This window comes from Saccharopolyspora cebuensis (genome assembly GCF_039542665.1).
Taxonomy (GTDB): Bacteria; Actinomycetota; Actinomycetes; order Mycobacteriales; family Pseudonocardiaceae; genus Saccharopolyspora; species Saccharopolyspora cebuensis.
Genome location: NZ_BAABII010000018.1, coordinates 1 through 113,939 on the forward strand (window position 1 = coordinate 1; position 113,939 = coordinate 113,939).

The following is a 113,939-nucleotide window of genomic DNA, read 5'->3' on the forward strand; positions in this document are numbered from 1 at the left end:
GACACCCCCCAAGCATCGCCCACACATCCCGGAACAACTTTTAGCAACACGCCCTAGATGTGCTGTTCGGGCACGTTGGTGACAGGTCGGCACGCGGTGGATGATCTTGATATGGGTGAGGGCCTCCGGGTTCGGTGTGGATCACCACGAACACACGCCGACCCGAGGAGGCCCTCTGGTGGTCCACCGTAACGCTCCGCTGACTCCGACCGGGCGGCTGCGGCTGGCCCGATGTGTCGTCGATGATGGCTGGCCTGTTCGTCGTGCGGCCGAGCGGTTCCAGGTCGCCCACACGACCGCGGCCCGCTGGGCGGGCCGTTACCGCCACGACGGCGAGCAGGCTATGGACGATCGCTCCAGCCGTCCGCACCGCAGTCCGCAACGCACGAGTCGGGCGGTCGAGGACGAGGTCCTGCGGCTGCGTGACGAGCACAAGATCGGGCCGGGGCGCATCGCCGGCCGGGTCCCGGTCGCCGCGTCGACCGTGCACCAGGTCCTGCGCCGCCACCACCGTCCGATCCTGGCCGCGTGTGACCGGGCCACCGGCGAACCGGTGCGCCGCTACGAACACCCCCGCCCCGGCGAACTGGTCCACGTTGACGTGAAAAAACTCGGTCGGATTCCCGAGGGCGGCGGCCACCGCGTCCTGGGGCGTGCCGCCGGCCGGGGCAATCAAGCCCGCGCCTGCGGTGGCGGATATCTGTTCCTGCACACCGCACTCGATGACCACTCCCGACTGGCCTACACCGAAACCCTGGCCGACGAGAAGGCCGCGACCTGCGCCGCATTCCTACGCCGGGCACAGGCCTGGTTCACCGGCCACGGCGTGACCATCGAGCGAGTACTCACCGACAACGCCTGGTCCTACCGCAAAAACACCTGGCAACAAGTCTGCACCGACCTGGGCATCGCCCGACGATTCACCCGCCCCTGGCGCCCACAAACGAACGGAAAAGTGGAGCGCTACCACCGCACCCTGCTCGACGAATGGGCCTACCAACAGCCCTACCACTCCGAACGCGAACGCCAGCGAACCTTCGCCGACTGGCTCGACTGGTACAACTTCCACCGACCCCACACCGCCATCCACGGAGCCCCACCAGCAGACCGCGTCCCCAACCTCTCCGGATCACACACCTAGAACGAGTCGGACGATCGTGGTTCGAGCACTCCGGCCTGACACCTCTGCTCGCGCAGGTCGACGCCGACGCCGAAGCCGTGACCTTCTGGAAGGCCGTCGAGGTCGACGACCCTATGGAGGCGATCCGCGTGACGGCGCAGGGCATCGCGCGGGCGATCGAGCACGCCGAGCTGGGCGACGGGACCGTGCGGCCGGGATTCAGCGTCGAGGTGATCGCCGAACAGGACAGCGATGACCAGCGTTGACGATCTCCTCGCGGCGCTCCAGGTGACACGCGAATCCCTGCCCCACGACGCGGTTGATGAGTACCGTTCCAGGCTGGACGGCGTCGAGCAGCAGGTGCTGACGGCGCTACGCACGAGCCGCGATGAAGGCGCCGTCCTCGCAGTGATCGCCAAGGCCCGCGAGGATGGCTCCACCCAGATCCAGAACTGCTTGACCAGCCTCGATGAGCTGATCGCCTCAGCCGGGAATCACTGGTAGGACCCGATGCAAGCGCCGGCCCAATGTCAAGCAGGCCGATCTCAGTGCATCGCGTCCCCAGTGAACGGAAAGCGTTCGAGGACACGCCATCGGTACTGGTGGTCGGCGCGGTACAGCTCGACCAGCCGCAGCTCGTTGATGACGATCTCGGCCGACGGAAGCGTCTGGGCCTCGCGAGCAGCCACGACGAAGGGACGTGGGTCCTGCGCACGGCTGCTGTAGGCGATCCCCACATGCGGGCGGTACAGGGTCAACGGGTCGACTTCGTCGTGGCCGGAGGCCACCGACACCGCTCGGTGCAGCGCAAGCAGCGGGGACCACGGGGCGACGCTGAACCGGACGGCGCCTGGTGAGCCCGCCAGAGGCAGCAGGTGAAGGCGGAAGGGACTGGTCCCCTGACAGTGCTCGCCGACGCCTTCGACCGCGGCGTCGAGCTTGTCGACGGGGACTTCATCGACGTAGCCGAAGCGCCGCACGGTCAGGTGCAGGCTCTCCGGTGGGATGAGGTCCAGGCCGTCTTCGGGGAGGACCGTTCGGCAGCGCTGGCTCAACTCGACGGCGCGAGGCTGCTGGTCCAGTGTGATCATCCAGTGCAACGAACGCCGATGCGGCCGGTCCCAGTGGCACAGCATCTGCTCGACCTGCTCGAACGCAGCTTGGTCGTGCTGAGCGACGCAGGTGGGGTCGTCGGGGTCAGCGGGCGGCGTGACGGGGAAGGTCGAGCTGTACGAGGTTCCCATGCGGTACACACCTACCGGCCTTCGATGAACGGCCGTCAACGGGTTCCGCCTGAGATCGCCTGGACCTGGGGGCGACCGCGCCAGGTGCGGAGTTGGTCGGCGAACTCGATGACCCGAGGCTCGTTGGCCCAGCGCTGGGTGAGTTCGTGCAGCGTGGTGGCGCGCTGCCAGACCGATCGGATCGGATGGTCGGCGCACACGCGCAGCGCTTCCCGCCCCAGCGCAAGGGCCTGCTCCAGGTCGGCATCGTCCTGTCGGAGCACGGCCATAGCGATGTCGAGCCTGACCAGAGCCCGACTCCAGTCGGAATCCGCTTGTTCGACGGCGGGATCAACGTCGCCGGTGTAGTGCAGCACGCGTGCGGTATCGCCCAGCGGGACGTAGGCGGTGGCCGCGTTCGCGGCCACCCGAGCGTAGCCGTACGGCTCAAAGGAGATACATGGCGTGAGCCCGGGGTCGATGTCGTACCGATCGATCAACGCCAAGGCTTGTCCGACGGCCGCATCGGCACCGGCGCGATCACCGAGCTGACCGAGCGCCCGAGCCTCGCCGTTGGCTAGGAGGCGAATGGCCTGGGGGCTGTTGGGTGCCAATGCCCGGCCCCGCGCTGCGTGGGCGTGAGCGTGGGCGTAGTCGGCCTGGTAGTACGCGCCCAGCGACCGGGTGCCCCATACCCAGACCTGGAGGTCGATGTCTTCGATCTCGGTGGCGAGGTGCAGGGCTTCCGCGCAGTACGCGCTCGCGAGCCGAAAACGGCCGGTGTTGATGGCCATGTAGCCCAGCAGGCCGGAAAGCTGCGCCGCGGCCCGGTGCAGCCGGTAGCGGGTTCGCAGGAGCTGACGGCCGCCCAGCAGTTGGTGGACCTGTCGGCGCAAGCGGGCGGTGGGTGGTCCGAGTTCAGCGGGGCCGCGCTGCTCGTACTCGGCGACGATGCGATGCACCTGGTCTTCCAGAAGCCGCAGTTGGCCGTCACCGATGTTCGACTCCTGCAGTTCGTGCAGGTGCAGCAACACCTCGTCCGGGTCGTCCCACGATGAAGTGGGCGAGGCGGCGCGGTGCTCCGGCAACTGGCCGGCAGCTGAACGACGCTCAGCGGCGGTCTCGCGTAGAAGCTCATCGACCTGGGCGGGTGTCATACCGAGCACGATCCGGATACGTCGGCACTGCTCAGGCAGGGGAGCGACGGCGCCGGTCTCCCAGCGCCAGATGGTGCTGCGCTCGACCCCGACCGCTTCCGCGAAACGCTCTTGGGTGTAGCCCAGGCCGGCACGGCGTGCAGCCAACCCACGTCGCTGACGCGCCATGCCACCCCCGAATACGTTCGCCATTCGCTGAGTACATCTCGGCGAAGCCACAGCCAGCCGGGCTAGGACCCCATTCGATCAGGTGATTGTAGTGGTCACGGCCACAGCATCGGCACAGGTCAGCTCCTCGTGTGCAGCCGCTGTGCAGCATTCGTGCAGCAAGTGTGCTCTGGTCGCCCACCTGCGGGGCGGGTTGACTGCCACTCGGTTGCGGCGAGGCGGCCCCCGACCCGCTCCCCGCCCTCCCCCGATGCCTCGCCGCAACCAGTTCCACTTGCAGCCAACCGTGAACCGGTACCGCCACGTCATGAACTCCAATCACCAGCCCGCAGACGCCGCGTTCCCCCCGGAAATCGACGAGCTGTTGACCTCCGTCGCACGGGATGGCTTCACGCTGCGCTACTGCAACGGGCCGCGACAGCCCACGCTGATCGTCGGTACCTATGACTGGGGACCGTTCGTCGACCTCGTCGTCATCCGCGACCTCGACGATGTGATCAGTGCCCGAGTGCCGACCGCAGACGTCACGGACATCTTCACGCCCGAGGTCATCGTGTGGCTCTACGCGGCCGACGCTCAACGGGCGCTGCAAGCCCTGCTCGACCTTCCTCACCCGGAGCATCCGCAGGCGCCAACGACATCGGCGCCCGCGCCCTCCGCGCTGCACGTCCCGGCCGCACGGCAGTGCCCGGTGACCGTTCGCCCGCCATCAGAGTTGGCTGCCCGCACGCGGCAGGTGCGCCTCGGCGCGGCCCTACTCGCCGAAACTGCCGAAGTCCCAAGTGAAACGGGGTGAACCGTGAGCTACCGGATCGGCAAGTGCTTCACTTTCGATGCAGCGCACTGCCTGCCGAGTTTGCCAGCTGACCACAAGTGTTCCCGTCTTCACGGGCACACCTACACCGTCGAAGTGGTGCTCGCGGCAGAGAGTCTGACTCCGCCGGGGTTCGTCACCGACTTCGGTGAGTTACGGCCACTTCGCCACTACCTCGACGCCACGATGGATCACCAATACTTGAACAAGGTTCTCGACATCGAGCCGACCAGCGAGAACCTTGCTTGCCACATCGCCGAATGGTTCCGAAAAAACGTCGAGCCGACGATTCCCGCCCGCCTGGAGACGGTACGCGTCCATGAGAGTCCGACCAGCTGGGCCGAGTACGAGGTTCCGCAACCATGACAGCGCTAACCGATCCCATCGCACGCCCCTTGCTCGTGTCGGAGCGCTTCGGCCCCACGGTGCAAGGGGAAGGTTCCTCAACGGGAAGGCAAGCGCTCTTCATCCGGCTCTCGCGATGCAACTTGTCGTGCCCAGGTTGCGACACTCCATACACATGGGACTGGTCTCGATTCGACCCGAGTCGAGAGAGCCAGAAGATGACCGCCGACGATCTATATAGCTGGGTTACTGCCCAATCCGTCGATCTCGTCGTGATCAGCGGTGGAGAGCCGCTGCTTCAGCAGGAATCGCTGAGCCCTCTCGTTCGATCCCTCGCCGCAGCCGGCCGCCGCATCGAGATCGAGACCAACGGAACTATCGTTCCGATCCCGGCCATCCTCCACTCCGTAAGCCAGTTCAATGTCTCACCCAAGACCGCAGCGTTCGCCGGAAGGACGGTGAGCAGGAGCACCAGGATCAACCCAGAAGCAATTCGCACACTTGCTTCATCAGGGAAATCCATTTTTAAATTCGTGGCGGCTCACGAGAGTGACCTCGAAGAAATTTCTCACTACGCACAGGAATTCGATCTTTCGCCGATATGGGTCATGCCGGAAGGAACGACACGCGAGCGAGTTCTCAGCCGGATGTCCTGGCTCGCCGACGAAGCGATCCAAAGGAACTGGAACCTCTCCACGCGGCTGCACATCCTGCTGTGGGGAGATGAGCGCGGGCGCTGATGCGTAAGCATCATCGAAAGAGCGGGGAGTTGACGTGTGCCCTCCGGGTACGCCCCAGTCGACCGATTATGCCAGGACACGGCTGGGGCACGATGGCCGACAAGGCCGTGTCGGGCGCACGCATGAGCGGCACAATGCAACCCTGCCTGTCGCACCAGGCCCTGGCTGCGACTGCCAGGCAGGCAGTACGTATGTTGCGCCGACACGCATCCATCAGGCGCTGTGCCTCGTTGACCGGTCAATTGGGGCGCCGCCCAGGATGCCGACCGCGACTTCAGCTGGCTGTCGTCAGGAAGGGATGGTCCTATGCCTGCTGCTATCGGGGTCATGTCTGACGGGCTCATTGGGCACGACCAGTATGTTCTCCTGTGTCGATATCAAGGTGGCCAGCATTGGACGCTCCCTGGAGGAGCGGTCACGCCCGGTGACCCCGTGGAAAGATCGTTGCTTCGGACTCTGCGGGAAGATTTTGGGCTCTCAATTCACGACTATCGATTTTCTGCGGCAATCGAGAACATCGACGAAAAGGGCGCCAAAACCAGTCACGAGATTCATTTCGTTTTCGAGGTAGATCTCGCCCAGCCGGCGAGTGAGGGTATCCGCAACGGCCGCGAGTTGAAATGGTGCTGGTGGGGCAGCATCGATAGTCTCGACATCCGCCCGCGTTCTGTCGCCGAGCATCTGCGCGATCCTGAGCAGCAACAGCGCGTATGGGCGCCCTGGGCCGCGAACGCTGATCCGGGGACACAGTGAGCTTCACGGAGCAAGCACCAGTGCCGTGACTGTCCCCAGCACTAGGAACGGACCGTGCCGAAGCGCCAACGTGGCCAACCGCCTCCTGACGGCTCGCGCGACGAGGTAGGCCGCAGCCTGAAGCAGCCAGATCAGCAGCAGCGCTCCCGCCAGCCAGGCGAGGAGTTGAACCCCCGCCGTCAGGAGGTGCGGATGCGACGCCGTCGGCCACCCTTGCCACCCGAGTACAGCTCCGGACACCGCCGAGAGCTTCAGGTCGCCGCCGCCCATGTGACCAGGCAGAAAGACGTACCACGCGCCGTAGAGCGCGGCGAACACAATCGAGCCGACCAGAGCGGCGAGCAAGCCGCTCGCTCGCAGGTGCACCAGCGTGGCCACGAGCAGGCCCGCGAGCGTCAACACGTGCGCGAGCAGCGTCAGCCAGTTGGGCAGTTTGCCGGTGCGCAGGTCGACTGCGGCCAGCGGTACGGCAGCTGCGGCGTAGCCTGCGGCGGCCGAGACTTGCAGGGCGCTGCCGTGGCGCCAAGCAAGCACAGCGAAGAGCCCGCTCGTGAGGATGACCTGCGCCAGCAGCTGTTGCCGCGGGGTCTGCTGCTCTCGCCGCCGGACAGCGAGCGCGATCAGTGAGCCGGCCGTCAGACCGCAGCCGGCCCACAGAGCGATGGCAAGAGCAGATGGCACGTGAGTGACGCTCCGAGGTGACGTGACACGTTCTGTGATCGCATGACGTGTTCGCTGCGTGTTGGATCAGTAGCCCAGTGGAGCAACTGCAAGAGCCTTATGCCCCCAATTACTACTCCAATCGAGTGAATTTCCCTGCGTCGGGGGCTGTGGAAGGCGATTCGCCTCCTTGGTCTGGTTGATGTGACCGAGGTAACCGGATGTACATGTGGTCGGGTACCTCGATCACGTACAGCGGATGACGACCACCGTACTGGGGAGTTGTATGCGTAGTCCGGTTATCCCGTCGGTCGCCCTGTCGGGTTCGGTAATCCTTTGCTTGGCGGCGGTCGCTTGCAGCTCGCAAGATCCGCAAGCGCCGGCCTCCCCGCCGGACCCATCGACGAGCGTTGAAGCCCCGCCGTCACCGTCAGCCCCGTCCCCAGCCGATACGGCCCGAGAGCAGGCCAAGGCAGCTTATGTCGGAATGTGGCAGGCGATGGCCCGAGCAGGGCAAACCTCTGACTGGCGCTCGCCCGAGCTGGCCCGCTACGCCACGGGCAACGCCCTGACCACGATCACCAGGTCGCTGTATGCGGACCACTTCAACCATGTCGTCAGCCGCGGAACCCCGAAGAACTTCCCGCAGGTCACGTCGGCTGAGCCGCCGAATGCCCCGGAGACGGTCATGATCTCCGACTGCGGCGACTCAACCGGAACCTCGAAGGTCATGGAGGCAAACGGTCAGCCAGCTCCTGGCGACACTCCTGGTGGCCGTCGATCGATCGTGGCCGAGGTCAAGAAGCAGCCAGACGGCACTTGGAAGGTGAATCAGTTCGCCGTCCAGGGGGTGGGCACATGCGGCTGAGAAGTTCTGTAGTCGTGACCCTGTCGGTGTCCACGCTGCTTGTTGCTGGCTCGGGAACCGCGCTAGCGGATGTGTGGGGCGGTGTCGACTGCGGCCAAGCGAACTACGCAGGGTGCCGGCTCGGGGCGGGACAGGGCGGTCAGCCCGACAAGCCCCCGTCACCGCCTCAGCAGCCGGGCCAGAGCGACGGCTCGGAGTCCGATGGTGGTAGTCCCCCGCGCCAGCAGGGGGACCAGATCCTGGGAGACCCGAACCTGGCGAACTGCCGGTACGTGCCCAGCGACTACCAACCGCCGAGCCAGGGGACCACCACGGTGGCGTACCACCCGCCGAAAAGCGGCGGTGCGATCACGGTGACCCCGGCGGTGTACCGGCCGTCCACATCGCCGGCCCAGGCTCGGTTCGCCCAGCAACAGCCGCCGGGCCAGTCAGGAGCTTGGTACGTGTACCAGTGCTCCGGCCAAGGTTTCGCCGATGCGCTGTACCGGCCGCCGATCTGGATTCCCAACGGGCCGCAGCCGACTCCCTCACCGGAGCAGTTGGCCCAGCAGGCGTACAACCAGTTGCGGTTGCCGTCACCGCAGATTCACGCGTCACCTGCCGAGACGCAGCTGGTGAACCTGCCGACGTGGCTGTGGATGGACCGCAGCCAATGGCGACCGCAGACGGCGACCGCCTCCGTGCCTGGGGTTTCGGTGACGGCGACCGCGACACCGCAGTCGGTGACGTGGTCGATGGGCGACGGCTCCACGATCACCTGCCAGGGCGCGGGTAGCCCGTTCCCAGCAGGCGGTGATCCGAAGGCGGCCAGCCCCGATTGCGGCCATACCTACCGGCAGACCTCGCAAGGGCAGCCGAACAACACCTACCCGGTCGCCGCGACCGTGCACTGGACAGTGGCGTGGTCTGGAGCCGGACAAGACGGCACCTTCCCGGACCTGACAACGACGTCGAACGCAACGTTCGCAGTGGCCGAATCGCAGGCGCTCAACAACGCGCCGCGGTAGCAATAGGTCCACTGTAGACATACAAGGAAATCCGACGACACAACACCCCATTTCCTGAAGGGAAAGGGGTGCGGGGTACCGCATTGTCTGGAGGCGCTGGATGTCCACACCTACATCGACTCATGAACCCGCCCAGGGGCCGCCTGCCGCCTCGCGGTCGTGGGCAGGCCGTAAGCCTGGCGCGCCGTCGCGGATTTCCAGTGGCGGCAGCCGGCGCCGACGGGTGCCGTACCTCGTTTTGGGGGTACTGCTGGTCGTGGTCTGCGCGGCCGGGTCCGTGATCACCGTGCTTCAGGTTGGCGATCGCGAGCCGATGCTGACCTTGGCGCGGCCGGTCAACGTCGGGCACGTGTTGGCTCCACAGGATTTGCGGCAGGTGCCGATGTCGGCTGGTTCCGGCACGGATGTGGTTCCCGCGAGCCAGGCGTCGTCGGTACTCGGCCAGCCCGTCGCTTACTCCCTGCCGGCCGGGACGCTGCTGTCCCGGTCGGCCTTGGGGCATCCGCAGGTTCCGCCAGCCGGCCAAGGCGTCGTTGCCGTGGCGGTCAAAGCCGGCCAGGCTCCACCGGACATCGCCCCAGGCGCGACCGTCTCGGTGATCGTCGCGCCGAACAGCGGAACGAGTTCGACCACCGGCTCGACTTCATCGACCGCCTCTGGCGGCCCATGGCAAGCGGCAGTGGTCAGCGTGGCGCCGCAGACCAATGACCAGTCGACGGTGGTCTCGCTGCAGATGCCCACCGCCACCGCCCGCCAGGTCGCCGCGATTCCGCCCGGCCAGTTGGCTCTGGTCGCCGTTCCGGCAGGAGGACAGTGATGCTCGTCGGAATCTGCTCGGTGAAGGGTTCGCCCGGGGTCACCACGGCAACGCTCGCCCTGGCAGCGCGTTGGCCGGTTGGCGACCCGTTGGTGATCGAGGCCGACCCGGCAGGCGGGGACCTCGCCGCACGGCACCGGCTGACGGCCAGTCCGGGACTGGTATCGCTGGCCGCGGCTGCGCGCCGGCAATCCAGCGCGGAGTTACTGGCAGAGCACAGCCAGCAGCTCCCCGGCGGCCTACGGGTCGTGCCCGGCCCCGTGGCCGCCGAGCAGGCCCGCGCCGCATTGGGCGTGCTGACCACGCGGGGTGTGCGGGCGATGCGGGCGGCGGCCAGTCCGCAGGATGCGGCGGTGTTGGTCGACGTCGGCCGGTTGGATTCCTCGTCTCCCGCGCTCCCCCTGATCCGCGGGGCGGAGGCGCTGGTGGTGATGGCTCGGCCTCGTGCCGATGAACTCTCCCATGTGGCCACATTGCTCAACGAGATTCCGACGTGGACGCGAACTCCTGGGCTGGTGCTCATCGGGGACGGCTACAACCGCATTGAGGTCGAGCAGGAACTACGCGTGCCGGTGATGGGCACCTTGCCCGACGACGCCTCCGGTGCCGCACTCCTCTGTGGACACCAGCGGGGGCGCCCGCCAGAGAAGTCCGCGCTCGGCCGCGCCGCCGCGCGGATTGCTCGCAGCTTAGTGGCGCACGTCCAGCCCTCTGCGCCCTCCGATGGCTCGCAGGCTGGCGACGCACTGGCTGCACAGGTACCGGCAGGCGGAAATGGAGTGGTGCCGCGATGACAACGAACTCGTACGAGCCCCGGACATCGGCGATGCCGCCACACCCTCAGCCTCAGCAGACACGCACACCACCCGGCCCGGCGAGTCTGGACGGGGAGCACCCTGCCGTTGGGCCGTTGCGCACACGTCTGCGCCAGGCGGTTTCGGAAGGGCTGGCCGAACGTATCCGCGAGGACGAGCAGTACGGGCGCCCTCCATTGGACTACCACGCGCGCCGAAGCCTTGCGGAGAAGCTGGCCGGCGACGCCGCTGATGCCTACGCCAACGAAGAACTGGCCCATCCGTCGGGCGCTGGTCTACCGCCCGATGACGTCGAGCGCCAGGTGATCACCTCGGTGCTCGACGAGATCTTCGGCATGGGTGGTCTGCAGCCCCTGCTCGCCAACGAGGACATCGAAAACATCAACGTCAACGGCTACGACCGGGTGTTCGTGCGCTACAGCGACGGTCGGCGCGCGCAAATGCCACCGGTGGCGACGTCGGATGATGAGCTGATCGACCTCGTGCGTTCGTTGGCGGCGCGCGCTGGGGTCGAAGAACGGCGCTTCGATCGCGGATCGCCTGGCGTCAACGTCGAACTGCCCGATGGTAGTCGGCTCTTCGCGGTGATGGCGGTGACCGGGCGTCCGTCGGTGTCGATCCGGCGGCACCGCTTCTCGCAGGTCACGCTGGCGCGATTGCGCCAGCTCGGCACGATCGACTCGGGTTTGGAAGCCTTGCTCGGTGCGCTGGTACGTGCCCGGTTCAACATGCTCATCGTCGGCGGAACCGCGATCGGCAAGACAACGATGCTGCGCGGGTTAGCTTCGGCCATACCGCCGCATGAGCGGCTGATCACCATCGAGGACAACTTCGAGCTGGGCCTGGATCGCGATCCGCAGCATCCCGACACCGTGGCCTTGCAAGCCAGGGAACCGAACGTCGAGGGCGAAGGAGCGATCTCGCAGGCCGACCTGGTGCGGTGGGCGCTGCGGATGAGCCCGGACCGCGTGATCGTCGGCGAGGTCCGCGGGTCCGAGCTGATCCCGATGGCCAACGCGATGACCCAGGGCAACGACGGCAGCATGGCCACCGTCCACGCGAGCGATTCGCGGGGAGCGTTCACCAAGCTGGCGACCTACGCGGCCCAAAGCCCCGAGCGGTTGGGGCTGGAGGCCACGAACCTGCTCATCGCATCTGCGGTGCATTTCGTCATCCACCTTGCCGAGGCCCGGGATGACAAAACCCGTGTCGTGTCCTCGATTCGCGAGGTCGTCGGTGCCGATGACAAGCAGATCGTGTCCAACGAGGTGTACCGGCCCGATCCCACCGGCCGCGCCGTTCCCGGGGTTCCGCTGCGGACCGAGACCGTCGAGCGCCTGACCGAGGTGGGATTCGACCCGGATGTACTGGAACGGCCGGAAGGGTGGTGGAACCCGTGACCGGCTCGATCGCGGTGGCGGGAGCCCTCGGGGTTGGGTTCGCGCTCGGGGTGCTCCTGCTCATTCTCGGTGTGCGGAGCCGCGACCCCGCCGCGTCGGCCATGCCCAGCCGCTGGGCACAGTGGGTAGAGCGGCTGCGGCACCGCACGTCCGCGCGGTGGATCGCGGTGAGCGTAGCGGCCGGCGTGCTGGTGGGCGCGGTCACCGGGTGGGTCGTCGGCGGCGCCTTGACCCTGCTCGGTGTTTGGGCGCTGCCCCGGGTGCTGGGGCGCAACCAGGATCAGGCCAGGCGGGTTGCGCGGATCGAGGCCATCGCCGCGTGGACCGAGATGCTGCGCGACACCTTGTCCGCCGCTGCTGGCCTGGAACAAGCCATTCAGGCCACGGTGGACACCGCTCCGGCGGCGATCCGCGACGACGTCCGTGAACTCTCGGTGCGCATCGAACGCGGGGACAAGCTCGCCGACGCGTTGGGTGGTCTGGCTGATGACCTGAACGACCCGACGGCTGACCTGGTCATCAGCGCTTTGGTGCTGGCCTCCCAGCACCAAGCCCGCCAGCTCGCCGATCTGCTCGGGGAACTGGCGACCGAGGCCCGGGAGCAGGTCTCCATGCGCCTGCGGGTGGAGTCCGGACGGGCACGCACGCGCACGAGCGTGCGGGTGATCGTCGCGACGACGCTGATCTTCGCCGCGGGCCTGGTGGTGCTCAACCGTGGCTATCTCGACCCCTACGACAGCGCGTTCGGCCAGATCATGCTGCTGGTCGTCGGCGGATTGTTCGCCCTGGCGTTCGCGTGGCTGGCCAAGATCGCGCGCATCGGCGAGCCGGAACGGTTCCTCACCCACCTCACCGGCGCCGAGCCGCGAGCGACACAGGAGGTACAGCCATGATCACCACTGCTGTGCTCCTCGGAGCCGGTGTTGGGCTCGGCCTGTGGGCGCTGCTGGTCTGGTTACTTCCGCCACGTCCCTCACTGGCCAGTGCCCTGGCTGCCGTACGCACGACCAGCCAAGACCGGCCCACGATCACCGCTGTCGACTCGGGCGGCTGGGCCACGCGCTGGGGCCGTCCCGCGGTGCGACCGCTGCGGGCGCTGGGCCTTCCCTCCGAGCGGCAGCGCCGGGATCTGCTCGTGCTGGGCCGGTCGCCGGACACGTTGCTGGCGGAGAAGGCGGTACTGGCCGTCGCCGGTCTGCTGCTGCCCGGCCTGCTGCAGGCGATGCTGTGGGCAGCCGGGGTGGTCTTCCCCTGGCAGGTGCCCTTCGTCGTCGGCGTCGGCTGCGCGATGGGCGGATTCCTCCTGCCGGATCTGGATGTGCGCCAGCAAGCCGAACGCAAGCGCACCTCCTTCCGGCACGCCTTGAGCGCCTACCTCAACCTAGTGCGGGTTTCGCTGGCAGGCGGCGCCGGGGTGGACGGCGCGCTGAACGACGCGGCGGCCATCGGTCAGGGATGGGCTTTCGCCCGCATCCGCCGGGCATTGACCACGGCACGCCTGACGCGCACCACCCCCTGGGACACCCTGCGCCAGCTCGGCGAGGAACTGGACATCCGCGAACTGGTCGAGCTGTCCTCGTCGGTCTCGCTAGCCGGAACCGAAGGTGCCAAGGTTCGCGCCTCCCTGGCGGCGAAAGCCGCGGCGATGCGCACCCACGAGCTGACCGAAGCCGAAGGCCAAGCCCAAGCAGCGACCGAGCGCATGAGCCTGCCCGTCATCTGCTTGTTCGCCGGCTTCCTGGTCTTCATCGCGTACCCGGCCATGGCGACCGTCCTCGGCTCGTTGTAGCCCGCACAGAAAGGGATCAGACATGTTGGCGTACTTGACCGTCATCGTCGCCACCGTCCGCGCCCGCATCGACCAGATCCGCGCGGACGAGCGCGGCTATTCCACCGAAACCGTCCTGGTGACCGCGCTGCTGGTCGCCGCAGCCATCGCGGTGATCGCGATCATCGTCGCAGCCGTCACCCGCAAGGCCAACGAGATCGGAGGCAAGATGTGACGGCGCGGCCCGCCGCGATCCAGCGAGTGCGCCAGGTGTGGCGTCGCTTCGGCGGCGATGAACGCGGCTCGGTCACCGCCGAACTGGTGCTGGCCGTACCCGCGCTCCTGCTGTTGCTGCTGGTCATCGCGCAGTTCGCAGTGTGGGCGCATGCCACCCACATCGCTCAGGCCGCCGCTTCCCAAGCCCTCTCGGGCGCGCGGGTGCAGGGCGGAAGCAGCGCCGACGGTCAAGCCCAAGCTGGGTCGGTCCTGGCCCAACTCGGGGGTGGTCCGCTGCATGACCCGCGTGCGGCGGTCACGCGCGGCCCGGAGCAGTCCACTGTGGAGATCACCGGACATGCCGCGCGGGTGGTGCCGTTCCTGGATCTGCCGGTGCGTGCCCGAGCGGTCGGGCCGAGTGAACGGTTCGTGCCACCGGAGGCCAACGGATGAGAACTTCTTTGACGCGGCTGCGCCGCGATGAGCGCGGTTCGGTGGCCACCGAGCTGACCCTGCTCACACCGGTACTGATCGTACTGCTGCTGTTCGTGGTCTTCTGCGGACGGCTCGCCGACGCGCGCCTGCGTGTCGACGATGCCGCCCATCAGGCCGTCCGGGCGGCAACCCTGGCGCGCAGCAGCGTCCAGGCCACCAGCAGCGCACGAGCCACGGCCGAAGCCGCTCTGGGACAGGCAGGGATCACCTGCCGCAGTCTCGGTGTCAAGGCGCAGGTGGGAAGCCTGCGACCTGGCAGCACCGTGATCGTCACGGTGAATTGCGAGATCGGCCTTTCGGACTTGTCCCTACTGGGTGTGCCAGGTGCGACGACGACCGAAGCGTCGGCGTCATCCGTCGTTGACCAGTGGCGCGGCAGTGTGACGGCGGGAGGTGCAGGAGGATGAGTCACCGTGGACGTTCGCTGGCCGGGGATGAGCGTGGACGCGTCACCGCCTTCGTCGTGATCATCACGACCGGCTGTTTGCTCTTCGCGGGTCTGGTCCTCGACGGCGGATTTGCCCTGGCCGCGAAGTCGCGCGCCATCGGTCAGGCGCAAGAAGCCGCCCGAGCTGGTGCGCAGGAACTCGACCTGGCCGCATATCGCTCCGGTGGTGCTGCCCGACTGAACCCCGCCGCCGCGCGGGCCGCCGCGCAGCACTATCTGAACTCCGTCGGCGCGACCGGCACCGTCACGGCCGACAGCAACCTGGTCCGTGTGCAGGTCGAGGGACATCAAGCCACACAACTCCTCGGGCTCGTCGGGATCTCCGATCTGACCGTTTCCGGCGATGGGCAAGCCCATCCCGACCAAGGTTCGCTGGGAGGCAGCGGATGACACGTCTCAGGCGGCTCGCGTCCGGACTTCGTCGCCTGCTCGTGGCGCTGGCCGCTCTGCTCGTGCTGGCAGCACTGCTGGTGGGTGTCCCATGGGGACTCGTCGTCTACATTGGATGGCCGCTTCCCGATCACATCCCGACCGGCGACGAAATCGAAGCGACGCTGCTCAATCCCTTGTCGGTCACATTGCTGCTGGACATCCTGGCCTGCATCGCCTGGCCTACCTGGGCGGTATTCGCTGTGGACGTGGCCCGATGCGTTCCCCATGCGCTGCACGGCGTACGTCCGCCGACGATCGGGCCGGTGCATGCGGTGGCCGGTGTGCTGGTCGTTTCCGCGGTGCTCGTCCTGTGGCACCCGCGCGCCCCCGCAGCGATAGCAGGCCCGCTGCCATCGGCAAACCCGGCTTCGGCGGTGATGGCCACCGACGTCACGATACCGAGAGCGGTCACTTATTCGGTGCCGCGGACAGCCGACACAGCTGACGCCCGGCCCGAGCACGGTGTCGTAGTCGTGCAGCCCCCGCAGGCCGGCATCCACGACAGCCTCTGGCGCGTTGCCGAGCGCGAACTCGGCGACGGTAATCGCTGGACCGAGCTGTACCAGCTCAATCAGGGACGTCCCCAACCTGACGGACGCGTCTTGAGCGACCCGCACCTGATTCGGCCCGGCTGGATACTCCAGTTGCCGGATGATGCTGTGGCGAGTCCGGCGCCACCGCCGCCTGAACCGGCGCCCGCGCCCGCTCCACCGCAGCCGATCCCGCCCCAGCCGCCCACCGTTCATCCCGCTCCGGATGCTGCGCCGGACCGGCATCATGCTCCTGCCCCCGACGCTGTCAGCGGCACCTCGGGAACCGCGATCACCCTGTGGAGTGGTGGGCTTGTCGCCGCGGCCCTGGCTAGCGCCGTTGCCCTCGCGATGGTGATCCGCCGTCGTAAGCGCCTGCGCGTTTACAAGCCCGGAAGTGGCGACCGCACACCGCCTCCCGCGCCGGCCCCAGCCGTGCACGCCCTGCGTCTGGCCTACGACGAGGTGCAGCTGGAGGAGGGCCACGACGACGATGAGCAGCCAATCGGGCTCGACGACGAGCAGCCGCCGCATGAGCCTACGACGATCGCGGCAGGGCACGGCGACATCGACAGTGCTTCCGTTGAAATCGGTGTCCGCGACGAACGCGCCCGCGCTCTCGACCTCGCCGCGGTGCGCGGGCTCGGGCTAACCGGAGCAGGCGCCGAGGCCACAGCGCGCTCGCTGCTGGTGCACCTGCTGGGCACCACGCACGCCACCGTTGTGATCCCCGCAGACAATGCGCGCGCGTTGCTGGGCGCGGAACTGCCCGCGTCGGCACGGCTGCACGTCACCGACGATCTCTCCGGTGCCGTCGCGGCGCTGGAGAAACGCTGCTCTCCCAACGATTCCGGACACAAGCTCGGTGCACTGCATACCGTGCTGGTCGCTGAGACCGACCGCCCGCACGCCCGACTGCAATCGCTCCTCGATACCGGTTCCGACCGCGGCGTCGCTGGCATTCTGCTCGGCCACTGGCCAGCCGGGGCCACCGTGCGAGTACGCGCTGACGGCGTCGTGTCGGCAGCCAGTCCCTCCCTGGATGATCTCCGGGGCAGTTGCCTGTTCCATCTCGACGCCACCGATACCCGTGACCTGGTGGCGCTGCTGGCCGATGTGCCGTCATCGAGTCCGCCGGAGCCAGCCGACAGCACTCCCGAGCCTGCCCTCGACGACGATGTCCGCACCACCGACGAGCGCGAGGAAACAGACGACGGGAGCGCCAGCGAGCGTATGACCGGCTCCGCTCCTGAGCCCGAGGTCGACGTGGGACCTGCAGAGGACGACGCTGATTCTCAACGTGACGGACCGGGGAGCCCGGGGCAGGACAGCAGCGCGATCGAGGACGCTGATATCGAGACCACGTCCCTGCTTCACCCCGAGGTCGAGCAGGCATCCGTGGGGACGACCTTCGCGGAGGCCGCCAACGTGCCTACGTTGGTGGGAGTGACCGAACGGGCACGCCAGTACCCGGAACGGCCGTGGGAGCTGTCGGTCTTCGGCCCGGTCACGGTGACCTGGCACAGTCCGGACGGGCACGCCCACAACATCACGTCCGTGCTGGCGCCGAAGCACCGGGCGCTGCTGGTCTTCCTGGCCCTGCATCCGTCAGGCACGACCCGCGAAGCCGTCCGTGAAGCGCTCTGGCCGGACGCCCGGGGCCGGCGGCCATTCAACGCCTTCTACGCGTCCCTGTCGCAGCTGCGCAAAGCGTTATCACACGCCACCGGCGACCGGGCGGTGGACCTCATCTTCCAGCACGATGAGCAGGTCGCGCTCGACCCCAGCCAGGTCGAGGTCGATTACTGGCACCTCCACGAGGCCGAGCACGACAGGCACACCGCGGTCACTGACGAGGACCGCATGGCCGCCTGGTCACGCATCGCGGCCGTCTACCGGGGCGAGATCGCTGACGGCATGTCCGCGCTGTGGCTCGAAGGCCCGCGCGAAGCCGCGCACCGCACGGTGGTCGACGCGCTGGCTGGGATGGCTGCCCACTACCGTGGGCACGATCCGCACCGTCAGCTACAGCTGCTCGAACACGCGAGGCTGCTCAACCCGGAGAACGAGGACATCTACCGCGACATCATGCGGGTGCAAGCTCAGCTCGGGTTCGCCGATGCCATAAGCCGCACCGTCCAACTGTTGACCACCACGCTTGCCGAGATCGGCGAGCGCCCCGACCCCAACACATTGACACTCGCTCGCGCCCTGCAAGCGCGCCAGCACCGGGTCGCCAGCTGACGTACGGCCGCCGAACTCCATGTTGACCAGATCAGGTCTCGTCGTCGCGGCCACGATCACGTTCCCGCGTGACCCGGCGCTGGCGAATCCGTTCGATCAGATCCTGATGGCTGGCTATCCACTCTGCTGGTGGTCGCGCTCGTTCCTCCAGGAACTCACGAAGAATTGGAGACACCTCATACCAGACCGCCCGCGGAACCGAGGAGTTGTCCTCATGCCGGAGCACCAGTTCCTCCCTCTCCATACGGGTCAGAGTCAGCGACAAGCTCTGCCGGGTGAGCGGTTTCGTCTTGTTTGACCACCGGTGCTGGGTACTACTGTCCTGGATTTCCTTCAACAGGTCCAGGAAGCGCTTTTGGCCGTCCCAGAGTGCTACTACAATCTCCGGAACCCATTCCCCCTGCTGCCAATTCACGGCATCGAACCAGTTCAGCACCTCGTCGGCGCTAATCCCCATGCCTGGCTTCCTTTCCCCGTGTGCTCCTCGATACCCTCATGAGGTGAGGGGCGACTCCCTTGTCTGCCACCCACGCGGTCGGCGTCGGTAGCACCCCCGGACCGTCCATGGTCACTCCGACGCAGGTGGGCACGCCGCTCAAGCGCGCCGTCCAAACCTATTGAGTGGTCAACTCCACCCGATCAGAGCAGTAGATGATCTACGCACTGTGACCTCATGTGATCAACCTGCTCATCTGCCCGCTCATCTTCCCACTCATCTGCCTGCTCATCTTCCCATTAAATAAGAAGCCCCCGACCGCGCGTTGTCGCAGGTCAACGGGCTGCTGGCCCTTCCTGAGCACACCAAGCCTCGGTACCCCGCGGGAACCGGTTGACGACTGGAGGGAGAGAGAGGCATGAACCGGAGGGACCGTGGGTGGTGGACGACGCATGGCGTGTGGCACCGACTTACCATTAATCCCGTTTCCTCTATTTCTATTCGCGCCCACCAAAGACGCTTTCCGAATTCCATATAAAAGAGTCAAACACGGCTTCAGTTCAGCGTTCGCTACTTCTCTTTGATACACACATCAACACTGGTCAGGCTCGGGCAAAGGCAGCTTGACCCGCCAAGGAAAATCGTCAGAAAAACCCATCGAGCGATGTTGTGCCGCGCGCGGCGCCGGCGTTAGGCTAGAACCATCGGAACAACAGGGAAGAGATCCCGGAAAGTTCCGAACAGAAACAAACATTGCGGGTAGGGATTCGCACCCCGATATTCCCGCAGCCGTAATCAGTGAAAGGCATTCTCATGACCAGTGTGTCTGTTGAAGCGTGGTCGCACGGTGACGGGTATCTGACCGTGGACACGCAGGAATGGATCAACGATCGCGGCGAGTACGCGGACGATCTGACCGACGACTTGCGCGAGTGGATGGACGCGAACGGCCACAAGTGGCCGCACGATGAGGTGATCGCGAAGTGGATCTTCGATCGCACGAGCGAACCTCCGGCCGGTCTGCACGGTGACGGGGAACTGTGGCATCACAACCTGGTCAACTTCTCCGATCACCTGATCGATGATCTCGGGTTCGTGGTGCTGTCCTCGGCCGAACTCGGCGATTTGATGATCACCGTGAGCGATCACCTCGGCCTGTACGTCGCCCCAACCGTCTACCGCTCCACTGTGGACGAATTGGAAGAGTGGGCCGACTACTCCAACGCCACGGGTGAATGCGTGAACGGGCATCGCTGGGAGACCGCCGACACGGTGCACCTGTACTCCTGGTCGGGCAGTCCGCACGCCTACCGCGTGCCTGAGCTGGTGCGCGTGCCGTTCGGCGACCGTGACCGCGCCTACGTGGCCTGCCCGACTTGCGGCAAGGCCGTGCGGTTTACCTGCCGATTCTGACCCTTCCGTGCGGCTGGCCGCGCCGCTGTTCCCGTACGCGGCGGCCGGCCGCACCTCCCGTCCTTCCCTTCCGTCTTGATCTCCCTTCTGCGAGGTGCGCTGTGTTTGTGCTGTCCGCCAACGGCGAGATGATCTCCACCGACTACGACGACGACTCCTCGGTGATCACGTTCGAGAACGCCGAGGACGCCGAATACCGGTGCGAGGCGTGCGGCGAGTCTTTGTCCGAGGAACCGGACGGCTACGCCGACGAATCCGGCTCGTTGGTCTGCGATGCCTACGACCCGTACGAGGACCCCGAGATTGACGATGTGGAGTCCGCGCCGGACTTCCGCGAGGGGCCGCACCGTCCACAGCGGGTACCGCTGTCGTGGGCCAACGGCGCCACGATCCACACCGATCCCGGCGAGGATTCGATCACGGTCACGATCAGCGTCGGCGACCCGCGCGGCGCGTTCGCGTTCACCCTGCGCCGCATTCCCGATGACGCACCGAACAACGGCGGCCGGCTGATCATGCACACCCCGTACCCGGGGGAACCGATGCCGCACGTCGAGCTGACCACCGCCCACACCGGAACCTACTGGGTCGGCTGACCCCGCAGGGGCGCCCGCGACGTATCCGGGCGCCCCTTCTTTCCGAGCTTTCTTATACCGCAACACCTTTCCTTGGGAGGCACGCGCGATGACCACCGCGACCGACACCACCACCGTCGCGTCGACGGCGCCCGTACTGTTCCGGACCGACCGCGCCACGCTGGCGCACGCCTTGACCACGGTCGGCGTGGGGCTGGCGCGTCGGCCCGCTGTGCCGATGCTGGGCGGCGTCCTGCTGGACGGGCGCGACGGAGACCTGACCCTGACCACTACCGACCTGGAAACTGTGGCAACCGTGCGCGTGCCGGATGCCGCGCCCATCCCGGGGCGGGTGCTCATCGATTACACCGAAGCAACCAAGCTGCTCGGCGCGCTGGTCAAGGGCTGGCGCAAGCGCGATGCCGACGCCGCGCCGGTCACGGTGCGCACGACCGAGGACGGGACGGCCGTGCTCGAACTGGGCGGCTACACCATGCCCGTGACCACCTACGCGGCCGAGGACTTCCCCACACTGCCAGAGACTCCACCCACCGTCGCCGAGGTCGACCGCGAGCGGTTCACCACGGACGCGCGGCGCGTGCTGGTCGCGGCGGGCACCGACGACACCATGCCGATGTTCATGGGCGTACAGGTGCGGATCACGCCCGGCATGTTCACCCTCGCCGGCACCGACCGGTTCCGGCTGGCCGTCGCCACGCTGGCTGCGACCACCACCACCGAGGAACGCGCGGTGCTGTTCCCGGCTCCGGTCTTGTCCGCCGCACTCAAACACGCCGCCGCTGAGCGCGTGCGCTTCGGTATCGGGAACGACTGGGCCGGCGAGTGGTTGTCGCTGACCTGTGGCGACCTGACCGTCATCACGCGGCCGATCGAGGCGCAGTTCCCTGCCTATGAGGAATTGTTCCCCGAGGTGACCGTCACCGCGTGCGCCGACCGCGACGCGCTGGCCCACGCGACGGCACGCGCCGCCGCCGCGCTGGAGGCCAAGAAGCACGCCACCCGGGACAAACACGGGCGCCGCACGGCGGCACAGGTGGCGCTGACGGTCGATCCCGCCGGCACGGTGTCGATCGCGCCCGTGCTCGGTGAGCACGCCGACGCGGTGGCTGCCCCCGCGCACCCGGCCGAGGTCGACGGCTCCGGCGAGCCAATGCGCGTGCTGTTCTCCGCGCCGTACCTGCGCGACGCGCTTAACGCGCTCGACGGGGACACCGTGCTGTTCCAGCTCGCCACCCCGACGCGGCCCGTGCTGCTCACTGGAGCCGACGGGCAGGAATACCGGCATCTGTTGATGCCCGTCCGCCCGCCGAAATCCTGAGCCTGCGGCGGTGGTCCCGAGCCGTGACGCCGTCCACGCCCGGGGCCACCGCAAGGCGGATACACCGAGGACCTGGATTCACACACCGTTCGTATACAAAGGACCACAAACCATGAGTGAAACCCGCGAGTACCGCTGCGTCATCGAGTGGGATATCGACGCCGAGGACCCGATTGATGCTGCGCAGCTCATGTGGTCAATGGTGAAGAACTCACCAGGGCCGATCGTCAACGTCTGGACGGATTCCGATCACAGCGTCGAAGTCGATCTGACTTACCCCAGCGATACCCGAGACGTCGACGGCCGCACCGCCGAGAACTACCGCCGCCAGGCTCGCACCGCATCGGCGGTCATGACCCAGCACGGCCGCTGGACCATCCCGGCCTCGGACGCGGACACCCACCGGAGCGAGATCGACAACCGCCCGCATCACTGACGGCCCCAACTGTCCTTATTGGAGGGATGCAGCATGTCCTGCTTTGTTCTGCTGATCACGGATCTAACCACGATGCGCCGCGAGATCGAGCAGTACGCACGCGGGGTGCGTCTGGTGGCACGCCCGCCGCACCAGCTCGCTAGGGAAGACTGGAACCGTGCCGCTTTGGTGCTGATCGACGCGCAGGCCGCGCCGATCCTGCGCGCCCGCCCGCACGAACTCCCTCCCCGCGACGCGGTGATGCTGCTCGCCGATCCCGAGGATCAGGACGAGCCCGACCTGTACCGACACGCTCTCGCGCTCGGCGCAGCCCACCTGGTCACGGTCCCGGACGGCTCCGGTGTGTTGCGAAAGCAAATATCGATGCTCGTGGAGCGCCCGGCCTTGATGGTGGCGGTGCTTGATCCCGACCCCTCGGGCGAGGTCGGCACGGCGAGCACGGCCAGCCTCGCGCTAGCTGGGACGGCAGCCGGAGAACACCTCGGCCTGATCGACGCGCGCCCCACCCGGCTCGACCTGCACCGAGCCATCCAGCGCGCGCGGCACGATCCGCCCGCCGCCGACTCGGGCAGCCTGCGCACGCTGTTCGTCATCGATTCACAGCCGCCCCCGGAGGACGCGGTGCGGGAAGCCATGACCGATCTCGCCCGCCGGCACGCGGTGACGCTACTGCATCTGGATCCGCACCAGGCCGACACCCTGGCCACGCTCGGCGGCGTCGACCTGATCATCGTTCCCGTTCGCGCCCGCTCGGTCACGGCGCCGGCAACGCGGAGCGTGGTCGCCGCCGCGTGCCGCGCCACCCCGCACGTCCACGTGCACGTCATCGGGGATGCCGCCGACACCGATGTGGTCGCGGCGGTCGCCGCCGGCATCGGAGCCGGTTACCCGAGCATGACCGGCGGCGGCCCGGCCGACATGCCGCACGAGTCACCGGACGTGGACGCCCAGCTCGGTGACACCAACCACCACCGACGGCTCTGGGAGGTGGTCGCCCGGTATCGGCCGCGTACCTCGCACCCCGCCTGACCAGCACCGGAACCACAACTACACAGGGCGAGCGGTACGGGGCTCTGCGGTGGCTCAGTGAGCTACCCTGGCCGTGCCTCCCTTCGGGGACGGCAGCCCTTTCACAGGGTTACGGCAGGCCGGCGGACCGTGCGAACACCCTCCGGGTGGGTCCGTCGGCCCTCTTACTGTCCGGCCTCCCATGCCGCTCGCGTCGCCGCTGCGACCGAACTCCGCCATCGGCGCATCCGATTCCCCTGGTCGTATCCCTTCCTGTGCTGCCTTGTCCTTGTTCTCTCCGTTGGGAGGCCGCTGATGAAAACCCGCTGTGAGCGCCCGTACCGAAGCATGATCGCCACCGCCGGAGCGGTGCGCCACCTGCCCGAGGACGCCACGGAATGGCATGTGCGCCGACTGGCGACCGACCTGGCCCACGCGGTGATCGACCTGGACGCGCGCATGCGCGCCGGCCTGGTTGCTCCCCGCGCCTGGCAGGTGGCCGCGCCCGCGCCCGACGCGTACGAGGCGCACAACCCGCCCGGCGCCTGCGCCCCGGAGGGCAACCGCTCTGGGGACGGCGAAACCGAGGACCGCTCGAAGCCCGATGTTCCGGTCTTCTACTGCCTGCCCGCTGCGGATCTCGAAGAAGGGATGAGCACCGACGACGGGCAGGACATCGTCTCGGTCACCGTCTCGGACGATCGGGTCTTCGCTGACGTGTACACCCCTCGCTCCGATGATCCCGAGCAGGACGCCCACAACCGCGACGAGACCGAATGCCGCATGTACCGGGCTGACGAACTCGTCGGCATGGCGACCTTCACCGACACCGCCATCGACGGTTCTGAAGCCGACAACGCCCAACCCCATCCTCACGCGGCTCCCCACACCGACTGATCCCGGGGAGACCGCGACACCGACCACGACTACGCGCGCATGCACGCGCAGAAAGGCCGATATCCATGGACACCGACGCCACCCGCGCACACACCCTGTTCGCCCTCGGCCGCGGTGCACACGCCCAACCGCTCGGCGGGTTCAGCCGTTTCGTGGCCCCCGACGACGTGGCGCGATTCCCCATCGGACGGCAACTGTTCGCCTCCACCGCACCGAACGAGGTTCGCGACCGCTTCGCACGGTTCGCGCTGGCCTGGGACGTGGCTGGATTCGACACGTTCGCCCGGACTTCCGGGAAAGCTGCCGTCCCCGAGGCCACCGTCCACCGCGCCGACTGGGTACCGCACGAAAGCCGCTGCGACATCTACGCCTTCGACGATGCCCAGTGGTTCCATTGGATCGCCACGGACTACCCCCAGTGGCTCCGCCTGACCCTCGCTGACGACGGCACCGTGACCGAGCAGCCTGTCGCTCGCGTCTACGGCACCGACTATGCCCGTACTCAAGGGCTGGATCTGGCCCAGCTTGCGGCCTGGATCACGGGCGCGGCCACGACGCGGCTGGACCGCCCGGATGTGGCCTTCTCCGCCTGTGTCGACGCGGGCGTGGCGACCGGGGAGCCAGTCATCCATCTCGCAGTCCATCACGCACAGCCCGATGAACTCGGCGTCATCTCGGCCGAGCTGGAGTCGATCGCGCAGTCCTGCAACTGGTCGAATCCCTGCAACCCGGAAGACTGGCGCTTCGACTGGTGTGCCCCCTGCGTCGACGTTGCCGACGGAATGCAAGCAGGCGACATGGCAATCGTATCCGACCAGCTGGACGACGAATGAGGCAATTCCTCTAACGCAACAAGATTCACCGATTTCTCCATTTCCGAATTCTGATTTCTCCGCTCAGACGCATTCCTCGTCGGCCACACCTGTGCCCGATGCAGGAACGCTCCGGGCACGACCGCCGCACACCAGGAGGGCGGACACGTGAGCCAATCCACCACGCAACGGCGCGCCCACCGCGACCCCGGTGAGCACGCCGTTGCCATCGCTGAAGCCGTCGACACGGCGTGGAACCAGTCCAACCACTCCGGCCGCCGCGACGTGGCCCTGTCGGTCGTGGCCGCGTTGTCCCTGATCAGTCAGCGCGACCCGCACGGTCCCGACCTCGCCGAGCAGCTGCGCGCGCAGACCGCCGAGGACTTCGCCGGCACACTGCGCGAGATCTACACCTCCGTGGTCAATTCCCGTCCCGACCTGACCCATCTCCTCTATCCGCTCATGCACTGGGTTTTCGATGAACCGCGCCCCGCGTTGCAGCGCGCCGCGAAGCACACCGCGGACGCTGCCCTGCACGCGGGACAGCTCGAACTGACCGGCACCGACAACCGGTACGACACCGACCTGCTCGGGATCGTGCTCACCCTGCTCAAGTCCGACTCGGCCGGTAAAGCCAACGCCCAGATCTACACCCCCAGCGCACTCGCGGAAACGATGGGCGAGGTACTGATGGCTGAACTCAACACGCCTCGCGAGAATGAGTCCATTATGGACCCTGCCGTCGGGACCGGTGGGTTGTTCCGCGCCGCTGCCCAGGTCATGCGTGCAAAGGGACAGGACCCTTCGACGGTGAGCTGGTATGGCGCCGACATCGACGACCTGGCGATCGCCGCATGCGCGGTCAATAGCCTGCTGTGGCGACTTGGTCCGCACATGCTTCTGTGCGTAGCCGACACTCTCACTGAGGGCGATTGGGCGCGCCGCGCCGAAGCGCAGCGCACCGAGATCTTGCAGCTCACCGAGAAGATCCGCCGGGACAAGCTGATGATCAACGCCGTCCGTGCCGCCCAAAGGCTCACCGAGCTAGTCTTCGATGACGATGACCCCGACACCGATGACCGACCCGGTGATCAGGAGTAGCCTCGGTGATGGCTCCGTGCTCCCGGTGACCCCCAGGCCGGTCGAGCCCGGAGCCACCACCGTTGCCGAAACCGACCTACCGGGGCGGCGCAGCATGGTAGATACGGCGCGTGTGGTTACCAGCTCAAGCCCAGACCGCCCTGATCAGCGCCGTGACGGCGGCGGTGATCACCATGCTTGTCGAATACCTGGCCAAACCGGGCCTCGAAGCACGCAAGGACCGGATACTCGAAGTACACCGAGCCCGCCGCGAAACCGCTACGCAGTTGCTCAACCTGATTGCTAGCCTGCATAACCTCTACGGGCTGACCAGAAGCAACCCGCTTGCATGGGCGATGGGGAAGTCAGCTCTCCAGGGCATGACAGACGCATGCGATCGATTGAGCGATGATCTACCGCGTTACGAATTCAGCCTCCCCAAACGCCAACGAGACGTGGTGGGAAGGGCGGTGAGGGCGATTGGCACGTACACCGTTCCTCTCCAGACCAACGTCCTGCTGTACGAGAAGACAGGAATCCTCGATCAGGAACGTGAACGAGGAGCAGAGGAGCTTCCGATGGGAAGCTTTATCGAGGGGCTGATACATAATGCGCTGCACGAAACCGCGCGTGCGTACACCGCTTTGATGCTTTCACGGCGACGCCCGCTGAAGTACTATTTCAAGCTTCGGCAGCTTGCCGACGGGGCACCACCTTTGCCGGACTCTGCGACTGACGACGAATCGGAGGCGAGTAAAACGGAGGAACAGGAAGGACCTTGCCCACTCGGCTAGTCCATCCGTAGCTAGATGTACTTTCGACTCGAACAGACTTGACCGCACGACCTTATGTTTCCGCGCGAATGATCGATCGGGCAAGCGGCAGGTTGATCAGCGCTGGCTCAGAATGTCTCCAGAATACTCGATTCTAGCACCCCCTCGCTTCCGTCTCAGGAAAACGAAAGTCCCAAATCTCTGGATCATTCTGCAGAATACGAAACCTGCCAAATTCAAGCTCGCGTCGCTCCAACATGTACGCAGTCAGCTTCGCCAAAGAAGAATTTTCCGAGTATCTGGTTAGGCTCCCGATGTCTGCTGCCACCACTTGCCTGGCAAGTGCGCACGAGAACATCAGTGCCTCTGACGTTGTAGCGACCTTCTCGTCATATTCTTCGGGATCTATATCTAATGCCCTGTCCGCGTGGATCTGGATACGACGCAAGGACGGGTCATAGTTGACCAGGTGAGCGGTCGGATGCTTGTCGAACAAAGCATTCCCCTCCATACGCCAGTCCGCCGTCGACCGTTCAGCCTCCGTGATCTCACGAAGGAACTGATGTCGGGCAGCCTCGACATCCGAAGATCCCCGTCGGATGTCTATGATCCTCCTCAAACATGCCTCGTGCTCGTGGGCCGCCCGCGCGACAAATTCACGCTGATGACTCCAAACCACGTATACCGGAAGCACCGCGTCATTCGCATTATGGCCTTCCGCTGCCAGTACAAGGGCGAACCTCGCTGAACGATCTCCGAATGATTCGATCAACGAATCTCGTAACCGAGCAACGACGGATACCCGGGCTGCCTCTCCGTCACCGACACAGGGAAAACGCCCGACTTCAAGAGGGTACCATTGCTCCCGATCTGTCTTGCTAAGTTTGGGATCGTCAAGCCCCTGCAACGACCGGTCGACCCACAGCTCGTGGTCGGACTTCATCTGACGAAGTACAGCCGAAGTATAGGATGCCGACTGGTCGTCAACCTTTTTGTGGTCAACCCGACAAAGAAGTATCAGATTATCGTAACTGTCCACCAAGTTGGCCGGGGATTCGCCATAACGCGGACCTCCCGGCGACCGAGCAGCAATATGAGCTTCATCGCCGACGACGGCCTCGGGATCGGTCGCCGTACGCTCAGCTACAAGCGGCTGCCGGCACAGCGCGCATCGATTGCCTGACCGCGCCCACAACACCTTGCGGTCCTTATCGCTGATGGTCACAACGTCATGATGCCGCATGCCCATCTCAACCAACTGACCCACGAGCCGTCAGCGGGCGCACCCACCATCGATGTGAGAGGACGTCACCGGAAGGCTGTTGTCATCCCGAACTCAACGGCAGTCCGCAACATCTGATCATTCGATCATCACGGCCTTCCGAAGTACGGGAGCAGCCGAAGTCGAAGCGGTGTTGCTCAGCGGCATGAGCGACACGGTCACCTGCGGGTACAGGTGCGCAGATCAGTCAAGGGGCTTGGCCCCAAACCAACGTCTAACGAGTTCGCGGCCCTTGTCTGTCAAGGACACGTACTTTGCGCGCCGCTCGGTGGCCTGCTGCTCGTGAAAGCTGATTGGACGCGGACCGTCGGGACGACCGGACGGAAGCAGCCAGCCGTCTTCGCGCAGCTCGATCATGCCGTCAAACAGCAGATCCCCGACCGCCCAATACATGCCGTCTGGCAGCATCGGGCGACCGCGTCCGGGCGCGTAGTCGACCAACCATCGCAGGAGTCGGAGTTCAAGGTCAGTGTAGCGGCTGGTTAGCACACCGAGATTGATCTTGTATTGCTTCATCGATTTGGTGTCGATCTCACCGCGGGTCTTGCGGGCGTGGCAAGTCGGGCACAGGGCGATCAGGTTGTCAAACTCGTGCCGTCGCACTTTCGCCCAGTCGATGATGTGATCAACATCAACGGGGTACTGCCGACAGGTGGGAATGGCGCACCGGTGCCCTGCTTCGACCAGCACAGCGCGGCGCAGCTCAGCGGGGATTGGCGGACGATCGCTTGACACTACGCAAGGGTAGAACTCTGTCCCGACACCCAGACGACGACATAGCGGGTCGACGTACGGCACAGCGGTCCGGCTGACGCACTCCACCGCAGCATTTAGACAAATGATCAGCGAGTGCTCAGCGCATCTACAGGCGCTTTATGGGCGGGGTCGACTGGCTCCCGCGTAGTCGTCTCCCTTCCACCGGTAGTCGTCCACTTTGACTGGCTGGCCGAAGTCCGGAGCATTGATCATCTTTCCGGCGCCGATGTAGATCCCCACGTGGTGGATGTTGCCGGGCGTGCCGTAGAAGACGAGGTCGCCGGGTGCCAATGGGGCGTCCTTCGAAACCTGTGGGCCAGCGTTGTACTGCTCTTGCGCGGTTCTCGGGAGGTTGATCCCAGCCGTTTGGTAGGCGGCCATGGTCAGTCCCGAGCAGTCGAAGCCTTCGTGACCATGATCGGGTCCGTTTCCTCCCCAGACGTAAGGCAATCCGAGTTGCCCTTGCGCGTAGTTCACGGCCTGCTGTGCTGGTGGGGTTGCCGGCGCGTCGCTTCCGGAGCTGGCTGCCGCCTGTTTGTATTGGGCTGCTTGGTTGAGGACTTGACTGACGTACCAATCGGCATGGTTATAGGTGAGGATGGCACCGTAGATGTCGCGACCATCGCGGGCGCCCGACTCGCACAGGTAGCCGGCGGCGGCGTAGATGGCGTCGTGCGGGTTGTACCGCGAGGGCGGGTTGCCGCCTCCGGGCGGGATGGGATGGCGCGCTACCACAGAGTCGAATGTGGACTGTAGAAACTGCATCGGCCCGCCGGCGCCTGCGTAGTTCGCTCCATTGTGGACACCTGGGAGATTTGAGCGCCCGTGGTTCGTCTCGATCTTGCCGACGCCGGCCAGGATGCTCCAGTCCAGCCCGGGGCAGGTAGTGGCGGCCTGCCGGTAGAGGGCCAGGTAGTCGCCCGGGATGTCGGCCAGGGCGGCCTGGCTGGGTTGGCTCGCGGTCACGGAGCCGCCTCCACCGAAGATGGCGGAGGCAACTCCGGACACGGCGGCTGCGACCAGCACGATCAAGGCGACGGCGGCACCCAGGACCGTGGTGGCGAGCTTGAGCATGCACGCATCACCCCGTGGGTTTCCAGGTCAGGTCGTGGTGTGCGAAAGGCGGCATCGGAGCCGGCGGACTGAGCCGAGGCACTGGGCTGGTTTCGCGTGCGCTGGGGGTGGCCTGCGTGCTGCTGGTGGGCTCGCCCACGTGGGGCCAGGCGGCGTGCAGGTCGGCCAGCCGCCAGCGGCCTGCGTCGCGATGGGCCAGGGGCAGCCAGATGCTGGCTGAGGCAGTACCGGTGCGGTTGAGTTCCTCGGTTGTGGTGGTCGCGATCGGCACGTCCTGCGGGCGGGGTTGGCTGCGCAGGTGCTGGGTCAGCAGCCGGCGGGCGTGGGCTTCCCGGCCGGCAGTGGAGAACACCGCCAACAGCGGTGTGACGATTCGGCTGCTAGCGGCGAGTTCGAGGTAGTCGGGGACCTTGGCAACGAAGCGGCCCAGCGGGGCGCGGCCGGTGTCCCATTCGAGGAACCACTCGATCTCGCGGTCATCTTCGCGCCAGCGGCCGTAGCCGTCCGGCCGCACGATGTCGCCGAAGTGCCGAGCGCAGCGGGCTTCGGACCACCAGGCGGTGACCTCCCGGTCACCTTGGGCGAGCGCGTCGGCGATGAGTCCGGTGAACAGGCTGTTGAGCCCGTGCAGGTGCGCCAGACGCAGGCTGTAGGCGATCCCGATCGAACGCTCGGCGCGGAAGCCCAGCAAGCGGGGGTCGATCCCGTCTTCGTGCGCGAGCAGGTGCGCGCCGGTTGTGTCGAGCACGTAGAACATCGGGGACCGCCCCTTACCGACATAGGGCTGGAAGCGGTCCAGGACGCGCCACTGGTAGAGGCGCTGGAGCCGGTAGTTGGCCGCGCGTCGGGTGGGGAAGGCAACTTGGACGATCTGGGTGGAGGTCAGCGTGCGGTGCTCGGCGCACATGCGGGCGATCCACCGGTCGCGTTCGGTGAGGTGGGCGGCGACGGTGGCCTGGTGCTCGGTGGAGGCGGCCACACGGGAGCTGGCGCGGGCCGGAATCGGTGTGCGCAGGTCGCGTTGGGGCGTGCTGGGGTCGAGCATCAATGTCTCCTTGCGGACAAACCGAATGGGCAGGACGGCAAAGCGCAGAGAAAGGGGCAGGCCACGCCCTGGTGGTTGGGTGTGGCCTGCCCCTTTTCCGCGAAGCGTTGAGCGTTATGCGGCGCGACGAGGATCGGTTCCGGTGGACTCCGGTGCGGCTTGGTCGCGTCCCTCTTCAGCCGCGGTCGATAGCGGCTGGGTGTGGCGGGCGGCGGCTTGGCGCACCATGCGCGCTCGGCCGCGGATCGCCGGGGGCAACGGCTGCGTGGCCAGGGTGAACGGCTGGGTTTCCTCGCCGTTGACCACGAGCCGCGTAGCGGCGTGGAAGGCGCCGAGGTGGGCAAGATCGTGCTCGCTGACCCGAGGTGCGGTGTGGCGGGCCAGTTCGCGGGCATCCTCGGGGCTGGCGTTGAAGAAGATCTTCGACCGGGCGTTGGTCGAGATGCCCTCCTTCAAGTCCTTGCCGAGCTGGCCGAGATGCTGGTGGGCCAGCGTCATGGACAGCCGGTAGCCACGTGCTTCGGCGAGCATGTCCTCCATGGCATACGGCAAGTTCAAGAAGTTGTGTGCCTCATCCACGTACAGCGACGCGTCGAGTCGTTCGCGCTCCGGCACTGCGGCGCGAGCAGTGGCCGCCTGCCAGACCCGAGCCACGATCAGCGACCCGAGCAACCGGGTGGTGTCCTCGCCCAAGCTCCCCTTGGGGATGCGCACGAAGCACAGCCCACCGTCCAGCGCCGCCGAAAGGTCCACTGTGGACTCTCCAGCCGAGACGGCCTTGACCACGAACGACCGCAAGAGGAACGCGCGCAACTTGTTCAGCAGCGGTGCGGTCGCCTGTGCCCGCGCGGCGTCGCTCAGCTGCTCGTACCAGTCCCAGAAGCCACGCAGGGTCGCATCGTTCTCGACCGTCTGACGGTGACGTTCGCGGGTGGCCGCATCGGTGAGCAGCTGCGGCAACGCGGAGAGCTTCGGGGTGTCCGATGCGGCCCGCAGGGTCAGGCATGCGGCGCGCAGGATGTCCTCAGTGCGCGGCCCCCATGCGGAGGAGAACACCCGTGAGAACACGCTGACTAGGTTGTCGACGGCCGCCTCTTTCGGCCCTTCCAGCGGGTTCAGGCACGGGGTCGTGCCGGGTGTGTCGGCGTCGAAGAGCACCACGCGCTCGGCGGCCTGTTCGGGCAGGCGCTTGAGCACATCGGTGATCAAGTCGCCCTTGGGGTCGATGACGACCGCGCCGCGCCGGTGCTCGGCGTCGGCGAGGATCATCCGCGCCAAGATCGTCGACTTGCCCGACCCGGTGGCGCCCAGTACGTGCAGGTGGTGGCGGGCATCGCTGACCTGCAGCCCAACGGGGCGGGCGTGCCCGGTGTCGGAGACGCCGACTGGGCGGACCAGCTCGCCCTCCGTGGGGGTGTTCGGCGGGGGCGGCACGGCCTTGGCGCCCGCCCGGCTCAGCCCCGGCAGGGCCTCGTCAATGGGCAGGTGGCAGATGCCGGCCAGTTCTGGCACGGACAGCAAGTCCCCATGGCGCAGCCGCCGCCGGGCCAATGTCTCTTCGGGGTCGCGCAGCCGCTGGCGGCGATAGTGGTTGTGCTCGGTGAACCCGGAAAACGCGCTGGCGATCGCGTGGGCGCGGCCCCGGATCTGCTCCCGCACGCGTGCGACCTGGTCCGGCGGCGTCTGTGCCGGCACGCTGGTGGCCACCGCGTAGCGGATCACGGTCTCCCATTGGCTACCGCGCTGTTTGGCCACGATGGCGCGGTTCTGTCCCTGGTACTCCAGCGAGGTTTGCGGGTCCAGCTTCGGCTGACCGCCTGTCCCCGCGGAAGGTTTCGGTGTCGCACCGGGGGTGATCAGGTCCAGCAGCCGGCCGACCAGGCGCGTCGAGCGACCGGCGTGCAGGTGACGGGCGGCGCGCCGGGCCTGCTTGACGCGCCGCCCGGTCACCGGACGCGCCAACACCTGGACGCACGCCTGCTCGTGAATACCGAGTCCGGTGGGCGCGCCCAGCAGCGCACGGATGGGGTCGGCATCGAAATCGCTGCGGATGGGCAGCGCCTCGGAGCGCGCCAGCCGCAACACACCCCCGGTGGCCACCTGCCGACGGCCCTCGTCAGCCTCCACCGCTAGCGGCGGGCCGGCCTGCTCGGTGCGGGTGTGCGCGCCCGGCCACGCTGCCTCGACCGCGCGCTCGACCATCCCCGGTGGCACGGTTCCCGGCACCCAAAGCCGGATCTGCACGCCGTCGTGGCCGAACACGTACTCCCACGCCAGATGCGGCTGACCACCCACCAGGCGAGCCCACATCGGGCGCAGCAATCCGACGAGGTTCGACCATGCTGCTTCAGCACCGTCGGGGTCCACGGTCGGTGGCGTCAGAATCGTGACCACGCGAGCTTGGTCGTGCAACCGGTCCTGGCACCGGTCGTTCCACCAGCGCCGCAGGCTGATCAGGCCGCTGATCGCGGTGAGCGCGACCGGGCCGACGATGGGTCCCCACACCTGTATCCACGACCAGACAGCGTTCAGGACTGCCCGGATCGCGCCCCAGGGATCAGTGAGCAGCCCGCCCAGCGGGCTGTCCACAATGGATGATTGCAGCAGAATCACAGGAATAAACCTCCTGAACTGGTCACAAGTGCCTGACGGGACTACGCGGCCTGTCGGCGATCGGTGCGGTCTCGGCGGCGAGCGGAGGGTGCGCTGGTGATCGCGCGAACGGCAGCGGCACCCCGGCGGGTATGGCGCTCCGCGTCGACTTCGGCCTGCCACTCGGAGAAGCGGCGGCCGTCCAGCCGCCGCAGGAAATGCGGGATGCGGTTCGCGGGCACGCCCACCAAGCGCGGCCCCAGCACGGCCAGCAGATCCGAGGCTTCCTGCGAGGACCAGCCGGCCGCGGCGATGGCCTCCTCGTCCGGGAACACGTCGGCGACCCGGTCAGTCTGCGGGTCGATCACGTGATCCTGGGTGCCGCCGTAGCTATAGACCCACAACAGGTTTTCGGGCGGGTCCGGTTCCACGAGTCGGCGGAACCGGTCGATTTCCTTGGTGTAGCAGTAGAAGTTCACCTCTGGCCGGTCTCGCATGATGCGCAACCAGCGGGTTGTGTAGTCGTCGCTGAAGAAGTCGCCGCTGTCGTGAACCCTGATCCAGCGACCAACGAACTTGGGTGCGGCGAGTTCGGCGAGCATGGCCTGCTGCCAGCCGTCCGGGTCGTCAAGCACGAATTGCAGGTTGGAGTGGTGCTTGGCGCGCACGGCCGGCCACAGGTAGGTGCCGTGCCGCGCGTAGCAAACCTGACGACAGATGCCGGCCGAGGGGCAGGTGTTGTAGGTGCGCCCGTCGGGCAATCTTCCGGCCCACGCGGGCAAGGTCCAGTTGTAGACGCCGATCTGCTTCATCTCGCGGTTCTGGGTGAGCAGGCGTCGCGGGCGCGCGGGTAGCGTCCCGGATTCGGGTGTGGACGAAGACATAGGTGTACCCCCGTGAAATGGGATGCGAAGTTGCGATAAGGCGCGCAAGGCACGACGAGTGCCAGGTCAGCCGCGCGTCGACACAGCTGGCGGACGAGGCGCCGGCTGATCAGGCCGGCCCGTCGGGGCCTGGCTCTGCGTCGTCCGGGTGTTCGGTCGAGGTCGAGCGGCCGGGGCGCTGCTCGCGGCGGCGGTAATGATCCAGATTGATGATCTTGGTGGTGACGCCGTCGGGGTGGACCGTGACGAGCTGGGCGTACTCGGCGCCGCGGCGGCGGCGTACATGCCTGGCGCACGCACGGATCAGGCCGCGTGCGCCGACGAACGCCAGGGTGCCCAGGTAGGCACCGCAGAACGTCACAACAGCGCAGGCGAGCCAAATCACTGCCACCAGCCCGAAAGTCAGCGCCAAGGCGGGCAGCACATCGTGCAGAAACGTGTGCCAGCTGGTGGGGTCTGAGCTATGTTGAGCAATGGCGATTGAGGTGGACACTGGCATTCCTCCCTCCTGATGGTCACTCGTCGAGAACGAGGTCATGGCCGACGCCGGAGTCGTATTCCTCGTCGTCGGCGGGTTCGTCGTTCATGGCGGCGAGTTCGGCCGGATCAGTGGTAATCAGCTGGTGCTCGGCGTCGGAGGCAATGGCCTGCATGGCTACCCTCTGAGTCCCGGTAGACAAGAGCCCCTGTCCCGTGCCCGCCGAGAGCAAGAACTGTCGCTCTCCTTCGGACAGGGCGAAGGTGCGCACGATGTCGTCGATCGCCTGCGGCGCCTGCCTGAGCAGAATCTGGGTGGCCGCGTTGCTGATGATCGCTTTGCCTAGATCGGAGCCGAGTACGTCGCCCACGTCCTGGGTAGCCACCGTCAAGCCACACCAGTGTTTGCGGGCGGACTTGGCCATGCGCCACAGGAATTCCGCACCGGCCTGCTGCTGCATCAGCAGCCATGCCTCGTCGACCACGCACAGCCTCGGCCGGCGCGTGCTGGGATTGGAGATCCGGCGCCAGACCGCATCCAGGGTCAACAGCGTGCCGGCCGGCTTCAGCTCATCCGGGAGATTCCGCAGGCTGAACACGAGCAGATGCCCTTCGGGCGGGGTCGTCGTCGGCCCGTCGAACAAGCCGGAGAACGCGCCGTGGGTGAACGGGTGCAGCCGGCTGGCGAGATCCCGGGAGGTCTCGTCGTCGGACTGGCCCAGCACCGACCGGAGGTCGGCCAGCAGCGGCGCCTGCCGTGTCCAGGTGCGAGCGTCCTCGGTGATGCCCGCAGCCCGGTAGGTCGGCGTGACCGCTTGATCCAGTACCGCCCGCTCGTTCGCACTCAACGCCTGTCCGAAAAGGACAGCAAGGAGAGTGTGAATGAACAGCGAACGGCGGGTGAGCGCATCGGATGGGGCCGAGCGGCGCCCATCAGGCCGGGTGTGGATCGGCAAGTCCAGGGGGTTGAGCCGCACACCCTCGCTGCCGAGCGGAAAATACGTACCGCCGACGGCCCCGGCGAGGCGGGCGTACTCGTCCTCGGGGTCGAGGATCGCGATCTCGGTGCCGTGGTACAGGCTCCGGATCGCTTCGAGCTTGACCAAATAGCTCTTACCGGCCCCGCTGCGGCCGAGGATCACGGAGTTGAAGTTCTCGCAACTGAACCGGTCCCAGTGCACCAAGCCCTGGCTGCCGAGGTTCCAGCCGTAGAGCACGCCGCGGGCGGCTGATGCCGAGGTCGGGTCCGGCGGCGGCAGATCAGGGCTGGTGAACGGGAAGGCTGCCGAGAGGGCGGCGGTATCGAACGAACGGGTCATCCGGATCTGGTCCAGGCCCGTCGGCAACGCCGTGACCCAACCCTGCAAGCTCCGGTACGTGGTGGGCTTTGCGTCCATGAGCAGGCTCGCGGTCAGCGCCCGTAGTGCGCTGACCTCCTCGACGAGTTCGTGCTCCGAGTTCGCGTGGACGGTGAGATACAGGCCGACCCGGAACAAACGACCCTCGCCGCGGGCGAGCCGGTCAGATAAGTCCTGGGCGTCCTCGGTGGCCGCCTCGACCTGCGGGTCGGCTAGCCGCCCGTGCGCGGCGGTGTGCCGCCGACCGGACTCCAGGCGCCCCAGCTGCTTCTTCAGCCGCTCGGCGGCCACCTGCGGGTCGATCGGTTCGATGTGCAGCGACACGTCCAGCCGGGCCGGATGGGTCAACAGGGGTTGCAGCCAACCCGCGTGGACCTCTCTGGGGTAGCCCGCGACGGCGAAGCTGGCGACCCATTCGTCCCCGATTTGCAGGTGACGCGGGTGAACCTCGACGGCGTCGGGGGCGAAGGCAGCCGAGGTCGCCGGGGAGGTGCGGCGGCGGTTCCGGGTGAACATCACAGATGGTCCTCCTCGTCGGGGTCCCAGCCCGCTCCGGCCGGGGTGGTGATCACCTCGTCGGCGCCAGCCATCTCCGGCGAGGGCGGCAGCGGACTGTCCGGGTTCGTGGCGGCTGACAGCACAGCGGTGGCCTGCGCAGCATCGAGCGGAGTGACCTCGATGCCGGCCGCAGACAACAGCTCGCTGGCCTCGTGCATGCGCCGCAGCAACCGGGAGGTCGCCGCCCGACGCGCCCCATCCGTGGGCTCGACCTCCTCCTCGCCGCCCCCGCGGCGTCGACGCAGTCGGCCGCGGCGGGTCAACGAGTCCGCCGGCGCGCTGCGCACGGGCTCACGGATCACCAGCAGGATCTGCCGGCGCAGCAGCTCGGCTTGCTGGCCCAGCTGGGCGAGGTAGTCGGCGTGATCGAGCGCGGCGGTCTCCAACGCCGGGTGCGGCAAGCTGGCTGCGCGCTCGCGTAGCTGCCCGATCTGCTCGGAGAGATCCAGGCGCTGGGCGCGCACCAGGATTTGCACGGGTGCGGACAGGCTGTGCAGGTAGCGTCCCAATGCGGCGGTCAACGCTTCCTGCTCGGCCGGGGTCCGCAGCGAAAAGTTCACCGTCGAACAACCGGCGAGCAAGGCGAGCCCGTCTGAGCCGAGATCGACCACTCCGGCCTCGCTGACCCCGGTGGCCGGCAACTCCAACGCGCCAGCCACCGGCTCGTCAGTCTCTTCGGCGACGCCGGACAGCCACTCCGGGACCGTTGCTGGCGCATGCCCGGCAGCAACCCGCCGCTGGGGCTGGAGCCGTTGCTGGAGTGCGGCCAGCAGCAACCGGTCCAGCGTTACGCCGTCGCGGCGCACCACCACCAGCGCGCCCACGGCCACCCCGAGAGGGACCGCGACGATCAGGTAGGCCACCACCGGGAGGAACGCCCGGGTGGCCACCCACCCGCCGTAGAGCAGCAGACCGGTCACGGCCATGACCGCCACCTGCCGGGCGGTGAAGCCCGCGAGGATGGTGTCCTCCCGGTCCACGTCTGCTGGGATGCGCACGCTGTACTGGCTCACGTCGACTCACCTCCTTCGCGGCGGGTGCTCGGGCGGGGTGGGGAGACCTTCGGCAGGTCCAGCGGCAGCGCTTGCTGGCGTGGCTGCGCACTGCGGTTCGGGCGCGGCGGTGCGGGCGCCTGCGCACTGGGCCGGGTCGGCTTGCGTGTGCGCTGCACATTCAGTGGCAGCTGGTACTGGCCTTGCCGGTTGGCTCGGGGCTTGTTCTCCGGCCACTCCCCGTCAGCCGGGAACTTCAGCTGTTGGCCCGCCGTCGACGGCCGCGGCGGGCTCGGCGGAGGTGACGGAGGCGTCGGGCGCCGCACGCGCTGCGCGGTGATCGGCAGCCGATACTGCCCGTCGCGGCCAAGACGAGGCCGGTTCTCCGGCCACTCGCCACTGGCTGGGAAACGCAACTGCCGTCCTCGGTTACTCGATGCGGCCGACGACCGCGGCGCCGAGTCGGCTGCTGGTCTCGGAGCACGCTGGCGTTGCACGTCCAGCGGCAGTTCGTACTGCCCGTCCCGGCACAAGCGCGGCTTGTGCTCGGGCCACTCCCCGTCCAGGGGCAACTTCAGCTGCTTGCTGTGTCCGCTGGGCCGGGGCCGCGGTGCGGGCTTCGCGCCCGCGCGCTGGGTGGCCTTGGACGCTCGCTGCCGCTTGACCCCTTCCAGGGGCAGCATGTACTGGCCCGACGGGGTAGCGCGTGGCGACGCATAGGGATCAGTCGGCCCCGGCTCCTTGGGGCCGCCGCCCCGGGGCTTCGGGGCGCCACCGCCGCCTCCGCCTCCGAGCCCACGCAGAAGTCCGAAGGTCTTGTACGCGATAAACCCTCGAACCAGGGACCCGACCAGCGACCGGCCGCCGCCGCCACGAATCGAACCCAAGATCCAGAACGGAATTTTGAACAGGATGTACATCAGCGCCAGAGACACGAGAAGGTTCACCAGCCCGTCTGTGGTCGGCCCGAAGAACGTGAATCCACCCGGGGACAGGAACACCCGCATCGCGGTGATCAGCGCCAGCGACTGACCCAGCTGAATGGCCAGACAGCCACCAAAGGCTTTCCACCACCATTTCGCGATGCCCTCGGTGTGCGGCAGCGCGTGACACATCAGGGCCAGCGGTGCACCCGCAATGAGGATCACGGTCAACGCGACGCGGACAATGTAGGTCAGCAAGAGCGCGACGAGCATTCCGGCGAGAAAAAGGCCGATGAAGATGATGAAGAATCCGCCGTTAAGCGAACTCATCACCAATTGCTTGAGCGTGTCGGCCGAGGAATTCTCGTCGACCCCGCCGGACATGATCGCTTTCGCGAGCGCGTTAGCGAGATTGATCGCCTGCGCGCACACCCAGAGCGACAACGCGCCAGCCAAGAAACCAATGATGACCCGCGGAAGAATCTCCTTAATAGAGATTCTGGTCTGCATGGTCTCGTAAGCCATGACGATGATTCCCGCAATGAGAATCAACATCCCGTAGCAGGCCAGCATGATCTGCCACGAGGAATTCCACAGCTCACCAATGCGGGGCAGCTGGTCCAGCGTCGGAGTGGTCAACAAGGTGTTGGCCAGCAGGTCCAGCAGGCTGTTCAGCGCCGGGGTCACCAGATCCCGGAAAAACGAGTCGATCGCGTCGTTGACGCAGGCCGGGATATCGGTGATCCCGCATGAAGACTCCTGCTCGGAATTCTGGCCGCCGGGTTGGCCCGGCTGGTGACCAGACGGCGGTGGTGCCGGCGTGGTGGGCTGCGGGATACACCCCGGCCCCTGGCACGGCGGCGGCCCCGGCGGTTGGGCGGGCGGCTGCTGTGGAGCCGTCGGGTTCGGCTGCCCCGGAGCCGGCGTGGGCATGTGGCAAGCCGGAATCGGCGAATCCGGGGCACAGCCGTCGACGGTCGGCAACGGCAGAGCCGGGGGCGGCACCGGCGCCGGTGGCGAGGGCGCCGGTGCCGAGGGGGTGGGTGCGGGCTGGGCCGAGGCGGTGCCCGCGCCGGCGATGCCGACCAGAACGCTGAGAGCAAGCAGGCCAGCCACTGCGGCGAACGCGCGGCCGAACCGGTGGCCGGCCCCAGAGGTGGGGGTTGCGGTGGCCAGCATGCGATCAGGCCCCCACGATCCCTTTGAGGATCTCGACCACCAGGGGCGCCAACGCGGCCAGGCCGTAGCCGAAGCCCGCCGACTTGAAGGACTGTTTGGCCTTCTCGACCTCACTGGGGTCGCCGTTGGCCAGCACGTAGCGGACCCCGCCGATCGTGAGGAAGACCGTGGCGAGCAGCGCCAAGATCCCCATGAGCCAGTTGCGGATGTTGTTGAGGACTTCGTCGACCGAGCGGGCCAGCGCGACCACGTGCGTGGTCTCGGCTGAAGCCGTGGTGGCGGTGACCACCAAGCCGGCGATGACAAGCACGGCCACGGCAAGGACCCGGCCGACCCGGCGGCGTGGCGTGTGGCCACTGGCCGCGGGGCGAGCAGAGGGCGCGATCGAGCGCATCGTGGACCTCCAGGGCTTTCCAGCGGGCGAAGAGCGCGAGAAGCGGGCAGGGATCACCCGCGGCCCTGAAGTCCGGATTTCGGGGGCTCATTGGACAGCCCCTCGTCGACTTTTTTCGCTACACTCTGTGACCGCTCCGGGGTATCGGATGCAGCGCTGGGCGAGGTCTGCGACGTGGCCGCCTCGCCCGTGGGGTCGCTCTCGACAGGGCCGTCGGCGGACTCGGTCAGCCAGGCGGCGAGTCGGTACTCGGCCCGCTTGCGGGTCTTGTACGCGGCCCAGAACTCGATCTTGTGGTGAGCGGCCCAGTCATTCAGCAGGGTTTCGCCGAGCCGCGTCTCCGAGATCACCTCGGCCTCGATCGGGGTCAGGACTCCGACCTGAACCGCGCGGGCCAGGACCAAGTCCGGGTGTCCCGACGGGGGCTTCGGCTCGGCGGAGAAGAACCCGGGCGCCTTCGGTGTGGGTCCGTCCAGCGCCGCGGTGAGCGCTCGGTGCCCGAAGCGGTAGGCGGCCCACCGCAGGCGGATCGTGATCCGTCCCTTGGTGAGGTCGATCGTCTGCAGGGCGTCGAGGAAGCCCTGCACGATCTCGGAGTGGACGTCGGCGGGGTCGCCGGCGTACCGGTCGGTCAGCCGAGCCGCCATGGGGGTCAACATCGGCAGGGCGAGCCCGACGGCCACGATCGTCCACGTGCCGCCCTCGCTGCGGGCGCGCGTGATCACGTGCCGCCAGACCTGGTCCCACACTCGGCGTGGGCAGGACCGGCGCAGCAGCAGATCGCGGAGTTCGTCGACGGGGATCTCGCGGTTGGGCAAGTGATCGAACTCCCGCCCGTCCACCGCCACCGGGTGGTCCCCGGCGGTCAGCCACGCGAACGCGTCGCGGGCGGCATCCAGCGGGTTAGTGGGCCACTCTGCGTGCCCAGAAACCGAGGGGCGTGCCATCTCGCGGCTCCTCTCGAACGGCGGTCAATGACGCCGCCGAGAGGGCCAGGCGCGGAACAGCGCAGCGCACGGTTCCGTACTAAGAACTGCTTAAAACGATCTCCTTGTCTCGGAACAAGAAGATCGACAAATCTGGAGATTCGAGATCACTAACGAACTGCCAGCAAAGCTGTGCGCTGCTGCGTTAGTCATCTCTTGTTCCATTGCTGTCACCCGACAAGCCGCTCCCACCGGAACAAGAGAGTTGATCTCGACGAATTTCCGGGGCGATCTTGAACAGGCCCGCGCATGATCACGAAACTGGCGGTCGAACCCAGACGAAGTTGATCAAGAACCGGGGCGCGAAAGATCAACAAGTGGTTGCGGTCAGCCGCCTCATGGCATTACCGACTGTCACAGTTTGATGTGACTTGAATCACTCCATCGTTGTCCGGGGTCGTGTCCAATCGCGCCCGGTTTCGCGGACTTCAGGGGTGTCCTTGCCCCTCCGCGATGATCATGGAGCGTCTGACATGTCGCCACCGCCGATCCCGAGCGCGCCCGACTCGCACGAGCCCATCCAGCCCCCGTTGCCCCGGCAGCCGGCGCGCCGTCACCGACACGCCGCGGGGCGCCGCCGCGACCCCGCAAGGGCCGTGCCGGCAAGCGTCAAGTTCTGCCGCCTCGCCCCCGACGCCGGTCATGAGGAGAGGATCGTCGCGGCCGTCCGCTTCGTCGTCACCGCCTACAGCAACCCCGGCGACCGGGTCGCGCTCGCCGACGCTGCCGAGCGTGGGTCACCCGCACCCGCGAGCCGCGAGCGCCGCGACCGCCTTGTGGAGACGGTCCTGCGACTCGCCCGCGGCGCGGTCACCGAACCGCCCCGACCGGCGCTCGGTGATCACCTTCTCGACCGCGGAGAAGACCGGACTGGGACTGCGCCTGAGTCCGAGTCCGGACCCGGACCCGAGCACCCGTCGGTCGCGGAACCGACCGCGTCCCCCGCCGTCCGTCGCGCCGGAGAGCGGAACCCGGACCGGTTCGCTGCGATCGTCTGCGGCTGCACACCCCAGCCAACCGACCCCGGTCTGATGACCGACTGGGCACCGCTGCTTGCTCCCGACGGCGCCCTCATCGTTCTCACGCACAGTAATCACGGGTCGGAGGTGCGGACGACGCGCTCCGGGAGCATCGTGCCGGCCGCGACACTGGCCGGCCTGACATTGACCGACCGGCTGATCCTGGCGCATGACGCCCCGAGTACCGCGCCACCGACGACCCGGCACAGCCAGCGCGCCGTCGCTCTCGGCGCTCATCGCCGCATCCACGCCACCGCCTGCGTGTTCCGCCCCTCGACCCCGTCGCTGGAGCCCCGTCATGCCTAAGAACGTTGTGCGCCCGGCCAGTGTTTGGGCTACAGGAAGCCGCTCGCCCCGCCAGCAGATCGTCGGCCGGCATATCGGCGCCACGCGCTCGGACAACGCGCTGACCCCGACGATCGCTCGCTGGGTCATCCAGACCTACACCGACCCCGGCGAGATCGTCTGTGATCCCAACCCCGGTCCCGGCCTCGTGGTCGCCGAGGCCGTCCGCGCCGGCCGCCACGCCCTGGCCCTGCCCACCCAGCCCCGTTGGGAGTCCACGCTGGAAGCGAACCTCGACCTCGCCCGCCTCGCCGGCAGCACCGGTCACGCCACCCTCCTGGACAGCATCGACGACCCGCGCGCCACCGACCTGCCCGGCGCGGTCGACCTCGTACTGACCGGCCTGCGCCATACCCCGACCAGCGACCCCAGTCGGGTCCTGGTCGACCTCTACGAAGACCTCGACGCGGTCGCCGACTGGGTCTGGCCCGGCGGGCACATCGTGATCACTTGCCGCCCCTGGCACCGCCGCGGACGCCTCGTGGATCTGCCCGGACAGATCCACGAGGCGGTGGACGCGGTCGGGCTAGTACCCGCCGATCACTGCATCGCCCTGATCGCCCCGATGCACGGTCAGCAGCTCCGGCCCCGGCGCAGCACCCGCATGGGAGACCGCCCGGAGGGCACCGATCTGCACGGCTGCCGCACCACGCTGCCGACGCATCTCGATGTTCTGGTCTTTCAGCTCCCGCCGGCCGCAGGCCACGAGATGAAAGGCGGTGGGCAGTGAGCAGCCTCTACTACCGCGACCCGAGCACGGAATTGCACGTCGGCGATGCCATCGACGTGATGGCCACGCTGCCGAGCGCATCGGTGGATTGCGTGGTGACCTCGCCGCCGCAGTGGGGCTTGCGCGATTACGGAACTGCCGAATGGGTCGGTGGAAAACCCCGGTGCCGACACACGCTCGGCACGACACCGCATCAGCGACGGTCGGTGAAGAAAACCGGGATTGGTGGTCATCGCGCCCGTACTGAGAAGCACTGCCGACGGTGCGGCGCGATTTCACGAGACAAGCAATACGGGCTTGAGTCAACGCTCGACGAATACGTTCACAAGCTCGGCGAGGCAAGCGCGGAAATAGCACGTCTCCTCAGCCCGGAAGGAACATTCTGGCTCAATCTTCGCGATGGATACAGTTATCACAACAGCGGCACCGGAAGCACCCGAAGGATCGGCCCCGGAGAATCCGGCGAGGTGGTTCGCCACAAGAGCTTGATGGGCATTCCGTGGCGCGTTGCCCTCCATCTGCAAAAGCAAGGGTGGATCATTCGGAACGCGGTTGTGTGGCACAAGCCGAACAGCATTCCTGACCCCGCAACGGACCGATTTTCCTCGCGGTATGAGATGGTCTTCCTCTTGGTCAAGCAGCCGGATTACCACGTGGACGCCAGCCGCGTCCTTGAACCTCTCTCGCAGGAACGTCCCGCCCATCGCAAAGACCATCGCGGGGGCACTAAGCCGCATACGGTCAAATCCCCGTGGAGCCCACGATCCCCCGGAAAGAATCCGGGCGATGTGTGGTCGATGTCGACCCGGCCATTGCCAGACGCGCACTGCGCCCCGTTTCCCATCGACCTTCCCTGGCGCTGCATCGCTGCCGGATGCCCCGAGGGCGGCCACGTTCTCGACCCGTTCTCCGGCGCCGGCACGACTGGGCTGGCTGCCCGCCAGTTGGGGCGCTTCTACCGAGGCATCGACCTGCGGAGCGACTACCACGACATCGCCCTGCGCCGACTGGCTGGCAGCCAGCCCGCCGACATCGACCTGCCCGAGGCGGCGTGACCCGAGCGCCGTCTTTGCCGCACCGAACCCGTCCAGCCGATCGCGAAAGGCGGTGACTCGTGAGCTGATCGACGACCCTGATCTGAACTTCGCCGAAGGATCACGATCCTCAGCTTCGGAATCTGGACCCCGCGTCGACCGTCCCCGCGCCAGCTGAGCCGGGGACGCCGAGGTCCAGTCGGTCGGTTGATCGCTGGCCCCGACGGGTGCCCCAGTGCAGTCGGGGAGTCGAAGCCCTACCGATCGCCCGCGCCGACACCCCCAGCCACCACAGCGCGCGTCATGGCGCGTGCCCGCGTCCCATCAAGCCCGCCGGGTACCGGCGCGGGTGCCCCGGCTGGGGTCGTGTCCGCTGCGTCGACGGTCGCCCAAGTCCGCCGACCAGCACCCGCGACCTTCCGCTCAGCAGCGGGCTCGCGGGCTCGGAGGTGCGCTCATGTGCGCTGACGAACCCCACATCGACCACGACGACACCAACGACGGCGCAGACCAGCAGCCGAACACTGTGGTCCCGTTCACCAGCGACGCCGACAGCGCCGGCGTTACGGTTCACATCGATCACATCGAGACCACGCCGATGACCGACGAGCAGTACCGGCTCGCCGTCACCGCACTGGCCGAGTTGATCAACCAATGGAAACACGCACAGCAGCACAGTCCGGACGAAGCCGCCGACGCTGCGTGACGTGAGGCCCCGCAGCCTCGTCCCGAACCGCCGAGGCCGAGCCTTCCGGCCTCGGCGGTCGAGAAAGCTACACATCGCAGTCCAGCAAGGGAGTCTTGTCGATGGCGCGATCCGCCACCGCACAACGCACGAAAAAAGCCGCCAGCCTCGACGACCTCGACACCGTCCGGGTGGGCATCTACACCCGGCGCTCCACCGACGACGAGAACCAGCCGTACTCGATCGAAGTGCAAGACGAGCGGCTGGACTCCTACGTCGGCTCCCAGCCCGGTTGGCAAGTGGCGATGAGGTTTTCCGACGACGCCTCCGGCGGCACCACCGACCGCCCCGACCTGCAACGTGCGCTGCAGGCGGCTCGTGCGGGCCTCATCGATGTGCTGCTGGTCTACCGGGTCGACCGGTTCTCCCGGAACCTGCGCGACACGGTCACTTTGCTCGATGAGCTGGACCAGCTCGGAGTGGTATTCCGCAGCGCCACCGAGCCGTTTGACACCTCCACCCCGATGGGCCGAATGCTGGTGCAGATGCTGGGCATGTTCGCTCAGTTCGAGCGCGACAGCATCATCGAGCGCGTTATCGCCGGCATGGAACGCAAGGCCGCCAAGGGTTTGTGGAAGGGCGGACGCCGTCCCTTTGGCTACACCGTTGACAAGGGAACCCACCGCCTTGTTCCTCATGCCGACGAAGCCGCAGTCGTCAGGCTCATCTTCCGCAGCTACACCCGAGACCGGCTCGGCTCCAGCTCCATCGCCACCCTGCTCAACGAACGCGGGCACCGCACAACCAACGGAGGAACCTGGTCCGCTTACCAAGTCCTCCGGGTGCTGTCCAACCGCATCTACATCGGTGAGCTGGCCTTCCGTGGCATCACCGTCGAGGACTGCCACGCTCCGCTCGTCGACAGCGAGACGTTCGAGCACGCCGAACGCATCCTGGCTGAACGCGGCGAAGACCATTCGCATCGTGCCGCTTCCGGTTACGACTACATGCTCACCGGCCGGATGCGCTGCCCCAAGTGCAGCAAGGCCATGCTCGGCACGCGCGCCACTGGCCGGAGCAAGACCTACCGCTACTACACCTGCTTCACTCGCGCCCGCTACGACTCCAGCACATGCGACACCCCGCGGCTGAACGCCGATGACGTCGATGCCGCCGTGCTCCACGCGCTCGGACACTTCTACCGCGACCAACACGCCCTGATCACCGACGCGATCAGCATGGCCCAGCAAGAACACGAAGCAGGCCACGCCGACCGCCATGCCGAACTCGCCGCGGTCGACACCGAGATGAACAAGGTCAACGCCGCGATCGACCGCTACCTCTCCGCGTTCGAGCGCGGCACCCTCGACGAGGAAATGGTCGCCGACCGGCTCCCCGCCCTACGCGAGCAGACCAAACAGCTTCGTGCCCGCCGTGACGAACTCGCCGCCGCCCTCGACGAGCAGCCCACCGCCCCCGACGCGACCACGCTCACCGAGGTCGCCGACCACATCAACGAGATCATCACCGACGGCACCGCGAACCAACGCAAGGCCCTCATCGAAGCCCTGGTACCTCAAGTCAAGATCACCGGACCAGACCGACTCGTCCCGGTCTTCCGCATCCCCCAGCCCCGAAACAACGAAGAGGCCGCTCCCGCCTCACCAGCGGAAACGGCCTCGAAAGGAGCGGTTCGTACAATGACTAATTTGGTGGAGCTGAGGGGAATCGAACCCCTGACCTTCTCGATGCGAACGAGACGCGCTACCAACTGCGCTACAGCCCCTTGCTGTTCGGTGAGTACACCTTAGCAAGGCCGCGGAACGGCCCGTCAGGCACCCCCTCCGAACGCATCGCTACTGGCCGGAGGCCCTGCGGTAGGGCTGCCAGGTGCGCTCGTCGAGCTCGTCGAACACCGGGTCCTCGTCGTCGATCTCCACCGGGACGGCGTGGTCGTCCGCGCGGCGGCGGTCGTCGAGGTCCTCGCGCCCGTGCTCGTACTCGTCGATGAGCTCGTCGTCGTACTCGACGTCCTCGTCGTCCTCGCGGCCGTTCATCCGGGCCAGCCGGCGGTCGCGGATGTCCTCCTCGATGCGGACCTGGCGGCGCAGGTAGGTGAGGTACCCGATGAGCGCGAGGTCGGCGATCGCGTGCAGCCACCACACCGCCGGCCACACCAGCCAGCCGACGACCGCCGTGGTGACCGCGGCGAGCAGCATGGTGAGGACGATGCGCTGCCGCCGGGCGTACTTGGCGCGCGCCGCGAGCGCGGCGGCCTCCGGGTCGTACCCGCCGCGGCCCGGCCGGTACCGCCGCCCGGCGCGCACGTCGTCGCTGTGGACCGGCCGCCACGAGTCGGCCTGCTCGTCCTCGAACTCCTCGACGGCGTCGTCCCGGTCGGTGTCGGGCATCGGGTACGCCTCCTCCACCTCGTCGGTTGTCGTGGCACGGGTAGTCGTGACTCCGGGCCGCGCCGGACGCCGTCCGCCGCCCCGCCGGACCACGCGGGCGGCGAGCGCGCTGTCGGCGGTCTTGGAGACCTCCTGGCGCCGGCGGGCGAACATCGGCACCAGCACGACCAGCCACGCCACCGCCAATGCGGCGAAGATCAACGAGCTGGGCATGCCCCGCCACCTCCCCCTGGCCACCGGCAAGCACGCGCGTGCTGTCCTCACGCTAGCCACAACGGTCACTTCTGTCTCGCAGGCACGCCGATCGCGTCCGGAACGTCCGGATCAGCGGGGCCCACCATCGGCGCAACCATCGTCGGCGACGACTTCGGCGTGTCGGGGACCACCGGGCGGAGCGGCGCTGAATTCACCCGATCGGCCAGGTCCGGTCGGGGGGACGGCGATCACCGCGGGTGATCAGCTCCGGCGGGCCCGGCCGGAGCGCACCAGCCCCGCCACCACACCGGGCCCGACCTCCTCCGCGGTGAGCCCGTAGACGTAGTGGTCCCGCCAGGCCCCGGCGACGTCGAGGTAGCGCTCGAACAGGCCCTCGCGGCGGAACCCCACCTTCTCCAGCACCCGCACGCTGGGCCGGTTCTCCGGGCGCACGGTGGCCTCCAGCCGGTGCAGGCCGACCGGGCCGAAGCAGTGGTCCACCACCATCCCGACCGCCGCGGTGGCCACCCCGCCGCCGGCGACCTCCTCGGCCACCCAGTACCCCACCCAGCCGGAGCGCAGCGCGCCCCGCACCACGTTGCCCACCGTGAGCTGCCCGGCGAACTCGCCCTCGACGGTGATGGTGAACGGCAGCGCCTCGCCCCGCCGCCCCATCCCGCGCAGCGTGCTCCACTGGGCGGGCCACGCGCCGGCGGCGTTGCGCTCCTCCCAGCCGCCCGGCGACGTCGGTTCCCAGCGCTGGAGGTACTCGCGGTCCCGCAGCCGGGCCCGGCTCCACGACTTCGCGTCGCGCAGCCGGGGCGGTCGCAGCACCACCGAGCCGCCCGCGGTGATCAGCGGCCCGAGGACGACCGGCCAGCCGGGGTGGCGTCCGACCGGCTGGGGTTCGCTCCCCGGTGCCATCCGCTCAACCGCGCTGGGACAGGAACTGGACGGGCACGTCCTCGCCCGCGGCGACCTCGTCGACGTCCTCGTCCACCACGATCAGGCTGTTGGCCTCGGCCAGCGACGCCAGCAGGTGCGTGCCCGAGGTGCCCAGCGGCTGCACCAGGTAGTCGCCGGTGTTCGGATCGCGCAGCAACTGGCCGCGCAGGTAGCCGCGGCGGCCCTTCGACGACGAGATCGGCGAGAGCAGGCTGGCCGCGACGGTCCGCCGGTGCGGGTTGGTCTTGCCCAGCGCCGCGCGGATCAGCGGCCGGACCAGCACCTCGAACACGACCAGCGCGCTGACCGGGTTGCCGGGCAGCACGAACGTCGGCACCTCGTCCGGCCCCAGGCGGCCGAAGCCCTGGACCGAGCCCGGGTGCATCGCGACCCGGGTGACGTCGAGCTCGCCGAGGTCGGCCAGCGCGGAGCGGACGCCCGCGCCCGCCGAACCGCCCGCCGCACCGGCGATCACCACGATCTCGGACAGCAGCAGCCGTCCCTCCACGACCTCGCGCAGCCGCTTCGCGTCCCCGCCGACCACGCCGACCCGGGCCACCTCGGCCCCGGCGTCGCGCGCGGCGGCGGCCAGCGCGTAGGAGTTCACGTCGTAGACCTGGCCCTGGCCGGGCGTGCGGTCGACGTCCACCAGCTCGTCGCCGAGGGACAGGACCGACACCCGCGGTCGCGGGTGGACCAGCACCTTGCTCTTCCCCACGGCGGCGAGCAGCCCGACCTGCGCCGAGCCGATCGGGGCCCCGCGCCGCACCGCGATGTCACCGATCTGCACGTCCTCGCCGGTGCGGCGGACGAACGCCGCCGACGGCACCGACTCGCGGACCGCCACCCGCGCCGGGTGCTCGTCGGTGTAGCGCAGCGGGACCACCGCATCGGCCAGCGTCGGCAGCGGCGCGCCGGTGTCCACCCGGACCGCCTGCCCCGGCTGCAACCGGCGGGGTTGGCGGGAGCCGACCGGGACCTCGCCGACCACCGGCAGCGCGCATTCCTGCTCGCCCGCCGCCTGCACGTCGACGCTGCGCACCGCGTAGCCGTCCACGGCGGCCTGGTCGAACCCCGGCATCGCCTGCTCGGCGACGACCTCCTCGGCGCACAGCAGTCCCTGCGACTCCGAGATCGCCACCCGCACCGGCGCGGGTCGGACGGCCGCCGTCAGCACGCGCGCGAGCTGCTCGTCCACAGACCTCATGGTGTCGCCCCTCTTCCGCTGCCCTCGTCGGGCTCAGCTCCTGCTCATCCGCTCCACGAGCCACTCCCGCAGGCCCGGCCCGTGCTCCGGGTCCTCCAGGGCGAAGTCCACCGCAGCTTTGAGGAAAGCGCCAGGATTTCCCAAGTCGTGTCGGGTACCTCGGTGGACGACGACGTGGACCGGGTGGCCTTCGGAGATCAACAACGCTACGGCATCGGTGAGCTGGAGCTCACCACCGGCGCCCGGCTCGATCCGGCCCAGCGCCTCGAACACCGCGCGGTCCAGCAGGTACCGCCCGGCGGCGGCCAGCGAGGACGGCGCGTCCTCGGGCGCGGGCTTCTCGACCATGCCCCGCACGCCCTTGACGTCGGCGTCCTCGGTGTCGTCGACCTCGAAGACACCGTAGGAGGAGACGTTCTCCCGCGGCACGTCGAACGCGCACAGCACGCTGCCGCCGTACCGGGCCCGGACCTCGGCCATCCGGGTGAGCACCCCGTTCGGCAGCACCAGGTCGTCGGGCAGCAGCACGGCCACCGCCTCGTCGTCGGCGGTGAGGTTCGGTTCCGCGCACCCGACCGCGTGGCCGAGGCCCAGCGCGCTGCGCTGCAGGGCGATCTCGGCGCTGATCAGGTCCGGACCGCGGCGGACCTTGTCCAGCAGGTCGTCCTTGCCCCGGTCGGCCAGGGTCCGCTCCAGCTCGGGCTGCGGCTTGAAGTAGTCGGCGACCGCCTCCTTGTCCGGCGAGGTCACGATCACCAGTCGTTCCGCTCCGGCTTCGGCCGCCTCCGCGGCGACCAGCTCGATGCCCGGCGTCGCCACCACCGGGAGCAACTCCTTGGGCACCGCCTTGGTCGTCGGCAGGAAGCGGGTTCCCAGCCCGGCGGCGGGCACGATGGCGGTGCGGAAAGCGGGGGGCGTGCTCGTCGCGCTGCTCATGACGGGAGCCTATCGGGCTTCTTTAAGGTAGGGCTGTGAGCTCGCTGGAGGAACCGCACGCGGCCAAGGACGAGTGGCGGCGGGCGCTGCTGCGACGGCGTGCCGAGGTCCCGGAAACCACCCGTTCGGCGGACGCCGCCGCGCTCCGCGACGCCGCCCTGAGCTGGGCCGACGAGCGCGGCACCGGCGTCGTCGCGGCCTACGTGCCGGTGACGTCGGAGCCGGGTTCGCTGGACCTGCTGGACGCCCTGCGCGCGGCCGGACGCCGGGTGCTGCTGCCCGTCGTGACGGGAGCCCGCCCGCTGGACTGGGCGGACTACACCGGTCCGGAGTCGCTGGCACCCGCCCGCTTCGGCCTGCTCGAACCGACCGGCCCGCGGCTCGGCGCCGAAGCCGTCGGCGTGGCCGGGGCCGTGCTGGTGCCCGCCCTCGGCATCGACCACCGCGGCGTCCGGCTGGGCCGGGGCGCCGGGCACTACGACCGCTCGCTGCCGCTGACCGCGCCGGGGGCGGCGCTGATCGGCGTGGTGCGCGATCCGGAGTTCGTGCCGGAGCTGCCCGGCGAACCGCACGACGTGCGGATGACCGCCGTGCTCACGCCGGGTTCCGGGGTGCGCGGGCTGCCGATGTGACGTAGGCGTGTTTGCGCCGGGACGGTGACGTACCGCATCATCGTGTTGGCACTCCCGCCTGTCGAGTGCCAACACGATGACGTCGGAGGTCACGGCCGTGCCCACTTACCAGTACGCCTGCACCGCGTGCGACCACCGCTTCGAAGCGGTGCAGTCCTTCAGCGAGGACTCGCTCACCACGTGCCCGGAGTGCCAGGGCCGGCTGCGCAAGCTGTTCAACGCCGTGGGCATCGTCTTCAAGGGCAGCGGCTTCTACCGCACCGACAACCGCTCGTCCGCCGGTTCCTCGTCGTCGAGCTCGTCCGCGTCGTCGGACTCGGGCTCCGGCTCGGGTTCCGGCTCCGGCGAGTCGTCCGGGTCCGCGTCGAAGGACTCCGCCTCGTCGAGCTCGTCCGGCTCCGGCTCGTCCAGCTCCAGCAGCACGTCGTCCTCGACCCCGGCGAGCAGCACCGCCTCCTGATCGCGCCACCCGATCGCCGGCCGCGGACATGCGGTCGGCGATGACGCATGTCCGGACCGCGATGACGTTTCCGGAAAACGTTGTCCACAGGCGTCCGAGTTGTCCACAGATTCGGAAATCGAGCTTTCCGCCCGGTTCGCCGCCTCCCTACCGTTGATCTCGACGGATCGACCTCGGGAGGGACCATGACCAGGAACTCGGCCGCGTGGCTGCGGGACCGGATGGGCGCGCTGCGGCTCGGCGGGCGCGCCGCACGACTGCTCCTGCTGCGCCGCGTCGCGGCGGTGCTGCTGCTCGCGCTGGCCGCCATCGCGGCGATGCGCGCGGGCCACGGGCCTGCCGAGCGGACGGTGCCGGTGCTGGTCGCCGCCGCGGACCTCGAACCCGGCCACGTGCTCGACCCGGACGACCTGGTGCTGCGCGAGATGCCCGCCGACCTGGTGCCGACCGGCGCCCTGCACGAGCACCGGTCCGCCGCGGGGCACGTGCTGGCCACCGGTGCGGGGCGGGGCGAACCGCTCACCTCGCTGCGGCTCGCCGGTCCGTCACCACCGGGCGGCCTGGCCTCGGTCCCGATCCGGTTGGCCGACCCCGAGGTCGCGGAGTTCGTGCGGCCCGGGCGGCGGGTGGACATCGTCACCTCCGGGACCGACGGCGGCGGGGCGCACGTGCTGGCCGAACGCGCGCCGGTGCTCACCGTGCCGCCCGACGCGAGCAGCACCGACCAGGACCGGCTCATCGTCGTGGGGTTGCCCGCGGCGGAGGCCGCGGAGGTGGCCGCGACGGCTCTCACCCGATCGGTGACCGTTACGCTCCGCTGAGCAATCCACGACGCGCTGATCAGCGGCGCGCCGGAATTCGGGGGACCATGCCCCGGCACCGAGGAGAGAGGAGCGCGGACGTGCTCAAGGGCTTCAAGGACTTCCTGATGCGCGGCAACGTGATCGACCTGGCCGTCGCGGTGGTCGTCGGCAGCGCGTTCACCGCTCTGGTCACCGCCTTCACCACGAGCATCATCAAGCCGGTGATCGCGGCCGCGGGCGGCGGGAACGTCACGGGCCTGACGGTGCAGCTCCGCGAGGGCAACGCGGCGTCGATGATCGACATCGCGGCGGTGATCAACGCCTTCATCACCTTCTTCATCACCGCGGGCGTCGTCTACTTCCTCTTCGTCATGCCGATGAAGCGGATCCAGGACCGGCGCAAGAAGGGTGAGGACGAGGGCCCGGCCGAGCCCACCGACGTGGAGCTCCTCCTGGAGATCCGCGACCTCCTCCGCCGCCAGCAGGGCCTGCCGGAGATCTCCGGCCTCGCGTCCGAGGAGGACGACGACCAGCAGCAGCAGAAGACCACCGCCGGGGCCACCAGCGGCAACGGCAACCGCTCCTGACCCACCGGCGCGACCTCGGGACCGGACCACCGCGCCCGACACCGCGGAACGCGGAACGGCACCCGAGGTGCGCGCCGCCGGACACGTCGCGACCCGCCCGGCGCCGGACCCGTCACGCCGGGCACGACCTGTCAGGCACGGCGCGCCGGGCACGTCACTCCGGAGCCGGGGTGCGGGGACGGGGCGGCGGTGCCGGGTGACGGAGGTTCGCGTCGCCGGGTCGCGGCTGGACGCCCAGCGCGGGCGGGAGCGGCCTGGTGGGCCCCTTCGGCGCCGACACCGCCCGGAGCGGTGGCCCGGCGGGCAGCGCGGCCAGGCCCGGCGAGTCCGGTCCTAGCGGGAGCCCCTAGCCGGAGCCCCTAGCGGGAGCCCCTAGCGGGAGCCGTGGTGCGGCGGCCGGTTCTCGCGGTACCAGCGCTCGCGGTCGTCGCCGCCGGGACGTTCCTCCGCGCGCTCATCGGAGGTGGTGTCCGGCAGGACGTCGCCGAAGACCTCGGCCAGCCTGCGCCGCCGCTCCCAATCGGGCTTCTGCTCATCTGCCACGTCCCCGATTGTCCTCCGGGGCGAACCGTCCCGGCCACGGCGGTTCCGGCGGCCCTGCCCGATTCGCGGCTAAGGTGGAGGGGGAGGCCGGGTGATCGCCGGGCTCGGCGATCACCGTCGTCGACACCGGAGGATTGAGATGGGACTGTTCGACAAGGCGAAGGACCTGGCCAACCAGGCGATGGACAAGGCGGGCCCCGGAGCCTCCAAGGGCTTGGACGCCGCGAAGACGCGCCTCGACGAAGCCACCGGTGGCAAGTACCACGACAAGATCGAGAACGTCAGCGGCAAGGTCGAGAAGGCGATCAACCGCGACGACAAGGGCGGCGGGACCGAGGGCCGCGGCGGGACCGAGGGACCGGGACCGGACCAGCCGAACCGCCCGAGCTGACGTCCCCGGCACGCGAGGGGTGCCTCCCACCGGGGCCGGTGGGAGGCACCCCTCGTTCGGTTCGGCAGGGCTCGATTCGGCAGGCCACCCGACGGGGCGGGTGGCGCGGCGGTCAGGGAGTGTCGAGCCCCGAGAGCTGTTCGATGACGTGGGCCACCAGCGGGCTCAGCGTCGCCATGCCGTCGCGGACCGCCGAGCGCGACGGCGCCAGGTTCACCACCAGGGTGCTGCCGGACACGCCGACGAGACCGCGGGAGACCCCCGCGTCGACCGCCCCGGCGGCCAGCCCGGACGCCCGCAGGGCCTCCGCGATGCCCGGGATCGGCCGGTCCAGCACCCCTGCCGTCGCGTCGGGCGTGACGTCGCGCGGCGAGACACCGGTCCCGCCGATCGTGATCACCACGTCCACGCCGCCGATGACGGCGGTGTTCAGCGCGTTGCGGATGTCGACCGTCTCGCCGGCCACCGCCACCGTGCCGTCGACGATGAACCCGGCCTCCTCCAGCAGTTCGGTCACCAGCGGACCGATGCCGTCGTCCTGTTCCCCCTGGGCGATCCGGTCGTCGACCACGACCACCAGAGCCCGCCCCAGTCGCTGCGCGCTGCGTTCCATGCCGGTAACGGTAGTGGCAAGCGCATCGGCGGTCAGATCCGTCGTGCCGCCCGGCTCGACGGGGCCGTTGAGGTCGAGCAGCCTCGGCACCCGATCCGGTACGGCGGAACGTGTCATGTCGGACATGCTTCGCATTTCTCCTCACGAGCTGGTCGGCCGGTCCGTCGCGGACCGGCCAGAGCCGCGCCTCGACCGCACCGCCGGAACTCCCGGGCGGCGCGGTCGAGGAGGCCCGCGACGACCGCGGGCCGATCCCCCATCACTGCCCGCTCAGCGTGACCTCGGTGGTGCGTTCCCCACCGGGCCCGCTGACCGTGACGGTCACCTTCTCCCCCGGCGCGTGGGAGCGCACCGCCGCGATGAGCGCATCCGGGTCCTGGATCGCCCGGTCGTTGATCTTCGTGATCAGGTCACCGCCGCGGATGCCCGCCTGCTCGGCCGCGCCTCCGGGGGTCACGTCGACGACCAGCGCACCGGGCGCCTGGCCGGTGGTGATCCGCACGCCGAGGGTGGTCTGCGACGCCTTGCCGGTGTTCTTCAGCTCCTCGGCGATGCGCTTGGCCTGGTCGATCGGGATCGCGAACCCGAGCCCGACCGAGCCCGCCTGCTGCTGGCTGCTGCCGGGGCTGTAGATCGCCGAGTTGATCCCGACCACGCGGCCGTCCATGTCCACCAGCGGACCGCCGGAGTTGCCGGGGTTGATCGCGGCGTCGGTCTGCAGCGCGTTGAGCACGCTGGACTCGGCGCCGCGCTCGCCGCCCGCCCGCACCGGGCGGTCCTTCGCGCTGATGATCCCGCTGGTCACGGTGCCGGAAAGGCCGAAGGGCGAACCGATCGCGACGACCGGGGCGCCGACCGGGAGGTCGTCGCTGCGGCCGAGCTCGGCGGGCTGCAACCCGGTGATGTCGGCCTTGACCACGGCGAGGTCGGAGTTCGGGTCGGTGCCGACGATCCGCACCGGAGCGGTGCGGTTGTCGTGGAACAGCGCGGTGACCTGGCCGTTCGCACCCGCCTCGACCACGTGGTTGTTGGTGAGGATGTAGCCGTCCTCGCTGAGCACGATGCCCGACCCCTCGCCGGAGCCCTGCATCGAGGACACCTGGAGCTGCACCACGCTCGGCAGCACCTTGTCGGCCACCGCCTGCACCGAGCCCTGCGGCGCGGTGCTCGCGCTGCGGGCCGGGCGCTGCTGGTCGAGCGAGGTGATGCTGGAGTCGCCGGAACCGCCGAACTGGTACCCGACGTAACCGCCGACGCCACCGCCGACCAGGGCCGCGACCAGGGAGGCCGCGATGAGGCCCACGGCGATCCCGCGCGGCTTGCGCGACGGGCGCTCCGCGGCCTGCACCGGCGTCATCCCCGGGTACTGCTGGTAACCCTGCTGCTGGTAGCCGGGCGCCCACCGCCCGCCCGGCTGGGCGAACTGCTGGGTCTGCTGACCGGCCTGCTCCGGGTGCTGGGCCTGCCCCGGGTGCGGCACCTGCCCAGGTTGCTGCGGCTGGCCAGGCTGCTGCGGCTGCCCCGGGTACTGGCCCTGCTCCCGGTACTGGGCCTGCTCGGCGTACTGGCCCTGTTCGGGGTAGTGGGGCTGCTGGTAGGGGTTCGTCGGCTGGTACGGGCTCCGCGCCGCGGGGTCACCCGCCGCGTGCTGCCCGGCGCCGGAGTCGCCCGCCGGGGGCTGTCCGAGTCCGGGCTGCTCCCCCGCCTGGGCCTGGGACGGCTCCTGCGGTCCGGGCTGGTCGGCGGCAGGCGGCACCCCGGCAGGATTCGCGCCGCCCGCGGGCGTGCCCTCGTGCTGCGGTTCCTCCGGCTTCCTGCCGGACGATCCCGGGGTCTGGTCGTTCATGTCCTCCACTTTCCACGCCGGGTCTGAGAAGCGCCTGAGATCCGCCTGGGAGGTACCCGGGAAACGCCCCGGTCATCGCAACCGGTCGGCCATCTGCTCCGGCGTCACGTCGTTGATCCACACTCCCATGCCGGACTCGGAACCCGCGAGGTACTTCAGCTTGTCCGCCGACCGCCTGATGGAGAACAGCTCCAGGTGCAACCAGGCCAGGTCGCGGCTGGTGCGCACCGGTGCCTGGTGCCAGGCGGCGATGTAGGGCAGCGGCCGGTCGTAGAGGCCGTCCAGCCGCCGCAGCACCTCCAGGTAGGTCGCGGCGAAGTCGTCCCGCTCGGCGTCGTCGAGCGCCGGGAGGTCCGGCACCCGGCGGCGCGGGGCGAGGTGGACCTCGACGGGCCAGCGCGCGGCGGCGGGCACGTAGGCGGTCCAGTGCTCGGAGTCCAGCACGATCCGCGTGCCCTCGGCGCGCTCGGCGGCGAGCACGTCGCCGAGCAGGTCGCGGCCGTGCTCGTCGCGGTAGCGCTCGGCGGCCCGCAGCTCCTTGCCGGTCCTGGGCGTGACGAACGGGTAGCCGTAGATCTGGCCGTGCGGGTGCGAGAGCGTGACGCCGATCTCCTCGCCGCGGTTCTCGAAGCAGAAGACCTCCTCGACGCCGGGGAGCCGCCCCAACGCCTCGGTGCGGTCCGCCCACACGTCGACGACCTGCCGCGCCTGCGCCCGGCTCAGGGCCCCGAACTTCGAGTCGTGGTCGGAGGTGAAGCAGACCACCTCGCAGCGACCGGTGGCCGGGGCCGCGGGCACCATCGGCATCCCGGCGACCGTCCCCGCCGTCCCCGGGATGTCCTGGGCCAAGGACGGGAACTGGTTCTCGAACACGACCACGTCGTAGTCGTCCTCGGGGATCTCGGTGGGCCGGCCGGGACGGCTCGGGCACAGCGGGCACAGCTCGACCGGCGGCTTGTAGGTCCGCGACTGCCGGTGCGCGGCGATGGCGACCCACTCGCCGGTGAGCGGATCGCGCCGCATCTCCGAGGCCGGGGCCTGCGGCGGGAGGTCGCGCTGGTCCTCGGCGTCCCGCCGCGCGTCCGGGTCGGCGTCGAAGTAGATGATCTCGCGGCCGTCGGCCAGCCGCCGGGCGGTGCGCTTCACGCTTCCTCCTCCTGCTCGGTGACCTCGGCGAGCAGCAGCTCGACCTGCTCGGACAGCGCGGTGCGGGCCTCGGCCGCCAATCCGTCGTCGCTGATCAGCAGGTCGGCCTCGGCGAAGTCGACGATGGTGGATATGCCCACGGTCGACCACTTGGAGCTGTCGGCGACCACCACCAGGCGCCCGGCCGCTTCGGCGAAGGCCCGGTTGGTCTCGCCCTCGTTGAGGTTCGGGGTGGTGAACCCGGCGCGCGGCGCCATCCCGTGCACGCCGAGGAACACCAGGTCCAGGTGCAGCGAGCGCAGCGACTTCACCGCCACCGGCCCGACCAGCGCGTCGGAGGGGGTCCGCACGCCGCCGGTGAGCACCACCGCCCGGTCGGTCCGGCCGCGCTGCTGGAGGGCGTCGGCCACCCGCACCGAGTTGGTGACCACGGTCAGGTCGGGGATCTCGTCGAGGTGCCGGGCCAGCGTCCAGGTGGTCGTCCCGGCGGTCAGGCCGATGGCGGTGCCGGGCCGGATCTGCTCGGCGGCGAGCCGCGCGATGGCCTCCTTCTCGGCGAGCTGGCGCACCGACTTGGCCTCGAAGCCGGGCTCGTCGGTGCTGCGCCCGATCATCGAGGTCGCCCCGCCGTAGACCTTCTCCACCAGGCCGCGCCGGGCCAGCGCGTCGAGGTCCCGGCGGATCGTCATGTCCGAGACGCCGAGCCGCGTGACCAGGTCGCTGACCTGCACCGCGCCGGTCCGCCGGATCTCGTCGAGGATCACGTCCTGGCGTTGCCGTGCGAGCACACCCACCTCATCCGTGCGCGGACCCCGCCGGACCCGCGCCGTCGTCGGAGCCCCTCCGGTCGGCAGCGACCGAAAGCACTCCTTGCACCGTCAAGTCAACACGAACCAACAGTACCCGCACACCCCAACAGGGATGTACGGCTCCTTGTTGATCACGATGCGTATCGGATGTTCAGTGCTGTTGGATATCCGGGACACGACCGGGGAGTGTCATGCGCAGCAGCGCGCCACCCTCCGGAGCCTCCCCGGCCCACACCGCACCGCCGTGACGCTCGGCGACCTGCTTGACGATGGACAGCCCGAGCCCCGAACCGGGCAACGTGCGGGCGTCCGAGGACCGGTAGAACCGCTCGAACACGTACGGCCGGTCGCCGGGCGCGATGCCCGGACCGGCGTCGGCGACCTCCAGGACGGTGTGCCGGGCGCCCGGGTCCGGCCGCAGCTCGACCCGCACGGTCGCCCCCTCCGGGCTCCACTTGGCCCCGTTGTCCAGCAGGTTGAGCACCGCGCGCTCCAGCGCGGTGGCGTCGCCCATCATCCGCCACGGGTGCAGCCGGACGTCGAACTCGACCCGCTGGGCGCGGCGCTGCGCCCGGCTCAGCGCGCGCTCGACGACCTCCACGAGGTCCACCGGCTCGTGCACCACCTGCGGGGTGTCCTCGCGGGCCAGCTCCACCAGGTCGCCGACCAGCGCGGACAGCTCGGTGACCTGGGCCTGGACGTCGGCGAACATCTCGTCGCGGTCCTGCTCGGACAGCTCCGGGGCGTCCGGCCGGGCCGAGGCCATCAGCAGTTCGAGGTTGGTGCGCAGCGAGGTCAGCGGGGTGCGCAGCTCGTGCCCGGCGTCGGCGACCAGCCGCCGCTGGCGCTCCTGCGACTCGGCCAGCGCGCCGAGCATCCGGTTGAAGCTGGTGGTCAGGCGGGCCAGCTCGTCGTCCCCGCTGACCGGGATGGGCCGCAGGTCCCCGGTGAGCGCGACCCGCTCGGTGGCGGCGGTGAGCCGCTGCACCGGGCGCAGGCCCGCCCGCGCGACGGTGGTACCCGCCGCGGCGGCGAGCAGGATGCCCGCCCCGCCCATCACCACCAGGACCACGCTGAGCTGCGCCAACGTCTGCTGCGTCGGGCGCAGCGAGGTGGACATGACCACGGCCGCGCCGCCGGCCCCGGTGGGCACCGCGACGATCCGGCTGTTGGTGCGCTCGTCGGTGCGCAGCGACTCCGCGATCTCGCCGCGGGCGACCGCGAGCTCCTGGTAGCTGGTGGGCGGCCGGCTGCGGCTGTCGACGTCCGGCGGGTGCACCTCGGTGCCGTTGGCGAACAGCACGCTGATCTTGAAGTTCGCCGCGTTGTAGAAGGCGACCGGCACCTGCTGCAGGTCGGGGGTGCGCACCAGCGGGCCGTGCGCGGCCTCCACCGCGCGCTCGGTGAGGTTGTCGTCCACCTGCTCGTAGAGGCTGTCGTGCACGGTGAGGAAGGCGGCCACCGACACCAGCGCGACCGCGCCCGCCACGCAGATCGCGGCGAGCCAGGTCACCCGGTTGCGCAGGGACACCCGCTGGAACCGGCTGTTGCCCGGTCCGTCGGGGGCCAGCAGGTCGGGCGGCGGCGGTGCGGAGCTGGTCACGGCGGCGTCTCGCGGAGCACGTAGCCCACCCCGCGCACGGTGTGGATCAGCCGCGGCTCACCCTCGGCCTCGGTCTTGCGCCGCAGGTAGCCGATGTAGACCTCCAGGGCGTTGCCCGAGGTCGGGAAGTCGTAGCCCCAGACGTCCTCCAGCAGCCTGCTGCGGGTGAGCACCTGCTTGGGGTGCGCCATGAGCAGTTCCAGCAGCGCGAACTCGGTCCGGGTGAGGCTGATCGACCGCTCGCCCCGGCGGACCTCCCGGGTGCCCGGGTCCAGCTCCAGGTCGGCGAAGCGCAGCGGCGCCGGACCGGCCCCGGCCCCGTCCTCCGGCGGCGCGGCCCGGCGCAGCAGCGCGCGCAACCGCGCGAGCAGCTCCTCCAGCGCGAACGGCTTGGGCAGGTAGTCGTCGGCGCCCGCGTCCAGGCCCGCCACCCGGTCGGAGACCGCGTCGCGGGCGGTGAGCACCAGGATCGGCAGGTCGTCACCGGCGCTGCGCAGCCGCCGGGCCACCTCCAGGCCGTCCAGCCGGGGCATCATCACGTCGAGGACCAGGGCGTCCGGTCTGCTGCCCGCCAGGGAGTCCAGGGCCTGTTGACCGTCCGCGGCGAGCTCGACCTGGTAACCGTTGAACTGCAACGACCTCCGCAGGGACTCGCGCACGGCTCGATCGTCGTCGACGACGAGGATGCGCATGGGCCCAGTCTTACCCGAAGCCCTGAGAACGAGCTGAGAGCCCGCCCGCGGTACCGGTGGCGGAGCCCCGGTCCCCCGCGGTCAGCGCCTCGGCGGGCGGGCCCGGTCGCCGTAGCGGCGGCGGAACTTCTCGACGTTGCCCGCGGTGTCCAGCAGCGTGCTCTTGCCGGTCCAGAACGGGTGCGAGTACGCGCTGATGTCCACCACGACCAGCGGGTAGGTGTTGCCGTCCTCCCACTCGACGGAATCCCGGGACGTCTCGGTCGAGCGGGTCAGGAACTGCTCGCCGGTGGCGCGGTCCCGGTAGACGACCGGGTGGTAGTCGGGGTGCATGTCGCGCTTCACCGCGTCTCCCCTCCGGTGCCCCGCGAGGCACCTGATGTTGATAACCGTTTTCACCTGACACCGTACCGGCGGCGTCCACCTCCCCGGCTACCCGGCCACCCGGACCGGCGAACGTCGGGTGCGGCGGAGATCACCGGCCGGATTCCCGGGCCGCTGCGGCAGGATGGGCCGGATGAGCAGCGCGACCCCGAACCCCTCCGACCTCTACGACGTGATCAACCGGCGCCGCGACGTGCGCTCCGAGTTCACCGGCGGACCGGTCCCCGACGACGTGCTGCACCGCGTGCTCACCGCCGCCCACCGGGCGCCCAGCGTCGGCCTGTCCCAGCCGTGGGACTTCGTGCTGGTCCGCTCCGAGGCCACCCGCCGGGCGTTCAAGGAGCACGTCCTCGCCGAGCGCAGCGTCTTCGCCGCCGACCTCACCGGCGAGCGGGCCGACACCTTCTCCCGGATCAAGGTCGAGGGCATCGTCGAGTCCTCGCTGGGCGTGGTCGTCACCTACGACGCCGAGCGCGGCTCGCCGCAGGTGCTGGGCAGGCACGCCATCGCCGACGCCGGGCTGTACTCGGTGTGCCTGTCGATCCAGAACCTCTGGCTGTCGGCGACCGCGGAAGGGCTCGGCGTCGGCTGGGTCAGCTTCTACCGCGAGGAGTTCCTGCGCAGGCTGCTGGACATCCCCGGCGGGGTGCGCCCGGTGGCGTGGCTGTGCCTCGGCCCGGTCCGCGAACTCGCGACCGCGCCGGACCTGGAGCGGCACGGCTGGCGACGTCGACTGCCGCTGGAAGACGTGGTTCACTACGAGACGTACCAGCGCGGTCACGTGCGGTGATCGCGCTCACCCGAACGCCGCGGGGGCGTGGTGCCGCAGGACGTACCGCTGTTGGCCGGGCACCTGCCGGCCCAGGACCGGCAGGTGCGGCTGCTGCTGGACGCCGGTCGGCTCTCCGCCGCCGACATCGCGTTCGACCAGCTCATCGCCGCCGGGCAGGACCGGGTCGCCGAGCAGTGGAACCGCTCCACGGTGCTGGTGAACCGGGCCCTGCTGGCCTGGCGGCTCGGGCGGGTGGTGACCGCGCTGGAACTCGCCGCCGACGGCTGGACCGAGTTCGACGTCGACCACCCGCCCGGCCCGGCCGGCGCGCACACCACCAGCATGCTCGGCTGGCTGATGGAGGTCATCGGGCACCGCGGACCGGCGCTGGACCTGATGGTCCTCGGCGTCCAGCAGGCCCGCGGCTGCGGTGACCCCGACGCCCTCGCCCACTGCCTGTGCCGGGAGGGCACCGCCCGGATCTTCCGCGGCCTCGACGCCGATCCCGCCGAGCACTTCGGGCGGGCCCGGGAAGTGCTCGCCGAGTCGCACGAGCTGGCGTCCCCGGGCCAGGTCAAGCGGACCTCGCTGGCCGGGCTGGCCCGCGCGCTGGCGGGCACCGGTGAGCCGGCGGCGGCCGAGCGCTGCGCCGAGCGGGCCCTGGCGCGCGCGGGATCCGCCCAGCACTGGTTCACCACCGCGGTGGCCGACTGGGTGCTGGCGGTGGTCGCCCGCGACCGCCACGAGCTGCGCGACGCGCGGACCTACGCCAGCCGGGCGCTCGACGGGGCCGAGCGCATCCGGGACACGCTGCTGATGAGGCGGTTCGCCGCGGAGCTCACCGGGATCTGCGAGCTGCTGGAGGACCCCGTCGGGGAGACCGCCGCGCTGCGGCGCAGCGTCGCGGCGGGCGCGGTGGCCGTGGAGGCGTTGCAGACCGGGCTCGGTCAGGCCCTGGAGCAGCGGCGGGTCGCGGCGCACGCGCAGCGGATGGCGATGGCCGCGCACGAGGCGGCGGTGCGCGACCCGCTCACCGGGACGGCGAACCGGCGCGGGTTCGAGCGCTTCGGCCCGCCGCTGCTGGAGCGCGCCGAGGGCGACGGCCTCGGCATGTGGCTGATCATGCTCGACGTGGACGGGTTCAAGGAGATCAACGATCGCGGCGGCCACACCTCCGGTGACGTGGTGCTGCAGGAGCTCGCCGGGCTGCTGCGGGCGGTGGCGCGCACCGACGACCTGATCTGCCGGTGGGCCGGGGACGAGTTCGTCGTGCTGCTCGCCGACGACGACCACCGGCGGCGGGCGGGCCCGGTGCTGGCCGAGCGCATCCGCGACGCCGTGCACGCCCACGACTGGCAGCTCGCCCTGGGCCGGACCATGGAGCCGCCGACGGTGAGCATCGGCGTGGCGGGCGGTCCGCGCGAGCTGAAACACCTGTTCGCCGCGGCCGACATCGCCCTGTACCGGGCCAAGCGCGGCGGCCGGGACCGGGTGGAGATCGACACCAGCACCTCCCAGCCCACCATCGAGTGAGAACTACACTCCTCCGGTGCCTTCCGGACCGTCGAGCGAACCGCTAGGGTCCACCCTTCCCGGAACCCGGAACCCGGAACCCGGAACCCGGAACCCGGAACCCGGAACCCGGAACCCGGAACCCGGAACCCGGAACCCGGAACCCGGAACCCGGAACCCGGAAGCGCCGGTGGGCGGCATGAGCAGGTGGGACACCGTCCGGCCGGAGCGCGCGGTGCTCGGGGTGGTGCGGACGCTGACCGCGCTGGACCGGCTGCTCGACGTGCTGCCGGTGCTCGCCGACGACCTGCGGGTGGAGACGCGGTTCGCGGTCGCGGCCGGATCGCCGTTCGGCGCGGACCTCGGCACGGCGTTGCGCGCGGCGGGCGTCCCGGAGGTGGCCTGGTCGCAGGCGGGGCGGTTCGACCTCGCGCTCTCCCCGAGCAGCAACGGCGCCCTGCACGAGCTCGGCATCCCGCTGGTGACGCTGCCGCACGGCGCGGGCCACGCGAAGCTCCGCGCCACCGAGCACGGCCACTCCCCCGAGGTCTCCGGCCTGTCGCGGACGCAGCTCCTGCACGGCGGCCGGGTGGTGCCCACCGCCGTCGGCCTGGCCCACCAGGACCAGGTCGCCGTGCTGCGCCGGAGCTGCCCGGAGGCGGTGCCGCGCGCGGAGGTGGTCGGCGATCCCTGCTACGACCGGCTCGCCGCGAGCCTGCCGATGCGCGAGCACTACCGGCGCGAGCTGGGCACCGGGGACCGCACGCTGGTGCTGCTGGCCTCCACCTGGGGCGAGCACTCGCTGTTCGGCGCCCGCGGCGGGCTCGCCGCCGAGCTCGTCGACCTGCTGCCGCCGGAGCGCTACCAGGTCGCCCTGGTGCTGCACCCGAACGTCTGGACCCGGCACACCCGGATGCAGCTGGAACTGTGGACCAGGCGGGCGCGGGCGGGCGGTCTGCTGCTGGTGCCGCCGCTGCGCGCGTGGCAGGCGGCGATGGTCGCGGCCGACGTCGTCATCTCCGACCACGGCTCGCTGACCTGCTACGCCGCCGCACTGGGCAAGCGCCTGCTGCTGGGCGCGTTCGGCGGGCACGAGCTGGTGCCGGGCTCGTCGGCGGAGCTGATCGGGCGGCGGGCCGAGCGCCTCAGCACCCCGAGCCGCGCGGCCGTCGACGCCGCCGCCCCGCTGCCCGGGCACGGCGAGCTGGCCGAGCGGACCTTCGGGCCGCGCAGCGCCGCCCGGCTGCGCGCCCTGCTCTACCGGCTGCTCGACCTGCCCGAACCGGACTGGCCGGTGCGGACCGAACCGGTGGAGCCGTTCAGTCCGTGAGCCGCTGCCGCACCCGCTCGGCCTCGGCGCTGCCCGCCTGGTCGTAGATCGTCAGCGCCTCCTCCAGCAGCGGCCGGGCCCCGGGGCGGCCGAGGGCGGTCAGCGCGTCGGCCAGCAGCACCAGCGGTTCGGCGAGGTCGAAGGAGGCACCGCGGCCGCGCACCGACGCGATCGCGGGTTCCAGCGCGGCCAGCGCCTGCTCGTGTTCCCCCCGGGCCAGGTGGATGCGGCCGATGGCGGTGGAGATCCGCGCCGGGGTGCGCCGGTCGTCGGGGAAGGCGGTGAGCCGGTCCAGGGCGCCGCGCAACGAGTGCAGCGCCTCGTCGTCCCGGCCTAGGCGGTGCAGGGACCGCCCGATCAGGTACTCCTGGAGCGCCACCCCGCGCGGACGGCCCATCCCGGCGTTGAGCTCCGCGGCGCGCTCGAACAACCCGATCGCCTCGGCGTGCTCCCCGCGCGCGGCCCGCACCTTGCCGTGGAACTCCAGCGCGGAGGCCAGCACCCGCCGATGCCCGGCGCGCTCGGCGATCCGGCAGGCCCCGGCCGACTCCTCCTCCGCGGCCACCGGATCACCGGATTCCACGAGGAGCTGCGCGCACAGGCTGCGCAGCCGGGCCTCGGCGGCGGACAGCCGCGCGCGCTGGGCGGCCTCGACGCCGAGCCGGAAGGCGCGCACCGTGTCGGCGTAGTGCTTGTGCTGCTGGTGCAGCGCCCACAGCGGGCCGTCGCAGAGCGCGATCACGTCCTCGTACCAGCCGCGGTCGTAGGAGATCCGGAGGACGGCGAGCAGGTTCAGCCGTTCGCGTTCCAGCCACTCCAGCGCGGTGACCTCGGTGTAGGGGTTCTCCCCGGAGACGTCGTCGTCGGCGATGCGCAACCGGCTGGGCTCCATCACCTTGCGGTCGCAGTAGGCGCCGTGCAGCCGGTACCAGTCGACGAGCCGGCGCAGCGCGTCCGCGCGGTGATCGGCGGACAGCAGCGCGGCGTGGGCCTGCGCGTGCGCCCGGATCAGCGCGTGGAAGCGGTACTGCTGCCGGTCGTCCTGGGTGAGCAGGCCGATGTCGTGCAGGTCGTCGAGCCGGTCGGTGGCGTCGCGGACGGTCAGCTCGGCCAGCACCGCGACCGCCTCCGGGCAGAAGTCCTCGCCCGGGAACAGCCCGAGCACCTGGTACAGCTCGCTCTCGGCTTCGGGCAGGTCGTCGAAGACGAAGTCCAAGGCCACGCGCACCACCGGTTCCTTCCGCAGCACCATCCGGTCCAGGCGGGTCCGCTCCTCGGCGAGCTCCTCGACCAAGCGCTGCACCTGCCTCCGCCGCCGATGGTTCAGCCGACCGGCCACCACCCGCAACGCGAGCGGCAACCGACCGCACAAACGGATCAACTCGGCGACCGCCGCGGGCTCCTCGTCCACCTCGACGCCGCACCGCCGGAGGTACTCCAGCGCGTCCTCGTGCGCGAGCAGCTCCAGCGCGACGGGCACCGCCCCGTCCCCGATCAGCTCCTCGGCGCGCTCGTTCGTGGTCACCAGCACCATCCCGGAGCCGGTCCGCAGGTCCAGGAACTCGGCGGGGTCCGCCGCGTCGTCGACCACCACCAGCACCGGGTCCCGCGCGGTCCGGGACCGGAACAGCGCGAGCGCGGTGCCGGGGTCGGCGGGAACGTCGCGCTCCCCCAGCGACCACAAGCACCGCCGCACCACGGCGTCCAGCCCGAGCCGGCTGACCTCGCGGGGGCAGAACACGTCCCCGCCCGGGAACCGCTCCCGCACCGCGTTGCCCCAGTGCGCCGCCAACGCCGTCTTCCCGACCCCGCCGATCCCGCTGATCACCGCGAACCCGGACTCCACCGCGTCCAAGGCCGCCACCGCCCCGACCCGGTCCACGAAGTGCGGCGGCGCGGCCAACAGCTCCCGAGGCACCGCGGATTCCGGCGGCACGTGCACGTGCACGCCCCCGGACACGCTCCCGGCCTGCACCAGCAACCGCGCGTCCCCGGAATGCACGTTCACCACACCGGTGTCGTCGCTCTCGGAGGCGCGGTCCTCGTCGCCCCGGGCATCCCTGTCGTCATCCACGGTGTCCACCCCAGCCAGCACGTAACGGCGCCCTGACCCTACGCGACCACCCCCAGCGCACGACCCCGTTCCAGCACCCCGGCACCGCCTGTCCCGCCCCACCCCGCCAGCAGGTACCCTCCAGGAGGTCGCACGACCACGCCCCCGTAGCTCAGGGGATAGAGCACCGCTCTCCTAAAGCGGGTGTCGCAGGTTCGAATCCTGCCGGGGGCGCTCTCCACCGCAGACCATGGTCGTGAGGGCCGATCCGGTTCGGGCTCACCCCCACGGAACCCCACTCTTGAGTCAGCTTCCCGCCTGCACCGAAGCCAGCGCCGCAGGGCTGCTCGCCTTGCGGTTCAAGTAGATGTCCTGCGTCATGCTCACCCGCTCGTGACCGAGGCAGTCCGTGATCTCCCGAGCCGAGAGCCCCGCCGCGTGGAGACCGAGTGCCGGAAGGCGAGCGTCAGCTTCATCGGCGCGCCTGCGGCCGTAGCTCGGAGAGCAGCACACCCGTCTCGGGCATTACTTCGGTTCGCCGAGCTCGGCGTGGACCTGCTGGGCGATGTCACGGGTGGCCGCCTCGTGCTGCTCCCGCGGCAGGAAGTGGTTGCTGAAGTCTCGATCGCCCCAGCCGCGGTACTCGACCGTGACGTGCGCGTTGGCCCGGCGGAAATCGACCGTGGCGACTTGGCTGCCCGGACCCTGATCTCTGCCCGGCTCGAAGCTGTGCCTGGATACGTCACCGATCACCATCGGCGGGCTGTCCGCGATCTCGCCAGGTCGTCCGCTCATCTGGTAGCTGCCCTCTGCTGCCCGGACGTTCGGATCACCATCTTCAGTCACCGATACCCGAATGGTGACGGTGATCTTCGCCTGCGCTGGATTTCCCCAATTCGGCGAGTGGAACGACTCCCATTCGCACTTGCTGGAACGCGTCGTATCCGTGTCGTTGGTCTCAGCGGTGTTCGGGAATTGAACCGCTTCCTGCCCGAGCTGTTCGACGATGCTCCGCTCCGACACCACGGAGCACGCTCCCGGATCCTCTCGATATCCCGATTCGGGCTGCGAGCACGAAGCAGTGGCCACGAGCAGGCCCACCCAGAGCGCACCGAACCGGAGACCACGTGGCTTGGCCACCTGCTTGCCCAGTCCGCTCACCGCAGCCACGTTGCGGACTCCTCTTCCACGTGGTCGTCGGCCCAAGAACGTTGCCGGTTTGGACTCTCCGGCGCAGGCCGCTCGTGACGCCCCTCCGCCTCGTCCTCGAACTCCAGATTTTCAGCCTTCCGGCGCGCCTCCTTCGTCGCTTCGTTGAACGCCTCGACCAGTCGGAATTCATCCCCTTCAAACACGCTGTTGGGAAGTATCCGACAGCGTTCCGTCCTGCCGAGCGCATCGACCCACACGGTGACATTTCCCGACGTGCCGGAAAAATTTCCCTGCAACACGGCTTCCGGGTTCTTGCTCGCCTTGTCGACGTTGCTCTGCAACTGCCGCATCGCCTGCGCGATGCGATCCTCAATATCCATGTAGCTTGGCCTCGACTCGCCGCTGTTGTCAGTTCTTGATCGTGCGGATCATTGTCATACATTGGTCGATCGCCGCCTGGGCAGATTTCTGGCGCTGCTCCATCGCCTTGAACTGTGCGGCTACGTATGCCACAGCAGCGACCAACGCGCCAACAATCGCGACAACAATCCCAATCACCTTGGTCACCACCGGTTCAGGAGCGGCCATTAGCGCAGTAGTGAGTCCACCGATCGCCGAAAGGATCCCACCGAAACCAGCGATTGTCGTCATGAGGTCACCGACGGACTGCTCGAACTTCCCAGCCATGTCAGTCAAAGAATCGGCAAGCTCGGCCAAAGGCTTGGAAATGTCACTCAAGGCGCTTTTCGCCTTGTCCGCCGCCGAGTTGAAGGCGATGAAAGCTTCACCATTCCAGCCTTGCTCGATGTAACTCTTCGCGTCGGTGATGCCCTCTAGGCTGTTCGCTACGTCGGTGCGCAACCCGCCAGTGCTCTCGGATTCTCCCCAGACGTTTTTTGCGACGTCCTTGATCGCCCCGGTATCCACCTTCTCGATAACTTGAAACTGAGGCATCAGCTTTCTTACCGGAGCACCAGTCTCATCGACAATCTTGTCAAAGCTCTTGACCGCTTCCCAGAAACCCGACGGGGCCATCTCAAGCGGGTTAGCCATACTAACTCTCTTCTCCAAACAGCCAAGTCAGCGGGGGTGGTCCATATTTGGCAGGCCGGATTCACCCTCTTCGTCCCGCCTGCGGTACTCCCGAATAGATTCGAAGACGTCTTGCGAAAGAACGTCTAATTGCTTCGAAGCCTCTCCGAGGAACCCGTCGACCGCGTCCACCGCCACTTGGTAGTAGACTCGGACGCTCTGCGCGAGCAGCGTCTCCATCTGGTCGATATCGGGACCCATCAAACCAGCAGCAGGGATAGGAAATTTGTCTCCGGATACCGATGGGATCGCCCCGTCGAGTGACGCGCGGTCGCGGAAATTCGCAAGAGGGCCACTGAGGGAGTCCCGGGCATCTCCAATTTTCATTCCGGCAATCTTCATAACACTGTAGTCACCGTGGAAACCTGGCCCGGCCATGGTCCTCCTCATCACGCGCAAGTCCGGTTCAAAAGTCATCGTGTCATGCCATGGCTCACCGGGGGCACTTTAGTGGAAGTTCCCCCCAACGGAGCAGCGCCAACCTCACGCTGTTGCTGGCGACACGGTCCGTTCGCCCCGGAGCTTGGCGAGAGGCTCAGCGAAATGCGCACCAATTGGCTGATTCGGGCAAAAGCACCAGAAGGAGCGGGCTTTCCACTCCGGCCGAAGGAGGCGTGACCGCAGATGACACGTCCAATGCCCAGGGCACGGCCCCTTCAATACAAAACGAGGTCGAGTACCGTTGTTCTCGGTACCAAACAGCGCTGGCCATGGCAAGAATCGCCGAATAGCAGGCGACACAGCTAGAGCCTCTGCCGTCAACTCTGTCCCTCCAGTTGCGACCGAGCGTCGAGCCGCATCTGCGCCACATGCGGAGCAGAAATCGGGAAGCAGCGACAACCGGGCACACCGAGCAGGTCACCGACCGTGCGGGAGGTGGACAATTCGGAGCTGAAGCCAGCACCGCAGCCACCATGTTGTCCTTCTCGGGGCCAACGCTGCTTCGGCCACCCCGCAGGCCCACTACAACGTCCCGAGGCCGCAGCCCTACCGAGATCCGCGCCTCCACGACCTCACCTGTCGCCCAAGCCGGGCACGAGGGGGCCCGTGCCGGGTGAAGGTGCTGCGACGACCCGGTGATGCGTTCGTCGGCGCCGTTGAACGGCTCGCGTCCCGCGCCGAGAGTGATCCGCGCGGGCACCGCCGCTCGCACCGCGAACGTTCGAGGAGAGCGATGGACACCACGACCTACACCGCACCCGAGCTGACCGAGGTCGGCGAGTTCGGCACCGACACCCTCGGTGGTTTCGGCGACGTCTACGACTTCGCGGGCTTCTACAACTAGGACGCCCCGCACTCGCCGGTCCCGCGCCTCGTGTTGGCGCGGGACCGGGGTCGAGTGTTCCCATCGCGATCGGCTCACCGCCGCCGCCCGGGACGCAGCTCGTCGGCGCGGTCAGGTTCGCTTGGCGTAGTCGGTGGCGCCGTACCAGTCGACGAGGACGACGTCCTCATCGCCGACGACCCAGGCGTCGTGGCCCTGGGGCAGGGAGCTGATCGAGCCCGGTCCGACGTCGAACTCGTCTCCGTCGGCCATCCGCACGCGCAGCTTCCCGGAAACGTGGTACTGGAAATGGGGGGCTTCGCACCACTCGGTGCCGACGAGGGGCTTGACGTCCCGGCTCCACTGCCAGCCGGGGTGCAGCACCAAGCGCCCGATGGCGCCGTCGGCCATGTTGAGGACCTCGGCCCGCCCGTGGTCGAATTCGCGGATCTCATCCGGGGCGTCGAACCCTCGGTGTTCGACGGTCTGCTGGCGCTGTGTGGTCATGGTCCGCTCCTCTCTGGTGACCGCCTCCGCCATTGTTTTACCGCCGCGAGTTCCCCGGCCAGGGGATTTCTGCCCGGCTGCCGACGGTGATCGGCGGCCCGCTGCGCCGATCGCGGTTCTCCCGCTACCGCGCGTCACCGATGCGTGGCCCCGGCATGGCTTCCTCGGTCCGGGCCGCGGGTGACGTTCGTGCTGTTCATCCGGTGCTCACGCGGATGGCGGTATACCTTCACCGTTCTGGCTGAGAGTGGGGTGGTTTCCCGAACGATGGAGGTCGTTGTGCCTGAGTTTTCGCGGCGTAGCGTGCTGCTGAGCGGCTCCTTGGCCGGTGCCGCGGCGCTGTCCACCGCGGCCGCGCTCCCGGTGGCCGCCGCACCCGGAGCGGGGGCGGCGCGGCGCGGTGAGGTCTTCACGCTGGGCGTCGCCTCCGGTGACCCGGCCCCGGACGGCGTGGTGCTGTGGACGAGGCTGGCGGCGGACCCGCTGGCCGAGGACGGCATGGGTGGGATGCCGGGCAAGGCGCTGCCGGTGCAGTGGGAGGTCGCCGACGACGAGCGGTTCACGCGCATCGTGCAGCGCGGTGAGACCCAGGCGGCCCCGGAGCTGGGCCACAGCGTGCACGTCGAGCTGACCGGTCTGCGCCCGGACCGCGAGTACTTCTACCGGTTCCGCGCGCAGGGATCGCTGTCGCCGACCGGCCGGACCCGCACCGCGCCGCTGCCGGGCGCCCTGACCACCTTGTCGATGGCGTTCGCGTCCTGCTCGCAGTACGAGCACGGGTACTTCACCGCCTACCGCCACCTCGCCGAGGAGCACCCCGACCTCGTGCTGCACCTCGGTGACTACGAGTACGAGTACGAGGCCGGGGATTACGTCGCGCCGGGCGGGAATCCGCGCGACCACCGGGGCCCGGAGACGGTGTCGCTGGCGAACTACCGGCAGCGGCACGCCCAGTACAAGACCGACCCGGACCTGCAGCACGCGCACTCGGTGGCTCCCTGGGTGGTCGTGTGGGACGACCACGAGGTCGACAACAACTGGGCCGACGAGATCTACGAGAAGCCGGAGACCCCGCAGCCGGACTTCCTGGCCCGCCGCAAGGCCGCTTTCCAGGCGTACTACGAGAACATGCCGCTGCGCCGCGCGCAGATCCCGAAGGGGATCGACCTGCGCCTGTACCGCCGCGTCCAATGGGGACGGTTGGCGACGTTCCACATGCTCGACACCCGCCAGTACCGCGATGACCAGGTCGGCGGCGACGAGTCCCCGACGCAGGACCCGGCCCGGTCGGACCCGAAGCGCAGCTTGACCGGCGCGGAGCAGGAACGTTGGCTGCTGCAGGGCCTGCGGTCGTCCGGTGCCCGGTGGGACGTGCTGGGCCAGCAGGTCATGTTCGCCGAGATCGACCTGCAGAACGGGGCGGAGAAGGGCTACAACCCGGACGCCTGGGACGGTTACGTGGGTTCCCGGCAGCGCGTCATGCGGGGCTGGCAGCAGGCGGGGACCCGCAACCCGGTGGTGCTCACCGGCGACGTGCACAAGCACTGGGCCAACGACGTCCACGACGGCGACCGGGTGGTCGCCACCGAGCTGACCACCACGTCGATCACCAGCGGCGGTGACGGTTCGCCCGAGCTGACGCCCGAGGAGCAGGCGTACCTGCGGGAGAACCCGCACGTGAAGCTGTACGCCAACCAGCGCGGCTACATCCGCACCACGTTCACCGAGGGCGAGGTGCGCGCGGACTACCGCGTCGTCCCGTACGTGACGAAGCCGGGCGCTCCGGTGGAGACCTTGGCGTCGTTCGTCATCGAGGACGGCAAACCGGGGCTCAACCAGGCGTGACGGTGCGGCGGCGTGCCGCTCGGGTGACCCGGGCCGCACGCCGCCCCTCCGGTCACGCCGGAGCGGGCTCCGGCGACGCGACGATGCCCAGGGCCGACCGCGCGAGGAGGTCGCTGATCTCGAAGAACCCGGACGCCACCGGGCCGTCCCCGGCCGCGTGCACCCCTGCCACGTACGGGCCGACCGCAAACCGCCTCGGGTGCGCGCGACCGTCCGCGTGCAGCAGCCGGTGGTCGCTCGCGCGGACGCCGATCTTGCCCGTGGTGTAGCCGACGCCCTGCTCCAGGTGCGTCCGCGCCGCGCATTCACCGCGGTCCCGGAGCCGACGCAGCAGGTCGTCACCGGTGTCGGGCAAGGTCGGCGCGCGCAGCCGCGACTCGATCAGGCAGCGGGCTTCGACCACGTCCGGGACCACCGGGCTGGCGGCGCGGAAGATTCCCCGCTCCGGGTCCGCGGTGATCGCCACGTCGGGACCGAGGAACCGGACCAGCCCGGCCCGCGAGAGGGCGAGGAGCTCGGCCAACCGTCGAGGGGGTGGTCCGCTGGTCACGAAGCTCACCAGCGGCAGGAACCCTTTCTCCAGCTCCAGCACGAGGGAACGCGCGGACAGGGCTTCCGACTCCACGAGCCCGATCAGCACCTCGACCGCCGCGAGCAGGCCGTTCACCGCAGCGAGCTGCGGGCTGTGCGCCGGATCGCAGCGGTGCCGCAGGTCGTCGTCGATGTACCGGCGGATCTCCCGCTGCAAGGCTTCGGCGTCGCCCCACGTCCCTTCCAGGTGCCCGTCGAGCAGGTCCCAGGTGAACCGGTCGGACTCCGCGGGCACGCTCCTCGCGACCAGCTCGTCCCATTCTCGGCCGCCCCAGTCGAGGTCCGCCAACGCGGCGGCGAAGTCGGTCCAGGTGCCGCGGACCCGGTCCGGGCGCGCGCGGAAGAACTCGCGGTAGTACGCCGCGGCGACCTCCTTCGACAGCAGCGGCCACAGGTCGCGGTCGAACTCCAGCGGCGCACCGCGCGACCGCGCCGCGTCCGCGGTGAAGTACCTCGGCAGCGGCTGCGGACCCGCGGGCAGTGGGTAGCCGAACTTGGCGTGGTACGGCAGTCCGCGCCGGGAACCCACGAACAGGACCGGTTCCCGCCCGCTCGAGCGGTAGGCGAGGCCGTCGCCGGTCTGCTCGAACCGGCCGCCCCTGCCTTCGCACAGCAGCGCCATGCAGTCCACGAACGTGAGGCCGAAGCCGCGCAGGAGGACCGGCTCGCCCGCGGGCACCTCCTGGATCCGCTCCTCGTCGAAGTAGCCGGAGGGGAAGTACCGCAACCGGTGCTGATCGGCGAACTCGGCCAGCCGCCGCTCCTCGGGGGTGGCCCGCGACTCGAAGTTCCCTTGGGCGAGGACGACCTGGTCGACCTCCAGGCGGGACCGATCGGCCAACGTCACCACCTGCGAACCGTCCGGACCGTCGGCGACGTCGGTCGCCCGCGTCCGGTGCACCACGATCCGCACCGACTCGGGAGCGGTCCCGACGACTCGGTCGAACACCCAGGTGAAGTACTCCCCCACCAGCGGCCGAGGCGCGAACGAGTCCCCGGTCAACCGCTGCGCGGAGGCCGCCTGCGCCGCGGGGAGTTCGTACGGGGCCACCGCCGAGAGCCACTCCGCGAACGAGGGCAGCGGGCCGGCGGGGCCGTGCACCGCGGCCTCCGGACCGGTGAACATCCGCACGGCGGCGACGGTGGAGTTCATCCACAGCAGGTCGGACTGGGCACGCCGCCAGATCCGCCCCGGGCCCGGTGGGAACGGATCGACCACGTGGACGTCCAGGTGCCGCCCCGTCGGCCGGTGCGCCGCCCAGGCGCACAACCGCTCCAGGACCGAGGTGCCGCGCGGGCCCGCCCCGACCAGGCAGATCGCCCGGCCCCGGTCGGTGGTGCTCATGCCGCACCGCGCAGCCGTCGGACGACCACGGTCGCCGCCTGGTCCGGTACCAGCGTCACGTGCCGCCGAACCGCCGCCTCCCCGGGGGCGTCGGTGGTCTCGAACTCGAAGCGGCGCAGCAGTTCCCGGAGCACCACGCGGGATTCCACCTGCGCGAACGTGGCGCCGAGGCAGCGCCGGTTGCCGATGCCGAACGGGACCCAGTCCGCCACCGCACCCTTCTCCAGGAACCGCTCCGGGCGGAAGCCCTCGGGCTCGGGGAAGGATTGCGCCGACCGGTGGAGCAGGTCGATGCTCGGCCACAGGTTGGTGCCCGCGGGCATCCGATAGCCCGCGAACTCGGCGTCCCGCGACAGCTTCCGGCCGATCTCCGGGACCACGGGACGGCTGCGCAGCGCCTCCTTGACCACCGCGTCCAGGTAGGTGTCGTCGCCCGAGTCGGCCGCGGCCCTTGCCCGGGCCAGCACCTCGGGGTGGCGGACCAGCCGTTCCAGGCACCACGCGAGTCCGGTCGCGGTCGTCTCGTGACCGGCCAGCAGCAGGGTCACGAGCTGGTCGTGGATCTCCTCGTCCGACATCGGCCCGTCCTCGACGTCGGCCCGCAGCAGCATCGACAGGACGTCGGTCCGCTCGTCGAGCCGGGGATCGCGGCGGTGCGCGGCGATCTGCTCGCCCAGCAGCGCATCGGTGCTGGCGCGCATCCGCTTGCGGCGCAGGCGGGCCGGGTGGCGGGCGAAGCGGACCTGCCCGGGCAGCGCGTCGAACCACGATCCGGAGTAGAGCAGCCGCAGGACCGAGCGCTGCACGCGCTCCTTCAGCACGACGTCGTCGATGCCCATCACGTTGCGCGAGATCACTTCCAGCGAGATGGCCTGCATCGCGGGCAGCGCGCGGACCGGCTCGCCCACCGGCCACTCCGCCAGGTTCGCCGCGGTGATCTCGCGCATCAGCCCGACCTGGTCGCGCACCGCCTTCCCGTGGAACGCGGGCATCATCAGCGCCCGGCTGCGGGCGTGCTCGGCGTCGTCGGTCACGAACACCGACCTGCGGCCGAGGACGACGTCGCCGAAGCTGTTGGCCTTCCCGGCCTGGAAGACGGCCGGATCGGCGCGCACCAGCGCCTTCACGTCGTCGCGGTCGGCGAGGAAGACGATCGTGCCGAACGGCCACACCCGGACGGTGAACCTGGTCCCGTACTCGGCGCGGCACCGCCGGACGTAGTCCTCCGGGTCGTTCCAGTAGCGCAGGGTCTGCACCAGCGCCGGGGTCGACGGGCCAGGCGGTAATCGGGTGCTCATGGTGGGCTCACCTCGCGGGCGCGTTCGCGGTCGGCGACCGTCTTCGGCGTGATCACGTCGGTCGGCAGCGCGTTGTTCGTGATCCGGGAGAACATGTTCCGGGGGCCGACGATGTGCGCGTGGTCGGCGCGGGCAGTGCGCATCCCGTCGACCACGGTGCTCCAGTGCACCGGGGTCACCCAGCCGTCCAGCAGGTCCCGCTTGATCTCCTCGGGGTCCGACAGCAGCCGCCCGCTGACGTCGGAGAGCATCGGCCACCTCGGTACGCGCCAGCGGACCTGGTCGTAGACCTCGGTTTCCAGCCGGTCGCGCAGCGGGCGCACGCTGGCGCAGTGCTCCGACCGGTTCATCGTGTAGAACGGGTGGCCACCGGACTCCCGGATGCGCTCCGCCAGCGGATCCAGGTCCGCCAGCGGGCCAGACACGGCGTGCACCGAGTCGTCCAGGTAGATCGACACCTCGACGTCGCGCCCGACCTCGCGGAATTCGGCGACGAGTTCGTCCACCTGCCGGGAGTTCAGCCGGTAGAAGAACAAGCACCCCAGGGGTTCGGCCAGCCCGTCGAAGTAGTCGACCTCCACCGCCGCGCTGCCGCGGACCAGCGCCAGTCCGTCCTCGTAGGACAGCACACCGGAGAACACGGCGGCGATGATGGCGCCGAAGCTCTGGCCGCCGCACAGGACCGGGTCGATCTCCACGTGGTCGAGGGCCCAGTCCGCGAGCGCCAAGGTGAGCACCATGAAGCCCGACTCGTAGACCTCCCAGTCGTAGACCTCCGCGGTGGCGTAGGAGTCCACGAGGGAGTAGCCGAGGAACTCGTCGGCCACCGAGATCCGGCTGCGCGCGTAGTCGTTGGTCCGGAGGAAGCCCTCGACCGCCGAGAACTTCGTCGGCACGAGACCGGGGAAGTAGAGCGCGTCACGGCGCACCGAATTCACCTTTCTCCGTTGCGGGGCGGGATCGCGATCAGATCCGGTCGAGCAGTTCGCGCTTCTTCTGCTCGAATTCCGCGCTGTTCAGGATGCCCGCCTGGTGCAGCTCGCCGAGTTCGCGGATCGTCGCGAGGATCTCCTCGCGCGACTCCCGGGGCTGCGGCGCGGCCGCCAACGCCGGGGGCCCGTCCGCGTTCCCCGGGTCGAGCGCTTCGGGTCGCGCCTCCTGGATCGCGGCCAGCACGGCTGCGGCGAACGGCAGCGAAGCGGCGGTGCCGCCGTAGCCGAAGCCGAACATCAGGGCACGGGCGTTGTCCTCCGGCGGCGCGTCGGCCCGCTCGCCGTGCGGCACCAGCAGGAGGTGACCGGATGCCAACCCGGGCTTGGCCCACTCGACGCCGGCGAGTTCGGCCACCGGGTGCTGCCGACGCGGCGCGCGGTGCTTCGCGCTGGAGGCGTCCGGGTGCCACTGGAACTCGACCGCGGAACCGTCGAAGAAGGCTTCGCCGTCGTAGCCCTTCAGCCGCCGCTGGGACCGGTCGACTTCGACGAGGAAACGCGGTGCGGGTCCGGCGGAATCGGGGTTCAGCGCGCAATGGTCGTTGATGTGGTCCGCGTAGTACCCGGCCAGTTCGTGCTGGTTCTCCGCCAGTTCGATCCGATGCGGTTCGGTGTCATCGGAAAGCTGCCCGGCCGCGACTTCGGTCAACGGATCGGCGCCGGGACGCAGGTGGAGCACCAACTGCGGATTCCCATCGCCGCCGGTCGCCGTGGCCCGCGAAATCGCCTGGTAGGGAATCGTCCGGTGCCGCAGCTTGCGCAACAGCCGGGGGTGCCCGAGTCCGCTCGAATAATTGATCTCGATGCGATCGTGCTCGAATACCCACGTGGCATTCGCCCCCACCAGCTCCAACCCCAGTCCCATGCGGTGAACGTACCAGGGCGGAAAAACCACCGGCAAGCGATCGCCGGAATTCATCCGCGCCCCGGCGATTCGGCGAAGCTCGGTGGCCGCCGCGACGGCCACCGACGCTCCCGACGCCCGATCCAGTCCTGTTAACCCAGATCAGCGCGTCGGACACCCCCAGGATGCCCACCCGGCACAGCGAGCTCGAACCTGCCCCGGCCGACTCGCCGACCGGCTCAGTCGAGCTTCTTGTTCTTCCCCGGAAAGAAGACGTAGGCCAGGGCGACGACGATTTCGACTCCCCCGATGATGGCCACCACGTTGCCCACCGTCTGCAATTCGAACGGGCCGATCTCGGTATCGCCCCCGTAGAACCGCAGCACGAGTCCGACAACCACCATCACCACACCGATGGCTATTGTCTTGACGTTGGACATAATTGCTTCACCTCCATATCCGATAGGTGTTCATGATCTTACCAGAGCACCCGCGCGCACCACGCGGCTTTTCGTGATATCGCCGCAGCGCGTCCGCGGCGAGCGCGGAACCGGTTGCGGCGGCAACGGTCGCGAAATGCGACATTCTCATCGAATCCTCCGGACCGGCGCTCGGCGCGCTGCACCGATGCGCGGGAGCGGCTGGGTCGGCGCCGCGTCCTCGGCGAGCACCCGAGCCCGTCTGCTCGGCACCGCATCGGGAATTCTGGGAATGGGTTGGGTCATCGGCGCCGCGTCGAACACCCGGGGGATCGGCTGGGTGACCGGCGCGACGTCGCGCACCCGCGGCAGCGGCCGCGTCACCTCGTCATCGGCGGTCCTGGCCGCGCCGCTCCGGGAATCGAGGCTGTGCAGGTGCCGGACGAAGATCAACCCGATGGCGAGCGCGAGATAGCAGCACCCGAGCACCAGCATCGTCATCCGCACGCCGACGCTGCTGATCATCCCGGTCGCCGCCGAGACGGCCAGCGGCGCGGGCGCGGACATGACCGTGTTGGCGATGCTGACGACCCGGCCGAACAACCGCTTCGGCACGCGTTCCTGCAACGCCGCCATGTAGAGCATGTCCAGCGGACTCGTCACCACCCCGGCCAGCGCCATCACCACGAACGTCGGCACCACGCCGAGGCGCATCGACAGCAGGAGCACCAGCCCGGCGAAGGCGAGGTAGACGCCCAGGTACGTCCGGCGCTTCGGCATCCGGTGCCCGATGATCCCGTAGCCGACCGTACCGAGCAGCGATCCGATGCCGAAAGCGCTGATCAACGCCCCGTACAAGGCCGGCTGGTGGAGGACTTCGGTCGCGTAGGCCGTCAGCCCGATGGAAGCGAAGCTCGTGTCGAAGGCGACGAACACCATCGTCGCCACGACCAGCGTGCGCAACACCTTGTCGTGGAACAGGTAGCGGAGCCCGACGCGGAACCGCCGGTAGTAGCTCGTCCCGTCCTCCGGGCCGGACCGCTGCCCGGGCGCGGCACCCGGCACGCGCGCCAGCAGCAGGAGCACCGACGTCCCGAGCATCCCGGTGCTCGCGTTGAGCAGGATCGTCCACTCGCTGCCCGCGAACGCCGCGATCCCGCCCGCGGCGAGCGGCCCCACCAGGTTCGACGAGGCGGTGACCGTGCGCAGCGTCGCGTTGGCGCGTTCCAGCGGCACCCCGGCCGCCCCCGCGAGCTGCGGCACCAGGCCGAACATGGCCACCCGGCCGGGTTCGTCGGCGATGCTGCGCACGAGCGCGAGCACCAGCAGCAGCGCCGGCGACAGCAGGCCGGCGATGTGCAGCAGGTAGACCGCCAACGTGGTCGTGGCGGCGAACGCGCTGGAACCGAGCAGGCTGGTGCGGAACCCGAGCCGGTCGACCAAGGGGCCCTGCAACAGCCCGGTGACCACCGACCCGCCGACGCTCACCGCTGCGATCCAGCCGGTGAGCGCGAGGTCCTGGGTGGTCTCCAGGACGAACAGCGGCAACGCAGCGGTACCGGTCACATCCCCGATGACGTTGATCGAGGAGCCGGCGAGCAGCGTGCGGTACGGCTTCCGGTCCCCGCCCGAGGCCCCGCCCGGGACTGCCGAGAACCGGACCGTGGGACCGTCCGCCGCCGCTCGATGCCGTGCCATGCCTCAGCCGCTGTTGTCGGGGGCCGTCTCGGAGTTCTCGGAGTTCTTCGCGGTGCGGGGGAACAGCGTGAAGAACAGCGCACCCGCGGCGTCGACCAGGTACACGATGACCCAGATGCGCCCCGCGGTGGTCAGCCACTCGGGACCGTCCAGCGGCGCCCCGAGCTCGGCGGCCAGCGACGAGGCGCCGAGCAGCCAGAGCACCCCGTGCCCGGCGACGAAGACGCCGCTGTGCCAGTACCAGTCGCGGCGGCGCCGGCGCGAGTGCTCGCGGTCGAGGACCGGGGCGTCGGCGCCCCGCGCCGGGGACGCCGCCTCGGTGGTCAGCGCACGCCAAGCGCGCGGCACCACCGCAGCGGTGAGGGCCAGGCCGACCGCGGCCGCCGCTGCGGTGATCGCGATCCCGGCGCTCTGGTAGAGCGCTCCGACGCCCGCCGTCCCGGCGGCCACACCCGCCAGTTGCGCGGTCTCGTAGTAGCTGATGCGCTGTCCGATCCGCCCACCCGCGCGGTCGGCGACCGCAGATTGCTCGGCGGGCAACGCGATTCCCAGCGCCGCGGCGGCGAGGATCCACACGAGGCCGAGCACCCAGGGCTCGGGCTCCGTCGCGAGTGCGCCGGTGACCAGCGCGCTGGCCAGCAACGCCAGCACGACCGCGGTCCGCTTGCCGAGCCGGGCCAGCACGTGGTGCGCGAAGTTCGGCACGACGATGAACGCGATGAATCCGGGCGCCAGCACCGAGGCGATCTCGTACGGGCCGTACTGGTGCTCGGTTTGCAGGTGCAGGATCAGCAGCAGGCTCATCCCGGCTTCCAGCGCCGCGGTCACGCCGCACACGACGAGGAACGGCAGCAGGCCCTTGGTCCCGGGCCGGTCCTCCCCTGACCGGTCTCCGGGCAGCGACTTCCCGGCCGCGGCGCGCACGGTGAACCCGAGGAGCACCGCGGCGACCACGCCGGAGGCCGCACCGAGCGCGAAGACCGCGGGATAACCCAGGTCTTCGAGCGCGACGAAGCACAGGACGTAGGCGATCAGCGCACCGGTCCCCTCGAAGGAGAGCAACCGGCCGAAACCCCGCCCGTCGGGATCGGATTCGGCGCCGACCCAACTGCGGACCCCCACCCAGAAGAACGAGCCACCGATACCGCTCAGGGCCGCCATCGCGAATGCCGGGGCCAATCCGCCGACCCAGGCGAATCCGATCAGCGATCCGGCGTGCAGCAGCGCACCGGCGGCGGCGACCGCGATCTTGTTCGCGCGGTCCACGAGAATTCCGCAGAGCGGCCGCGTCACCAATGCGGCTACCGCGCAGACCGCGACGAGCGCACCAATTTCGGCAGGAGACGCACCCAGGATCGCTCCGCTGTACAGCGGCAGGATGAATTCGAGCACCTCCATGGGACCGCCGGCGAAAGCGGCCGAATAGAGGACTCGTTCTGATCGCGGGAATCGCTGCCGATCGGCACTGTCGGTCATCATCGTTCCTGTTCCATCGGAGGAGCAGCGTGGAAAGAGCGGCGCGGGGCAGTATTGCACCCGCGCACCGCCGGGCGGCGACTCCGCCGGTCCAGCCGTCGGGCCGGACCGGCGGAACACCTGGTGGCGAACAGGACGTCGGCATCCCGGAGCGGATGCTCCGACCTCCAGCGCATGTCGGTCGAAGCCGAACCGCCCTACTCGCCACCCGGCGATCGCTCACGGCTGCTCCGCCGCGTTTTCCGCGGCGGCTTCATCAGCAGCCGCTGCTCCAGGTGCTGCCGGGCACCTGGGCCTCGGCCGCGCTGGTCTCCAGCGCCTGCAGGTCAAGAACGGACACTTGTGGTCACCTCCTCATTTCCTCTCGCAATTCTCCACCGCGCTTTTCGCGGCGGGGTCTCAGCAGTTGTAGCTGGCGGTGCTACCCGGCACCTCGGCCTCGGCCGCGGTGGTCTCCAGCGCCTGCAGGTCAAGAATGGCCATGATGTGTCTCCATAGCTCGGAAATAGCGACCCCCGCGCCGCGGACTACATCTCGACGCGGACAGTGGAAGAATATCAAGGACCACCCGGCCGTGAAGCCGTTCGGCGTATTTTCGCCGCATTTTCTCCGGCGTCGCGAACCGATTCACCGACGGCACTCCCGGGCGCCAGGAACGGCAGCGGTTCAACGCTCGGATCGTCCAGCGAGGCGAGCGCGACGAGCACCCCGGCATTCCCGGTGGCGAGATCCATGGCGAGCCGGAAATTGCCTTCGCCCGGAAATGCCAGGTGCCCGCGATAGCTCAGCGCGTGCCAGTGCAGCACCGCCAGGTGCGCGGTGACCGGTTCCGGCGGTTCCGCACCCGTGGCGTCGGCGAGCCGCGCCAACGCCGCCAGCAGTCCGGCCCGGCCGTTGAACAACCCGGACTGCACCACCAGCGTGCTGCGGCTGCTGTCGTGCAGACCGGTCGCGCTCGCCGAGATCCGCTCGTCGGGCACGTGCCGCAGCACCTGCTCGGCGACCAGACCGATGCCGGCCGATCCCACGTCGAGGTAGGGCAGGACGCGGAATCCGCCGTCCACCTGGAGGGTCCCGTCCGGGCGCCGGACGCACAGGTCGAGGTCCCGGTGCAGGGCGCGCACCGCCAGATCGAGGTGCCGACGCCGACCGGTCCGTTCGTAGCACCGGAGGAAGAACAGCGCCGGACCGGTCCACCCGCGCAGCAGACCCCCGCGGGTCCCGGCCTTCCTGAGCCCGGCGCGCTGCGCGGTGGAGTCGATCCCGTGCGGCCGCCCGCTCTCGACGGCCTCGGCGAGCCGGTCGGCGATCTCCCACGCGTGTTCGAGGTGCCCGTCGCCGGACAGGTGCAGGTGGTTCAGCCCGATGCCGGCCAATCCGCTGAACAGGCTGACGTCGCGCGTCCTCGCCACGTCCCCGGCGGCTCCGGCGACGAGCTCGTCGGCGAGCCCGGGATGCCCGAGCAGGTCGAGGACGTGCGCGGCGCCGTGCGCGCCGTCGAAGAAGCCGGGGCGCTCCGCCGCCCGCCAGGCGCGGTCGACGAACCACTGCTCGTGCGCCGGGTCGACGGGCCGCCCCGTCGTCCGCAGCGCCCACAGCACTCCGGCCGCGCCGAAGGCGAAATCGGTGCCATCGTTGTGGAATCCCGGCACGTCACCCGGGAACAGCCGGTCGTCGCGCTCCGGGGTGGCGCTGGCCCGGATGGCCAGCGCCAGGGACTCGCACGCGGCTTCGCGACCCGGCGCATCGGTGAACCGGGCCTCCGGCGCCGTGGCGACCTCCGATCCCGGCGCGGGCGGACGTGCGCGGCCTCGGACCAGCCGGAGCACGTCCGGCGGCAGGTCGAAGTGCTCCTCGGCGGCGGCGACCAGTTCGCCCGCCTTGCCCGGGGCGAGCGCGCTGAGGCTGGTCAACGGGACGAACAACCACAGCGCGAGGACGGCCAGGGCTTGCTCGTCGATCTCCGCGCCGCGCGCGTCCGGGTCGGTGAAGCCCGCGTAACCCATGTGCTGCCGCCGCGCTTCGGCGATGTCCGAAGTGGCCTCGAAGTCGACGAGCCCCACCTGGTCGTCCTCGTCGACCAGGATGTTGGCCGGGTGCAGATCGCCGAACACCACGCCGCGGTCGTGGATCCGCCGCACCAGGTCGACCACCCGGCGCAGGACCGCGACCGCGCGCTCGACGTAGGCGCGCTCGGCGCCCGGATCTCCCCGGGGACCGACCAGCGGGTGGTGCAGCGCGCCCCACGCCTGCAACGTCATGCCGGGGATCCGGTCCAGCACCGCGAAGCGGTGTTCCCACACGTCGACGACCTCGTGCACGCGCGGCACGCCCGGGACCTCCGCCAGCTTCCGCAAGGCGCGGACCTCGTGGTCCAGGCGGGCGATCGCATCCCGGCCCGCCGAATCCAGCCCGGCCATCGGGCGCGCTTCTTTGAGCACGACCTCGCGGCCATCGCCGGTGCGCTCGGCGAGGTAGACGCCGCCACCGTTGGAGAAGTGCAGCGCCTCCACGATCCGGTAGTCGAGCGCCGCCGACTGCGCGCGACGCGCGGCCAGGTGCGGTGCCAGGAAGTCCGGGGTGGGCGCCCAGTCCGGCACCGCGAAGAACGGGCGCCGGTCGTCCGGTACCAGCGCCCCGTCCGGGCGCTCGACGGCCAGCACCTGCTCACCGTCCTCGGTGAAGCAGTACCGGGGCGCGAACCCGCCGAACCGCACGTACACGGGACCGTCGCCGATGCGCAGGTCGCTGAGGATGTACGGGCCGCGCTGGCCCGCCAACGCCTCCGACAGCGCGTCGACCGCGGTCTCCAGCTCCGCGTCGTCGACCGGGTACAGGGTGAGCAGCTTCCCGCTCGCCGAGCGCGGTGCGTACTTCAGGCTGTAGGCCGTCACCAACCGCTCGGTGCGCAGGAACTTGAACGCGATGCCCGCGCCGAAGCAGTACCGCGCGACCACGTCGAGCACGTGCTCCGCGTTCTCCGGGGTCGCCGAGATGTGGATCTTCCACCCCTGGTCCGGCAATTCCAGGTCCACCGGGCGGAACATGCACCAATCGCCGTTCCCACCGCGGGTCCAGCCGTCCCGGTCCCCGTTCTCCGCGCGGTCGAACGTGCTCTCCGCCGCCCGCCAACGCGAGGGCGTCTCGTAGAAGAACCGATCCGCGAGCGAATACAGTTCCAGGTCTTCACGCATGCGAAGTTCACCTCCCACCGAGCTGAGATCAGTACGAGCGCACGCGGCCGCTCCGCCGGTCGAAGTCGCGCAAGGAGGTCGGCGGGTCGTTCGCGAGGTATTCGCCGAGCAGTTCCCGCGCCTTCCTCTTGTCCTCCGCAGAAATCGCGTCGATCACCGGGAAGTGCTCGGCGTTCGCCGCCGCGTACTCCTCGAATTCCTCCCGGAGGATCGACCACACCGTGCGGTCGTAGTACATGCCGTCGAGGAAGTGGTAATCGCGCAGCACGCCTTCGAGGACGAACCCGCCCTTGGTCAGGATCTTCAGCGTTTCCTTGTTGTACGAGGCCGTGGAGAATTCGACGCGATGCGCGTTGAGCCCGTTGAACAGGTGCTCCACGACCAGCCCGAAGGCCTCCGCGCCGTAACCGCGGCTCCACTTCTTCCAGTCGCCGACCACGCCGCCGAGGCTGTAGGAACCCGAACTGTTGACCGGCCGGTAGTTGACCGCGCCGACCTGTTCTCCGTCGCTGGTCAGAGCCATGAAGAAGCGCACGTTGCCGTCCTCGTTCGCCGCCTTGACCTTGGCCGGCGTGAGGAACTCGCGAGTGTCCGCGGTCATCGCCGCGGCCGGCGACAGCGGTTTCAGCCAGCTCGCTATGAGGGCGTAGTCGTCGTCGGTCGCCCACTCGATGCGCACTAGTCTTCCCTGCATTGCCACCGTCTTCCCGGTTCGTATTTCCCCCGCGCACGACGGGTGCACGGGTCCGCTCGAAGCGTTTCCCGCATTCCCCGGTCGTCCGTAGTTGTTCGGCTATTCGTCGGCGCAGTGCCGCGTCGTCCGATAGCGGCTTCCAGTCGGCGCTCGGTCGAGCGCACATCCTGGTCGTCGCCGCCGACGGCGAAGCGCGGTCCAGCGTGAACGTTCCCACGTTTTCGCGTTTTTCCCGGATCGGCACTGCGCGGCCTGCGTCAGTACCCCGGCATCCCCAGTTTTCAGTACCCCAAGTCCCCAGTAGAGCTTGTCCCCAGTAATCCAGTCCCCAGTCCGGCCCGAGCGGTTCGTGTCCCCAGCACGAGGCCCTCCAGTCGCCGCGAAAGTTATAGCCGGGGCCGGAGCGCGTCAAGCCGAACGAGCAAACCGAGCGGTTCGATCGGGAACCTACTGGGCCGTTCGGAGGACGACCTGGCTTGTTCTCGCCACATCAGTGGCTCCAAGTCGACAGAACCGCAGCATTTCGGCAATCTGCTTGACCCAGTCGGGGGGCACTGCTTCACTGTGGTCACTCTCCGCAATCGGAGCCTCTTCAGTCTCAGTCCCTGCGCGATTCGTGCGTCCCCGCGGTGCGCAGGCCCTCCGTCGAAGTCTTGCGATGGCCCCACGCGTGCCGCGCGGCACGCGTGGGGCCCGACCCGATGCTGTGCGAAGGATTGAGATGAGTCGTTGGACTCCGCTGCTCATGGACGAAGCGTCGCTCGGCGCGATGCCCGGACTGCCCCTCGACGAGGTGATGCAGCACGCGCACCTGGTGGCCGCCCAGCGGCTGAAGCCCACGGAGCTGTACGAGAGGTGGGAACGCCAGCAGTGGTCCGCCGTGGACATCCCGCTCGAACGGGACCGGGAGAACTTCGACCGCCTGCTGCCCGAGGGGTTCCGCAAGGTCGTCTCCGAGTCGATCGCGACCTTCATCATCGGCGAGTACACCGGGCTGGACATGCTGGGCCCGATCATCAGCGGCTCACCGGACGAGCGGTACTCGGTCTTCCTCGGCACCCAGATCGCCGACGAGACCCGGCACACGCACCTGGTCTTCCGGCTCGGCGAGGAGATCCTCGGCATGGACGCCGATCCCGGGCGGATGCTCGCCGAGAGCTGGCGGCTCGCCGCGCCGGCGCACCGCGAGCTCAGCCTGCTGGAGGCGGGCATCGTCCGCGACCTCCAGCACCGGCCGCTGGACTACCGGCAGTGGTTGCGGGCGGTCGCCCTGTTCCACCTGGTCACCGAAGGCGTGCTGGCCTTGGTCGGGCAGCGGGTCCTGGTCCGGGCGCTGCGCGACGTGGACCTGCTCGACGGGGTCAAGACCGCGTTCACCGCCATGTGCCGGGACGAATCGCGGCACGTCGGCTTCGGCCTGCACGCGCTGCGCACCGGGGTCCTGGAGGGCTACCACGACGACATCTGCGAGGTCCTGGAACTGGCCGTCCCGCTGGCGCTGCGCATCGACCAGGAGACCTCGGCCGGGACCAACCGCGACTTCCGCCGGATGAGCCTGGACATCCTGCGCCGGCACCTGCGGCTGGTCGGGATCGACGAGAAATTCCAGGAGCGCCTCATCGCCGACGCGACCGGTGCGGCGCGCGCCGGCGCGGACGCGCACCCGACTTCGAGCTGAAACCGCCACGACACCCGACATTCCCGCTCGCGGGACTAGGAAGGCGAAATGACATGGGGGAAAACGGAAACGGTGGCATCGTCACCGCCGACGGCGTGGTCACCCGCGACCAGGTGGCGTGGGACGCCGCGCTGCTCGCGTCCCGGCTGCGCGGGCAGGGCATCCGGTCCGGTGACCGGGTGGTGCTCTCGGCGGCCAACTCCGCCGAGTTCGTGGTGGCGCTGCTCGCGCTGATCGCGGTGGACGCCTCCATCGCGCTGGTCGACCACCGGCAGTCCGCCGGTGAACTGCGCAGGAGCATCGCGCACGCGAAGGCGGGATGGCTGCTGTGCGATCGCGCGGTGCTGCCCGACGCACCGGGCAGCACGGTGATCTCGCTGGAGAACGTGCTCAGCGAGGTGCGGCTGAGCAGGCCGGTCGACGCCTTCGCCGACGTGCAGGACGCGTTGTCGTTCGACGCCTGGTACCGCCGGGACGACGGGCTGGTCCTGTGGTCCTCGGGCACCACCGGGGAGCCGAAGGGCATCGTCCGGTCCGGTGGTTCGGTGCGGCGCAACATCGAACGGACCCAGCGGCGCATGGGCTACGCCGCCGACGACGTGCTGATGCCGCTGCTGCCGTTCTCGCACCAGTACGGCCTGTCCATCGTCCTGCTCTGGTGGTGGTCGGGGTTCACCCTGGTGGTGAGCCCCTCCACCCGGCTCGACCTGGCGCTGGACCGGATCACCGAGCACGGCGTGACGGTCGTCGACGCGACACCGTCCAGCTACGACACCATGCTCGCCATCTGCAGCAAGCGGAACCGGTACCACGACGCGCTCGCCAGCGTCCGGATGTGGTGCGTCGGCGGAGCTCCGCTGCCCGCGTCGCTCAGCGGGCGCTTCCGGACGATCATCGGCAAGCCGCTGCTCGACGGGTACGGCACCAGCGAAGCGGGCAACATCGCCCTCGCGGTGGGCGAGGACCCGCGAGGGGTCGGCCGGGCCTTGGACGACGTCGAGATCGCGGTCGTGGACAACGACGGCGCTCCGGTGCCACCGGGTGAGCACGGCGAGATCGTCGTCCGCACCCCGGACTACCTGAACGCCACCCTCGGGCCCGGCGGCGAGCCGGTTCCGGTCGTGGACCGCGAGTACCGCACCAACGACCTCGGCTGGCTCGACGACCAGGGCAATCTGACCGTGGTGGGGCGCAAGCAGGCCGTGCACCGCCTCGGGCACACGATCTACCCCGACGCGCTGGCGGAGAAGGCCGAGCGCTGCGGATGCCCGGTCCGCGTGGTCCCCTTCGACAACGAGCGGCTGGGCAGCGAGCTGGTGTTCGTGGTGGCCGACGAGCAGGACCGCGACGCGCGGTACTGGCGGACCCGGTTCGCCGCGGAGCTCGCCGAGTACGAGCGGCCCAACCGGGTCGTGGTGGTGCCCGAGTTCCCGCTCAACCTCAACGGGAAGGTGGACGCGGAGGCGTTGCGCGGGATCGCGCGCGGCGGGGGCGGGGACGCGCACGGCATCCCGCCGATCCCGTACCCGGAGCGGTTGCGGGCGTTGCGCGCCGTCGTGGAGTTCCTGCACGAGCAGCGCGCCCAGGTGCACGAGCTGCTCACCGAGGTCTCGCACCACGCGACGGTGAACGGCGAGATCGACCTGTGCATCCGGACCCTGGAGGGCGCGCAGGACGAACTGCTGCGGCATCGGCCCAGGGCGCTGGAGGGCGCGGCGGTGTTCATGCCGTCGAACATCCCGCTGTACTCGTACGTGCTGTACCTGCTGATCCCGAGCCTGTACTGCGGGCAGGTCCGGTTCCGCGCCTCCAGCAAGGTGGCGGACCTGACGCGCAAGCTGCACGAGCTGCTCTCGCCTGCGCACAACCTGCCGATCCACGACTGCTCGATGACCCAGCGGGAGTTCCTCTCCGGCCCGGTGGCCGAGTCGGAACTGGTCGTGCTCACCGGGACCTACCACAACGCGGAGAAGGTCCGGGCGCAACTGCGGTCCGACCAGTTGTTCCTCTACTTCGGCCAAGGGGTCAACCCGTTCATCGTCGGTCCCGACGCGGACCTGCGCCGCGCCATCCCGGCGCTGATCGACGTGCGCATGATCAACTCGGGGCAGGACTGCTTCGGCCCGGACCGGATCTTCGTGCACGAGTCGATCGCCGACGTGTTCGTCCCCGCGCTGTGCCACTACGTCGCCAAGCTGCGCCACGGCGACAACCGGGACACCACGAGCGACTACGGCTCGATGTACTACCTGGACGCCTTCGCCGACTCCTTCGACTACCTCCGCCGCAACGCCCGGCACATCGTCTCCGGCGGCGAGGTCAACATCATCGACATGCACCTGCGGCCGACGGTCCTGGACCTGCCGCTGGACCCGAAGGCACCGGCCACCGAGATGTTCGCGCCGATCTTCAACGTGGTGCGCTACTCAACCCCGGACGACCTGCTGTCGGTGCTGGGCTCGCCGTTCTACGTCGACCGCGCGATGGGCGCGACCGTGTACGGCGACCTGCCTGAGGTCGTCGCGTTCCTGGAGAAGCGGCACCAGGTGACCACCGAGAGCACGCTGGTGGACCACGACGACGGCAACGTGCCGTTCGGCGGTCGCGGCATCGTCGCGAACTACGCGGCGCTCGGCGCCCGTCGCGTGGCGGAGCCGCTGCTGGTCTCCAAGGCGGTGGCCGACTACCTGGGCCAGGCCGGTCCGGCGGCGCGCGGCCGCCGTCTCGTCGGGGCGGCCGGACATGCCTGAGCGCGGGAGCGGAGCGTGGGACGCGGTGCTCGAAGTGGTGCGGCAGAACGGGGTCCGCACCCTCTTCGGATTGCCCGGTGACGACCTGGCGCTGCTCGCGGCGCTGCGGCGGTCGGCGGCACCCCCGCGGCTGGTGCTGTGCCGGGACCAGCGCAACGCCCTGTTCATGGCGACCGGCCACGCCGTGCAGACCGGAACGCCCGCGGTCGCGGTCGTGGGCAAGGGCCCGGCGGTGACCAATGCGAGCACCGGTCTGCTGGAGGCCCGGTACTCGCACGCCCCGGTGGTGCTGATCGGCTCGGGAACCGGTGCGCCGCACCGCGGTGCGCGGGCGTTCCAGGAGCTCGACCAGGTCGCCGCGGTGGCGCCGCTGACCAAGTGGGCGCACCGGGTGGAGCACGCCGACCGGCTGGTCCCCGCGCTGCGGCGCGCGCTGCTGGTCGCGACGCAGGGCGCCCCCGGCCCGGTGTACCTGGAAGTACCGGATCACCTGCTGGAAGCCACCGTCGCGGTGCGCGGCGGCGGGCCGGTGGTGTCCGGCGCGGTCCGCACCCGGCACGAGCCGTCCGCGTCGCAGCCGGTGCGGGAGGCGAGGCGGCCGATCCTGCTCGTCGGCGGGGGGATGCGGCACCGCAACGGTGCGCGCGTCGTGGAGCGGCTGGCCGAGCGGATCGGCGCGGCGATCTTCTGCACGGCTTCCGGGCGCGGCGCGGTGGACGAGGACCACCCCCACTTCCTCGGGTTGTCCGGGCTCTACGCCGCGTCCTCGACCACGTCGCTGTGGTCCACCGCGGACTGCCTGATCAGCCTGGGCAGCAGGCTGGAGGAGACCGCCACCCTCGGCTGGCCGGAGACGATCGGCGAGGCCACGCCGGTGGTGCAGGTCAACATCGCGGGGGACGAGTTCGCCGCCGACTACTCCGGGCCGTGCCTCACCGGGGACGCCGCGGGGGTCGTCGAGGAGTGGCTGGCCGACGACCTCGGCACCCCGGAGAGCCGGGCGGCGTGGACCCGGGAGGTCACCGGTGCACGGCGGCGGCTCCGCGACGCTCACCGGGAAGCGCTCGACCGGTTCGCCGGTTCGGGCGGACGGCTCCGCGTCGCGGAACTGCTCGCCGCCGTGCAGCGGGTCGTGCCGGAGCACCGGGTCCTGGTCCAGGAGAACGGGTTGCAGGACATGTGGTCCTACTTCTTCCCGGTCTACCACTGCGGTCGCGCGGGCGGCTCCGTGGTGCCCTCCGAGCAGACCAGCCTCGGCTTCGGCGCGGCGGCGGCTGCCGGGGTGAAGCTCGCCGAGCCGCACCGCCCGGTGCTCGCCCTCGTCGGGGACGGCGCGTTCGGCCTCTTCGCCGCGGACCTGCGCACGCTCGTGCGGGAGCGGATCGGGGTCTGCTACCTGGTGCTGCGCAACGGCGGCTACGGCTGGTTGCAGCAGCAGGCCGACCAGCACGACCCGCCGCTGACCGGGTTCGCCTTCGCCGGCGGGGAGGAACCGCTGGAGCGCACGCCCGGCGTGCACCACGTGGTCGTCGAGCGGCGCGCGGAGCTCGACGACGTGCTTGCGGCGGCGGTGGCGGCCGCCGCGGGTGGAACGCCCGGGGTGGTGGAAGTCCCGGTGCCCCTGGACGACGCGGCGTTGCGGCCGGAGGGGGATTCCGGCACCGCCGAACCGTGGCCGCGGCCCGAGACCGACAAGGAGCGATGATGCTGTCCGAGCAACTCAGGAAACTGCGCCGACGAGTGGTCGTCACCGGGGTCGGCGCCGTCACCCCGGTGGGCCTGACTTTCGACGCCACTTGGGACGCCTTCCTCGCGGGACGCAGCGGGGTGGCCCAGATCAGCACGTTCGACACCGACGACCTGCCCACCTCGATCGCCGGGCAGATCAAGGACTTCGACCCCGCGCCCTACCTGCCGCGCAGCGTCGCACGACGGATGGACAGCTACGCCCAGTACGCCATGGCGGCGGCCCTGCAAGCGCAGCAGTCGGCGAAGCTGACGATCGACGAGAGCAACGCCGACCGGGTGGGCGTGCTCATCGGCAGCGGCTACGGCGCGGTCAACTCGATCGACGAGTTCTCCGTGACGATCCGCCGGAAGGGCCCGCGGGCCATCAGTCCCTTCGCCCCGATCACCGGCGCGATCGACAGCGCCGCCGGTGAGATCAGCATGGCGTTGACCGCGCGCGGCCCGAGCCGGGCGATCAGCAGCGCCTGCGCGACCGGGACGGACGCGTTGGGCGAGGCCGCCCGCTGGATCCAGTTCGGCATGGCCGACGCCGTCGTCGTCGGCGGCGCGGACAACTGCGTCACCCGGGTCGACCTCGCGGGCAGCGGCAATGCGCGGGCCTTGTCTCGCCGGACCGACGCACCGGAGGAAGCGTCCCGCCCGTTCGACGAGGACCGGGACGGGTTCGTGATGAGCGCCGGGGCGGGCGTGCTGGTCCTGGAGGACGCCGAGCGGGCCGAGCAGCGCGGGGCCACCATCCTGGCCGAGGTGCTCGGCTACGGCTGCTCCTCGGACGCCTACCACTGGACGGCGCCGCAGCCCGAGGGCCTCGGCGCCAAGCGCGCGATGCGGGCCGCGCTCGCCGACGCCGGGATCCGGCCGGAGCAGGTGGACCACGTCAACGCCCACGGCACCGGCACCAAGCTCAACGACGCCTCGGAGGTCGCCTCGCTTCGCGAGGTGCTCGGCGAGCGCGCCACCCGGATCCCGGTCTGCTCGATCAAGTCGATGACCGGGCACATGATCGGCGCGGCGGGGGCCGTGGAGGCCATCACCGCGGTGCGGACCATCCGCACCGGCATCGTCCCGCCGACGATCAACTGCCACCGGCCGCTGGACCCGGAGTTCAACTTCGTGCCCGGCGAACCGCAGACCCACGACGTGCGCGTGGCGATGAGCAACTCCTTCGGCTTCGGCGGGCACAACGCGGTGGTCGTGCTCGGCGCCTGGGAGCGGTGACCGTGGCGGCGCTCGTGACCGGTGGCAACCGGGGGATCGGCCTGGCGATCGCGCGGGAGCTGCGCGCGGCCGGCGAAGAGGTCGCGGTCACCCACCGCGGCTCGGACGTCCCGAGCGGGCTGCTCGGCGTGCGCTGCGACGTCACCGACTCCGAGCAGGTCGACGCCGCGTTCGACCGGGCGGAGGCCGAGCTCGGCCCGATCACCTCGGTGGTGGCCAACGCGGGCATCACCGACGACCGGCTGCTGCTGCGCATGGACGAGCAGCGGTTCACCCGGGTCCTCGACACCAACCTGACCGGCGCCTACCGGGTCGCCAAGCGCGGCGTGCGCACCATGCTGCGCCGACGCCGCGGCAGGCTGATCTTCGTGTCGTCGGTGGTCGGGTTCCGCGGCGAGGTGGGCCAGGCCAACTACGCCGCGAGCAAGGCCGGGCTGCTCGGCATGGCGCGCTCCCTGGCCCGCGAGCTCGGTCCGCGCGGCATCACGGCCAACGTGGTGGCACCAGGGCTGATCGACACCGACATGTCCGCTGCCCTCCCCGCGGAGCGCAAGCGGGCAGTCCTCGACGGGATCCCGCTGGGGCGCTTCGGCGATCCGGCCGAGGTCGCCGCCGTCGTCGGCTGGCTGGCCTCGGACCGGGCCGGATACGTCACCGGGGCGCTGATCCCGGTCGACGGCGGTGCCGGCATGGGCAACTGATCGGAAGGGGTGCACCACATGGCCGGATTGCTGGCCGGAAAACGAGTCCTCGTCACCGGGGTGCTCACCGAGTCCTCGATCGCCTTCCACGCGGCGAGGACCGCCCAGGAACAAGGCGCGCGCGTCGTGCTGACCGGCTACGGGCGGCTCGGCCTGGTCCGGCGCATCGCGAACCGGCTGCCCGATCCGCCGCCGGTGATCGAACTGGACGTGACCGACGGGGACCTGCTCGCCGGGCTCGCGGAACAGCTCCACCAGCACGTCGACCGGCTCGACGGGGTGCTGCACTCGGTCGCCTTCGCCCCCGAGTCCTGCCTGGGCGCGGACTTCACGGCCGCACCGTGGCGGGACGTTGCGACCGCGTTGGAGGTCTCGGCGTACTCGCTGTCCTCGCTGGCCGTCGCCTGCCGCCCGCTGCTGCGTCCGGGCAGCTCGATCGTCGGCGTGGACTTCGACGCGCGGGTGGCCTGGCCGGGCTACAACTGGATGGGCGTGGCGAAGGCCGCGCTGGAATCCACCACGCGCTACCTGGCGCGCGAACTCGGACCCGAGGGGGTCCGCGTCAACCTGGTCGCGGCCGGACCGCTGCGCACCGTCGCCGCCCGCTCCATTCCCGGCCCGGACGACCTCGAGGACGCCTGGCGCCGACGGGCCCCGTTGGGCTGGGACAGCGGCGACCCGGGGCCGGTCGGCAGGACGATCTGCGCGCTGCTGTCCGACTGGCTGCCGACCACAACCGGGGCCGTGGTGCCCGCCGACGGCGGCTTCCACGCCATCGGCCGCTGAAGCCCAGAACCGACACGACGAACGACCGAGGATGGGAAAGACCGTGACCGAAGTGCAGTCGACGCCGATCACCGCGCCGGACGGCGCCGCCGTGCGGATCAACGCGGCGGCGGTCCTGGAACCCGACCACTGGAACTTCAGCGTCGATTACGCGTTGTTCCCCTCCGTGGGCGAATACCCCGTCTACGACGACCCGATGTACGACGCGATGGCCGCCGACGAGGTGCGCAACACCGCCTACGCTGGAGCCATCGACCGGCTCGCTCCCGGCCGCACCGCGGTCGAGATCGGCACCGGCAAGCACGCGCTGTGGTCCATCGCGGCGGTCCGGGCCGGCGCCGAGCACGTGTACGCGATCGAGGCGCTGCCCGCCTACGCCGAGCTGGCCCGGGAGACCATCGCGCAGGCGGGGCTGTCGGACCGGATCACGGTGCTGGACGGGCTTTCCACCGAGGTCGAGCTCCCGGAGCGGGTGGACCTGTGCATCTCCGAGATCATCGGGTGCATCGGCGGCTCGGAGGGCACCGAAGCGGTGCTGGCCGACGCCCGGGACCGCTTCCTCAAGTCCGACGGCCGCTCCATCCCGCACCGGTGCGTGACCACGGTCGCCGCGGTCGACGTCCGCGGCCGGTTCCTGGACGACACGCCCGCCGTGGTCGACGTGACGGTCCCCTACGTGGAGCAGATCTTCCGGGCGTACGGGCGTCCCTTCGACCTCCGGATGTGCCTGCACGGCGACGTCGGGAAGGTCGCGCTCACCGACGAGGACGAGGTGGAGGCCCTGGAGTTCAACGGGGAGCCGGGCACCGGCGAGCCCGACCGCGGGACGCTCCGGGTGACCAGGGCGGGCACGCTGACCGGCTTGGCCCTCGGCGTCCGGCTGTGGACCGCGCCCGAGGTCGCCCCGATCGACACCGTCCGCCAGGAGACGAGCTGGCTGCCGATCTACGCCCCGCTCTCCCCGGACGGGATCGAGGTCGTGCCGGGCGACCGGATCGACTACGAGTTCACCCGGTCGTTGAGCGACGACGAGGTGCACCCGGACTACGCGTTCACCGGCACGCTGCACCGGGCGGCGGGCGGCGACCCGGTGGAGCTGGCGTGGGACTCGCCGCACCACCCCGAGGTCTTCCGGGGCACCACCTTCTACCGCGACCTGTTCCCGGCGGGCTGAACGCGGCGCCCGCGGAGGCCGGAGACCGCGCCGTTCGGGCCGGACGGCGCGGTCCGATCCTCCCGAACCGCTGGTCCCGTTGCGGCCGTTCTGGTCGGATGGCGGGCATGACCGAGTCGGGCGCAGTGCCGTTCTTCCACGACGTCGAGCCCGTCCAGCGGGTCCGCGACGACCTCCTGGACGTCCACTTCACCGGGGCGTCGACGGACCGGCGCCCTGCCGTGATCTTCGTGCACGGCATGGCGGAGGACGCCGAACCCCGGCCGCGGGACTGGGACGTCTTCCGCGGTTACGGGGCCTTGGCGGCGGCGTCCGGGCTGGTCGGCGTCACATTCGACCACCGCCTCCACTCCGGCGGGCACTTCCCGCACGCGGCGGCCGACGTCGCCGCGGTGGTCGAGCGGACCCGCGCGCTGGAGGTGGTCGACGGCGACCGCGTCCTCCTGTGGTTCTTCTCCCTGGGCGGCGCGCTCGCCGCGCCGTGGCTGCCGGAACCGCCGCCCTGGCTCCGCGGCATCGCCCTGAGCTACCCCGTGCTCGCGCCACCGCCGGACTGGCCCGGCGACGTCGCCCGCTTCGACGCCGTCGCGGCGGTGTCGGCGCACCCCGGCCTGCCCAAGCTCCTCGTCCGCGTCGGTGACGAGATCGAGTGGCTCGCCGGCACCCAGGACGCGTTCGTGGCACGAGCCCGCGACGCCGACGCCGCACTGGAGGTCATCGAGCTCCCCGACGCCGCGCACGGCTTCGAAGGGCACGGGCACGACCCCGTCGCCCGCGCCGCGGTCGACCGCGCGATGCGCTGGGCAGCGGACGCGCTGACCGGGTGACGCGCACGTGGACCGCATCGAGCCGTTCACCCGGGCAGCCGCCGCGCTCGGCGAACACCCGAGCGGCAAACTGGTGTTCCGGCTCGGCGCCGCGTGACCGCGTTCGGCGGCGCTCCGCTTCCGCATCGAAGTTCGCCGCCGTCGCGGTCGTCCCGCCCACGAACGATCACCTGGCGCGGAGCGCGCTGCCGTTCCAGGAGCAGGAGAGACCGGAATCAACGCCGCACTCGATCGGGTGAAAATCGAGCGGCGTGCGTTCACCTCCGCGTTGCACCGCCGCGCGCCGGTACCCAGCGGGGCGAATGGGGTTCGGACCGCGGATGACGAATGCGGGTCGTCGCGGTGAAAACGGCCGCTGATTGCTCCAGAAGCGGCACGCGGACGTCACATCGCGCGCGGCCGAACGGCGCGGTCCGCGCTGGTAGCGTCGTGCCCGGAGCAGCGACAGGAATCGTGAATTCGCCGAAGCCGGTCGGTCCCGCATCAGCTCTTTCCTCGCACCGACCGGAATCGCGGGCCCCGCGCCCGCAGACCCGCGCTCGCCAACGCCGACGGGCCACCGCCACCCCGCGTTGATCGTGCGAAGGAGTCCTGGTGAACACCACGAGCACGGCGGACGACATCGGTACCGGACCACCCGCCGGACCGGCGCGACGAGCGCCCGACCGGGGCCTGCCCACCGTCCTCATGGGACTGACGTTGCTCAGCGGCATCATCGACGCGGTGAGCTACCTGGGGCTCGGGCAGCTCTTCCTCGGCAAGATGACCGGCAACCTCATCGTGCTCGGCATCTCCCTCGGCCCGGCCACCGGGTTCGCCATCGGCGCTGCCGCGGTGGCGCTCGCGGCGTTCCTCGCCGGGGCCGTGCTGGCCGGCCGCCTGCACACGATGATCGCCCGCTTCCGCTACCGGTGGATCAACGCGGCGCTGGTGATCGAGGCCGCGCTGCTGGTCGCTGCCGCGGTCGTGGCGGTGCGCGGCGCTCCCACGACGTCGACGCCGAAGACCACCACCCTCATCGTGCTGATCGCCGTCGCGATGGGCTTCCGCAACGCCACCGTCCGCAAGATGGCGATCCCGGACATGACCACGACGCTGGTCACGCTGACGCTGGCCGACCTCGCGTCGGACTCGTTCCTCGCCGGTCGGCGCAACCCCCGGCTGCGCCGCCGGATCGGCGTCGTCGCCGCCATCTTCGGCGGTGCGCTGATCGGCGGGTTCCTCGTCGCCGCGCACGGCCTGGTGGTGCCGCTGGTCGTCTGCGCCGCGCTGGCGTGCGCGCTCGCCGTCGGCTACCCCGCCGCGCACTGGTGGTGGGCACGCCCGCGCAAGACCCCCTTCGTGCCCGCGCAGCGCAGGAAGAGGTGACGCCCGCGCGCCGCGTCACCGGCCCGCGGTGTCGACCCGGTGGAGGTGGTGGAGGGTGGCGGCGATGATCCGCTCCTGCGCCTGCCGCCTGCTGGTGGCGGGGCGGCCGTCACCGGGTTGCGGGCCGTAGTCGCCGAAGTGGGCGTGGATCGCGCCCGGGACGGCGACGAAGTCGGTGGTCGGGGGCAGCGGCGCACCGAGGACGTCCGGGACCGCGGAGAGCCCGTCGCGGGTGCCGTAGATCGAGGTGACGGCGAGGTCCGCGCCGCGCAGGTCGATGTCCGGGTAGGACGCCCACAGCAGCAGGCCGCGCACCCGCTCGGGGTGCGCGGTGGCCAGGCGGGCGGCGGTCGGGCCGCCCAGGGAGTGCCCGCCCGCGACCCAGCGGTCGGGGCCGCGGCTGATCGCCGCCGCGCCCTGCTGCGGCTGGAGGATCGCCATGCCGAACGGCGCTTTGAGCACGACGACCGGGTAGCCGGCCTCGGCGACGGGGCGCAGCAGCGGCACGTACGCGCGGGAGTCGACCTTGGCGCCGGGGTGGAACACCAGGCCGGTGCCCCGCACCGGCCCGCGCGGGCGGAGCTCGATGCTGGTGGCGCGGTCGTGCACGGCCACCTCGGCGTCCGAGCGCATCGCCGCCAGGGCGGAGGGCTCGGCGCCGCGCGGGTAGGCGTAGAGCAGCGCCGCGCACACCACCAGCGCGACCACCGCGATCAGCAGTTGGCTCGGCCATCGGCGGGACGGTGCGGGCACGGCTGCTCCGGGATGTCTAGTCTGGACCGATGGCCGAGGTGGGTGCGCGGGGCAGGTGGTTCCTGCCCGCGGTGTCGTTGGTCGTGCTGCTCGTGGTCGCGGCGATCGCCGCGACCGGTGGGCCGACGATACTGGCGATGCACCCGGCCTACGCGATCGCGCTCGGCGCGGTCGGCGCCCTCGCGCTGGCCGGGGTGGCCACGGCGCTCCGGCGCTGACCGGGTCACCGCGCCCGGGCGTAGCGCCGCCACCACATCCACCCGATGCTGCCCCACAGCAGGAACCACACCGCCGCCATCACGGGGTCGGCCTGCCACAGCGCGGCGAGCGGGAACAGCACCGCTGCCGCGGTGTAAACGGTGGCGAGCCCGAGGTACCGCCGCCGCGATCCGCCCCCTGCCACGTTCCGACCCGGCTACGGCTTGCGGGCCAGCGCGCCGTACATCCCGACGTCGGCGTCGTCGATGGTGCCGATCTCGGCCGGGTCGGGGTGCCAGTGGTGCACCTGGACCAAGCCGGGTGCCACCAGGTCGAGGCCCTCGAAGAAGGCCAGCGACTCCTCGGGGTCGCGCAGCCGCATCGGCATCCCGCGCGCCGCGTACTCGCGGGCGACCCGGCCGATCTCGTCCGGGGCGCAGTCGGCGGTGCCGATGGACATGGCCAGGTAGCTGCCGGAGGGCAGCGGGTCGAGCAGCTGCCGCACGAGCCCGACGGCGTCGTCCTCGTCGAGCATGAAGTGCACGATGGCGATCACGCACAGCGCGATCGGCTCGGTCGGGTCGAGGGTGTCGCGGAAGCCCGGGGCGTCGAGGATGGCGCGCGGATCGCGCATGTCCGCCTCGACGTAGGCGGTGCTTCCCTCCGGCGTCCCGGCCATCAGGGCGCGGGAGTGCGCGAGCACGATCGGGTCGTTGTCGACGTAGACCACGCGGGACTCGGGGGCGACCGCCTGCGCGACCTCGTGGAGGTTCGGGCTGGTCGGGATGCCGGTCCCGACGTCCAGGAACTGCCGGATCCCGGCCTCCTCGGCCAGGTAGCGGGCCGCGCGGTGCATGAAGTCGCGGTTGGCGCGCATGTGCACCGGCAGCGCGGGCCATTCCCGCAGCATCGCGGCGGCGGCCTCGCGGTCGACGGCGTAGTTGTCCTTGCCGCCGAGGACGGCGTCGTAGATCCGCGCCGAATGCGCCTCGTCCGTGCGCAGGTCGAGCGAGCGCAACCCGTCCTCGCCCGCAGTCCCGCCGACGACCATCCCGTCCACCCCCGACCGAATGAAGATCACCACCCGCGACGGTAGCACCGCGCCACCGCAGGCCCCAGGCGCGTTTCCCGGCTCGCGAGGTGGTGCGGTCCGCCGGCATCTCGTCCACCTCGCGGTGCCGGCACGACGGGCACTCGGGACCGCCGCGAGGAGCCGCGCCGCCCCCGTCCGCCGAGGTTCCGCCCGGGCGCGCACGGCGATAGGTTGTGCCCTCGTGCTGGACGTGCTGGACAAGCTGGGGTCGGTGTTCTCCGCCGCGTTCGCCCTCGCCGGGCTCGTGCTGACCGGCTACGGCCTGCGGCGGGACCGCCGACGCGCCGCACCGCAGGCGCCTCCGGTCCCCCCGCCGCCGGTCGAGGGCAACGGGCCGGGGCTGGTCGTGCCCGACCGCACCGAGTGGGTGCCGGACCCGTCGCACCTGCCGGAGCCGTCCGGTCCGCACCACGGCGGGTACGGCACGCCGATGCCGCTCCCGGCAACGCCCGCCCGCCGCCGCGGCCCGCTCCCCCTCGGGGTGGCGCTGCTGGCCGTCGGCATCGTGCTCGGTGTGGTGACCGCCCTGCTGTAGTGGGACGCTCCGCCCGCGCCGTCGCACGAGGGGCCCGGCTACCGGGTGAGGTCCTCCGCGACGGCCGATTCCTCCGCCGGTGCCCGCGGTTCCACCTGCTCCGGTTCGGGCAGGAGGCAGTCGCCCGCGGTGAGCGCGCTGGCCCCGCCCGCGGCGACCAGCGCCGCCCAGGTGGCGATCGTGCCGCCCATGCCGTCCTCCCTCGTCCACGTCCCCCGAGCCCACCAGCCGGGACGTCAGCGGACCAGCGCCCTCACCCGGTCGGGGCGGGTCGGCCGAGGCTGGGGCCCGTTCATCCCCACCCGAGCGGAGGAGCGCTCAGCCGGGCGACGAGCCCCTCCCGCTCGTCGGCGGTGCGGTGGCAGCCGTGGTCGTCGACCGCCGCCCGTCGAAGCGCGGCGACCTACAGGGCCGGACCGCGCCGGAGGCCGGGTTCGCGGTCGTCGCAGGCGGCGATCAGCGCTTCGCGGGCGCGCGCGACGCGGGAGCGCACGGTGCCGATCGGGCAGCCGCAGACCTCGGCGGCCTCGGCGTAGGTGTAGCCGAGGACCTGGGTCAGCACCAGGGCTTCGCGGCGGTCCTCGGCGAGCCCGTCGAGTAGCAGGTGCAGGTCCACCACGCCCTCGAAACCCGGTCCGGCGAGTTCCACGTCGTCGGCGCGCGCCGCGCGGGCCGGGGCGCGCCGCAGGTGGTCGGCGACGACGCGGCGGGCGATCGACAGCAGCCAGGTGCGCGAGGACGACCGCCCGGCGAACCGGGGCAGCGAGCGGACCGCCCGCAGGTAGGTGTCCTGGGTGAGGTCGTCGGCGGCGGCGAGGTCGGTCAGGTGCGCGGTGAACCGCCAGACGTCGGCCTGGGTCGAGCGGACCCAGGCGTCGAGCGCCCGTCGGTCGCCGCGCGCGGCGGCCAGCGCCAGCTCGGTGATCCGCGCGTCGTCCCGTTCCGCGAAGCCGCCCCGTTCCACGAAGCCGCACGGTAGCCGATGTCGCGTGGAACTGTTTCCGGCATTCGGGCGACCATCTAGTCGTGGACTGCTCAACCTTCCGCGAGGCGCTGTCGGCACGGCTGGACGGCGAAACCGGCCCGGTGCCCGACGAGGCGCTGGACCGGCACCTGCTCCGCTGCCCGGACTGCCGGGCGTGGGACGAGCGCATCACCGGGTTGCGCCGGGGGATGCTGGTGCGCGAGGCACCGCCGGTGCCCGACCTCACCGAGCGCATCACCGCCGCCGCGCGGCCGAAGCGCGGGCGCCTGCTGCGCGGGGCGCTCGGGGTGGTCGCGGTGGCGCAGAGCGGGTTGGGCATCGCCCAGCTCCTCGGCGCCGCAGGTGTGCACGGCGCGCACAGCACGCACCTGAGCAACGAGAGCGCCGCGTGGAACCTCGCGATCGGCATCGGGCTGCTGTGGGCGGCGCTGCGCCCGCGCGCCGCGGGCGGCCAGCTCCCCGCGTTCGCCGGGTTCACCTTGATCATCGGCGCGGTCTCGGCCGCGGACCTGCTCGGCGGTCACGTCACCGCCGGACGGGTGTTCTCGCACGTCCTGGTGGCCATCGGCGTGGGCTTGCTGATCGCGGTGCACCGGCGGCTGGGCCGCGATCCGCACCCCACCCCGAGCACCGCCGACGACCGCGACACCCCGGACCTCCCGAAACCGGACCTCCCCGACCCGGCCCACCCGGCGGCACCGCACCGCGCACCCCACCGCCGAACCGGCCACCAAGGCCACCACGCCGCCTGACCCCACGTCCGGGTGGTCTTGTCCCAGGTGAGGGGCACCCTGCACCACGTGACGCGGTACAGGGTGCCCCTCACTCACCACCCTTCCGGGTGGAAGGGCCGGTCACAGGAGGCCGAGGAAGGCCGCTCCCATGCCGAAGCTCATGGCGCCGTGGCAGGCGTGGTCGAGCGCGCGGCGTCCGGCCGGGCCGGTCGGCGCCGGGAGGGTCCGGCCCAGGTCGAACGCCGTGGACAACCACGGCAGGCACGACAGCACGAAGTAGCCCGCCAGCACCGCGGTCACCGCCGTGATCGCGGCGGGCACGGCGGCGGCCTCCGGCGCGAGCGCCACCTGGGCGCCGGCGGCGTGGTGGTGTTGGTGACCGCCACCGGAGCTCGCGCGCATCAGGACCGGCATGGTGGCCGCCATCCACACCATCGCGCCCATCGTCGCGGCGTGGTGCAGGTGGGCGATCCGCGGGTGCTGGAACTCGTCGCGCCACCGCGGGCCGACCAGCGCCCGCACCGCGAACCACAGCGCGGCGATCGCGAACGCGACGACCTGCGGGACCACCGGGAGGTGCACCCACACCATCGCCAGCATCGCCGCGCCCATCCCGAGGTGGCACAGCGCGCTGATCCGCTCCGCCGGTCCGGTGCGCGCCGCGACGAGCCGGGCGACCGACCACGCGGCCGTCCCGGCGAACAGCGCGGTGAGCGCCCATTGCAGCAGCGGTGACGCCATCATCGGGCGACCTCCTCGTTCCCCGCGCGCCGACGCGCGCGCCAACCCAGCAGCAGGTCCAGCACCAGGAAAGCCAGCAGCGACAGCCCCATCATCGGCAGGAAGTAGCCGACGAGCGCCACCACCACGACGATCGGGGCCAGCACCCGACCGGGCACCCGCCGCCACGCGCCGCGCTCCGGCGGTCGGCCGAACGCGCGGGAACCCGGACGCGTCCACCACATCCGGTAGCCGGTGGCGATCAGCGTCAGCAGCCCGCCCATCAGCACCACGAGCACGAGCTGGTTCGGCAACCCGAACAGCAGCCCCATGTGCGCGTCGATGCCCCAGCGGGCCAGCTTCGCGGCGAGCGGGTAGTCGGCGAAGCGCTGCACGTCGACGACCGCGCCGGAGGCCGGATCGACGGCCACGGCATCCTGCTGCGACGGCCAGGACCGGCCGGTCTGCTGGACGCCGTAGGCCTGGCCGGGCCCCGCGGGCGGGACGATCTCGACGGCGCCGGTCACGTCGCGGGCGTGCGCGGCGGCCAGCACCCGGTCGTAGCCCACGTCGCCCTGCCGCACCGGACCGCTCAGCTCGGTGGACACCACCGGCGTCTCCCAGGACAGCGCCGAGCGCAGCTCGGTGACGTTGCCCCCGGCGTGCTGCGACCAGGTCAGGCCGGTGGCGGACAGGAACAGCAGCCCGATCGAGATCCACAGCCCGGTGGCGCCGTGCCAGGACAGCAGCCGCCGCCGTCCGGACGCGCGGGGTTCGGGCAGCACCAGCGAGCGCCGGTTCCGGCGGCGCCGCCCGATCCACAGCGCGATCCCGCCGAGGGCCACCACCCACATCCAGCTCGCGGCGAGCTCGCTGTAGAGCCGCCCGGCGTCGCCGAGGTGCAGTCCGCGGTGCAGGTTGTCGACCCACGCGCGGATCGGCAGCGCCTGCCCGCTGCCGTAGGTCTCCAGCACGCCGCGCACGTCGGCGGTGTAGGGGTCGACGAACGCGGTCCGCCGGTAGCTCGCGGGCAGGTCCGGCGCCTCGAAGATCACCTGGGTGGTGTCGGTGGCGGTGGGCGCCGGGCGCACCGCCATCAGCTCGTCGCCCGGTCGCGCCGCCCGCGCCGCCGCGATCTGCTCGTCCAGCGGCCGGGCGGGTTCGGTGGACGCCGCCACGTGCAGCTCGTGGTCGTACACCACCTCGTCGAGCTGCGGGGTGAACACGTAGAGCATCCCGGACAGCGCGGCGATCACCAGGAACGGCGCGATGAACACGCCCGCGTAGAAGTGCAGCCGCAGCACCAGGGGGCGCAGCGCCGACCACGTCGGCCCGCGTCGCCGGACGTCCTCCTGCTCCGCTCGCAGGTCCACCGGATCCTCGACGGCCATGCCGGTCCTCCTCGCTGTCGTCCACCACAGGAGTCGGCCGGACGGGCGCGGAAGTTCCCGGCGTCGGGGCGATCACACCCGGATCGATCAATCCAGCCGGTCGGGCCAGGACAGCGACCCGGCGAGGGCGGCGTCGTCGACCTCCGGGAACCCGGCGCAGCGCTCGGCGAGCCGCGCCACCTCCGCCGGGCGTTCGGCGTGCGGACCGGCGCTCATCCGGGCGCTGGCCAGCACGTTGCGCTCGACCCGGGGACGGCGGTGCCGTTCGTAGCGGTCCAGCGCGGTGTCCGGATCGGGGGCGTCGCGCAGCGCTTTGGCCAGCACGACCGCGTCCTCCAGGGCCATCGAGGCGCCCCTGCCGGTGGCGGGGGCGGCGGCGTGCGCGGCGTCGCCGACGAGCAGGCCCCGGCCGAGCCGCCACCGGGACGAGCCCGCGAGGTCGTGGGCGTCGGTGGACAGCACCTCGTCGGTGGCCTCGACGATCCGCGCCGCCGGGGTGGCGTCCGGGCGCAGCGCGGCGAGCAGGTCGGCGTCCGGGGACGCGGCGGGCACCGGGAGCCGGGCGAACCAGTGCACCACCCCGGACGGGGACACGGCGTAGCCGAACGCGGTTCCGCTGCCCCGCAGCATCTCGATCCGGCCCGGCTCGTGCGGCGGCGCGATCCGGTCGGTGTAGCCGTAGTACACGCGCTGCCCCGCGTACCGCTTCCGCGCGGCGGGGTCGATCACCGCGCGCAGCGCCGAGTTGACGCCGTCCGCGGCGATCAGCAGGTCACCGCGCACCGCCCGCCCGTCCGCGAACCGGGCCACCGCACCGTCGACGCCCGTGCACCGGCTGCCGGTGCGGACCTCGATGCCGCGCCGCTCGGCCTCCTCGCGCAGCGCCGCGCACAGCTCGGCCCGGCGCAGGCAGCGGTAGTCGCGCAGCGGTGCGGCGGCCACCTCCGCGCCGGTGGCGTCCACGACCCGCATCGCGGTGAGCGGGAAGCCGCCGATCCGGTCCACGCCGAGCTGCCGCAGCGCCAGCATCCCGGTGTCGGCGAGGGTGAGGAACGCCCCCAGGTCCGCCCCGCCGGACGGGTGCGCCTCGTGCACCTCGACCCCGAAACCCGCCTGCCGCAGGGCCAGCGCCGCCGCCGTGCCCGCGATCCCCGCACCGATGACGACGATCCGATCCACCCGCTGATCCTCCCAGGGCCCGTCCCCCGAACGCACGCTTTCCGCCGACGTCCGCCATCGGACGGCGGTCGCCGGGGTACCCGGGGTGCAGCCGACCCCGAGGAGGCACCGATGACCGGCACCACCACCGCACTGCTGCGGCACTTCGCCGACCTGCGCGACGGCACGCACGGCCACGCCCCGGCCCCGCACGAGCGCGACCGCGCGGCCAAGGAGCGGCTCTTCGAGGGCACCGCCGGGCTGCTCGACGGCTACGCCCGCGCCGCGCTCATCGAGATCAACACGGCGCTGCTGCTGGACACCGGCCTGATCAGCACGACCGGGGTGCGGCGCGACGAGGACGGCGGTCTGGAGGCGCGCTGGGAGCTGACCTGGCCGGAGCAGCGCGACGCGGGCGTCGATCCGATCCGGCTGCACGCCCACTACGGCGCCGCGTTCCACCACCCGCACCTGCGCGGCGCCACGGTCGGCGACTGGCCGCTGAACGTCTTCACCGACGAGCAGGCCGCCGAGGAACTGCCGGTGCTGCGCGCCATCGCCGCGGCCGACCTGCACAACCTGGTCTTCCGGTGCGACTACCGGATCGTCCCCGCGGTCGTGGAGGGCAGCGAGCGGTGAGCGCGGAATTGGCCGGAAGTAGTACGCCCGGTCGGCCCTTCCGCTGATTCGGCCGCGGGTCCGCGGCGGCGAGCATCGGGGGCATGATTTCGACTACCGCTGCGGCGGGCCCCGCCGCCGGACCGATCGCCCCACCGGCCTCCTCGGGGACCGCGAGGCTGGTCGGCCTGGACGTCGCGCGCGGGCTGGCCGTGCTGGGGATGTTCGCCGCGCACTCCACCGTCCCGCTCCCGGGCAACGTGCTGTACGAACTCGTGTCCGGGCGCTCGGCGATCCTGTTCGCCGTGCTGGCGGGCGTGTCGATCGCGCTGCTCAGCGGCGGCGCGCGGCCGGGCTCCGAGCGGCTCTCGGCGCCGGTGCGGATCGCGGTGCGCGCGGTGGTCCTGTTCGTGCTCGGCCTGGCGCTGACGACCATGCAGGTGCCGGCGATGGTCATCCTGACCTCCTACGGCGTGCTGTTCCTGCTCTCGATCCCGCTGCTGCGGCTGCGGACCACCGCGCTCGCGGTGCTGGCCGCGGTGTTCGCGGTCGGGGCGCCGCTGGCCTCGTTCGCGCTCCGCAGCGCCCTGCCGACGCCGAACGTGATCGGCTACACCCCGCGCTTCGCCGACTTCACCTCGCTGGACGGGCTGGCCAAGGTGGCCGAGTCGGTGCTGCTCAACGGCGCGTACCCGGTGCTGACCTGGATCCCGTTCCTGCTGGTCGGAATGGCCCTGGGCCGACTGGACCTGCGGGCCGTGCGCGGTCGGCTGGTGCTGGTCGGAACGGCGCTGGGGCTCGTCGGCTACGGCGGATCGTGGCTGGTCATGCACGTCTTCGGCGGCTACGAGCGGATCGCGGCGGTCTACGCCGGGATCATGCCGCCGGAGCTGCTGCCGATGGTGCTGTCGTCGAGCTACGGGACCGTGCCCACGATGGACCCGGTGCTGCTGCTCACCGCGGGCGCGCACAGCGGAACCCCGTTCGAGATCATCGGCGGGACCGGGGTCGCGCTCGCCATCATCGGGCTCTGCCTGCTGGCCGAGCGGCTCCGCGTCGTGCTCGCCCCCGTCGCGTCGGTCGGGGCGATGGCCCTGACCGCCTACGTCGGTCACCTCCTCGCCCTGAAGGCGGTCGGCCCGGACAACCTGGGGCGGATGATGGTGGAACAGCCCTACGCCCCGTGGCTGATCCTCTGCGTCGCGACGATGGTGCTCACCCTGGTGTGGCGCCTGCTGCTCGGACGCGGCCCCCTGGAGTGGCTGCTGCACCACCTCTCAGCCCTGCCCGCCCGCCGACGCCCGGCCTGACCGACGGCCGAATCGCGCGAACGCAGCAAAAACTACATCTAGGTGTAGTTTTCGCTGCGTTCTCCGCGTGCGGTCCTCAGCCGAGCAGCGGGAGGACGAGCCCGCCGCCGAGGCCCAGGGCCAGCGACAGGGCCCCGGCCGCGCAGGCGACGAAACCGGGGCCGGGGGCGGGCTCGTCACCGGTGGTCGGGAGGAACGCGGGCAGGATCCAGCGCAGGTAGTAGAAGAGGCTGACCGCCGTGTTGAGCACCGCGACCACCGCCAGCCAGGCCAGCCCCCCGTCGAGGGCGGCGGTGAACACCTCCAGCTTGCCGAGGAACACGCCGGTGGGCGGGGTGCCGACGAGCCCGAGCAGGCACACCACCAGCACCCCGACCAACAGCGGTCGCCGCCGCGCCAGCCCCCGGTACGCCGCGAGCGAGGTCCGCTCGGGGACGCGGGCCACGACCGCGAACGCGCCGAGGTTGGTCACCGCGTAGGCGGCCAGGTAGAACAGCACGGCGGGTCCGGCGAGCTCGGTGCGGCCGGCGACGGCCACCGCCACCAGCAGGTAGCCGACCTGGCTGATCGTCGAGTACGCCAGCAGCCGCTTCGGGTCGTCCTGGAAGAACGCGGCCAGGTTGCCCAGCGTCATCGACGCGGTGGCGAGCACGGCGAGCAGCAGCGCCCAGTCCACGGCGGTCGCCGTGATCACCTCGGCGCCCAGCCGGTGCAGCGCGAGCACGCCGCCGATCTTGGGCACCGTGGTGGCGAACGCGGCGACCGCGACCCCGGAGCCCTGCGCCACGTCGGGCACCCAGAAGTGCGCGGGCACCGCGCCCACCTTGAACAGCACCCCGGCCAGCACCGCGATCAGCCCGACCCCGACCAGCGCGGGCGAGGCGGTGGGCAGCGCGGCGGCCAGCTCCGGGTAGCCGGTGCCGCCCCCGGCCGCGAACAGCGCGGTGACGCCGACCAGCAGGAGCACCCCGAGCAGCGCGCCCATCAGGTAGTACTTCAGCGCCGCCTCGGTCCCCGGCCCGTCCCGGTCCAGGCCCGCCAGCGCGTACAGCGGGATCGACGCGAGCAGGTATCCGGCCACCAGCAGCAGCAGATCGGTCGTCCCGGCCAGCACCAGCGCGCCGAGCGCGGCGAGCTGCACCAGCGCGCAGAACTCGGTCTCGCGCGGTCCACCGCCGGTCGTCATGCCCAGCACCAGCAGGGTCGAGGCGAGCACGACGACGCGCCCGACGCCGGTGCCGGTGTCCACCGCGAACGCCCCGCCGAACACCACCTGGTCCGGTCCGGCCAGCCCGATCCCGCTCGCCACCAGGCCGACGGCGCAGGCCACCGCGGCCAGCACCCGCACCCGCCGCTGCGCGCGGCGCGGCGTCCACGAACCGAGCAGCAGCCCGCACACCGCTCCGGCGAGCAGCGCGAGCTCCGGGACCAGCGCGGCGGGGTTCTCGTTCACCGGACCACCAGCCCGGCCAGCGCCGCCGCGGCGGGTTCGATGACGTCGAGCAGCGGTCGGGGCAGCACGCCGAGGAGCACCACCAGCACCAGCAGCGGCACGATCGAAGCCGACTCCACCGGCCGCAGGTCGGTGAACGGCGCCGGTGCCCGCAGCGGTCCGGTGAGCACCTGGTGCAGCGCGCGCAGGAACAACCCGGCGGTGATCAGGATGCCCAGCAGCGCGAGCACCGTGGCCACCGGTGCCGAGGCGAAGCTGCCGGTGAAGATCTGGAACTCGGCGATGAACCCGGAGAAGCCGGGCAGCCCGAGCCCGGCGAAGGCGGCGAGCCCGGTCGCCGCCGCGAACACCGGGGCGGGACCGGCCAGCCCGCCGAAGTCGCGCATCCGGTAGCTCCCGCAGCGGTCGTGCAGCACCCCGGCGAGCAGGAACAGCGCGGCCGTGATCAGCCCGTGGCTGACCATCTGGGTGACCGCGCCGGTCACCGCCAGCGACGCCGGGCCCGCGTCGGTGGCCAGCCCGGCGGCCCCGACGGCGAGCACCACGTAACCCATGTGGTTCACCGAGGTGTAGGCGACCATCCGCTTGAAGTCCGTCTGCGCCAAGGCGACCAGCGCGCCGTGCAGCACCGAGACGACGCCGACCACGACCACCAGCCAGGCCCAGTCCCGCCACGCCGCCGGCAGCAGCGGCATCGCGATCCGCACGAAGCCGTAGGTGCCCATCTTCAGCAGCACCCCGGCCAGGATCGCCGAGCCCGCCGCGGGCGCGTCGGTGTGCGCGGGCGGCAGCCAGGTGTGGAACGGCACGGTGGGCGTCTTGATCGCCAGCCCGAGGCACACCGCCAGCAGCGCCCAGCCCCCGGCCGTCGGCGAGTTGGCCAGCTCCAGCACGTCGAAGGTGCGCGGCCGGGCCGACAGCGCCAGCCCGATGAAGCCCAGCAGCAGCGCCAGCGAGCCGATGAAGGTGTAGAGGAAGAAGGTCAGCGCCGAGCGCTTCGCCGCGCCGCGCCCCCACCCGGCGATGACGAAGTACATCACCGCGATGGACAGGTCGAAGTAGACGAAGAACAGGATCAGGTCCAGCGCGGTGAACAGCCCCAGGCTCACCGTCTCCAGGAGCAGGAACAGCAGCGCGAACGCCTTCACCCGGTGGGTCCGGCGCAGCGAGTGCACCGCGCAGGCCAGGAACAGCACCGCGGTCATCGCCACCAGCGGCAGCGACAGCCCGTCCACCCCGACGTGGTAGCCGACGCCCGCGCTGGGGATCCACCGCAGGTGCTGCTCGTAGGCCAGGCCGCCGTCGTAGCCGAGCCAGGCGAGCACCACCAGCAGCAGGTCCAGGGCCGTGATGCCGACCCAGCCCCAGCGGAAGATCCCGCGCCCGGCCGACTCCGGCACCGCGGCCAGCAGCGCGGCGCCGAGCACCGGGACGAACACGATCCAGCTCAGCACCAGGCCACCACCACGACGAGTCCGGCGAGCACGGCCAATCCGACGGCGGCCTGGGCGTAGTACTGGTGGAGCTGACCGGTCTGCGGGCGGCGGGCGTACCGGCCGAGCCGCCCCGTCGACCGCGCCACCGCGTCGACCGCGCCGTCCAGCGCCTCCTCGGCGCGCCGCACCGGGCCGCGCGCCCACCGCAGGACCCCGGCGGGCGCCGCCAGCACCGCCCGGCCCAGCGCGTCATCGGCGGCGGCCAGCCGGTCGGACGCCAGCAGCACCGGCCGGACCAGCACCGCCCGGACGCCCCGCTCGACGTCCAGCCAGTCCCGCAGCACCCGGGGGCTCCGGCGCGACGGCCACCACCACGCCGCCCCGGCGGCGACCACCGCGAGGCAGCCGGTCAGCGCCAGCTCCCAACCGGCGGGCACCACGTCGACCACCGGCAGCAGCGCGATTCCGAGCACGGCGGCGGCTCCGCTGAGCAGCGCGAGCACCACCAGGCCGACGCGCGGCGCGGCCTCGGCGGGCTCCTCGTCCCGGTCGCCGCCGACCAGGTACCGGACCGCCTTCGCGCTGTAGGCGGCGGGCAGCACCCCGGCGACCACGCCCACCGCGTAGAGCGCGGGGTCGCGGACCAGCGCGGCGGCCAGCACCGCGTCCTTGGTCAGCCACAGCGACAGCGGCGGCATCCCGGCCAGCACCGCGGCGGCCAGCACGAACACCGCGCCGAGCGCGGGGAACCGCCGCGCCGCCCCGCGCAGCGCCGCCAGCGATCCGGCGCCGACCGCGCCGAGCCACGCCCCGGCGGCCAGGAACAGCGCGGACTTCGTCGCCGCGTGCGCCACCAGGTGCGCGGTCCCGCCGCCCGCGCCGCCGACTCCGGCGGCCAGCACCACGAAACCCAGTTGCGCCGAGGTCGAGGCGGCCAGCAGCTGCTTGAGGTCGGTCTGCGCCAGCGCGATCAGCCCGAGCACCACCGCCGTCAGCGCCCCGGCCCACGCGACCAGCGGCGCGGCCCAGCCGGTCGCGGCGAGCAGCGGGTGCAGCCGCAGCAGCAGGAAGGCCCCCGCCGCCACCATCGTCGCCGAGTGCAGCAGCGCCGACACCGGGCTCGGACCGGCCATCGCGCGGGACAGCCAGAAGTGCAGCGGGAACTGCGCGGACTTGCCCAGCGCGGCGACCACGATCCCGGCGGCGACGACGTCGAGCCACGGCCGCGGCAGGGCGGCCAGGTCCACCAGCGCCAGCGAGCCCGCGCCCGCCAGCGCCGCCCCGGCCGCCACGTACAGCCCGAGGTCGGCGGCGCGGGTGGTCAGGAACGCCACCCCGGCCGAGTCCACCCGGTCCGGTTCCCGCCACCAGAAGCCGATCAGCGCCCAGCTCGCCGCGCCCATCACCTCCCAGCCGACCAGCAGCGGGGCGAGTCCGGTGGCCGTCGTGGTGAGCAGCATGGCCCCGCTGAACAGCAGCACCAGCCCGGTGAACCGCCCTCCCCCGGCGGCGAAGAGGAGCACCGCGAGGGTGACCGCGGCGGTCGTCACGACCAGCAGGGCCTCGATCCCGCCGACCGCCACCCCGGCGTCGATCCCGGCCAGCAGCGGCAACCGCGCCGCGGGCCGCAGCAGCGCCGCCGCCACCGCGAGGGCCAGCACCGCACCCGCGGTCCCGACGCCGACGCCGGGCGCCGCGCGGTCCGCGCGGCGCCCGGCCAGCGCCAGCCCCGCGCCCACCACGACGGGCAGCGCGACCAACGACCACAGCCAGGCGTGCACGATCACTCCCGGAGGTCCGCGGCCATGTCGGTCAGGTCCGCCTCCCGGGCCCGGAACAGCGCGGTGACCACGGCGAACCCGACCGCCATCTCCACCGCCATCACCGCCACCGCCAGCAGCACGAGCACCTGGCCCGCCGTCGCGCCGGGCGCGAGGAAGTGCCAGCAGGCCGCCGCGGCGACGATCACCCCGGCGATCATCAGCTCCAGACCCATCATCAGCATCACCACGGACTGCTGCGACAGCGCGCCGAACAGCCCGATGGCCAGCAGTCCGGCGGCCAGCAGCAGGAACAGCTCCAGGGTCATCGCCGCGCCCCCCGGAGGTCGTCGCCGAAGCGGTCGTAGCGCCCGCGCGGGGCGGCCAGCACGACGGCGGAGATGATCGTGGCGAACAGCGCGACGCCCACCACGATCATGGTCAGCATCTGCGGGCCCATCAGCGCCTCGCCGAGCGCGCGGGTCGGGTCCGGCGGTGCCGCTCCGGTGCGCGCCGGCCAGTCCACCAGCCAGATCCCGGCCGCGAGCACCGCGAACGTCCCCACCGAGATGACCATCGCGCCGGACTTGTTGTGGTACATGGACATCGGCATCAGCCCGGCCGGATTCATCATGTACATCACCATGAAGACGGCCATCACCACCATTTCCATGATCATCATGAGCACCACCAGCACGCCCAGGTAGGCCAAGCCGAGCAGCACCACCTCGGCCCCGACGAACAGGAACGCGCCCAGCAGCGCGAACGTCACCCGGGCCATCGAGTCCAGCCGGAACACCAGGAACCCGCAGACCAGCGCCCCCACCGCGAACACCCAGGCCAGCACGTCGCCCATCACACCCCCACCGCCACGACCAGCAGTTGCAGCAGCACCAGCGGGATCAGCACGATCCACGCCCACGGCACGAACCGCTCGACCCGCAGCACCGGCACCCGGCGCCCGAGCCACACCACCGCGGCCAGCACCAGCGCCGTCTTCAGCAGCGTCCACGCCCAGCCGGGCAGCACCGGTCCCGCGCCGCCGCCGAGGAACAGCGGCACCGCCATCGACGCGGCGACCACCAGCAGCAACCACCGCCCGCCGAGGAGCAGCAGCCGGTCCACCCCGGACACCTCGACGGCCGCGCCGCCGGCGAGATCCGGTCCCAGCGCGGTGCCCAGCGGACCCCAGAACGCCATCGCCGCCGCGCTGAGCAGGTACACCGCGAAGGCGACCGGCATCCACACCACGAACCACAGGTCCTGCTGCGCCTCGACGATGCCGCCGACCCGCAGCGTCCCCGCCCCGGTCGCCGCGCAGATCAGCGCGAACATGTGCGGCAGCTCGTAACCCAGCCCCTGCGCCACGAACCGGTAGCCGCCGACCAGCGCGAACACCGAGTTCGGCCCCCACCCGGCCAGCCACACCGCGGCCCAGCTCAGGATCTCCATCGCGTTGAACCACACGACGCCGATCGCCGGATCGGCCACCGCCGCACCACCCAGCGGCAGCACCAGCGCGGCCAGCAGCGCGGCCACCGGCACCAATCCGACGCCCAGCCGCCACAGCAGCGAGTCGGCGGCCGTCGTGGTCCGCCGCTGCCCCACGAGCCCGCGCGCGACCTCCCGGGCCGGGGCCGCCACCGCGCCCCCCACCGGGCTCCCCGCCAACGCGCGGTCGAAGGCGACCACCGCGGCGGTCGCCAGCACCAGCAACCCGAGCAGCACCCCGATCGCGGCCATCACGGCTCCCGGTCCAGGTCGGGTCCGAGGCTGGCCACGATCAGCCGGACGGCGCCGAGCTCGTGCCCGCGCACCAGGTCGGGCAGCGCGTCCAGCGCCCGGGCGTGCCGAGGAGCGGTGCGGTGGCCGTCGATCTCGTCCAGCCACGCCACCCACCGCGCGGTGACGTCACCACCGCCGATCTCGCCGATCCCCGAGGTGAGCCACCGCAAGGACCGGGACCGCCGGACCCGCCGGGTGAACCGCCGCAGCCGGGCGTCATCGACCACCCCGGCCAGCACCGCCGCCCGCAACCGGCGCGCCCGCAGCACCGCGTCCGGCCACCCCGCGACGGCCAGCAACCGGGCCAGCGCGTCCAGCAGCACGACGCGCGGATCCACGTCCGGCACCGGAGGCGCGGCGTCCCGCCGCGCCGCGG

The 113,939-nt window shown here is 70.4% G+C and carries 114 protein-coding genes, 2 tRNA genes and 2 pseudogenes (1 of these 118 running past the window's edge); 57 read left to right on the top strand and 61 right to left on the bottom strand.

Annotation, left to right across the window (positions count from 1 at the left end):
* The first annotated feature begins 178 nt into the window (after positions 1–178).
* From ABD976_RS24195 to ABD976_RS24205, 3 genes are all read left to right on the top strand, one after another.
* Positions 179–1,141 carry an IS481 family transposase gene (locus ABD976_RS24195; RefSeq protein WP_186361428.1) on the top strand — a complete coding sequence of 321 codons (963 nt, stop codon included), beginning with the start codon at positions 179–181 and terminating at the stop codon, positions 1,139–1,141.
* A gap of 77 nt (positions 1,142–1,218) precedes the next feature.
* A complete protein-coding gene (locus ABD976_RS24200; RefSeq protein ID WP_186361429.1) occupies positions 1,219–1,386 on the top strand; it encodes a hypothetical protein in 168 nt (55 codons plus the stop codon).
* Positions 1,373–1,624: a hypothetical protein gene (locus ABD976_RS24205; RefSeq protein ID WP_186361430.1), complete on the top strand. Its 252-nt coding sequence runs from the start codon at positions 1,373–1,375 to the stop codon at positions 1,622–1,624. Before ABD976_RS24200 ends, ABD976_RS24205 begins: the two co-directional genes overlap by 14 nt.
* Positions 1,625–1,665: 41 nt before the next feature.
* On the opposite strand, the gene ABD976_RS24210 is transcribed toward ABD976_RS24205, so the two are convergent.
* Both ABD976_RS24210 and ABD976_RS24215 read right to left on the bottom strand, forming a co-directional pair.
* The gene (locus tag ABD976_RS24210) at positions 1,666–2,364 is read right to left on the bottom strand and encodes a 2'-5' RNA ligase family protein (protein WP_186361431.1); all 699 of its coding nucleotides are present in this window, start codon (positions 2,362–2,364) and stop codon (positions 1,666–1,668) included.
* A gap of 35 nt (positions 2,365–2,399) precedes the next feature.
* The gene (locus ABD976_RS24215) at positions 2,400–3,692 is read right to left on the bottom strand and encodes an NsdA family TPR-like regulatory protein (RefSeq protein ID WP_186361432.1); all 1,293 of its coding nucleotides are present in this window, start codon (positions 3,690–3,692) and stop codon (positions 2,400–2,402) included.
* Between the two features lie 283 nt (positions 3,693–3,975).
* Here ABD976_RS24215 and ABD976_RS24220 point away from each other — a divergent pair, with 283 nt between their 5' ends.
* The 4 genes from ABD976_RS24220 (at position 3,976) to ABD976_RS24235 (ending at position 6,320) form a co-directional block, all read left to right on the top strand.
* Positions 3,976–4,464, top strand: coding sequence for a hypothetical protein (locus tag ABD976_RS24220; RefSeq protein ID WP_186361433.1), 489 nt, complete (start codon positions 3,976–3,978; stop codon positions 4,462–4,464).
* A 3-nt stretch (positions 4,465–4,467) separates the two neighbouring features.
* Positions 4,468–4,848 (top strand): 6-pyruvoyl trahydropterin synthase family protein, encoded by a 381-nt coding sequence (locus ABD976_RS24225; protein ID WP_186361434.1) that lies wholly within the window; start codon positions 4,468–4,470, stop codon positions 4,846–4,848.
* Positions 4,845–5,567 carry a 7-carboxy-7-deazaguanine synthase QueE gene (locus ABD976_RS24230; protein WP_186361435.1) on the top strand — a complete coding sequence of 241 codons (723 nt, stop codon included), beginning with the start codon at positions 4,845–4,847 and terminating at the stop codon, positions 5,565–5,567. Before ABD976_RS24225 ends, ABD976_RS24230 begins: the two co-directional genes overlap by 4 nt.
* Before the next feature lie 327 nt (positions 5,568–5,894).
* Positions 5,895–6,320 carry an NUDIX domain-containing protein gene (locus tag ABD976_RS24235; RefSeq protein ID WP_186361436.1) on the top strand — a complete coding sequence of 142 codons (426 nt, stop codon included), beginning with the start codon at positions 5,895–5,897 and terminating at the stop codon, positions 6,318–6,320.
* A 3-nt stretch (positions 6,321–6,323) separates the two neighbouring features.
* Here ABD976_RS24235 and ABD976_RS24240 read toward each other — a convergent pair whose 3' ends face one another.
* The gene (locus ABD976_RS24240) at positions 6,324–7,001 is read right to left on the bottom strand and encodes a prepilin peptidase (RefSeq protein ID WP_186361437.1); all 678 of its coding nucleotides are present in this window, start codon (positions 6,999–7,001) and stop codon (positions 6,324–6,326) included.
* 466 nt (positions 7,002–7,467) lie between these two features.
* Here ABD976_RS24240 and ABD976_RS24245 point away from each other — a divergent pair, with 466 nt between their 5' ends.
* From ABD976_RS24245 to ABD976_RS24300, 12 genes are all read left to right on the top strand, one after another.
* Positions 7,468–7,848 (top strand): hypothetical protein, encoded by a 381-nt coding sequence (locus ABD976_RS24245; protein ID WP_186361438.1) that lies wholly within the window; start codon positions 7,468–7,470, stop codon positions 7,846–7,848.
* 272 nt (positions 7,849–8,120) lie between these two features.
* Positions 8,121–8,855 carry a hypothetical protein gene (locus ABD976_RS24250; RefSeq protein WP_222131405.1) on the top strand — a complete coding sequence of 245 codons (735 nt, stop codon included), beginning with the start codon at positions 8,121–8,123 and terminating at the stop codon, positions 8,853–8,855.
* 238 nt (positions 8,856–9,093) lie between these two features.
* Positions 9,094–9,672 carry a flagella basal body P-ring formation protein FlgA gene (locus tag ABD976_RS24255; RefSeq protein ID WP_222132341.1) on the top strand — a complete coding sequence of 193 codons (579 nt, stop codon included), beginning with the start codon at positions 9,094–9,096 and terminating at the stop codon, positions 9,670–9,672.
* The gene (locus tag ABD976_RS24260; RefSeq protein WP_186361440.1) at positions 9,672–10,466 is read left to right on the top strand and encodes a MinD/ParA family ATP-binding protein; all 795 of its coding nucleotides are present in this window, start codon (positions 9,672–9,674) and stop codon (positions 10,464–10,466) included. The genes ABD976_RS24255 and ABD976_RS24260 overlap by 1 nt, the downstream gene beginning before the upstream one ends.
* A gap of 116 nt (positions 10,467–10,582) precedes the next feature.
* Positions 10,583–11,887, top strand: a complete 1,305-nt coding sequence (locus ABD976_RS24265; RefSeq protein WP_369775446.1) for a TadA family conjugal transfer-associated ATPase — start codon at positions 10,583–10,585, stop codon at positions 11,885–11,887.
* On the top strand, positions 11,884–12,780 hold the full coding sequence (locus tag ABD976_RS24270) for a type II secretion system F family protein (RefSeq protein ID WP_186361442.1): 897 nt from the start codon (positions 11,884–11,886) through the stop codon (positions 12,778–12,780). The genes ABD976_RS24265 and ABD976_RS24270 overlap by 4 nt, the downstream gene beginning before the upstream one ends.
* Complete coding sequence (locus tag ABD976_RS24275) at positions 12,777–13,676, top strand: type II secretion system F family protein (protein WP_186361443.1); 900 nt, start codon at positions 12,777–12,779, stop codon at positions 13,674–13,676. The genes ABD976_RS24270 and ABD976_RS24275 overlap by 4 nt, the downstream gene beginning before the upstream one ends.
* Positions 13,677–13,698: 22 nt before the next feature.
* Positions 13,699–13,890 (top strand): hypothetical protein, encoded by a 192-nt coding sequence (locus ABD976_RS24280; protein WP_186361444.1) that lies wholly within the window; start codon positions 13,699–13,701, stop codon positions 13,888–13,890.
* On the top strand, positions 13,887–14,324 hold the full coding sequence (locus tag ABD976_RS24285) for a TadE/TadG family type IV pilus assembly protein (RefSeq protein WP_186361445.1): 438 nt from the start codon (positions 13,887–13,889) through the stop codon (positions 14,322–14,324). Before ABD976_RS24280 ends, ABD976_RS24285 begins: the two co-directional genes overlap by 4 nt.
* A gap of 41 nt (positions 14,325–14,365) precedes the next feature.
* The gene (locus tag ABD976_RS24290) at positions 14,366–14,773 is read left to right on the top strand and encodes a TadE/TadG family type IV pilus assembly protein (protein WP_345367115.1); all 408 of its coding nucleotides are present in this window, start codon (positions 14,366–14,368) and stop codon (positions 14,771–14,773) included.
* A complete protein-coding gene (locus ABD976_RS24295) occupies positions 14,770–15,204 on the top strand; it encodes a pilus assembly protein TadG-related protein (RefSeq protein ID WP_186361447.1) in 435 nt (144 codons plus the stop codon). Before ABD976_RS24290 ends, ABD976_RS24295 begins: the two co-directional genes overlap by 4 nt.
* On the top strand, positions 15,201–18,020 hold the full coding sequence (locus tag ABD976_RS24300; RefSeq protein ID WP_186361448.1) for a hypothetical protein: 2,820 nt from the start codon (positions 15,201–15,203) through the stop codon (positions 18,018–18,020). Before ABD976_RS24295 ends, ABD976_RS24300 begins: the two co-directional genes overlap by 4 nt.
* A 31-nt stretch (positions 18,021–18,051) precedes the next feature.
* Here the strand turns inward: ABD976_RS24300 and ABD976_RS24305 are convergent, their stop codons facing one another.
* On the bottom strand, positions 18,052–18,477 hold the full coding sequence (locus tag ABD976_RS24305) for a helix-turn-helix transcriptional regulator (RefSeq protein ID WP_186361449.1): 426 nt from the start codon (positions 18,475–18,477) through the stop codon (positions 18,052–18,054).
* 792 nt (positions 18,478–19,269) lie between these two features.
* Between ABD976_RS24305 and ABD976_RS24310 the strand changes: the two genes are divergently transcribed.
* The 9 genes from ABD976_RS24310 to ABD976_RS24350 all read left to right on the top strand — a co-directional run bounded on the left by ABD976_RS24310 (position 19,270) and on the right by ABD976_RS24350 (position 26,810).
* Positions 19,270–19,869, top strand: coding sequence for a hypothetical protein (locus ABD976_RS24310; protein WP_186361450.1), 600 nt, complete (start codon positions 19,270–19,272; stop codon positions 19,867–19,869).
* 101 nt (positions 19,870–19,970) lie between these two features.
* Positions 19,971–20,465: a hypothetical protein gene (locus ABD976_RS24315; RefSeq protein WP_186361451.1), complete on the top strand. Its 495-nt coding sequence runs from the start codon at positions 19,971–19,973 to the stop codon at positions 20,463–20,465.
* 88 nt (positions 20,466–20,553) lie between these two features.
* Positions 20,554–21,783 (top strand): DNA polymerase III subunit beta, encoded by a 1,230-nt coding sequence (locus tag ABD976_RS24320; RefSeq protein ID WP_186361452.1) that lies wholly within the window; start codon positions 20,554–20,556, stop codon positions 21,781–21,783.
* Positions 21,784–21,895: 112 nt separating this feature from the next.
* The gene (locus tag ABD976_RS24325) at positions 21,896–22,219 is read left to right on the top strand and encodes a hypothetical protein (RefSeq protein WP_186361453.1); all 324 of its coding nucleotides are present in this window, start codon (positions 21,896–21,898) and stop codon (positions 22,217–22,219) included.
* 33 nt (positions 22,220–22,252) lie between these two features.
* Positions 22,253–23,248 (top strand): hypothetical protein, encoded by a 996-nt coding sequence (locus ABD976_RS24330; protein ID WP_345367120.1) that lies wholly within the window; start codon positions 22,253–22,255, stop codon positions 23,246–23,248.
* A 327-nt stretch (positions 23,249–23,575) separates the two neighbouring features.
* The gene (locus ABD976_RS24335; protein WP_186361455.1) at positions 23,576–24,124 is read left to right on the top strand and encodes a hypothetical protein; all 549 of its coding nucleotides are present in this window, start codon (positions 23,576–23,578) and stop codon (positions 24,122–24,124) included.
* A 65-nt stretch (positions 24,125–24,189) separates the two neighbouring features.
* Entirely contained in the window at positions 24,190–24,957 is a 768-nt protein-coding gene (locus tag ABD976_RS24340; RefSeq protein WP_186361456.1) for a hypothetical protein, read from the top strand.
* A gap of 147 nt (positions 24,958–25,104) precedes the next feature.
* Entirely contained in the window at positions 25,105–26,037 is a 933-nt protein-coding gene (locus ABD976_RS24345) for an N-6 DNA methylase (RefSeq protein WP_186361457.1), read from the top strand.
* 110 nt (positions 26,038–26,147) lie between these two features.
* Positions 26,148–26,810: a hypothetical protein gene (locus tag ABD976_RS24350; RefSeq protein WP_186361458.1), complete on the top strand. Its 663-nt coding sequence runs from the start codon at positions 26,148–26,150 to the stop codon at positions 26,808–26,810.
* A gap of 133 nt (positions 26,811–26,943) precedes the next feature.
* On the opposite strand, the gene ABD976_RS24355 is transcribed toward ABD976_RS24350, so the two are convergent.
* The 12 genes from ABD976_RS24355 to ABD976_RS24410 all read right to left on the bottom strand — a co-directional run bounded on the left by ABD976_RS24355 (position 26,944) and on the right by ABD976_RS24410 (position 41,250).
* On the bottom strand, positions 26,944–28,014 hold the full coding sequence (locus tag ABD976_RS24355; protein WP_186361459.1) for an HNH endonuclease: 1,071 nt from the start codon (positions 28,012–28,014) through the stop codon (positions 26,944–26,946).
* Between the two features lie 240 nt (positions 28,015–28,254).
* A complete protein-coding gene (locus ABD976_RS24360; RefSeq protein ID WP_186361460.1) occupies positions 28,255–28,806 on the bottom strand; it encodes an HNH endonuclease in 552 nt (183 codons plus the stop codon).
* Between the two features lie 138 nt (positions 28,807–28,944).
* Positions 28,945–29,901 (bottom strand): C40 family peptidase, encoded by a 957-nt coding sequence (locus ABD976_RS24365; protein ID WP_186361461.1) that lies wholly within the window; start codon positions 29,899–29,901, stop codon positions 28,945–28,947.
* Between the two features lie 7 nt (positions 29,902–29,908).
* A complete protein-coding gene (locus ABD976_RS24370) occupies positions 29,909–30,946 on the bottom strand; it encodes a replication-relaxation family protein (RefSeq protein WP_186361462.1) in 1,038 nt (345 codons plus the stop codon).
* A gap of 114 nt (positions 30,947–31,060) precedes the next feature.
* Complete coding sequence (locus ABD976_RS24375; RefSeq protein ID WP_255426822.1) at positions 31,061–33,550, bottom strand: DUF8128 domain-containing protein; 2,490 nt, start codon at positions 33,548–33,550, stop codon at positions 31,061–31,063.
* A 50-nt stretch (positions 33,551–33,600) separates the two neighbouring features.
* Positions 33,601–34,422, bottom strand: coding sequence for a GP88 family protein (locus tag ABD976_RS24380; RefSeq protein WP_255426203.1), 822 nt, complete (start codon positions 34,420–34,422; stop codon positions 33,601–33,603).
* A gap of 109 nt (positions 34,423–34,531) precedes the next feature.
* Positions 34,532–34,915, bottom strand: coding sequence for a hypothetical protein (locus ABD976_RS24385; protein ID WP_186361464.1), 384 nt, complete (start codon positions 34,913–34,915; stop codon positions 34,532–34,534).
* A gap of 22 nt (positions 34,916–34,937) precedes the next feature.
* The gene (locus ABD976_RS24390) at positions 34,938–36,773 is read right to left on the bottom strand and encodes a VirB4 family type IV secretion system protein (RefSeq protein WP_186361465.1); all 1,836 of its coding nucleotides are present in this window, start codon (positions 36,771–36,773) and stop codon (positions 34,938–34,940) included.
* Positions 36,773–37,828 carry a PrgI family protein gene (locus ABD976_RS24395; RefSeq protein WP_186361466.1) on the bottom strand — a complete coding sequence of 352 codons (1,056 nt, stop codon included), beginning with the start codon at positions 37,826–37,828 and terminating at the stop codon, positions 36,773–36,775. The genes ABD976_RS24390 and ABD976_RS24395 overlap by 1 nt, the downstream gene beginning before the upstream one ends.
* A complete protein-coding gene (locus tag ABD976_RS24400; RefSeq protein WP_255426204.1) occupies positions 37,825–39,909 on the bottom strand; it encodes a type IV secretion system protein in 2,085 nt (694 codons plus the stop codon). Before ABD976_RS24400 ends, ABD976_RS24395 begins: the two co-directional genes overlap by 4 nt.
* Positions 39,910–39,913: 4 nt before the next feature.
* Positions 39,914–40,303, bottom strand: a complete 390-nt coding sequence (locus ABD976_RS24405; RefSeq protein WP_255426205.1) for a pilin — start codon at positions 40,301–40,303, stop codon at positions 39,914–39,916.
* Between the two features lie 53 nt (positions 40,304–40,356).
* Positions 40,357–41,250, bottom strand: coding sequence for a hypothetical protein (locus ABD976_RS24410; RefSeq protein ID WP_186361467.1), 894 nt, complete (start codon positions 41,248–41,250; stop codon positions 40,357–40,359).
* A gap of 635 nt (positions 41,251–41,885) precedes the next feature.
* Between ABD976_RS24410 and ABD976_RS24415 the strand changes: the two genes are divergently transcribed.
* The 4 genes and pseudogenes from ABD976_RS24415 to ABD976_RS24430 form a co-directional block, all read left to right on the top strand.
* Entirely contained in the window at positions 41,886–42,614 is a 729-nt protein-coding gene (locus ABD976_RS24415) for a hypothetical protein (protein ID WP_186361468.1), read from the top strand.
* Positions 42,607–43,383 (top strand): TRM11 family methyltransferase, encoded by a 777-nt coding sequence (locus ABD976_RS24420; RefSeq protein WP_186361469.1) that lies wholly within the window; start codon positions 42,607–42,609, stop codon positions 43,381–43,383. Before ABD976_RS24415 ends, ABD976_RS24420 begins: the two co-directional genes overlap by 8 nt.
* On the top strand, positions 43,380–44,438 hold the full coding sequence (locus ABD976_RS24425; RefSeq protein ID WP_186361470.1) for a DNA-methyltransferase: 1,059 nt from the start codon (positions 43,380–43,382) through the stop codon (positions 44,436–44,438). The genes ABD976_RS24420 and ABD976_RS24425 overlap by 4 nt, the downstream gene beginning before the upstream one ends.
* A 786-nt stretch (positions 44,439–45,224) precedes the next feature.
* Positions 45,225–46,232, top strand: a pseudogene (locus tag ABD976_RS24430) (recombinase family protein); the annotation flags it as partial.
* 270 nt (positions 46,233–46,502) lie between these two features.
* Here the strand turns inward: ABD976_RS24430 and ABD976_RS24435 are convergent.
* From ABD976_RS24435 to ABD976_RS24460, 6 genes are all read right to left on the bottom strand, one after another.
* Entirely contained in the window at positions 46,503–46,682 is a 180-nt protein-coding gene (locus ABD976_RS24435; protein WP_255426206.1) for a hypothetical protein, read from the bottom strand.
* A gap of 130 nt (positions 46,683–46,812) precedes the next feature.
* A tRNA-Ala gene (locus ABD976_RS24440) sits at positions 46,813–46,888 on the bottom strand.
* 70 nt (positions 46,889–46,958) lie between these two features.
* The gene (gene sepX / locus ABD976_RS24445) at positions 46,959–47,726 is read right to left on the bottom strand and encodes a divisome protein SepX/GlpR (protein WP_345367131.1); all 768 of its coding nucleotides are present in this window, start codon (positions 47,724–47,726) and stop codon (positions 46,959–46,961) included.
* Positions 47,727–47,969: 243 nt separating this feature from the next.
* Positions 47,970–48,632 carry a GNAT family N-acetyltransferase gene (locus tag ABD976_RS24450; protein WP_345367133.1) on the bottom strand — a complete coding sequence of 221 codons (663 nt, stop codon included), beginning with the start codon at positions 48,630–48,632 and terminating at the stop codon, positions 47,970–47,972.
* Positions 48,633–48,636: 4 nt separating this feature from the next.
* Positions 48,637–49,860, bottom strand: a complete 1,224-nt coding sequence (gene glp / locus ABD976_RS24455; protein WP_345367135.1) for a molybdotransferase-like divisome protein Glp — start codon at positions 49,858–49,860, stop codon at positions 48,637–48,639.
* A gap of 33 nt (positions 49,861–49,893) precedes the next feature.
* Positions 49,894–50,796, bottom strand: coding sequence for a UTP--glucose-1-phosphate uridylyltransferase (locus tag ABD976_RS24460; protein WP_345367137.1), 903 nt, complete (start codon positions 50,794–50,796; stop codon positions 49,894–49,896).
* Between the two features lie 35 nt (positions 50,797–50,831).
* Here ABD976_RS24460 and ABD976_RS24465 point away from each other — a divergent pair, with 35 nt between their 5' ends.
* Both ABD976_RS24465 and ABD976_RS29650 read left to right on the top strand, forming a co-directional pair.
* The gene (locus ABD976_RS24465) at positions 50,832–51,428 is read left to right on the top strand and encodes a 5-formyltetrahydrofolate cyclo-ligase (RefSeq protein WP_345367139.1); all 597 of its coding nucleotides are present in this window, start codon (positions 50,832–50,834) and stop codon (positions 51,426–51,428) included.
* 76 nt (positions 51,429–51,504) lie between these two features.
* Positions 51,505–51,666: pseudogene (locus ABD976_RS29650) on the top strand (FmdB family zinc ribbon protein); the annotation flags it as partial.
* Positions 51,667–51,680: 14 nt separating this feature from the next.
* Here the strand turns inward: ABD976_RS29650 and ABD976_RS29655 are convergent.
* Positions 51,681–51,878, bottom strand: a complete 198-nt coding sequence (locus ABD976_RS29655; RefSeq protein ID WP_369774927.1) for a hypothetical protein — start codon at positions 51,876–51,878, stop codon at positions 51,681–51,683.
* Between the two features lie 195 nt (positions 51,879–52,073).
* Between ABD976_RS29655 and ABD976_RS24475 the strand changes: the two genes are divergently transcribed.
* Both ABD976_RS24475 and mscL read left to right on the top strand, forming a co-directional pair.
* Positions 52,074–52,709 (top strand): SAF domain-containing protein, encoded by a 636-nt coding sequence (locus ABD976_RS24475; RefSeq protein ID WP_345367143.1) that lies wholly within the window; start codon positions 52,074–52,076, stop codon positions 52,707–52,709.
* Between the two features lie 80 nt (positions 52,710–52,789).
* Positions 52,790–53,278 (top strand): large conductance mechanosensitive channel protein MscL, encoded by a 489-nt coding sequence (gene mscL, locus ABD976_RS24480; RefSeq protein ID WP_345367145.1) that lies wholly within the window; start codon positions 52,790–52,792, stop codon positions 53,276–53,278.
* A gap of 372 nt (positions 53,279–53,650) precedes the next feature.
* On the opposite strand, the gene ABD976_RS24485 is transcribed toward mscL, so the two are convergent.
* Entirely contained in the window at positions 53,651–53,821 is a 171-nt protein-coding gene (locus ABD976_RS24485; protein ID WP_345367147.1) for a hypothetical protein, read from the bottom strand.
* A gap of 139 nt (positions 53,822–53,960) precedes the next feature.
* On the opposite strand from ABD976_RS24485, the gene ABD976_RS24490 reads away from it, so the two are divergent.
* Positions 53,961–54,212 carry an antitoxin gene (locus ABD976_RS24490; protein WP_345367149.1) on the top strand — a complete coding sequence of 84 codons (252 nt, stop codon included), beginning with the start codon at positions 53,961–53,963 and terminating at the stop codon, positions 54,210–54,212.
* A gap of 112 nt (positions 54,213–54,324) precedes the next feature.
* Here the strand turns inward: ABD976_RS24490 and ABD976_RS24495 are convergent, their stop codons facing one another.
* The 7 genes from ABD976_RS24495 to ABD976_RS24525 form a co-directional block, all read right to left on the bottom strand.
* On the bottom strand, positions 54,325–54,825 hold the full coding sequence (locus ABD976_RS24495) for a MogA/MoaB family molybdenum cofactor biosynthesis protein (RefSeq protein ID WP_345367151.1): 501 nt from the start codon (positions 54,823–54,825) through the stop codon (positions 54,325–54,327).
* A gap of 259 nt (positions 54,826–55,084) precedes the next feature.
* On the bottom strand, positions 55,085–56,671 hold the full coding sequence (locus ABD976_RS24500; RefSeq protein WP_345367153.1) for a S1C family serine protease: 1,587 nt from the start codon (positions 56,669–56,671) through the stop codon (positions 55,085–55,087).
* A 72-nt stretch (positions 56,672–56,743) separates the two neighbouring features.
* Positions 56,744–57,817 carry a galactose-1-phosphate uridylyltransferase gene (gene galT / locus ABD976_RS24505; protein WP_345367155.1) on the bottom strand — a complete coding sequence of 358 codons (1,074 nt, stop codon included), beginning with the start codon at positions 57,815–57,817 and terminating at the stop codon, positions 56,744–56,746.
* Positions 57,814–58,605, bottom strand: a complete 792-nt coding sequence (locus ABD976_RS24510; protein WP_345367157.1) for a DeoR/GlpR family DNA-binding transcription regulator — start codon at positions 58,603–58,605, stop codon at positions 57,814–57,816. Before ABD976_RS24510 ends, galT begins: the two co-directional genes overlap by 4 nt.
* Before the next feature lie 172 nt (positions 58,606–58,777).
* The gene (locus ABD976_RS24515) at positions 58,778–60,229 is read right to left on the bottom strand and encodes an ATP-binding protein (protein ID WP_345367159.1); all 1,452 of its coding nucleotides are present in this window, start codon (positions 60,227–60,229) and stop codon (positions 58,778–58,780) included.
* Entirely contained in the window at positions 60,226–60,921 is a 696-nt protein-coding gene (locus tag ABD976_RS24520) for a response regulator transcription factor (protein ID WP_345367161.1), read from the bottom strand. The genes ABD976_RS24515 and ABD976_RS24520 overlap by 4 nt, the downstream gene beginning before the upstream one ends.
* 81 nt (positions 60,922–61,002) lie before the next feature.
* A complete protein-coding gene (locus ABD976_RS24525) occupies positions 61,003–61,266 on the bottom strand; it encodes a type B 50S ribosomal protein L31 (protein ID WP_345367163.1) in 264 nt (87 codons plus the stop codon).
* 172 nt (positions 61,267–61,438) lie between these two features.
* On the opposite strand from ABD976_RS24525, the gene bluB reads away from it, so the two are divergent.
* From bluB to ABD976_RS24540, 3 genes are all read left to right on the top strand, one after another.
* Complete coding sequence (bluB, locus tag ABD976_RS24530) at positions 61,439–62,095, top strand: 5,6-dimethylbenzimidazole synthase (RefSeq protein ID WP_345367165.1); 657 nt, start codon at positions 61,439–61,441, stop codon at positions 62,093–62,095.
* 30 nt (positions 62,096–62,125) lie between these two features.
* Entirely contained in the window at positions 62,126–63,610 is a 1,485-nt protein-coding gene (locus ABD976_RS24535; protein ID WP_345367167.1) for a GGDEF domain-containing protein, read from the top strand.
* 178 nt (positions 63,611–63,788) lie between these two features.
* Positions 63,789–64,919 carry a hypothetical protein gene (locus ABD976_RS24540; protein WP_345367169.1) on the top strand — a complete coding sequence of 377 codons (1,131 nt, stop codon included), beginning with the start codon at positions 63,789–63,791 and terminating at the stop codon, positions 64,917–64,919.
* On the opposite strand, the gene ABD976_RS24545 is transcribed toward ABD976_RS24540, so the two are convergent.
* The gene (locus ABD976_RS24545; protein ID WP_345367171.1) at positions 64,909–66,993 is read right to left on the bottom strand and encodes an NB-ARC domain-containing protein; all 2,085 of its coding nucleotides are present in this window, start codon (positions 66,991–66,993) and stop codon (positions 64,909–64,911) included. The genes ABD976_RS24540 and ABD976_RS24545 overlap by 11 nt on opposite strands.
* Positions 66,994–67,133: 140 nt before the next feature.
* Here ABD976_RS24545 and ABD976_RS24550 point away from each other — a divergent pair.
* Positions 67,134–67,206 (top strand) — tRNA-Arg (locus ABD976_RS24550).
* A gap of 291 nt (positions 67,207–67,497) precedes the next feature.
* Here ABD976_RS24550 and ABD976_RS24555 read toward each other — a convergent pair.
* Genes ABD976_RS24555 through ABD976_RS24570 form a run of 4 tightly spaced genes read right to left on the bottom strand, consistent with a single transcriptional unit; the run spans position 67,498 to position 69,594 of the window.
* On the bottom strand, positions 67,498–68,142 hold the full coding sequence (locus ABD976_RS24555) for a hypothetical protein (protein ID WP_345367173.1): 645 nt from the start codon (positions 68,140–68,142) through the stop codon (positions 67,498–67,500).
* Positions 68,130–68,504 (bottom strand): YbaB/EbfC family nucleoid-associated protein, encoded by a 375-nt coding sequence (locus tag ABD976_RS24560; RefSeq protein ID WP_345367175.1) that lies wholly within the window; start codon positions 68,502–68,504, stop codon positions 68,130–68,132. The genes ABD976_RS24555 and ABD976_RS24560 overlap by 13 nt, the downstream gene beginning before the upstream one ends.
* A 28-nt stretch (positions 68,505–68,532) precedes the next feature.
* Complete coding sequence (locus tag ABD976_RS24565; RefSeq protein WP_345367178.1) at positions 68,533–69,177, bottom strand: WXG100 family type VII secretion target; 645 nt, start codon at positions 69,175–69,177, stop codon at positions 68,533–68,535.
* A gap of 27 nt (positions 69,178–69,204) precedes the next feature.
* On the bottom strand, positions 69,205–69,594 hold the full coding sequence (locus tag ABD976_RS24570; protein ID WP_345367180.1) for a hypothetical protein: 390 nt from the start codon (positions 69,592–69,594) through the stop codon (positions 69,205–69,207).
* A 796-nt stretch (positions 69,595–70,390) separates the two neighbouring features.
* On the opposite strand from ABD976_RS24570, the gene ABD976_RS24575 reads away from it, so the two are divergent.
* Positions 70,391–70,501, top strand: coding sequence for a lasso RiPP family leader peptide-containing protein (locus ABD976_RS24575; RefSeq protein ID WP_345367182.1), 111 nt, complete (start codon positions 70,391–70,393; stop codon positions 70,499–70,501).
* A gap of 111 nt (positions 70,502–70,612) precedes the next feature.
* Here the strand turns inward: ABD976_RS24575 and ABD976_RS24580 are convergent, their stop codons facing one another.
* Positions 70,613–70,987 carry a cupin domain-containing protein gene (locus tag ABD976_RS24580; protein ID WP_345367184.1) on the bottom strand — a complete coding sequence of 125 codons (375 nt, stop codon included), beginning with the start codon at positions 70,985–70,987 and terminating at the stop codon, positions 70,613–70,615.
* Positions 70,988–71,254: 267 nt separating this feature from the next.
* Between ABD976_RS24580 and ABD976_RS24585 the strand changes: the two genes are divergently transcribed.
* Positions 71,255–72,832: an alkaline phosphatase D family protein gene (locus ABD976_RS24585; RefSeq protein ID WP_345367186.1), complete on the top strand. Its 1,578-nt coding sequence runs from the start codon at positions 71,255–71,257 to the stop codon at positions 72,830–72,832.
* A 52-nt stretch (positions 72,833–72,884) separates the two neighbouring features.
* Here ABD976_RS24585 and ABD976_RS24590 read toward each other — a convergent pair whose 3' ends face one another.
* The 9 genes from ABD976_RS24590 to ABD976_RS24630 form a co-directional block, all read right to left on the bottom strand.
* The gene (locus tag ABD976_RS24590) at positions 72,885–74,768 is read right to left on the bottom strand and encodes an FAD/NAD(P)-binding protein (RefSeq protein ID WP_345367188.1); all 1,884 of its coding nucleotides are present in this window, start codon (positions 74,766–74,768) and stop codon (positions 72,885–72,887) included.
* The gene (locus ABD976_RS24595; protein ID WP_345367190.1) at positions 74,765–76,066 is read right to left on the bottom strand and encodes a cytochrome P450; all 1,302 of its coding nucleotides are present in this window, start codon (positions 76,064–76,066) and stop codon (positions 74,765–74,767) included. The genes ABD976_RS24590 and ABD976_RS24595 overlap by 4 nt, the downstream gene beginning before the upstream one ends.
* On the bottom strand, positions 76,063–76,995 hold the full coding sequence (locus ABD976_RS24600) for an ACP S-malonyltransferase (protein ID WP_345367192.1): 933 nt from the start codon (positions 76,993–76,995) through the stop codon (positions 76,063–76,065). The genes ABD976_RS24595 and ABD976_RS24600 overlap by 4 nt, the downstream gene beginning before the upstream one ends.
* Positions 76,996–77,032: 37 nt before the next feature.
* On the bottom strand, positions 77,033–78,025 hold the full coding sequence (locus ABD976_RS24605; protein ID WP_345367194.1) for a DUF4429 domain-containing protein: 993 nt from the start codon (positions 78,023–78,025) through the stop codon (positions 77,033–77,035).
* A 116-nt stretch (positions 78,026–78,141) separates the two neighbouring features.
* On the bottom strand, positions 78,142–78,342 hold the full coding sequence (locus tag ABD976_RS24610; RefSeq protein ID WP_345367196.1) for a hypothetical protein: 201 nt from the start codon (positions 78,340–78,342) through the stop codon (positions 78,142–78,144).
* A gap of 147 nt (positions 78,343–78,489) precedes the next feature.
* Positions 78,490–80,019: an MFS transporter gene (locus ABD976_RS24615; protein ID WP_345367198.1), complete on the bottom strand. Its 1,530-nt coding sequence runs from the start codon at positions 80,017–80,019 to the stop codon at positions 78,490–78,492.
* A gap of 3 nt (positions 80,020–80,022) precedes the next feature.
* Positions 80,023–81,498 (bottom strand): MFS transporter, encoded by a 1,476-nt coding sequence (locus tag ABD976_RS24620; protein ID WP_345367200.1) that lies wholly within the window; start codon positions 81,496–81,498, stop codon positions 80,023–80,025.
* A 554-nt stretch (positions 81,499–82,052) separates the two neighbouring features.
* A complete protein-coding gene (gene lanKC, locus ABD976_RS24625; protein ID WP_345367202.1) occupies positions 82,053–84,689 on the bottom strand; it encodes a class III lanthionine synthetase LanKC in 2,637 nt (878 codons plus the stop codon).
* A 28-nt stretch (positions 84,690–84,717) separates the two neighbouring features.
* Positions 84,718–85,368 carry a GNAT family N-acetyltransferase gene (locus tag ABD976_RS24630; RefSeq protein WP_345367204.1) on the bottom strand — a complete coding sequence of 217 codons (651 nt, stop codon included), beginning with the start codon at positions 85,366–85,368 and terminating at the stop codon, positions 84,718–84,720.
* A gap of 736 nt (positions 85,369–86,104) precedes the next feature.
* Between ABD976_RS24630 and ABD976_RS24635 the strand changes: the two genes are divergently transcribed.
* From ABD976_RS24635 to ABD976_RS24675, 9 genes are all read left to right on the top strand, one after another.
* The gene (locus tag ABD976_RS24635) at positions 86,105–87,061 is read left to right on the top strand and encodes a ribonucleotide-diphosphate reductase subunit beta (protein WP_345367206.1); all 957 of its coding nucleotides are present in this window, start codon (positions 86,105–86,107) and stop codon (positions 87,059–87,061) included.
* A 53-nt stretch (positions 87,062–87,114) separates the two neighbouring features.
* Positions 87,115–89,811 (top strand): aldehyde dehydrogenase family protein, encoded by a 2,697-nt coding sequence (locus tag ABD976_RS24640; RefSeq protein WP_345367208.1) that lies wholly within the window; start codon positions 87,115–87,117, stop codon positions 89,809–89,811.
* Complete coding sequence (locus ABD976_RS24645) at positions 89,804–91,516, top strand: thiamine pyrophosphate-binding protein (protein ID WP_345367210.1); 1,713 nt, start codon at positions 89,804–89,806, stop codon at positions 91,514–91,516. The genes ABD976_RS24640 and ABD976_RS24645 overlap by 8 nt, the downstream gene beginning before the upstream one ends.
* Positions 91,516–92,778: a beta-ketoacyl-ACP synthase II gene (gene fabF, locus ABD976_RS24650; protein ID WP_345367212.1), complete on the top strand. Its 1,263-nt coding sequence runs from the start codon at positions 91,516–91,518 to the stop codon at positions 92,776–92,778. The genes ABD976_RS24645 and fabF overlap by 1 nt, the downstream gene beginning before the upstream one ends.
* Entirely contained in the window at positions 92,775–93,479 is a 705-nt protein-coding gene (gene fabG / locus ABD976_RS24655; protein ID WP_345367214.1) for a 3-oxoacyl-ACP reductase FabG, read from the top strand. The genes fabF and fabG overlap by 4 nt, the downstream gene beginning before the upstream one ends.
* Before the next feature lie 18 nt (positions 93,480–93,497).
* On the top strand, positions 93,498–94,265 hold the full coding sequence (gene fabI / locus ABD976_RS24660) for an enoyl-ACP reductase FabI (RefSeq protein WP_345367216.1): 768 nt from the start codon (positions 93,498–93,500) through the stop codon (positions 94,263–94,265).
* 43 nt (positions 94,266–94,308) lie between these two features.
* Positions 94,309–95,439, top strand: a complete 1,131-nt coding sequence (locus ABD976_RS24665) for an SAM-dependent methyltransferase (protein WP_345367218.1) — start codon at positions 94,309–94,311, stop codon at positions 95,437–95,439.
* Positions 95,440–95,546: 107 nt separating this feature from the next.
* Entirely contained in the window at positions 95,547–96,266 is a 720-nt protein-coding gene (locus ABD976_RS24670) for a serine aminopeptidase domain-containing protein (protein ID WP_345367220.1), read from the top strand.
* Positions 96,267–96,860: 594 nt separating this feature from the next.
* Positions 96,861–97,634, top strand: coding sequence for a YoaK family protein (locus ABD976_RS24675; RefSeq protein WP_345367222.1), 774 nt, complete (start codon positions 96,861–96,863; stop codon positions 97,632–97,634).
* Between the two features lie 15 nt (positions 97,635–97,649).
* Here the strand turns inward: ABD976_RS24675 and ABD976_RS24680 are convergent, their stop codons facing one another.
* Complete coding sequence (locus ABD976_RS24680; RefSeq protein ID WP_345367224.1) at positions 97,650–98,387, bottom strand: alpha/beta hydrolase; 738 nt, start codon at positions 98,385–98,387, stop codon at positions 97,650–97,652.
* A gap of 29 nt (positions 98,388–98,416) precedes the next feature.
* Between ABD976_RS24680 and ABD976_RS24685 the strand changes: the two genes are divergently transcribed.
* Positions 98,417–98,605 (top strand): hypothetical protein, encoded by a 189-nt coding sequence (locus ABD976_RS24685; protein WP_345367226.1) that lies wholly within the window; start codon positions 98,417–98,419, stop codon positions 98,603–98,605.
* 5 nt (positions 98,606–98,610) lie between these two features.
* Here ABD976_RS24685 and ABD976_RS24690 read toward each other — a convergent pair whose 3' ends face one another.
* Both ABD976_RS24690 and ABD976_RS24695 read right to left on the bottom strand, forming a co-directional pair.
* Positions 98,611–98,790, bottom strand: a complete 180-nt coding sequence (locus ABD976_RS24690; RefSeq protein WP_345367228.1) for a hypothetical protein — start codon at positions 98,788–98,790, stop codon at positions 98,611–98,613.
* Between the two features lie 12 nt (positions 98,791–98,802).
* Positions 98,803–99,666 (bottom strand): SAM-dependent methyltransferase, encoded by an 864-nt coding sequence (locus ABD976_RS24695; RefSeq protein ID WP_345367230.1) that lies wholly within the window; start codon positions 99,664–99,666, stop codon positions 98,803–98,805.
* A 193-nt stretch (positions 99,667–99,859) separates the two neighbouring features.
* On the opposite strand from ABD976_RS24695, the gene ABD976_RS24700 reads away from it, so the two are divergent.
* A complete protein-coding gene (locus ABD976_RS24700; RefSeq protein WP_345367232.1) occupies positions 99,860–100,213 on the top strand; it encodes a hypothetical protein in 354 nt (117 codons plus the stop codon).
* Between the two features lie 38 nt (positions 100,214–100,251).
* Here ABD976_RS24700 and ABD976_RS24705 read toward each other — a convergent pair whose 3' ends face one another.
* Positions 100,252–100,404: a hypothetical protein gene (locus tag ABD976_RS24705; protein WP_345367234.1), complete on the bottom strand. Its 153-nt coding sequence runs from the start codon at positions 100,402–100,404 to the stop codon at positions 100,252–100,254.
* 212 nt (positions 100,405–100,616) lie between these two features.
* Positions 100,617–101,177 carry a sigma-70 family RNA polymerase sigma factor gene (locus ABD976_RS24710; RefSeq protein ID WP_345367236.1) on the bottom strand — a complete coding sequence of 187 codons (561 nt, stop codon included), beginning with the start codon at positions 101,175–101,177 and terminating at the stop codon, positions 100,617–100,619.
* 62 nt (positions 101,178–101,239) lie between these two features.
* On the opposite strand from ABD976_RS24710, the gene ABD976_RS24715 reads away from it, so the two are divergent.
* The gene (locus ABD976_RS24715; RefSeq protein WP_345367238.1) at positions 101,240–101,950 is read left to right on the top strand and encodes a zf-HC2 domain-containing protein; all 711 of its coding nucleotides are present in this window, start codon (positions 101,240–101,242) and stop codon (positions 101,948–101,950) included.
* Between the two features lie 102 nt (positions 101,951–102,052).
* Here the strand turns inward: ABD976_RS24715 and ABD976_RS24720 are convergent, their stop codons facing one another.
* The 3 genes from ABD976_RS24720 to ABD976_RS24730 form a co-directional block, all read right to left on the bottom strand.
* On the bottom strand, positions 102,053–102,676 hold the full coding sequence (locus ABD976_RS24720; RefSeq protein WP_345367240.1) for a DUF5134 domain-containing protein: 624 nt from the start codon (positions 102,674–102,676) through the stop codon (positions 102,053–102,055).
* Positions 102,673–104,043: a PepSY-associated TM helix domain-containing protein gene (locus ABD976_RS24725; protein ID WP_345367242.1), complete on the bottom strand. Its 1,371-nt coding sequence runs from the start codon at positions 104,041–104,043 to the stop codon at positions 102,673–102,675. Before ABD976_RS24725 ends, ABD976_RS24720 begins: the two co-directional genes overlap by 4 nt.
* 87 nt (positions 104,044–104,130) lie before the next feature.
* Positions 104,131–105,222 (bottom strand): FAD-dependent oxidoreductase, encoded by a 1,092-nt coding sequence (locus tag ABD976_RS24730; protein ID WP_345367244.1) that lies wholly within the window; start codon positions 105,220–105,222, stop codon positions 104,131–104,133.
* Positions 105,223–105,333: 111 nt separating this feature from the next.
* On the opposite strand from ABD976_RS24730, the gene ABD976_RS24735 reads away from it, so the two are divergent.
* Together ABD976_RS24735 and ABD976_RS24740 are read left to right on the top strand one after the other, a co-directional pair.
* A complete protein-coding gene (locus tag ABD976_RS24735) occupies positions 105,334–105,840 on the top strand; it encodes a hypothetical protein (RefSeq protein ID WP_345367246.1) in 507 nt (168 codons plus the stop codon).
* Positions 105,841–105,923: 83 nt separating this feature from the next.
* Entirely contained in the window at positions 105,924–107,129 is a 1,206-nt protein-coding gene (locus ABD976_RS24740) for a DUF418 domain-containing protein (RefSeq protein WP_345367248.1), read from the top strand.
* Positions 107,130–107,205: 76 nt separating this feature from the next.
* On the opposite strand, the gene ABD976_RS24745 is transcribed toward ABD976_RS24740, so the two are convergent.
* The 7 genes in view from ABD976_RS24745 to ABD976_RS24775 are tightly spaced (at most 2 nt apart) and all read right to left on the bottom strand, a layout consistent with a single transcriptional unit that may run on beyond the window.
* Positions 107,206–108,582 carry an NADH-quinone oxidoreductase subunit N gene (locus ABD976_RS24745; RefSeq protein ID WP_345367250.1) on the bottom strand — a complete coding sequence of 459 codons (1,377 nt, stop codon included), beginning with the start codon at positions 108,580–108,582 and terminating at the stop codon, positions 107,206–107,208.
* Positions 108,579–110,036 carry a complex I subunit 4 family protein gene (locus ABD976_RS24750; RefSeq protein ID WP_345367252.1) on the bottom strand — a complete coding sequence of 486 codons (1,458 nt, stop codon included), beginning with the start codon at positions 110,034–110,036 and terminating at the stop codon, positions 108,579–108,581. Before ABD976_RS24750 ends, ABD976_RS24745 begins: the two co-directional genes overlap by 4 nt.
* A complete protein-coding gene (locus tag ABD976_RS24755) occupies positions 110,030–111,799 on the bottom strand; it encodes a proton-conducting transporter transmembrane domain-containing protein (protein WP_345367254.1) in 1,770 nt (589 codons plus the stop codon). Before ABD976_RS24755 ends, ABD976_RS24750 begins: the two co-directional genes overlap by 7 nt.
* Positions 111,800–111,801: 2 nt before the next feature.
* Complete coding sequence (locus ABD976_RS24760) at positions 111,802–112,107, bottom strand: NADH-quinone oxidoreductase subunit NuoK (protein ID WP_345367256.1); 306 nt, start codon at positions 112,105–112,107, stop codon at positions 111,802–111,804.
* Positions 112,104–112,637 carry an NADH-quinone oxidoreductase subunit J gene (locus ABD976_RS24765; RefSeq protein WP_369774883.1) on the bottom strand — a complete coding sequence of 178 codons (534 nt, stop codon included), beginning with the start codon at positions 112,635–112,637 and terminating at the stop codon, positions 112,104–112,106. Before ABD976_RS24765 ends, ABD976_RS24760 begins: the two co-directional genes overlap by 4 nt.
* Complete coding sequence (locus ABD976_RS24770) at positions 112,634–113,521, bottom strand: NADH-quinone oxidoreductase subunit H (RefSeq protein WP_345367260.1); 888 nt, start codon at positions 113,519–113,521, stop codon at positions 112,634–112,636. Before ABD976_RS24770 ends, ABD976_RS24765 begins: the two co-directional genes overlap by 4 nt.
* Positions 113,521–113,939, bottom strand: partial view of a hypothetical protein gene (locus ABD976_RS24775; RefSeq protein ID WP_345367262.1) — the final stretch only. It continues 586 nt past the right edge of the window; only the last 419 of its 1,005 coding nucleotides appear in the window; its start codon lies off the right edge, out of view — the gene reads right to left on this strand; it ends in the stop codon at positions 113,521–113,523. The genes ABD976_RS24770 and ABD976_RS24775 overlap by 1 nt, the downstream gene beginning before the upstream one ends.

Coding starts and splice junctions, on each gene's coding strand:
- ABD976_RS24205 (WP_186361430.1), top strand. CDS start 1,373: ATGACCAGCGTTGACGATCTCCTCGCGGCGCTCCAGGTGACACGCGAA.
- ABD976_RS24210 (WP_186361431.1), bottom strand. CDS start 2,364: ATGGGAACCTCGTACAGCTCGACCTTCCCCGTCACGCCGCCCGCTGAC.
- ABD976_RS24215 (WP_186361432.1), bottom strand. CDS start 3,692: ATGGCGAACGTATTCGGGGGTGGCATGGCGCGTCAGCGACGTGGGTTG.
- ABD976_RS24220 (WP_186361433.1), top strand. CDS start 3,976: ATGAACTCCAATCACCAGCCCGCAGACGCCGCGTTCCCCCCGGAAATC.
- ABD976_RS24230 (WP_186361435.1), top strand. CDS start 4,845: ATGACAGCGCTAACCGATCCCATCGCACGCCCCTTGCTCGTGTCGGAG.
- ABD976_RS24235 (WP_186361436.1), top strand. CDS start 5,895: ATGTCTGACGGGCTCATTGGGCACGACCAGTATGTTCTCCTGTGTCGA.
- ABD976_RS24245 (WP_186361438.1), top strand. CDS start 7,468: ATGTGGCAGGCGATGGCCCGAGCAGGGCAAACCTCTGACTGGCGCTCG.
- ABD976_RS24260 (WP_186361440.1), top strand. CDS start 9,672: ATGCTCGTCGGAATCTGCTCGGTGAAGGGTTCGCCCGGGGTCACCACG.
- ABD976_RS24275 (WP_186361443.1), top strand. CDS start 12,777: ATGATCACCACTGCTGTGCTCCTCGGAGCCGGTGTTGGGCTCGGCCTG.
- ABD976_RS24280 (WP_186361444.1), top strand. CDS start 13,699: ATGTTGGCGTACTTGACCGTCATCGTCGCCACCGTCCGCGCCCGCATC.
- ABD976_RS24295 (WP_186361447.1), top strand. CDS start 14,770: ATGAGTCACCGTGGACGTTCGCTGGCCGGGGATGAGCGTGGACGCGTC.
- ABD976_RS24300 (WP_186361448.1), top strand. CDS start 15,201: ATGACACGTCTCAGGCGGCTCGCGTCCGGACTTCGTCGCCTGCTCGTG.
- ABD976_RS24305 (WP_186361449.1), bottom strand. CDS start 18,477: ATGGGGATTAGCGCCGACGAGGTGCTGAACTGGTTCGATGCCGTGAAT.
- ABD976_RS24310 (WP_186361450.1), top strand. CDS start 19,270: ATGACCAGTGTGTCTGTTGAAGCGTGGTCGCACGGTGACGGGTATCTG.
- ABD976_RS24320 (WP_186361452.1), top strand. CDS start 20,554: ATGACCACCGCGACCGACACCACCACCGTCGCGTCGACGGCGCCCGTA.
- ABD976_RS24325 (WP_186361453.1), top strand. CDS start 21,896: ATGAGTGAAACCCGCGAGTACCGCTGCGTCATCGAGTGGGATATCGAC.
- ABD976_RS24330 (WP_345367120.1), top strand. CDS start 22,253: ATGTCCTGCTTTGTTCTGCTGATCACGGATCTAACCACGATGCGCCGC.
- ABD976_RS24335 (WP_186361455.1), top strand. CDS start 23,576: ATGATCGCCACCGCCGGAGCGGTGCGCCACCTGCCCGAGGACGCCACG.
- ABD976_RS24340 (WP_186361456.1), top strand. CDS start 24,190: ATGGACACCGACGCCACCCGCGCACACACCCTGTTCGCCCTCGGCCGC.
- ABD976_RS24365 (WP_186361461.1), bottom strand. CDS start 29,901: ATGCTCAAGCTCGCCACCACGGTCCTGGGTGCCGCCGTCGCCTTGATC.
- ABD976_RS24370 (WP_186361462.1), bottom strand. CDS start 30,946: ATGCTCGACCCCAGCACGCCCCAACGCGACCTGCGCACACCGATTCCG.
- ABD976_RS24380 (WP_255426203.1), bottom strand. CDS start 34,422: ATGTCTTCGTCCACACCCGAATCCGGGACGCTACCCGCGCGCCCGCGA.
- ABD976_RS24390 (WP_186361465.1), bottom strand. CDS start 36,773: ATGTTCACCCGGAACCGCCGCCGCACCTCCCCGGCGACCTCGGCTGCC.
- ABD976_RS24400 (WP_255426204.1), bottom strand. CDS start 39,909: ATGCTGGCCACCGCAACCCCCACCTCTGGGGCCGGCCACCGGTTCGGC.
- ABD976_RS24405 (WP_255426205.1), bottom strand. CDS start 40,303: ATGCGCTCGATCGCGCCCTCTGCTCGCCCCGCGGCCAGTGGCCACACG.
- ABD976_RS24410 (WP_186361467.1), bottom strand. CDS start 41,250: ATGGCACGCCCCTCGGTTTCTGGGCACGCAGAGTGGCCCACTAACCCG.
- ABD976_RS24420 (WP_186361469.1), top strand. CDS start 42,607: ATGCCTAAGAACGTTGTGCGCCCGGCCAGTGTTTGGGCTACAGGAAGC.
- sepX (WP_345367131.1), bottom strand. CDS start 47,726: ATGCCCAGCTCGTTGATCTTCGCCGCATTGGCGGTGGCGTGGCTGGTC.
- ABD976_RS24450 (WP_345367133.1), bottom strand. CDS start 48,632: ATGGCACCGGGGAGCGAACCCCAGCCGGTCGGACGCCACCCCGGCTGG.
- glp (WP_345367135.1), bottom strand. CDS start 49,860: ATGAGGTCTGTGGACGAGCAGCTCGCGCGCGTGCTGACGGCGGCCGTC.
- ABD976_RS24460 (WP_345367137.1), bottom strand. CDS start 50,796: ATGAGCAGCGCGACGAGCACGCCCCCCGCTTTCCGCACCGCCATCGTG.
- ABD976_RS24475 (WP_345367143.1), top strand. CDS start 52,074: ATGACCAGGAACTCGGCCGCGTGGCTGCGGGACCGGATGGGCGCGCTG.
- ABD976_RS24490 (WP_345367149.1), top strand. CDS start 53,961: ATGGGACTGTTCGACAAGGCGAAGGACCTGGCCAACCAGGCGATGGAC.
- ABD976_RS24495 (WP_345367151.1), bottom strand. CDS start 54,825: ATGGAACGCAGCGCGCAGCGACTGGGGCGGGCTCTGGTGGTCGTGGTC.
- ABD976_RS24500 (WP_345367153.1), bottom strand. CDS start 56,671: ATGAACGACCAGACCCCGGGATCGTCCGGCAGGAAGCCGGAGGAACCG.
- ABD976_RS24520 (WP_345367161.1), bottom strand. CDS start 60,921: ATGCGCATCCTCGTCGTCGACGACGATCGAGCCGTGCGCGAGTCCCTG.
- bluB (WP_345367165.1), top strand. CDS start 61,439: ATGAGCAGCGCGACCCCGAACCCCTCCGACCTCTACGACGTGATCAAC.
- ABD976_RS24540 (WP_345367169.1), top strand. CDS start 63,789: ATGAGCAGGTGGGACACCGTCCGGCCGGAGCGCGCGGTGCTCGGGGTG.
- ABD976_RS24560 (WP_345367175.1), bottom strand. CDS start 68,504: ATGGATATTGAGGATCGCATCGCGCAGGCGATGCGGCAGTTGCAGAGC.
- ABD976_RS24565 (WP_345367178.1), bottom strand. CDS start 69,177: ATGGCTAACCCGCTTGAGATGGCCCCGTCGGGTTTCTGGGAAGCGGTC.
- ABD976_RS24570 (WP_345367180.1), bottom strand. CDS start 69,594: ATGGCCGGGCCAGGTTTCCACGGTGACTACAGTGTTATGAAGATTGCC.
- ABD976_RS24575 (WP_345367182.1), top strand. CDS start 70,391: ATGGACACCACGACCTACACCGCACCCGAGCTGACCGAGGTCGGCGAG.
- ABD976_RS24580 (WP_345367184.1), bottom strand. CDS start 70,987: ATGACCACACAGCGCCAGCAGACCGTCGAACACCGAGGGTTCGACGCC.
- ABD976_RS24585 (WP_345367186.1), top strand. CDS start 71,255: ATGGAGGTCGTTGTGCCTGAGTTTTCGCGGCGTAGCGTGCTGCTGAGC.
- ABD976_RS24590 (WP_345367188.1), bottom strand. CDS start 74,768: ATGAGCACCACCGACCGGGGCCGGGCGATCTGCCTGGTCGGGGCGGGC.
- ABD976_RS24595 (WP_345367190.1), bottom strand. CDS start 76,066: ATGAGCACCCGATTACCGCCTGGCCCGTCGACCCCGGCGCTGGTGCAG.
- ABD976_RS24610 (WP_345367196.1), bottom strand. CDS start 78,342: ATGTCCAACGTCAAGACAATAGCCATCGGTGTGGTGATGGTGGTTGTC.
- ABD976_RS24615 (WP_345367198.1), bottom strand. CDS start 80,019: ATGGCACGGCATCGAGCGGCGGCGGACGGTCCCACGGTCCGGTTCTCG.
- ABD976_RS24620 (WP_345367200.1), bottom strand. CDS start 81,498: ATGATGACCGACAGTGCCGATCGGCAGCGATTCCCGCGATCAGAACGA.
- lanKC (WP_345367202.1), bottom strand. CDS start 84,689: ATGCGTGAAGACCTGGAACTGTATTCGCTCGCGGATCGGTTCTTCTAC.
- ABD976_RS24635 (WP_345367206.1), top strand. CDS start 86,105: ATGAGTCGTTGGACTCCGCTGCTCATGGACGAAGCGTCGCTCGGCGCG.
- ABD976_RS24640 (WP_345367208.1), top strand. CDS start 87,115: ATGGGGGAAAACGGAAACGGTGGCATCGTCACCGCCGACGGCGTGGTC.
- ABD976_RS24645 (WP_345367210.1), top strand. CDS start 89,804: ATGCCTGAGCGCGGGAGCGGAGCGTGGGACGCGGTGCTCGAAGTGGTG.
- fabF (WP_345367212.1), top strand. CDS start 91,516: ATGCTGTCCGAGCAACTCAGGAAACTGCGCCGACGAGTGGTCGTCACC.
- fabI (WP_345367216.1), top strand. CDS start 93,498: ATGGCCGGATTGCTGGCCGGAAAACGAGTCCTCGTCACCGGGGTGCTC.
- ABD976_RS24670 (WP_345367220.1), top strand. CDS start 95,547: ATGACCGAGTCGGGCGCAGTGCCGTTCTTCCACGACGTCGAGCCCGTC.
- ABD976_RS24685 (WP_345367226.1), top strand. CDS start 98,417: ATGGCCGAGGTGGGTGCGCGGGGCAGGTGGTTCCTGCCCGCGGTGTCG.
- ABD976_RS24705 (WP_345367234.1), bottom strand. CDS start 100,404: ATGGGCGGCACGATCGCCACCTGGGCGGCGCTGGTCGCCGCGGGCGGG.
- ABD976_RS24720 (WP_345367240.1), bottom strand. CDS start 102,676: ATGATGGCGTCACCGCTGCTGCAATGGGCGCTCACCGCGCTGTTCGCC.
- ABD976_RS24725 (WP_345367242.1), bottom strand. CDS start 104,043: ATGGCCGTCGAGGATCCGGTGGACCTGCGAGCGGAGCAGGAGGACGTC.
- ABD976_RS24735 (WP_345367246.1), top strand. CDS start 105,334: ATGACCGGCACCACCACCGCACTGCTGCGGCACTTCGCCGACCTGCGC.
- ABD976_RS24740 (WP_345367248.1), top strand. CDS start 105,924: ATGATTTCGACTACCGCTGCGGCGGGCCCCGCCGCCGGACCGATCGCC.
- ABD976_RS24760 (WP_345367256.1), bottom strand. CDS start 112,107: ATGACCCTGGAGCTGTTCCTGCTGCTGGCCGCCGGACTGCTGGCCATC.
- ABD976_RS24770 (WP_345367260.1), bottom strand. CDS start 113,521: ATGGCCGCGATCGGGGTGCTGCTCGGGTTGCTGGTGCTGGCGACCGCC.